113 protein-coding genes and 1 tRNA gene (1 of these 114 only partly in view) are annotated in these 111,831 nt (G+C 64.0%); 49 read left to right on the forward strand and 65 right to left on the reverse strand.

Annotated features, from left to right (window positions below; translation table 11 throughout):
• Positions 1–934 (forward strand): RHS repeat-associated core domain-containing protein (locus DFO50_RS11325; protein WP_146745054.1); only part of this gene is annotated, 934 nt, incomplete at its 5' end.
• A gap of 311 nt (positions 935–1,245) precedes the next feature.
• On the opposite strand, the gene DFO50_RS11330 is transcribed toward DFO50_RS11325, so the two are convergent.
• The 5 genes from DFO50_RS11330 to DFO50_RS11350 form a co-directional block, all read right to left on the reverse strand.
• A complete protein-coding gene (locus DFO50_RS11330; protein WP_036385866.1) occupies positions 1,246–2,553 on the reverse strand; it encodes an FAD-binding oxidoreductase in 1,308 nt (435 codons plus the stop codon).
• A gap of 55 nt (positions 2,554–2,608) precedes the next feature.
• Complete coding sequence (locus DFO50_RS11335; protein WP_169735645.1) at positions 2,609–3,505, reverse strand: ABC transporter permease subunit; 897 nt, start codon at positions 3,503–3,505, stop codon at positions 2,609–2,611.
• Positions 3,498–4,412 (reverse strand): ABC transporter permease subunit, encoded by a 915-nt coding sequence (locus DFO50_RS11340; RefSeq protein ID WP_107889873.1) that lies wholly within the window; start codon positions 4,410–4,412, stop codon positions 3,498–3,500. Before DFO50_RS11340 ends, DFO50_RS11335 begins: the two co-directional genes overlap by 8 nt.
• A 10-nt stretch (positions 4,413–4,422) precedes the next feature.
• Positions 4,423–5,535, reverse strand: coding sequence for an ABC transporter ATP-binding protein (locus DFO50_RS11345; protein WP_028499197.1), 1,113 nt, complete (start codon positions 5,533–5,535; stop codon positions 4,423–4,425).
• Positions 5,536–5,599: 64 nt separating this feature from the next.
• On the reverse strand, positions 5,600–6,694 hold the full coding sequence (locus DFO50_RS11350; protein WP_107889872.1) for a polyamine ABC transporter substrate-binding protein: 1,095 nt from the start codon (positions 6,692–6,694) through the stop codon (positions 5,600–5,602).
• A gap of 568 nt (positions 6,695–7,262) precedes the next feature.
• On the opposite strand from DFO50_RS11350, the gene DFO50_RS19180 reads away from it, so the two are divergent.
• From DFO50_RS19180 to DFO50_RS11360, 3 genes are all read left to right on the forward strand, one after another.
• Positions 7,263–7,439, forward strand: coding sequence for a hypothetical protein (locus DFO50_RS19180; RefSeq protein ID WP_156952520.1), 177 nt, complete (start codon positions 7,263–7,265; stop codon positions 7,437–7,439).
• Positions 7,440–7,479: 40 nt separating this feature from the next.
• Positions 7,480–8,352, forward strand: coding sequence for an N-carbamoylputrescine amidase (gene aguB, locus DFO50_RS11355; protein WP_107889871.1), 873 nt, complete (start codon positions 7,480–7,482; stop codon positions 8,350–8,352).
• 193 nt (positions 8,353–8,545) lie between these two features.
• Positions 8,546–8,830 (forward strand): RodZ family helix-turn-helix domain-containing protein, encoded by a 285-nt coding sequence (locus tag DFO50_RS11360; RefSeq protein WP_028499194.1) that lies wholly within the window; start codon positions 8,546–8,548, stop codon positions 8,828–8,830.
• A gap of 27 nt (positions 8,831–8,857) precedes the next feature.
• Here the strand turns inward: DFO50_RS11360 and DFO50_RS11365 are convergent, their stop codons facing one another.
• Together DFO50_RS11365 and DFO50_RS11370 are read right to left on the reverse strand one after the other, a co-directional pair.
• Positions 8,858–9,235 (reverse strand): hypothetical protein, encoded by a 378-nt coding sequence (locus tag DFO50_RS11365; RefSeq protein WP_036385863.1) that lies wholly within the window; start codon positions 9,233–9,235, stop codon positions 8,858–8,860.
• 307 nt (positions 9,236–9,542) lie between these two features.
• The gene (locus tag DFO50_RS11370) at positions 9,543–11,708 is read right to left on the reverse strand and encodes a hypothetical protein (protein WP_084300041.1); all 2,166 of its coding nucleotides are present in this window, start codon (positions 11,706–11,708) and stop codon (positions 9,543–9,545) included.
• Positions 11,709–11,867: 159 nt separating this feature from the next.
• On the opposite strand from DFO50_RS11370, the gene DFO50_RS18880 reads away from it, so the two are divergent.
• A complete protein-coding gene (locus DFO50_RS18880) occupies positions 11,868–12,107 on the forward strand; it encodes a hypothetical protein (protein WP_146745055.1) in 240 nt (79 codons plus the stop codon).
• 11 nt (positions 12,108–12,118) lie between these two features.
• Here the strand turns inward: DFO50_RS18880 and mmsB are convergent, their stop codons facing one another.
• The 3 genes from mmsB to DFO50_RS11385 form a co-directional block, all read right to left on the reverse strand.
• Positions 12,119–13,018: a 3-hydroxyisobutyrate dehydrogenase gene (gene mmsB, locus DFO50_RS11375; protein ID WP_028499192.1), complete on the reverse strand. Its 900-nt coding sequence runs from the start codon at positions 13,016–13,018 to the stop codon at positions 12,119–12,121.
• Between the two features lie 14 nt (positions 13,019–13,032).
• The gene (locus DFO50_RS11380) at positions 13,033–14,544 is read right to left on the reverse strand and encodes a CoA-acylating methylmalonate-semialdehyde dehydrogenase (RefSeq protein WP_107889869.1); all 1,512 of its coding nucleotides are present in this window, start codon (positions 14,542–14,544) and stop codon (positions 13,033–13,035) included.
• 61 nt (positions 14,545–14,605) lie between these two features.
• Positions 14,606–15,853, reverse strand: coding sequence for an ABC transporter substrate-binding protein (locus DFO50_RS11385; protein WP_112692521.1), 1,248 nt, complete (start codon positions 15,851–15,853; stop codon positions 14,606–14,608).
• Between the two features lie 221 nt (positions 15,854–16,074).
• Here DFO50_RS11385 and DFO50_RS11390 point away from each other — a divergent pair, with 221 nt between their 5' ends.
• Complete coding sequence (locus DFO50_RS11390; RefSeq protein ID WP_112692522.1) at positions 16,075–17,070, forward strand: LysR family transcriptional regulator; 996 nt, start codon at positions 16,075–16,077, stop codon at positions 17,068–17,070.
• On the opposite strand, the gene DFO50_RS11395 is transcribed toward DFO50_RS11390, so the two are convergent.
• The 8 genes from DFO50_RS11395 to DFO50_RS11430 form a co-directional block, all read right to left on the reverse strand.
• Positions 17,025–17,834, reverse strand: a complete 810-nt coding sequence (locus DFO50_RS11395; RefSeq protein ID WP_112692523.1) for a ScpA family protein — start codon at positions 17,832–17,834, stop codon at positions 17,025–17,027. The two genes, DFO50_RS11390 and DFO50_RS11395, sit on opposite strands and share 46 nt — an antisense overlap.
• Positions 17,835–17,874: 40 nt before the next feature.
• Positions 17,875–19,077, reverse strand: a complete 1,203-nt coding sequence (locus DFO50_RS11400) for a tryptophan--tRNA ligase (RefSeq protein WP_028499189.1) — start codon at positions 19,075–19,077, stop codon at positions 17,875–17,877.
• A 25-nt stretch (positions 19,078–19,102) separates the two neighbouring features.
• Positions 19,103–19,744 carry a site-2 protease family protein gene (locus DFO50_RS11405; RefSeq protein ID WP_028499188.1) on the reverse strand — a complete coding sequence of 214 codons (642 nt, stop codon included), beginning with the start codon at positions 19,742–19,744 and terminating at the stop codon, positions 19,103–19,105.
• Positions 19,745–19,811: 67 nt separating this feature from the next.
• Positions 19,812–20,444: an L-threonylcarbamoyladenylate synthase gene (locus DFO50_RS11410; RefSeq protein ID WP_028499187.1), complete on the reverse strand. Its 633-nt coding sequence runs from the start codon at positions 20,442–20,444 to the stop codon at positions 19,812–19,814.
• 53 nt (positions 20,445–20,497) lie between these two features.
• The gene (locus DFO50_RS11415; RefSeq protein WP_112692524.1) at positions 20,498–21,355 is read right to left on the reverse strand and encodes a 3',5'-nucleoside bisphosphate phosphatase; all 858 of its coding nucleotides are present in this window, start codon (positions 21,353–21,355) and stop codon (positions 20,498–20,500) included.
• Between the two features lie 66 nt (positions 21,356–21,421).
• Complete coding sequence (locus tag DFO50_RS11420; protein WP_028499185.1) at positions 21,422–21,607, reverse strand: oxidoreductase-like domain-containing protein; 186 nt, start codon at positions 21,605–21,607, stop codon at positions 21,422–21,424.
• Positions 21,604–21,825 carry an RNA-binding S4 domain-containing protein gene (locus tag DFO50_RS11425; RefSeq protein ID WP_028499184.1) on the reverse strand — a complete coding sequence of 74 codons (222 nt, stop codon included), beginning with the start codon at positions 21,823–21,825 and terminating at the stop codon, positions 21,604–21,606. Before DFO50_RS11425 ends, DFO50_RS11420 begins: the two co-directional genes overlap by 4 nt.
• 94 nt (positions 21,826–21,919) lie before the next feature.
• Positions 21,920–22,909 carry an asparaginase gene (locus tag DFO50_RS11430; protein ID WP_028499183.1) on the reverse strand — a complete coding sequence of 330 codons (990 nt, stop codon included), beginning with the start codon at positions 22,907–22,909 and terminating at the stop codon, positions 21,920–21,922.
• A 171-nt stretch (positions 22,910–23,080) separates the two neighbouring features.
• Between DFO50_RS11430 and DFO50_RS11435 the strand changes: the two genes are divergently transcribed.
• Together DFO50_RS11435 and DFO50_RS11440 are read left to right on the forward strand one after the other, a co-directional pair.
• Positions 23,081–24,043 (forward strand): DNA-binding protein, encoded by a 963-nt coding sequence (locus DFO50_RS11435; protein WP_158537441.1) that lies wholly within the window; start codon positions 23,081–23,083, stop codon positions 24,041–24,043.
• Positions 24,040–25,191: a tyrosine-type recombinase/integrase gene (locus tag DFO50_RS11440; protein ID WP_084300033.1), complete on the forward strand. Its 1,152-nt coding sequence runs from the start codon at positions 24,040–24,042 to the stop codon at positions 25,189–25,191. Before DFO50_RS11435 ends, DFO50_RS11440 begins: the two co-directional genes overlap by 4 nt.
• 48 nt (positions 25,192–25,239) lie before the next feature.
• Here the strand turns inward: DFO50_RS11440 and DFO50_RS11445 are convergent, their stop codons facing one another.
• Positions 25,240–25,968 carry a DsbC family protein gene (locus DFO50_RS11445; protein ID WP_112692526.1) on the reverse strand — a complete coding sequence of 243 codons (729 nt, stop codon included), beginning with the start codon at positions 25,966–25,968 and terminating at the stop codon, positions 25,240–25,242.
• A 109-nt stretch (positions 25,969–26,077) separates the two neighbouring features.
• On the opposite strand from DFO50_RS11445, the gene DFO50_RS11450 reads away from it, so the two are divergent.
• From DFO50_RS11450 to DFO50_RS11470, 5 genes are all read left to right on the forward strand, one after another.
• Positions 26,078–26,953 carry an AEC family transporter gene (locus tag DFO50_RS11450; protein WP_112692527.1) on the forward strand — a complete coding sequence of 292 codons (876 nt, stop codon included), beginning with the start codon at positions 26,078–26,080 and terminating at the stop codon, positions 26,951–26,953.
• 32 nt (positions 26,954–26,985) lie between these two features.
• Positions 26,986–27,363 (forward strand): cysteine-rich CWC family protein, encoded by a 378-nt coding sequence (locus DFO50_RS11455; RefSeq protein ID WP_036385857.1) that lies wholly within the window; start codon positions 26,986–26,988, stop codon positions 27,361–27,363.
• A gap of 29 nt (positions 27,364–27,392) precedes the next feature.
• The gene (locus DFO50_RS11460) at positions 27,393–28,265 is read left to right on the forward strand and encodes a DMT family transporter (RefSeq protein WP_112692578.1); all 873 of its coding nucleotides are present in this window, start codon (positions 27,393–27,395) and stop codon (positions 28,263–28,265) included.
• Positions 28,266–28,431: 166 nt separating this feature from the next.
• Entirely contained in the window at positions 28,432–28,872 is a 441-nt protein-coding gene (locus tag DFO50_RS11465; RefSeq protein ID WP_028499178.1) for a carboxypeptidase regulatory-like domain-containing protein, read from the forward strand.
• Between the two features lie 55 nt (positions 28,873–28,927).
• A tRNA-Ser gene (locus tag DFO50_RS11470) sits at positions 28,928–29,017 on the forward strand.
• Positions 29,018–29,196: 179 nt separating this feature from the next.
• Here the strand turns inward: DFO50_RS11470 and DFO50_RS11475 are convergent.
• Together DFO50_RS11475 and DFO50_RS18885 are read right to left on the reverse strand one after the other, a co-directional pair.
• Positions 29,197–30,381, reverse strand: a complete 1,185-nt coding sequence (locus tag DFO50_RS11475; RefSeq protein ID WP_146745056.1) for a hypothetical protein — start codon at positions 30,379–30,381, stop codon at positions 29,197–29,199.
• Between the two features lie 346 nt (positions 30,382–30,727).
• On the reverse strand, positions 30,728–31,165 hold the full coding sequence (locus tag DFO50_RS18885; RefSeq protein WP_146745058.1) for a hypothetical protein: 438 nt from the start codon (positions 31,163–31,165) through the stop codon (positions 30,728–30,730).
• A 164-nt stretch (positions 31,166–31,329) separates the two neighbouring features.
• On the opposite strand from DFO50_RS18885, the gene DFO50_RS11485 reads away from it, so the two are divergent.
• Positions 31,330–31,716, forward strand: a complete 387-nt coding sequence (locus DFO50_RS11485) for a VOC family protein (RefSeq protein WP_028499175.1) — start codon at positions 31,330–31,332, stop codon at positions 31,714–31,716.
• Positions 31,717–32,060: 344 nt separating this feature from the next.
• Positions 32,061–32,291 carry a hypothetical protein gene (locus DFO50_RS18890; RefSeq protein ID WP_146745059.1) on the forward strand — a complete coding sequence of 77 codons (231 nt, stop codon included), beginning with the start codon at positions 32,061–32,063 and terminating at the stop codon, positions 32,289–32,291.
• On the opposite strand, the gene DFO50_RS18895 is transcribed toward DFO50_RS18890, so the two are convergent.
• Positions 32,285–32,851 (reverse strand): hypothetical protein, encoded by a 567-nt coding sequence (locus DFO50_RS18895; RefSeq protein WP_146745060.1) that lies wholly within the window; start codon positions 32,849–32,851, stop codon positions 32,285–32,287. The genes DFO50_RS18890 and DFO50_RS18895 overlap by 7 nt on opposite strands.
• Before the next feature lie 173 nt (positions 32,852–33,024).
• Between DFO50_RS18895 and DFO50_RS11495 the strand changes: the two genes are divergently transcribed.
• Complete coding sequence (locus DFO50_RS11495) at positions 33,025–34,068, forward strand: HD-GYP domain-containing protein (RefSeq protein WP_107889849.1); 1,044 nt, start codon at positions 33,025–33,027, stop codon at positions 34,066–34,068.
• 37 nt (positions 34,069–34,105) lie between these two features.
• On the opposite strand, the gene DFO50_RS11500 is transcribed toward DFO50_RS11495, so the two are convergent.
• Together DFO50_RS11500 and DFO50_RS11505 are read right to left on the reverse strand one after the other, a co-directional pair.
• Complete coding sequence (locus DFO50_RS11500) at positions 34,106–34,630, reverse strand: DUF4376 domain-containing protein (protein ID WP_051528829.1); 525 nt, start codon at positions 34,628–34,630, stop codon at positions 34,106–34,108.
• Entirely contained in the window at positions 34,630–35,988 is a 1,359-nt protein-coding gene (locus DFO50_RS11505; protein ID WP_051528828.1) for a phage tail protein, read from the reverse strand. Before DFO50_RS11505 ends, DFO50_RS11500 begins: the two co-directional genes overlap by 1 nt.
• A 322-nt stretch (positions 35,989–36,310) precedes the next feature.
• Between DFO50_RS11505 and DFO50_RS11510 the strand changes: the two genes are divergently transcribed.
• The 3 genes from DFO50_RS11510 (at position 36,311) to DFO50_RS11520 (ending at position 40,063) form a co-directional block, all read left to right on the forward strand.
• Positions 36,311–37,936 (forward strand): methyl-accepting chemotaxis protein, encoded by a 1,626-nt coding sequence (locus tag DFO50_RS11510; RefSeq protein ID WP_158537442.1) that lies wholly within the window; start codon positions 36,311–36,313, stop codon positions 37,934–37,936.
• Positions 37,937–38,180: 244 nt separating this feature from the next.
• Positions 38,181–38,801, forward strand: coding sequence for a LexA family transcriptional regulator (locus DFO50_RS11515; protein WP_112692532.1), 621 nt, complete (start codon positions 38,181–38,183; stop codon positions 38,799–38,801).
• 2 nt (positions 38,802–38,803) lie between these two features.
• On the forward strand, positions 38,804–40,063 hold the full coding sequence (locus DFO50_RS11520; protein WP_112692533.1) for a Y-family DNA polymerase: 1,260 nt from the start codon (positions 38,804–38,806) through the stop codon (positions 40,061–40,063).
• 7 nt (positions 40,064–40,070) lie between these two features.
• Here the strand turns inward: DFO50_RS11520 and rlmF are convergent, their stop codons facing one another.
• Positions 40,071–41,042 (reverse strand): 23S rRNA (adenine(1618)-N(6))-methyltransferase RlmF, encoded by a 972-nt coding sequence (gene rlmF, locus DFO50_RS11525; RefSeq protein ID WP_112692534.1) that lies wholly within the window; start codon positions 41,040–41,042, stop codon positions 40,071–40,073.
• 8 nt (positions 41,043–41,050) lie between these two features.
• Positions 41,051–41,623 (reverse strand): GNAT family N-acetyltransferase, encoded by a 573-nt coding sequence (locus DFO50_RS11530; RefSeq protein WP_112692535.1) that lies wholly within the window; start codon positions 41,621–41,623, stop codon positions 41,051–41,053.
• A gap of 125 nt (positions 41,624–41,748) precedes the next feature.
• Here DFO50_RS11530 and DFO50_RS11535 point away from each other — a divergent pair, with 125 nt between their 5' ends.
• Positions 41,749–42,300, forward strand: a complete 552-nt coding sequence (locus DFO50_RS11535) for a DUF1003 domain-containing protein (protein ID WP_199489811.1) — start codon at positions 41,749–41,751, stop codon at positions 42,298–42,300.
• A gap of 96 nt (positions 42,301–42,396) precedes the next feature.
• Positions 42,397–43,125 (forward strand): Crp/Fnr family transcriptional regulator, encoded by a 729-nt coding sequence (locus tag DFO50_RS11540; RefSeq protein WP_028499168.1) that lies wholly within the window; start codon positions 42,397–42,399, stop codon positions 43,123–43,125.
• Positions 43,126–43,211: 86 nt separating this feature from the next.
• Here DFO50_RS11540 and DFO50_RS11545 read toward each other — a convergent pair whose 3' ends face one another.
• On the reverse strand, positions 43,212–43,424 hold the full coding sequence (locus tag DFO50_RS11545) for a CsbD family protein (protein WP_028499167.1): 213 nt from the start codon (positions 43,422–43,424) through the stop codon (positions 43,212–43,214).
• The gene (locus DFO50_RS11550) at positions 43,421–43,678 is read right to left on the reverse strand and encodes a hypothetical protein (RefSeq protein ID WP_028499166.1); all 258 of its coding nucleotides are present in this window, start codon (positions 43,676–43,678) and stop codon (positions 43,421–43,423) included. The genes DFO50_RS11545 and DFO50_RS11550 overlap by 4 nt, the downstream gene beginning before the upstream one ends.
• Before the next feature lie 182 nt (positions 43,679–43,860).
• On the opposite strand from DFO50_RS11550, the gene DFO50_RS11555 reads away from it, so the two are divergent.
• Both DFO50_RS11555 and DFO50_RS11560 read left to right on the forward strand, forming a co-directional pair.
• The gene (locus DFO50_RS11555) at positions 43,861–44,157 is read left to right on the forward strand and encodes a hypothetical protein (RefSeq protein ID WP_146745061.1); all 297 of its coding nucleotides are present in this window, start codon (positions 43,861–43,863) and stop codon (positions 44,155–44,157) included.
• 384 nt (positions 44,158–44,541) lie between these two features.
• Positions 44,542–44,901 (forward strand): hypothetical protein, encoded by a 360-nt coding sequence (locus tag DFO50_RS11560; RefSeq protein WP_107889844.1) that lies wholly within the window; start codon positions 44,542–44,544, stop codon positions 44,899–44,901.
• Positions 44,902–44,955: 54 nt separating this feature from the next.
• Here DFO50_RS11560 and phnF read toward each other — a convergent pair whose 3' ends face one another.
• The 7 genes from phnF to DFO50_RS11595 form a co-directional block, all read right to left on the reverse strand.
• Positions 44,956–45,681 (reverse strand): phosphonate metabolism transcriptional regulator PhnF, encoded by a 726-nt coding sequence (gene phnF / locus DFO50_RS11565; protein WP_158537443.1) that lies wholly within the window; start codon positions 45,679–45,681, stop codon positions 44,956–44,958.
• 74 nt (positions 45,682–45,755) lie between these two features.
• Positions 45,756–46,604, reverse strand: a complete 849-nt coding sequence (gene phnX / locus DFO50_RS11570; protein WP_112692579.1) for a phosphonoacetaldehyde hydrolase — start codon at positions 46,602–46,604, stop codon at positions 45,756–45,758.
• Positions 46,605–46,631: 27 nt separating this feature from the next.
• Entirely contained in the window at positions 46,632–47,732 is a 1,101-nt protein-coding gene (locus DFO50_RS11575; RefSeq protein WP_112692538.1) for a 2-aminoethylphosphonate--pyruvate transaminase, read from the reverse strand.
• 39 nt (positions 47,733–47,771) lie between these two features.
• On the reverse strand, positions 47,772–49,463 hold the full coding sequence (locus DFO50_RS11580) for a putative 2-aminoethylphosphonate ABC transporter permease subunit (protein WP_036385855.1): 1,692 nt from the start codon (positions 49,461–49,463) through the stop codon (positions 47,772–47,774).
• The gene (locus tag DFO50_RS11585) at positions 49,460–50,554 is read right to left on the reverse strand and encodes a putative 2-aminoethylphosphonate ABC transporter ATP-binding protein (protein WP_051528824.1); all 1,095 of its coding nucleotides are present in this window, start codon (positions 50,552–50,554) and stop codon (positions 49,460–49,462) included. The genes DFO50_RS11580 and DFO50_RS11585 overlap by 4 nt, the downstream gene beginning before the upstream one ends.
• Before the next feature lie 64 nt (positions 50,555–50,618).
• Entirely contained in the window at positions 50,619–51,641 is a 1,023-nt protein-coding gene (locus DFO50_RS11590; RefSeq protein ID WP_112692539.1) for a putative 2-aminoethylphosphonate ABC transporter substrate-binding protein, read from the reverse strand.
• A 119-nt stretch (positions 51,642–51,760) separates the two neighbouring features.
• Positions 51,761–52,222 (reverse strand): MaoC family dehydratase, encoded by a 462-nt coding sequence (locus tag DFO50_RS11595; RefSeq protein ID WP_028499159.1) that lies wholly within the window; start codon positions 52,220–52,222, stop codon positions 51,761–51,763.
• A gap of 120 nt (positions 52,223–52,342) precedes the next feature.
• Here DFO50_RS11595 and DFO50_RS11600 point away from each other — a divergent pair, with 120 nt between their 5' ends.
• Together DFO50_RS11600 and DFO50_RS11605 are read left to right on the forward strand one after the other, a co-directional pair.
• The gene (locus DFO50_RS11600) at positions 52,343–52,681 is read left to right on the forward strand and encodes a zinc ribbon domain-containing protein YjdM (RefSeq protein ID WP_028499158.1); all 339 of its coding nucleotides are present in this window, start codon (positions 52,343–52,345) and stop codon (positions 52,679–52,681) included.
• Positions 52,682–52,895: 214 nt separating this feature from the next.
• Entirely contained in the window at positions 52,896–54,530 is a 1,635-nt protein-coding gene (locus DFO50_RS11605) for a methyl-accepting chemotaxis protein (RefSeq protein ID WP_028499157.1), read from the forward strand.
• A gap of 20 nt (positions 54,531–54,550) precedes the next feature.
• On the opposite strand, the gene DFO50_RS11610 is transcribed toward DFO50_RS11605, so the two are convergent.
• Together DFO50_RS11610 and DFO50_RS11615 are read right to left on the reverse strand one after the other, a co-directional pair.
• Complete coding sequence (locus DFO50_RS11610; protein ID WP_028499156.1) at positions 54,551–54,916, reverse strand: VOC family protein; 366 nt, start codon at positions 54,914–54,916, stop codon at positions 54,551–54,553.
• 103 nt (positions 54,917–55,019) lie between these two features.
• Entirely contained in the window at positions 55,020–55,709 is a 690-nt protein-coding gene (locus tag DFO50_RS11615; RefSeq protein WP_028499155.1) for a YafY family protein, read from the reverse strand.
• 314 nt (positions 55,710–56,023) lie between these two features.
• On the opposite strand from DFO50_RS11615, the gene DFO50_RS11620 reads away from it, so the two are divergent.
• Positions 56,024–57,004: a hypothetical protein gene (locus DFO50_RS11620; protein ID WP_028499154.1), complete on the forward strand. Its 981-nt coding sequence runs from the start codon at positions 56,024–56,026 to the stop codon at positions 57,002–57,004.
• Positions 57,005–57,056: 52 nt separating this feature from the next.
• Positions 57,057–57,251, forward strand: a complete 195-nt coding sequence (locus tag DFO50_RS11625) for a hypothetical protein (protein WP_028499153.1) — start codon at positions 57,057–57,059, stop codon at positions 57,249–57,251.
• Positions 57,252–57,267: 16 nt separating this feature from the next.
• On the opposite strand, the gene DFO50_RS11630 is transcribed toward DFO50_RS11625, so the two are convergent.
• The gene (locus tag DFO50_RS11630) at positions 57,268–57,615 is read right to left on the reverse strand and encodes a nucleotide pyrophosphohydrolase (protein WP_028499152.1); all 348 of its coding nucleotides are present in this window, start codon (positions 57,613–57,615) and stop codon (positions 57,268–57,270) included.
• Between the two features lie 34 nt (positions 57,616–57,649).
• The gene (locus DFO50_RS11635) at positions 57,650–57,931 is read right to left on the reverse strand and encodes a DUF1883 domain-containing protein (protein WP_028499151.1); all 282 of its coding nucleotides are present in this window, start codon (positions 57,929–57,931) and stop codon (positions 57,650–57,652) included.
• A gap of 251 nt (positions 57,932–58,182) precedes the next feature.
• Here DFO50_RS11635 and DFO50_RS11640 point away from each other — a divergent pair, with 251 nt between their 5' ends.
• Complete coding sequence (locus DFO50_RS11640; protein ID WP_028499150.1) at positions 58,183–58,443, forward strand: hypothetical protein; 261 nt, start codon at positions 58,183–58,185, stop codon at positions 58,441–58,443.
• A gap of 9 nt (positions 58,444–58,452) precedes the next feature.
• Here DFO50_RS11640 and DFO50_RS11645 read toward each other — a convergent pair whose 3' ends face one another.
• Positions 58,453–58,914, reverse strand: a complete 462-nt coding sequence (locus DFO50_RS11645) for a YaiI/YqxD family protein (protein WP_028499149.1) — start codon at positions 58,912–58,914, stop codon at positions 58,453–58,455.
• Between the two features lie 348 nt (positions 58,915–59,262).
• Between DFO50_RS11645 and DFO50_RS11650 the strand changes: the two genes are divergently transcribed.
• The 3 genes from DFO50_RS11650 to DFO50_RS11660 all read left to right on the forward strand — a co-directional run bounded on the left by DFO50_RS11650 (position 59,263) and on the right by DFO50_RS11660 (position 62,722).
• Positions 59,263–60,462 (forward strand): branched-chain amino acid ABC transporter substrate-binding protein, encoded by a 1,200-nt coding sequence (locus tag DFO50_RS11650; protein ID WP_028499148.1) that lies wholly within the window; start codon positions 59,263–59,265, stop codon positions 60,460–60,462.
• A 229-nt stretch (positions 60,463–60,691) separates the two neighbouring features.
• Positions 60,692–61,888, forward strand: a complete 1,197-nt coding sequence (locus DFO50_RS11655) for a branched-chain amino acid ABC transporter substrate-binding protein (protein WP_112692540.1) — start codon at positions 60,692–60,694, stop codon at positions 61,886–61,888.
• A gap of 156 nt (positions 61,889–62,044) precedes the next feature.
• Positions 62,045–62,722: an alpha/beta hydrolase gene (locus DFO50_RS11660; protein ID WP_199489812.1), complete on the forward strand. Its 678-nt coding sequence runs from the start codon at positions 62,045–62,047 to the stop codon at positions 62,720–62,722.
• A 99-nt stretch (positions 62,723–62,821) separates the two neighbouring features.
• Here DFO50_RS11660 and typA read toward each other — a convergent pair whose 3' ends face one another.
• The 4 genes from typA to DFO50_RS11680 form a co-directional block, all read right to left on the reverse strand.
• Positions 62,822–64,639, reverse strand: a complete 1,818-nt coding sequence (gene typA, locus DFO50_RS11665; protein ID WP_028499145.1) for a translational GTPase TypA — start codon at positions 64,637–64,639, stop codon at positions 62,822–62,824.
• A gap of 146 nt (positions 64,640–64,785) precedes the next feature.
• Positions 64,786–66,483 carry a glutamine--tRNA ligase/YqeY domain fusion protein gene (locus DFO50_RS11670; RefSeq protein WP_028499144.1) on the reverse strand — a complete coding sequence of 566 codons (1,698 nt, stop codon included), beginning with the start codon at positions 66,481–66,483 and terminating at the stop codon, positions 64,786–64,788.
• Between the two features lie 116 nt (positions 66,484–66,599).
• Entirely contained in the window at positions 66,600–68,306 is a 1,707-nt protein-coding gene (locus DFO50_RS11675; protein WP_146745062.1) for a SulP family inorganic anion transporter, read from the reverse strand.
• A gap of 12 nt (positions 68,307–68,318) precedes the next feature.
• Complete coding sequence (locus DFO50_RS11680; protein WP_112692542.1) at positions 68,319–70,007, reverse strand: SulP family inorganic anion transporter; 1,689 nt, start codon at positions 70,005–70,007, stop codon at positions 68,319–68,321.
• Between the two features lie 237 nt (positions 70,008–70,244).
• Between DFO50_RS11680 and DFO50_RS11685 the strand changes: the two genes are divergently transcribed.
• From DFO50_RS11685 to DFO50_RS11695, 3 genes are read left to right on the forward strand one after another with little or no spacing between them, the layout of a single operon-like run.
• On the forward strand, positions 70,245–70,805 hold the full coding sequence (locus DFO50_RS11685) for an undecaprenyl-diphosphatase (protein ID WP_112692543.1): 561 nt from the start codon (positions 70,245–70,247) through the stop codon (positions 70,803–70,805).
• A gap of 20 nt (positions 70,806–70,825) precedes the next feature.
• Complete coding sequence (locus DFO50_RS11690) at positions 70,826–71,485, forward strand: response regulator (RefSeq protein ID WP_028499142.1); 660 nt, start codon at positions 70,826–70,828, stop codon at positions 71,483–71,485.
• Position 71,486: 1 nt separating this feature from the next.
• Positions 71,487–72,821 (forward strand): HAMP domain-containing sensor histidine kinase, encoded by a 1,335-nt coding sequence (locus DFO50_RS11695; protein ID WP_028499141.1) that lies wholly within the window; start codon positions 71,487–71,489, stop codon positions 72,819–72,821.
• Here the strand turns inward: DFO50_RS11695 and DFO50_RS11700 are convergent, their stop codons facing one another.
• Together DFO50_RS11700 and DFO50_RS11705 are read right to left on the reverse strand one after the other, a co-directional pair.
• A complete protein-coding gene (locus DFO50_RS11700) occupies positions 72,822–73,286 on the reverse strand; it encodes an HIT family protein (protein WP_028499140.1) in 465 nt (154 codons plus the stop codon).
• 95 nt (positions 73,287–73,381) lie between these two features.
• Complete coding sequence (locus DFO50_RS11705) at positions 73,382–74,035, reverse strand: ureidoglycolate lyase (RefSeq protein WP_199489813.1); 654 nt, start codon at positions 74,033–74,035, stop codon at positions 73,382–73,384.
• A 305-nt stretch (positions 74,036–74,340) separates the two neighbouring features.
• Here DFO50_RS11705 and DFO50_RS11710 point away from each other — a divergent pair, with 305 nt between their 5' ends.
• Together DFO50_RS11710 and DFO50_RS11715 are read left to right on the forward strand one after the other, a co-directional pair.
• Positions 74,341–74,739 carry a DUF488 domain-containing protein gene (locus DFO50_RS11710; RefSeq protein WP_028499139.1) on the forward strand — a complete coding sequence of 133 codons (399 nt, stop codon included), beginning with the start codon at positions 74,341–74,343 and terminating at the stop codon, positions 74,737–74,739.
• The gene (locus tag DFO50_RS11715) at positions 74,736–75,191 is read left to right on the forward strand and encodes a MarR family transcriptional regulator (RefSeq protein WP_028499138.1); all 456 of its coding nucleotides are present in this window, start codon (positions 74,736–74,738) and stop codon (positions 75,189–75,191) included. Before DFO50_RS11710 ends, DFO50_RS11715 begins: the two co-directional genes overlap by 4 nt.
• A gap of 13 nt (positions 75,192–75,204) precedes the next feature.
• Here DFO50_RS11715 and DFO50_RS11720 read toward each other — a convergent pair whose 3' ends face one another.
• From DFO50_RS11720 to DFO50_RS11745, 6 genes are all read right to left on the reverse strand, one after another.
• Positions 75,205–75,906, reverse strand: a complete 702-nt coding sequence (locus DFO50_RS11720) for a response regulator transcription factor (RefSeq protein ID WP_051528823.1) — start codon at positions 75,904–75,906, stop codon at positions 75,205–75,207.
• Positions 75,907–76,149: 243 nt separating this feature from the next.
• Positions 76,150–78,636, reverse strand: a complete 2,487-nt coding sequence (locus DFO50_RS11725) for a CS1-pili formation C-terminal domain-containing protein (protein WP_112692545.1) — start codon at positions 78,634–78,636, stop codon at positions 76,150–76,152.
• A 90-nt stretch (positions 78,637–78,726) separates the two neighbouring features.
• A complete protein-coding gene (locus DFO50_RS11730; protein ID WP_028499135.1) occupies positions 78,727–79,221 on the reverse strand; it encodes a CS1 type fimbrial major subunit in 495 nt (164 codons plus the stop codon).
• Between the two features lie 44 nt (positions 79,222–79,265).
• On the reverse strand, positions 79,266–79,976 hold the full coding sequence (locus DFO50_RS11735; protein ID WP_146745063.1) for a molecular chaperone: 711 nt from the start codon (positions 79,974–79,976) through the stop codon (positions 79,266–79,268).
• Between the two features lie 37 nt (positions 79,977–80,013).
• Positions 80,014–80,733, reverse strand: coding sequence for a response regulator transcription factor (locus DFO50_RS11740; RefSeq protein ID WP_199489814.1), 720 nt, complete (start codon positions 80,731–80,733; stop codon positions 80,014–80,016).
• 361 nt (positions 80,734–81,094) lie between these two features.
• Positions 81,095–82,759 (reverse strand): phosphoethanolamine transferase, encoded by a 1,665-nt coding sequence (locus DFO50_RS11745; RefSeq protein WP_112692546.1) that lies wholly within the window; start codon positions 82,757–82,759, stop codon positions 81,095–81,097.
• 163 nt (positions 82,760–82,922) lie between these two features.
• Between DFO50_RS11745 and DFO50_RS11750 the strand changes: the two genes are divergently transcribed.
• On the forward strand, positions 82,923–83,606 hold the full coding sequence (locus DFO50_RS11750; RefSeq protein WP_028499132.1) for a heavy metal response regulator transcription factor: 684 nt from the start codon (positions 82,923–82,925) through the stop codon (positions 83,604–83,606).
• On the forward strand, positions 83,587–85,014 hold the full coding sequence (locus DFO50_RS11755; RefSeq protein WP_112692547.1) for a heavy metal sensor histidine kinase: 1,428 nt from the start codon (positions 83,587–83,589) through the stop codon (positions 85,012–85,014). The genes DFO50_RS11750 and DFO50_RS11755 overlap by 20 nt, the downstream gene beginning before the upstream one ends.
• A gap of 48 nt (positions 85,015–85,062) precedes the next feature.
• On the opposite strand, the gene DFO50_RS11760 is transcribed toward DFO50_RS11755, so the two are convergent.
• The 8 genes from DFO50_RS11760 to DFO50_RS11795 all read right to left on the reverse strand — a co-directional run bounded on the left by DFO50_RS11760 (position 85,063) and on the right by DFO50_RS11795 (position 91,791).
• Complete coding sequence (locus tag DFO50_RS11760) at positions 85,063–85,404, reverse strand: diacylglycerol kinase (RefSeq protein WP_084300023.1); 342 nt, start codon at positions 85,402–85,404, stop codon at positions 85,063–85,065.
• A gap of 2 nt (positions 85,405–85,406) precedes the next feature.
• Positions 85,407–86,579 (reverse strand): O-succinylhomoserine sulfhydrylase, encoded by a 1,173-nt coding sequence (locus DFO50_RS11765; RefSeq protein ID WP_028499129.1) that lies wholly within the window; start codon positions 86,577–86,579, stop codon positions 85,407–85,409.
• Positions 86,580–86,678: 99 nt separating this feature from the next.
• Positions 86,679–88,211 (reverse strand): amidophosphoribosyltransferase, encoded by a 1,533-nt coding sequence (gene purF / locus DFO50_RS11770; protein ID WP_112692548.1) that lies wholly within the window; start codon positions 88,209–88,211, stop codon positions 86,679–86,681.
• 80 nt (positions 88,212–88,291) lie between these two features.
• The gene (locus tag DFO50_RS11775) at positions 88,292–88,843 is read right to left on the reverse strand and encodes a CvpA family protein (protein ID WP_051528822.1); all 552 of its coding nucleotides are present in this window, start codon (positions 88,841–88,843) and stop codon (positions 88,292–88,294) included.
• 9 nt (positions 88,844–88,852) lie between these two features.
• Positions 88,853–89,689: an SPOR domain-containing protein gene (locus DFO50_RS11780; protein ID WP_028499127.1), complete on the reverse strand. Its 837-nt coding sequence runs from the start codon at positions 89,687–89,689 to the stop codon at positions 88,853–88,855.
• 22 nt (positions 89,690–89,711) lie between these two features.
• On the reverse strand, positions 89,712–90,986 hold the full coding sequence (gene folC, locus DFO50_RS11785; protein WP_028499126.1) for a bifunctional tetrahydrofolate synthase/dihydrofolate synthase: 1,275 nt from the start codon (positions 90,984–90,986) through the stop codon (positions 89,712–89,714).
• Positions 90,983–91,435 carry a protein YgfX gene (locus tag DFO50_RS11790; RefSeq protein WP_112692549.1) on the reverse strand — a complete coding sequence of 151 codons (453 nt, stop codon included), beginning with the start codon at positions 91,433–91,435 and terminating at the stop codon, positions 90,983–90,985. Before DFO50_RS11790 ends, folC begins: the two co-directional genes overlap by 4 nt.
• Before the next feature lie 5 nt (positions 91,436–91,440).
• Positions 91,441–91,791 carry a hypothetical protein gene (locus DFO50_RS11795; RefSeq protein WP_028499124.1) on the reverse strand — a complete coding sequence of 117 codons (351 nt, stop codon included), beginning with the start codon at positions 91,789–91,791 and terminating at the stop codon, positions 91,441–91,443.
• A gap of 323 nt (positions 91,792–92,114) precedes the next feature.
• On the opposite strand from DFO50_RS11795, the gene DFO50_RS11800 reads away from it, so the two are divergent.
• From DFO50_RS11800 to DFO50_RS11810, 3 genes are read left to right on the forward strand one after another with little or no spacing between them, the layout of a single operon-like run.
• The gene (locus DFO50_RS11800; RefSeq protein ID WP_112692550.1) at positions 92,115–94,028 is read left to right on the forward strand and encodes an ATP-binding cassette domain-containing protein; all 1,914 of its coding nucleotides are present in this window, start codon (positions 92,115–92,117) and stop codon (positions 94,026–94,028) included.
• A complete protein-coding gene (locus tag DFO50_RS11805; RefSeq protein WP_112692551.1) occupies positions 94,025–94,528 on the forward strand; it encodes a C40 family peptidase in 504 nt (167 codons plus the stop codon). Before DFO50_RS11800 ends, DFO50_RS11805 begins: the two co-directional genes overlap by 4 nt.
• Before the next feature lie 6 nt (positions 94,529–94,534).
• Positions 94,535–95,200 (forward strand): hypothetical protein, encoded by a 666-nt coding sequence (locus DFO50_RS11810; protein ID WP_107889820.1) that lies wholly within the window; start codon positions 94,535–94,537, stop codon positions 95,198–95,200.
• Here DFO50_RS11810 and DFO50_RS11815 read toward each other — a convergent pair.
• Genes DFO50_RS11815 through DFO50_RS11825 form a run of 3 tightly spaced genes read right to left on the reverse strand, consistent with a single transcriptional unit; the run spans position 95,178 to position 98,772 of the window.
• Positions 95,178–96,788 (reverse strand): GMC family oxidoreductase, encoded by a 1,611-nt coding sequence (locus DFO50_RS11815; protein WP_112692552.1) that lies wholly within the window; start codon positions 96,786–96,788, stop codon positions 95,178–95,180. The two genes, DFO50_RS11810 and DFO50_RS11815, sit on opposite strands and share 23 nt — an antisense overlap.
• A complete protein-coding gene (locus tag DFO50_RS11820) occupies positions 96,785–97,336 on the reverse strand; it encodes a twin-arginine translocation signal domain-containing protein (protein ID WP_146745064.1) in 552 nt (183 codons plus the stop codon). Before DFO50_RS11820 ends, DFO50_RS11815 begins: the two co-directional genes overlap by 4 nt.
• 8 nt (positions 97,337–97,344) lie before the next feature.
• The gene (locus tag DFO50_RS11825; protein WP_112692554.1) at positions 97,345–98,772 is read right to left on the reverse strand and encodes a coniferyl aldehyde dehydrogenase; all 1,428 of its coding nucleotides are present in this window, start codon (positions 98,770–98,772) and stop codon (positions 97,345–97,347) included.
• Positions 98,773–98,985: 213 nt separating this feature from the next.
• Here DFO50_RS11825 and DFO50_RS11830 point away from each other — a divergent pair, with 213 nt between their 5' ends.
• Positions 98,986–99,747 (forward strand): M48 family metallopeptidase, encoded by a 762-nt coding sequence (locus tag DFO50_RS11830; protein WP_036385846.1) that lies wholly within the window; start codon positions 98,986–98,988, stop codon positions 99,745–99,747.
• A 76-nt stretch (positions 99,748–99,823) separates the two neighbouring features.
• Here DFO50_RS11830 and DFO50_RS11835 read toward each other — a convergent pair whose 3' ends face one another.
• Together DFO50_RS11835 and acnB are read right to left on the reverse strand one after the other, a co-directional pair.
• Positions 99,824–100,279, reverse strand: a complete 456-nt coding sequence (locus DFO50_RS11835; protein WP_112692555.1) for an SgcJ/EcaC family oxidoreductase — start codon at positions 100,277–100,279, stop codon at positions 99,824–99,826.
• Between the two features lie 146 nt (positions 100,280–100,425).
• Positions 100,426–103,011, reverse strand: a complete 2,586-nt coding sequence (gene acnB, locus DFO50_RS11840) for a bifunctional aconitate hydratase 2/2-methylisocitrate dehydratase (RefSeq protein ID WP_028499116.1) — start codon at positions 103,009–103,011, stop codon at positions 100,426–100,428.
• Positions 103,012–103,239: 228 nt separating this feature from the next.
• On the opposite strand from acnB, the gene gcvA reads away from it, so the two are divergent.
• The 7 genes from gcvA to DFO50_RS11875 all read left to right on the forward strand — a co-directional run.
• Positions 103,240–104,148 carry a transcriptional regulator GcvA gene (gene gcvA / locus DFO50_RS11845; RefSeq protein WP_028499115.1) on the forward strand — a complete coding sequence of 303 codons (909 nt, stop codon included), beginning with the start codon at positions 103,240–103,242 and terminating at the stop codon, positions 104,146–104,148.
• 114 nt (positions 104,149–104,262) lie between these two features.
• A complete protein-coding gene (gene acnA / locus DFO50_RS11850) occupies positions 104,263–106,962 on the forward strand; it encodes an aconitate hydratase AcnA (protein WP_028499114.1) in 2,700 nt (899 codons plus the stop codon).
• Between the two features lie 84 nt (positions 106,963–107,046).
• On the forward strand, positions 107,047–108,087 hold the full coding sequence (locus DFO50_RS11855) for an ABC transporter substrate-binding protein (protein ID WP_028499113.1): 1,041 nt from the start codon (positions 107,047–107,049) through the stop codon (positions 108,085–108,087).
• A gap of 65 nt (positions 108,088–108,152) precedes the next feature.
• A complete protein-coding gene (locus DFO50_RS11860; RefSeq protein ID WP_028499112.1) occupies positions 108,153–109,835 on the forward strand; it encodes an acyl-CoA dehydrogenase family protein in 1,683 nt (560 codons plus the stop codon).
• 527 nt (positions 109,836–110,362) lie between these two features.
• Entirely contained in the window at positions 110,363–110,545 is a 183-nt protein-coding gene (locus DFO50_RS11865; protein WP_028499111.1) for a hypothetical protein, read from the forward strand.
• Between the two features lie 352 nt (positions 110,546–110,897).
• On the forward strand, positions 110,898–111,104 hold the full coding sequence (locus DFO50_RS11870) for a hypothetical protein (protein WP_028499110.1): 207 nt from the start codon (positions 110,898–110,900) through the stop codon (positions 111,102–111,104).
• A gap of 412 nt (positions 111,105–111,516) precedes the next feature.
• A protein-coding gene (locus tag DFO50_RS11875; protein WP_158537444.1) for a nucleoside deaminase crosses the window boundary here: on the forward strand, positions 111,517–111,831 show its 5' portion. 108 nt of this gene lie beyond the right edge of the window; the window shows 315 of its 423 coding nt (coding positions 1–315); its start codon is at positions 111,517–111,519; the stop codon falls past the right edge of the window.

The following is a 111,831-nucleotide window of genomic DNA, read 5'->3' on the forward strand; positions in this document are numbered from 1 at the left end:
GCTCGGGCGCTGGATCAATCCCGATCCGGGGGGCACCATTGATGGCCTGAATCTGTTCCGCATGGTCAGCAATAATCCGCTGACGTTGCGTGACCCGGATGGGCTGAAGGGAGGAAAAGGCTATCTTTTTATGCCGATAGTGAGCCCGGATATTATGGATATGGCCATTGCAGAAAATACGCAGAGGTTATTGGTCAACAAAGCACCTTTTGATGTTTTACTCTACGATCGCGATAATCGCCGTAAGCTTCACAGTCTGTTAGGCGACTTCAGAAAAGGTGCATCTGATTCTGCTTTTGAGCAGCAGATAGTTCGCGAAATGGGATTCAACCAATACAACACAGATGTGGAATTAAATAGAAAAATGGGGAAAGGTGCCGCAATTAAAAGATTTACTTCCGCCCCAAAATATATAAGATTAGCAACAAGTCAGATGAGCACAAAAGATATAACCACCTCCCAAATTCTCAGTCAACTCAAGGAGAATGACAAGCTTCATATATTAGCTCATGGTGCTGCCGGCAAGCCATTTTTCCTTGATGAGCTTAATAACTTCATGTCAATGCAGGACCTGGCCTTCAGTCTTTACAAACATGACATGCCGGATCTTCCGCTACGGATTTTACTTAAAAGTTGTCATACGGCGGATCCCGTCAATATCAGTAACGCGCAGCCGGAAGTAAAAATCGGTGGCCCTGCCGCATTGGCTGCAGCGCAATCCTTGCGGGACGAGCTGAGGAAGCTGGATTATCGGCGGGTGCAGGTGGTTGGCTACCACGGAGCAGGGGAACGCTATGGCTTCCTGGACGATCCCGAGGCCCACCATACGCGAAAAATCGGAGGAATACATGGCATTTTGGCACGTAGCCAGAAAGTCGTTTTCAGTTGTGCCACGCCATCGACGGCTGGAGGCGCGACATTCATTCGTCGTTAACTAGCGCCCCCCATGCATGCCCACAGTCACAGACGCTCTTTCAGCCCTCCGCTGCGCCGGCACGCCGACCACCAGCAGTGTGCTGTCCGCATCGTTCGCCACAACCGCGCTGACAAGCGCATCGAATACTATGCCTTCTCATCCATCGGCCTCCCGCTCGACAGCAGTGATGCGCGACAGGCCGACAGCGGTCAGCCTGCCAACTTCCGTTACCAGTGTTCGCGTTCGGCAAGACGCTGGAAACCACCGTCTGCACCAGCCGCTACCATTACGACGCACTCGGTACGCAACGGCAGCTGGGTGATGCCGGCTCAGGGCATCAGGTCACGCAGGCGGAAATAGCTCATGGCCGCCACCAGTGCCGGTGCGCGCAGCAGGCTGCCGCCGGGAAAATCGCGATGGGGAAGGCGCTCGAACACTTTCAGTCGCTGGTCGTCACCATCGATGGCTTCGGCCACCACCCGCCCGGCCAGCCCGGTCAGCGCCACGCCATGGCCGGAGAAGCCCTGCATGAAAAAGGCCCGGCCACCATGCAGGCGGCCGAAGTGCGGGGCCCGGTTCAGCGTGATGTCGCAGAAACCACCCCATGCATAGTCGATACCGACATCGGCCAGGCCCGGAAACACCTTCAGCATGTCGGCGCGCATGCTGCCGGCCAGATCGCGCGGCGGGTGGCCGGAATAGCTGACTTTCCCGCCGAACAGCAGTCGCTGGTCGGCAGACAGCCGGTAGTAGTCAAGGACGAAGTTGCTGTCGCACACCGCGTCATTGCCCGGCAGCAGCGAGCGCGCCCTCGCCTCGCCCAGTGGCGCGGTGGCAATGACATAGGTGCCGACCGGCATGATCTTGCGCTTGAGTGACGGTTCCAGCCCACCGACCAGCGCATTGCAGGCAAACACCGCCCGCTCGGCCGACACCTGGCCAGCGGCAGTATGGATGACGATCCGCTCCCCGCTGCTGTCGACCCGGGTCGCGGCGCTGTTCTCGTACAGCCGGACGCCGGCTGCGACGGCGGCGCGGGCCAGGCCGAGCGTGTATTTCAGCGGGTGCAGATGGCCGGAGTGCGGATCGAACACGCCGCCGACGTAGCGTCCGGTATCGACCCGGCGCCGCAGGGCCGGGCGATCCAGCCATTCCAGTGCGCGATAGCCGTAGCGGGTGTCCATGTCGCGCACCCAGGTCGCCAGCGCGTCGAGATGGCGCGGCTTGTTGGCCGCATGCACATAACCGAAATGCAGGTCGCAGTCGATGGCGTGCTGCTCGCAGCGTTCGCGGACGATGTCCATCGCCTCCAGCGACCATTGCCACAGCCGCTCGCTGTCGGCCTGACCGACGGCGGACTCGAACAGGTCCAGTCCGCACGCATAGCCATTGATGATCTGTCCGCCGTTGCGGCCACTGGCGGCCCAGCCGGCGCGCGAGCCTTCCAGCAGAACCACCTCGTACCCGCGCCGGGCCAGTTCCAGCGCCGTGGACAAACCGGCCAGCCCACCGCCGATCACGCAGACATCGGCACGGGTTTCCGCCGTCAGCGCGGGCCAGACGGGAATGTCGCCGCAACTGGCAGCATAGAAGGACCCGACATGGTCCTGATGGGCACAAGCGAACAGGGATGACATGGGATTCTCTTTGAAAACGTCCGGCCACCCGGCTGTGCGCCGGGTGGCCGGAGACTCAGGCTTGCCCGGCGGCAGGCAGCCCGCCGACCAGCTTGCTCTTTTCCTCATCGCCGGCCTGGCGGAACGCGTCGGCAATGGCCTTTTCCTTCTTGCGCTGCGAACTGAGCATCAGGTAGTTGGACACGATGACCAGTGTACCGACCACCAGCACGGTAATGGCGCCCAATGCGTTGATTTCGGGGTTCAGACCGAGACGGACGCGCGAGAAAATCACCTGCGGCAGCGTGGTCGAGCCGGGGCCGGACAGGAAGGCGGTGGTTACCAGATCGTCCAGCGACAGTGTCAGCGACAGCAGGAAACCGGACGCGATCGCCTGCGAGATCAGCGGCAGCGTGATGACGAAGAAGATCTTCAGCGGCCGGGCGCCGAGGTCCATGGCGGCATCCTCGATATTGCGGTCCATCTCGACCAGCCGCGAACGGACCACCACCGACACATAGGCCATGCACAGCGTGGTATGGCCGACCCAGATGGTGAACATCCCGCGTTCGCCCGGAACGCCGATCACCTGCTGCATCGAGATGAACAGCAACAGCATCGACAGACCGGTGATCACTTCCGGCATCACCATCGGCGCCGTCAGCATGCCGGCAAACAGCGTGCTGCCGCGGAAACGCTTGAAGCGCGCCATGACGAAGCCGGCAATGGTGCCAAGGATGATCGCCGCAAAGGCCGAACTCAGTGCCACCTTGACCGACAGCCACAGCGCCGACAGCAGTTCGTCGTCCTCCAGCAGCTCCCCGTACCACTTGACCGAGAAGCCGCCCCATACCGTCACCAGCTTGGAGTCGTTGAACGAGTAGACGATCAGGCTGATGATCGGCACGTACAGGAACAGGTAGCCCAGTATCAGGCACAGCTTCAGGAAGCCGGGCAGTTTCTGATTATCCACGATCGCCCTCCAGTTGCCGGGTCTCATAGCGGTGGAAGAACACGATCGGCAGGATCAACAGGCAGACCATGACGATTGCCACGCTGGAGGCCATCGGCCAGTTGTTGTTGTCGAAGAACTCGTTCCACAGCACCTTGCCGATCATCAGCGTCTCGGTGCCGCCGACCAGTTCCGGGATGACGAACTCGCCAACCGCCGGAATGAACACCATCATCGAGCCGGCAATGATGCCGCCCTTGGACAGGGGCAGCGTGATGGCCAGGAAGGCTTTCCATGGCCGGGCACCGAGATCCCCGGCCGCTTCCAGCAGCCGCAGGTCCATTTTCACCAGGTGGGCATACAGCGGCAGGATCATGAACGGCAGGTAGGCATAGACCATCACCACATACAGCGAGAAGTCGGTATGCATCATCCGCAGCGGCTCGCTGATCACGCCCAGACCGAGCAGCAGGTTGTTGATCAGCCCGTTGTCCTTGAGGATGCCCATCCAGGCATACACGCGGATCAGGAACGAGGTCCAGAACGGCAGCATCACCAGCAGCAGCAAGGTATTGCGCGCCGCCGGGCTGGCACGGGCGATCGCATAGGCGATCGGGTAGCCGATCAGCAGGCAGGCGATGGTGGTGACTGCCGCCACTTTCAGCGAGCTCAGGTAGGTGTCGATGTACAGCTCGTCGCTGAACAGGAACGCGTAGTTCTCCAGGTTGAAGGCAAACGTGACCCGGCTGCCTTCGCTGGACATCAGCGCCGTGAACGGCGGGACGGCGATGTCGACCTCGGAAAAGCTGATTTTCAGCACGATGAAGAACGGGGCGAGGAAAAACAGCAGCAACCAGAAATACGGGATGCCGATCACGGTTCCCCTGCCCGGCCTGAGCCAGGCGTCGAGAGTGCGCTTGAGATTCATGGCTGCCTCCTTACTGGGTCAGCACCACGGGCATGTCGGCGCGCCAGCTGATGAACACCGGATCACCCCAGGTCGGCGCTTCCTCGCCCGCTTCATACCAGCGGGTGGACGGCACCATCGATTTGACCACTTTCCCGGTCGCCAGCCTGATGTGGTACACCGAGTAGCTGCCGAGGTAGGCGATCTCCTTGACCTCGCCTTTCACCGCGTTGGCGGCATGGGCCGGCGCATGCCGATCCACATGGACGTCCTCGGGCCGGACGCTCGCCCAGACTTCCATGCCCTTCGGGCCGGAAATGCCATGGTCGATGCAGATGCGTCCGCCGAAGACGTCCGAGTCGATCTCGATGTGATCCGGTTCGTCCACCACCACCTTGCCGTGGAACATATTGGTCTCGCCGATGAATTCGGCGGTAAAGCGGCAGTTGGGGAAGTCATAGACCTGGCTGGGCGAGCCGACCTGCAGCAGGCAGCCCTCGCTCATGATGCCGATGCGGCCGGCCATGGTCATCGCCTCCTCCTGGTCATGGGTGACCAGCATGCAGGTCACGCCGACTTTCTCCAGCGTATTGACCAGTTCGAGCTGGGTCTGCTGGCGCAGCTTCTTGTCCAGCGCGCCGAGCGGTTCGTCGAGCAGCAACAGCTTCGGTCGCTTGGCCAGGCTGCGCGCCAGGGCGACACGCTGCTGCTGGCCACCGGACAACTGGTACGGCTTGCGGTTCGCGTACTTGCTCATCTGCACCAGCGCGAGCATTTCCTTGACCCGGTCGTCGATGTCCTTTTTCGCCATCCGGTCCTGCTTCAGGCCGAAGGCGATGTTTTCGCCGACCGTCATGTGCGGGAACAGCGCATAGCTCTGGAACATCATGTTGATCGGCCGCTCGTACGGCGGCAGTGCAGTGATGTCCTGCCCGTCGAGGATGATGCGGCCGCTGGTCGGGCGGTCCATGCCGGCCAGCATGCGCAGCAGCGTCGACTTGCCGGAGCCGGACGAACCGAGCAGCGCGAAGATCTCCTGCCGCTCGACATCGAGGCTGACATGGTCGACCGCCAGCGTGTCGCCGAATTTCTTCACGACATTGACGATCTGCAGATACGGTTTCTTTTCGGTGTGGTCATTCATGGCGATTTCTCCCCGCCGTCCCGATACGGCAGTGCCGGGACGGTGGTCTGGGCGTTCAGGGGAATTAGCGGCCGGTCTTGACCGTGGTCCACAGCCGGGTCACGCCGCGCTGCACATCGGCGGGCTGCACGTTCCGCGTCCACAGCACCTGCTTGATCGCGTCGTTCGGGTAGACGTTGGGGTCGCCCGAAATCGCCTTGTTGACCAGGGGTGTCGCCGCCTTGTTTGCATTGGCATAGAACACCTGGTTGGAAATGTCAGCCACGACATCGGGCCGCATGATGAAATCGAGGAACTTGTGCGCCGCCTCGACGTTCTTTGCGTCCTTCGGAATCGCCATCATGTTCGCCCACAGCGTGGCGCCGGTTTTCGGGATGATGACCTTGATCCTGACACCGTTCTTCGCTTCCTTCGCCCGCTGGTTGGCGATCAGCAGGTCGCCGGAATAACCGAGCGCCAGACACAGCTCGCCATTGGCCATCTCGTTGATATAGGAAGACGAGTTGAAGCGGGTGATATACGGGCGCACTGCTTCCAGTGTCTTCGCCGCTTCCTTGTAGTCATTGAGACTGGTACTGACCGGGCTCTTGCCGATATAGCGCAGTACCGACGGGAACACATCATTGCCGGAGTTCAGCACCGACACGCCGCAGCGCTTGAGCTTGCTGACGTATTTCGGGTTGTACAGCAGCTCCCACTCATTGGCCGGGTAATCGGCGCCCAGTGCCGCCTTGACCTTGTCGACATTGATGCCGATCGTGGTCGTGCCCCACATGTACGGTACCGAATACGCATTGCCCGGATCGCTGGCGGCGAACTTGGCCAGCAGTGCCGGATCGAGGTTTTTCCAGTTCGGCAGTTTCGAGCGGTCGAGTTTCTGGTACACGCCGGACTGGATCTGCTTGCTGAGGAAGTCGTTGGACGGGTTGACCAGATCGTAGCCGGACTTGCCGGTCAGCAGCTTGGCCTGCAGGGTCTCGTCCGAGTCATAGACATCGTAGCGGACCTTGATGCCGGTTTCCTTCTCGAACCTGGCAACGGTGTCCTTGGCGATGTAGTCGGACCAGTTGTAGATATGGAGTTCGCCGCCGGCAGCCATGGCGTGAACGGCCCACCCGACAGCAACCGCCGCCGCCCCAATGCGGAAAATATGCTTCATGTCGTTTCTCTTCCTCTAGTTCCCAGACGACGGTCCGGGGGACCGTTCGTCGACATCCGCCTGGATGCCTGACCCGTGGATTGCAAAAGTCGGGCCAGCCCGGAAAAGCGTGGCGAACTGCATCGTTGCGCCGCATTCCCGGTTTCCGTGCGGGATTCTGTGTCCGGTCTGCGCCGGATAATGCCGGATTGTTTAACACCTTCGACACCCGGCCCAGAATAGAGACGTTTAATAAAATTGACAACAAACACACAGCGCTTATCGCAATGCCAAATGAATATCTTGTTTTGCAGTGCAATAAGCCATATTGCACTGCCGCAGAGCATTTCCGCGCGAAATCAGTGCATGAAACAGGTCATGCAGCAGCCATTTCAGGCACGAATAACCACTGGCCGCATCATCGGGCGTTTATTATTCTTGACGAAAGAGGCCAAACCAGACACCTTGGCCGTGCAATAAATTGAGCACCCGGCATTAACTGGCATGCCAATTGCAAAACAGGAAACGTCCACCCGGACACCACGGCACCATCAACCGGCACGATGGCCCACCACCAGGAGACGGAACCATGCATACCCCGAGCAGCAGGACCCGACGCGGTTTCTTTGAGCTGGATCGACTGACGACCCACAGACCGGAAGCGCCCGGTCCGACCGTGCGCGATAATCTGGTCAGCGATGCCCCGTCGGGCATCGATCACCCGCGGACGGAACGACCGGACTGGCTGCCGCGCAAGCCGCGCTAGCCGGCCGGAACACGCCCGGCCGCGCCGACCGAGGATCAAGATGAGACCTGTTACCGTCGCCGCAACGCAGATGGCCTGCGACTGGGACCGTGAACGCAATATCGACAACGCCATCGGACTGGTGCGCGAAGCCGCCAGCCGCGGCGCCGGGCTGATCCTGCTGCAGGAACTGTTCGAGACACCGTATTTCTGCATCGACCAGCATGCGCCGCTGTTCGAGCTGGCGCAGCCGCTGGAAACCCACGGCTGGCTGCCGCGCTTCCAGGCGCTGGCGCGCGAACTTGGCGTGGTGCTGCCGGTCAGCTTTTTCGAGCGTGCCGGCCAGAGCCATTTCAACAGCGTGGCCATGATCGACGCCGACGGCACACTGCTCGGCCGCTACCGGAAGATGCACATCCCCGACGGCCCCGGCTACCAGGAAAAATACTACTTCAGCCCCGGCGATCTCGGCTTCAAGGTCTGGGATACCCGGGTCGGCCGGATCGGCGTCGGCATCTGCTGGGACCAGTGGTTTCCGGAATGCGCCCGCGCCATGGCGCTGATGGGGGCGGAAATCCTGCTGTATCCGACCGCCATCGGCAGCGAGCCGCATGATGCAGGCATCCAGTCGGCCGACCACTGGATCCGGGTCCAGCAGGGCCATGCCGCGGCCAATGTGATGCCGCTGCTGGCCAGCAACCGCATCGGTACCGAAACCATGGACGGTGGCAGCGACACCTTCCATGGCCGTTCGTTCATTGCCGGGCCGGAAGGCGAACTGGTGGCGGAAGCCTCCGCTGACCGTCGCGAGGTGCTGGTCCACACTTTCGACCTCGACGCCATTGCCGCCAAGCGCCGCGCCTGGGGAGTATTCCGCGATCGGCGGCCGGAATACTATCGCGCGCTGACCACGCTGGACGGCACCATCCGCTGACCCGCCGCGTGCCGACAGTTGCTGCCGGCACGCGAAACGGGCCTGAAGCGTCCGGCTCGTTCATAATGTGGGTGACATTGAATCTGGCGCAAATTCCAGACCGTATGCATAGCTGATAATTCGTCCCGCCTGCGCACTGCCACTCCCCGGCAGTGCAGCCGGCTTCCCCCATTTGACCGCGGACCCCTCTCCCATGCAGACACAAAGCGAACTCGTGGCACGTATCGGCAACCAGCTCAGGGAGGCACGCGAGCAGCAGCGCTACACCCTTGCCCAGGTCGCCGCGGCGATGCACCGTTCGCAGTCGCAGATCGCCGCGCTGGAGGCCGGCGACGAGACGCGCCTGCCGGAGTGGGTCTATGTGGTCGGCATCATCCGCAGCTACAGCAAGCTGCTGGGCGTCGAGATCGAAGCCTGCCTGCGGGTGGGCGATGCCTACGACGGCATCGCGCCGCCGGTCGCCGTGCCGGAAGAATAGGAGTCCAGCCCCGACCGGGGCTGCGGGTCAGGATGCCGAGGTCGAGGAAAAACGATCCAGCGTGCGCCCCTTGTCACTGACTTCACAGACGACGCTCATCTTGCGCAGCTCGCTGTTCGGCAGCGCCATCGAGTAGCTGGCCTCGACCGCGTAGCGGTCCCGGCCCAGACTGCGAACGCGGAATGGCGAATGCAGCAGGTTCTCGCCCAGACCGCCGGCAGTCAGGGTATTGGCTTCTATCGCGTTGCGACAGGTGCGTTCGGCACTGACGGCAAACGCGTCGGCCGGCGGGCTGGCCTCCGGCGTCTTGCTGCATGCCGCGGTCGCACCAAGCCCGGCAGCAAGCAGCAGACAGCGGTATGACGGTGCGTGAATCAGGAGTCGGGAAATCGGCAATCGGATCATGCGCGGATGATATCACGGGCAAAATCGCCATTCCGCAGGAATGATGGAAGAAAACGGCGGTGCCAGGGCACTGCCGTCAGACTGTCCATAAACCTTGCCCGCAAAGAACGGACGAGCGAAGCGAGGTTTCCCCGCGGCGGCGGGGACGGAAGAGGCAGGATTCGATCAGGCAGACTGCCGTGCTCACGGCAGATTCTGTCAGTCGGGCATGTACCAACGCCACTGTGAACGTTGGCGCCCACCTTTATCAGCAGTCTGACGGCTGTGCCAGGGCACAGCCGTTGTCCGGGTGGCGGGAAGCGGAGACTCAGTGGCCGGAGGACGACGGGATCGGCAGGCCGTAGTCGTTCAGCGACACGACCCGCGTCTTGCCGATGCGGTGGCGGTAGATCTCGCGCAGGTACTTGATCGCCTTCTTCACGTTCTCGCGCGTCAGACGGATATCGTTGATCGACACGAACTTGCTCTGGTCGCGGATCAGTTCGCGATATTTCTTTTCGTACATCGGCTTGATCGCATACCAGTTGGTATCGAGGATCTTGGCCGGGTTCTCGTACTCGTGCAGCATCGAATCGACCGCCGACTCGTCGAATTCCTCGGCCTTGATGAAGTCGAGGATCGCATTGTCCAGGCTCTCGTCGTAGCGATACTGGTCGTGAGCGAAGCAGCGCTTGATAAAGGCCACGAACAGGGTCAGGAAGTCGTCGCTCAGGCAGGCGCTCTTGACCACCAGCGTGGTCAGCGACAGATTGGCCGACGCCCCGATCACCAGCGCATAGCGCTTCAGCGTGGTGTTCGGGAACAGGCTGTTCAGGTGCGATTTCAGCCGGTTCAGGTCCATGTACGACAGCTTGTAGCCCTTCGGCAGCGACACGATCGACACCACCGACGAGCAGTTCTTGAAGAAGAACAGGTCGCTGAGCTTGGTCGCGTCGTAGCCGGAGCGCTTGTACTCGTCCAGCGCGGCACGATAGCGGTCCGATTCGATCGGCAGCAGGCTGATGCCTTCGATCGCCTGGGTCGCGCGGTTGAAGTGCGGCAGGTCGATCGAGCGGAAGAACAGGTCGTCGATATCCAGTCGCAGCGGCTCGCCGTCCAGCGCGGTGGCCGGCAGTTCCGGCACCACCGATTCGGCATAGGCCACGGCGACCGGGCCGGCCAGGCTCATGAACAGGTCGTTGGCATCCAGGCGGATGGTTTCGCCGATGTCGATGCCGGCACGACGGAAATAGTTCTGGTCGTAGTCGGTCGTCACCGCCTGCGCAGTCAGGATGTTGAAGATCTGCTGCGAGATGTACTGGTTGGCGTGACGCTCCATGGCGTTCACGTCGATGTTCTGGATGTTGCCGTCGTCGCTTTCCTCGGCGTAACGCATGATGTCGTTGGAGATCAGCATCATGGCGTTCCACGGCCGCATGCGGCGCATCACGCTTTCGGCGTTCGACTCTTCCGTGTCGAAGTTGTACGAGAAGTCCCACTCTTCGGACAGATACTTGCACAGCAGACGACCGGCATTGATATGCAGCGCCTCGGACACTTCGACCCGGCTGTCGGAGATGTTCGGCAGGATGCAGATGCTGCTGGTGAAGATCGGCTCGAACACGAACGAGTAGCCGCGGTTGCCTTCGTCCTCGGACTCGGTCCGGGTGTCGAAAGTCTTGCTCATGTACGCATACTGCTGCGCCAGGCCGAATTCGGACGCCATGCCGGAACCGGTGCCGCCGCCTGCACTGAAAATGTAGAAATACAGTCGCGACTGGTTGGCCTTTATCCCGCACGAGTCGATCAGGTACGAGTGGATGAATTTCCAGTCGGCGTTCGAGAAGTGCTGGGTATCCTTGTTCAGGATGATCTTGGCCAGGTACTGGCCGAGAATCGGCGCGTTGCCGGCGCCGCCGGCATGGACCTCGGACAGGTCCATGATTTTCATCTTGTTGTAGTCTTCGAGGAAACCGCTCTGCTCGCCCTTGCGCGACAGGTGGATGCGGCCCTTGATGTCCTTGTCCAGGTCACCGAGCATCACCATCGGTTCGATCAGGAACACCGGCTTGGCAGCCCGGTTCGGCGACATCAGCAGATTGCGGCGGATCCAGCTGACCGGGCGGTATTCCTTCTCGACCGGCTGCTTTTCCTCGGCATTGAATTCGTTCAGGTAGAACTTGCGCGCGTTGTAGACCAGCGAGGCCACGTCGACCGCGATGTTCGAGCCGCAGCGCCCGAGCCCGATCAGGCACACCGACGGGAACTGCTGGCTGCTCGGCTGCTCGATCAGCTCGCCGGGCACTTCCGGCGGGAACACCTGGGCGCGCAGACCGTCCAGATTTTCCAGAATGCGTTCGAAATCACGCTCGGTGAAATAACGACAGTGGTCGGTGGAGAACACTTCCTTCGCTTTCCGGGCGGGGTGCCGGGGTTCGACCTTTTCCAGGGCAGGAAAGTCCAGCGAGGAAATCGACTCATCAATTGTTTTCATATTTCAGCATTCTGGCGGTTGCGAAGCGGCATACAGTCGGAGGCCGTCCGTCTGTTCAGCGACCGGACGCCCTGCCCTGGGCTCAAGCGGATCCGGTCCCGGCCCGAATTTGGATACTCGCGCGTAGGATTTGTCTTAGTCAAGCGAAGTTCACCATAGTTGCTGCCGGAAATTTTTGCTGCTCCGCAAGCAAAGTGGTTTTTTTGTTGCGATCCGTCATTTTTCAATGCAGATGCAAATTACATAGCCGATTTTATCATTTTGCCGCGCGGCGTAGACGACAGATTGCAATTTGGCAAGTTTGTGGCAAAAAAAGGTCAACAAGCTGATTGTAAAAGCAAAAAAACTGCCCTGCAGGAAAAGACCTGCAGGAACAGTTTTTTCTGCGACGAACGGTGAGACGACCGGGGTCAGGACGGATCCTGTCGGCCCAGCATACGAAAAATGCTGGAAAAATCGAGTCCGCCGGCCCCGTTCTTGCTGTGCAGATCGAACAGATTGCGCGCCAGCGCGCCCATCGGCGTCGAGGCCTGGCTGGCCAGCGCGCTCTGTTCGGCCAGACCCAAGTCCTTCAGCATCAGATCGACACCGAACCCGCCACCGTAGTCGCGCGACGCCGGCACGCCCTCCATCACGCCAGGACACGGGTTATAGACGTCCAGCACCCAGTTGTGGCCGCTGCTCTGGCGCATCACCTCCGACACCACCTTCGGGTCGAGCCCGTTGGCGATGCCAAGCCGGATGGCCTCGCAGGTGCCGATCATCTGGATGCCGAGCAGCATGTTGTTGCAGACTTTCACCGCCTGGCCGGCGCCATGGCCACCGGCATGGAACACCGCCCGCCCCATGATCTCCAGCAGTGGCCGCGCCCGCTCCAGTGCGGCAGCGTCACCGCCGACCATGAAGGTCAGCTTGCCGTCGCGGGCCCCGGCCGTCCCGCCAGACACCGGCGCATCGATCATGTCGAAGCCGCGTTCGGCCGCCTGTTCCGCCACCCGGCGCGCGCTGTCCGGGGCAATGGTCGAGCAGTCGACCAGCAGCGTGCCGGGTGCGGCGGTGTCGAGGATGCCGCCCGCCGGCAGATAACACTGTTCGACATGCTTGCTGGCCGGCAGCATGGTGATGACCACATCCGCGCCGGCCACGGCATCGGCGACCGATGCCGCGATCTGTCCGCCGGCCGCGGCCAGTTGCTCCAGCGCGGCAGCGACCAGGTCGAAGCCGCGCACGGCATGCCCGGCCGCCAGCAGGTTTCTGGCCATCGGCAGACCCATATTGCCCAGACCGATAAAAGCGATGGTGTGTGACATGACGAGACTCCGGCTCAGTGCATGGAAATGGTGGTGTTGATGCGGCCCGCCGCATCGGCGTCCGGCTCGAACCAGCGCGCGGTCACGGTCTTGGTCTGGGTCCAGAATTGCACCGCCTGCTTGCCGTTCGGCCCCAGGTCGCCCAGTTTCGATGCCCGCGAACCGGTAAAGCTGAAATAGGCGACCGGTACCGGGATCGGCACATTGATGCCGACCTGGCCGACATCAATATCCTGCTCGAACGTCCGCGCCGCCCAGCCGGACGAGGTGAAGATCGACGTACCATTGCCGTTCGGATTGGCGTTGATGAAGCGGATCGCTTCCTCCAGCGTGTCGACCTCGACCACGCACAGCACCGGGCCGAAAATTTCCTGGTGATAGATGTCCATATCGGCACTGACGCCGGCGAACAGCGTCGGCCCGACGAAGTTGCCGTCCGGGTAGCCGTCGACCTTGCAGTCACGGCCGTCGACCAGCAGCGTCGCGCCCTGCTCCACCCCGCTGCCGATCAGTTGCTCGACCCGGCGCTTTGCCGCCGGCGACACCAGCGGGCCGAGGTCGGCTTCGCGGTCGGTACCGGGGCCGACCCGCATGGCGCGGGTGCGGTCGGCGATTTCCGGCAGCCAGTCGCGCGCGGTCCCCACCAGCACCGCGACCGAGTTGGCCATGCAGCGCTGGCCGGCGGCGCCGAACGCCGAACCGAGCAGGTGGTTGATCGCCTGCGACGCGTTGGCGTCCGGCATCACCACGCAGTGGTTCTTGGCGCCCATCATCGCCTGCACCCGCTTGCCGGCATCGCTGGCACGGCGGTAGATCTGGGTGCCGACCGCGGTCGAGCCGATAAACGACAGCGCCTTGATATCGGGATGGTCGCACAGCATGCCGGCCACTTCCGGTCCGCCATGAACCACATTCAGCACTCCCGGCGGCAGCCCGGCTTCGTGCGCCAGCTCGACCAGCAGCATGGTCGAGGACGGGTCCTGTTCGGACGGCTTCAGCACAAAGGTGTTGCCGCAGGCAATGGCCATCGGGAACATGAAGCACGGCAGCATGACCGGGAAATTGAACGCGGTGATGCCGGCGCCCACGCCGAGCGGCTGCAGCCGGGTGTACACATCGACGCCCCCGGCGGCATTGCCGGCCAACTCGCCCTGCTGCAGGGTGGTGATCGCGCACGCATGCTCGACTGCCTCCAGTCCGCGCATGACTTCGCCCTCGGCATCCGGCAGGGTCTTGCCGTGCTCGCGGGTGATCAGGCTGGACAGCGGCCCGACATTGTCGCGAATCAGTTGCTGCAGCCGCAGCATGATGCGCATGCGCTGGCCGAGCGAGGTCTGCCGCCAGCTGGCGTACGCATCGCGGGCATTGCTGATGGCCAGCCGGACTTCGTCCCCGGTCGCGAACGGCACGCGGGCGACCACCTCCTGGGTGGCCGGGTCGACGACATCGCGCCACTCGGTGGTTTTCGACTGGACCGGCAGGCCGCCGATAAACAGCGGGATGTTCGGAATGCTGGACGAACTCATTGGGGCTCTCCTTGATGAAGGGTCGCACGTTCCCCGCCTTCTCCGCCGGGGAACGGCCGGATCAGACAGGTTTCAGCAGCTTGCAGGCGCCGGGATCGAGCGGCTTGAATGCCTGCCGGGCCGGAATGGGGGTCACCAGCTTCAGGTAGTCCCACGGCGCCTTCGACTCGGCCGGCGTCTTGACCTGGAACAGGTACATATCGTGGATCACCCGCCCGTCGGGCCGGATGGACGCATTGCGCATCACCGGGTCGCTGATTGGAATTTCGCGCATTTTCTTCGCCACAGTGGCCGCATCCACGCTCTGGCTGGCGGCGACCGCCTTCAGGTAATGATAGACACTGGAGTACACGCCGGCCTGGACCATGGTCGGCTTGTTGCCGCTGAAACGGGCCTCGAAGCGCTTCGAGAACGCACGCGTGCGCTCATCGAAATCCCAGTAGAAGCCGTCGGCAAAGGTCAGCCCCTGCGCGGTCTTCAGACCGAGCGCATGCACGTCGGACAGAAACAGCAGCAAGGCGGCCAGCCGCTGGTTCTGACTGTTGCCGACACCGAATTCGCGCGCCTGCTTGATCGCGTTGACCGTGTCCTGGCCGCCGCTGGCCAGACCGATCACCTGGGCTTTCGACGCCTGCGCCTGCATCAGGTACGACGAAAAATCATTGGTATTCAGCGGATGGCGGATGCGTCCGACCACCGTGCCGCCGAGTTTTTTCACCACGTCGCCGGCGTCCTGCTCCAGCGACTGGCCGAATGCGTAGTCGACGGTGACGAAATACCATGACTTCTGCCCTAGCCGGGTCAGCGCCGCCGCCGTGCCGACCGCCTGCGAATAGGTGTCGAACATCCAGTGGAAGCCGTATGGCGAGCAGTCCTCATTGGTCAGCCGGGTGGTGGCCGGGCCGCTGTACAGCGCGATAACCCCCTTGTCCAGCGCCAGCTTCTGGATGGCCAGCGCGGCCGCCGAGTTGGTCAGGTCGGCCAGCGCATTGACCTTGTTGCGGTCGATCCACTCGCGCGCCTTGGCTGCGGCGACATCGGCCTTGTTCTGGTGATCGGCCGACAGCAGCTCGATCTTCAGCCCCTTGCATTCGGCCTTCAGGCAGTCTTCGATCGCCATATTGGCGGCAATGACCGAGCCCTTGCCGCCCATGCCGGCATAGTTGCCGGACATGTCGGTCAGCACGCCGAGGCGGACGGTGTTGCCGGGAATCTGTGCCAGGGCCGGCGCGGCGACAAAGGCGCAGGTCAGCGCACTGGCGACGAGGGACCGGCGGCGCAGGGCCACCGCGTGCGGGATACCATTCATGTGATCTCCTCCTGTGGGCGCGCTGCATCAGCAGTGCGCTGTCTCCTGGCGACGCCGGCTTGCTCTCTGCCGGAGCGGAATGGCGTGGCGTCGCCGCCTTGGGCAGGCAGGTCGATACTAGGGGTCGCCGGATTGTTGGACAATAGGCACGCAACCAATGCAACTGTGCAAAAATGCACAGCGGGCTTCATATTGCAGTGCCGCATAAAGGGAGACAGAAGATGGACTGGGACAATCTGCGTGTCTTTCTGGAGATTGCCCGCAGCGAGACGCTGGTACAGGCGGCGCGGCGGCTGGGCATGGACCACTCGACGGTGTCGCGGCGGCTGCGCCGTTTCGAGCAGCAGCTGGGCAGCCAGTTGTTCGAGCGCAACAACCAGGGCGCGGCGCTGACGCCGCAGGGCTACCAGTTGCTGGAATACGCGCGGCAGATGGAAAGCACCCTGCAGCAGGCGACGGAACATGTCGCCGGCCATGACCGGCAGCTGTTCGGCCGGGTCCGGGTCGGGGCGACCGAGGGCTTCGGCAGCTATGTGCTGGCGCCGCTGCTGGCGCACTTCTGCCATCGCCATCCGCAGATCGCCGCCGATGTCCTGCCGGTGCCGCGCTTCGTCAATCTGTCCAAGCACGAGGCCGACGTGGCGATCTCGATCGAGCGGCCGCAGAGTGGCCCGTATATCGTCAGCAAGCTGACCGACTACCGGCTCGGCCTGTATGCCACTGCCGGCTATCTGGAACGCCATGCGCCGATCCGCCAGCGCGACGATCTGGCAGCGCACGCGCTCATCGGTTACGCCGACGACCTGCTGTTCAGTGAGGAATTGCGCTATCTCGGCGATATCGCGCCCGGCGCGCGGCTGAATGTGCGCAGCAGCAGCGTGATCGCCCAGTTCACCGCGGCCCAGCGCGGCTTCGGGCTGGCGGTCTTGCCGTGTTTTCTCGCCAGCCACAGCGACAGCCTGCTGCCGGTGCTGGCGCACGACGTCCAGGTAGTGCGCCAGTTCTGGATCGTGGCACCGCAGGAGCGCCGCCACCTTGCCCGTGTCGCTGCGCTGTGGGACTACCTGCGTGCGGCCATGGACGCGAACCGGCCGTTCATGATGGGCGACACGCGGGACATGGACTGGCCGGACGATGCCGGCCCGGACAGCCCGTCAGCGACCGGCCGGGCTCAGCCGACCGCGCGCGCCACCGGCTGCACCGACAGTCGCACGTAGATCGGGGCATAGGCCTGGTCCTGGCTGATGACCACCATGCCCTCCTTCGCCAGTTCCAGCATGGCGATGAAGTTGACCACCACATGGCTGACGCCGAGCTCCGGCACGAACAGCTCACCAAATTCGACGAACGGTTTCAGCGCCAGGATGCGCAGCATGGCGCTCATCTGCTCGCGTACCGACAGCTCGTCCTGCTGGATCTGGTGATGCTTGTGATGGCGGGCACGGGCGAGGATGGCCATCCACGCCTGCTTCAGGTCGGCGACGCCGATCTCCGGCAGGCGTTTTTCCGCGCTCTGCTCGACCAGGATCGCCAGCCAGGCAAAGTCGCGCTCGGCCTGCGGCAGCCGGTCGAGTTCCAGTGCCGCCAGCTTCATCTGCTCGTACTCAAGCAGCCGGCGTACCAGTTCGGCGCGCGGGTCCTCGACTTCGTTTTCCAGTTCGGACGGCGGCTTCGGCAGCAGCATGCGCGACTTGATCTCGATCAGCAGCGCCGCCATCAGCAGGTACTCGGCGGCCAGTTCCAGCCGCGCCGTCAGCATGGTCTCGATGTACTCCATGTACTGCGCGGTGATGCGCGCCATCGGAATGTCGACCACGTTCAGGTTCTGCTTGCGGATCAGGTACAGCAGCAGGTCGAGCGGTCCCTCGAAACTTTCGAGGATGACGCGCAGCGCATCCGGCGGGATGAACAGGTCCTGCGGCGCCTCGGTGACCGGCTCGCCGAACACCAGGGCCAGCGGCAGTTGCAGCGGTGCGCTCAAGACTTCTCCTCCCGGCCGGCGTGCACGCCGGCCCCCGTGATTACTGGTAGCCCAGACCCATGGCCTCGCGCACGTCGCGCATGGTGTCCTGTGCCAGCTTGCGTGCCCGTTCGCAGCCGTCGGCGACAATGCTGCGCACCAGCGACGGGTCGTCCAGATACGGCTGCGCGCGCTCGAACATCGGCTGCTGCTCGGCCAGCACGGCATCAATCACCGGCTGCTTGCAGTCCAGACAGCCGATCCCCGCGCTGGTACAGCCTTCGCGGACCCAGGTACGGGTCGTGTCGGTCGAGTAGACCTGGTGCAATTGCCAGACCGGGCATTTCTCCGGCGTACCCGGGTCGGTGCGGCGCACGCGGGCCGGATCGGTCGGCATCGAGCGGATCTTGCGGCCGACGCTGTCCGGTTCTTCGCGCAGGAAGATGCCGTTGCCGTAGCTCTTCGACATTTTCTGTCCGTCCAGGCCCGGCAGCCGGCTGGCCTCGGTCAGCAGCGTCTGCGGCTCGACCAGGATCACCTTGCCCTTGTTTTCCAGGAAGCCGAACAGCCGTTCGCGGTCGCCATGACTCAGGTTCTGCGTATCGGCCAGCAGCGCGCGCGCCGATTCCAGCGCTTCCTCGTCACCGTCCTGCAGGTAGCGGGTGCGCAGTTCCTCGTACAGCTTGCCGCGCTTCGGCCCCATCTTGCGGATGGCGGCCTCGGCCTTCTCTTCGAAGCCGGCTTCGCGCCCGTAGATATGGTTGTAGCGGCGGGCGACTTCGCGGGTAATCTCGATATGCGGGATCTGGTCCTCGCCGACCGGCACGAAGGTCGCGCGATAGATCAGGATGTCGGCCGACTGCATCAGCGGATAGCCAAGGAAGCCGTAGGTGCCGAGATCCTTGTGCGACAGTTTTTCGATCTGGTCCTTGTAGGTCGGCACCCGTTCCAGCCACGACAGCGGCGTGATCATCGACAGCAGCAAATGCAGCTCGGCGTGTTCCGGTACCCGCGACTGGATGAACAGCGTGGCCCGCGACGGGTCCACGCCGGCGGCAAGCCAGTCGATGACCATGTCCCAGGTGCTGCGGCCGATGATCGACGGATCTTCGTAGCTGGTGGTCAGCGCATGCCAGTCGGCAACGAAAAACAGGCACTCGTACTCGGACTGCAGCCGCACCCAGTTTTTCAGGGCGCCATGATAATGGCCAAGGTGCAGGCTGCCGGTCGGGCGCATGCCCGATAGAACGCGTTCGGGGTACATGAAGGGAGGAGACTCTCTTTGCGGGTCAGATGAACAGGTTGAGGAAACTATAGAGCAGTGCCTGGAACGGTCGCATGATCACCGACAGGGCGCCGGTAAACAGCAGCGCAATCAGGATCCACATGCCGTACGGCTCGATGCGCGACACGGTATAGGCCTGGCGCGGCGGCAGCAGGCTGACCAGGATGCGCCCGCCATCGAGCGGCGGGATCGGAATCAGGTTCAGCACCATCAGCGTGACGTTGATCGCCACGCCACCCGAGGCCATCAGCATCAGCGGGTCGGTGAAATAGCCGTCGGTATAAAGCGCCAGTTTGTACATCAGCGCCCAGACGATGGCCATCAGCAGATTGGCCAGCGGACCGGCCAGCGCCACATAGCGCATGTCCCGTTTCGGGTTGCGCAGCGCGGAGAAATTGACCGGTACCGGCTTGGCCCAGCCGAACAGGAAGCCACCGAGCGCCAGCGACAGCATCGGCAGCAGCACGGTGCCGATCGGGTCGATGTGTTTAAGCGGATTCAGCGTCATGCGCCCGAGCATGAAGGCCGTATTGTCGCCGTAGCGTTTGGCCGCATAGGCGTGCGCGGCCTCGTGCACGGTGATGGCAAACAGCACCGGCAGCGCATAGATGGCGATTTTCTGGATCAGGTCGGCGTAGTCGGTCATGGAGTTCCCGGCGAACGGTCAGTTCTGGCAAGGGTCGGCCGGAGCGGGCTCCGGCCGGGCAACAGGGTCAGGCGGCGCTGAGGCCGAAGGCAGCAAGCTTGCCGGCACCGGCGCGGATCAGTTCCGGCGCGCCGGAAGTCAGGTCGATGACCGAGGTCGGCTCCACGCCGCAGTAGCCGCCGTCGATGATGGCGTCGAGCTGCTTGTCCAGCACGTCGCGGATTTCGTACGGATCGGTCGGCGGCAGGTCGTCGCCCGGCAGCATCAGCGTGCAGGACAGGATCGGCTCGCCCATTTCCTCCAGCATCGCCAGCGCGACCGGATGGTCGGGCACGCGCAGGCCGATGGTCTGCCGCTTCGGGTGCAGCGTGCGGCGCGGTACTTCCTTTGTCGCCTGCAGAATGAAGGTATAGGGCCCCGGCGTGACCGCCTTCAGCAGCCGGTAGGTGGCGTTGTCGACCTTGGCATAGGTGCCGAGTTCGGACAGGTCGCGACAGACCAGGGTGAAATGGTGGCGCAGGTCGAGCTGGCGGATGGCGATGATGCGTTCCATCGCCTGCTTGTCGGACAGCCGGCAGCCCAGCGCATAACAGGAATCGGTCGGATAGGCGACCACCCCGCCTTCGCGCAGGATCTTCACCGCATCGCGGATCAGGCGTCCTTGCGGCGTTTCGGGATGAATGGAAAAGAACTGTGCCATTTTCTTCGGTATGTATTCAGTAGGGACGACGGTGCGAATGCGCCGCCGCAGGACTATTTTTCATAGTCGCCGGCAACGATGCCAAGCCGTTCCCAGACCGGCACGCAACCCGCCGGCAACGGCAGCGTATAGCCGACATCGCGCCCGCCTTCGCCCGGCGCATGGAAATCGCTGCCGCTGGACGCCAGCAGTTCCTGCGAACGGGCCAGATGGGCGAACTGGGGAATCTCGCTGGCCGAATGGCTGCCGCTGACCACCTCGATGCCCTCGCCGCCGGCAGCCTTGAATTCCTCGACCAGTTCGAGCATCAGCCGCTTGCCGATCTTGTAGCGACCCGGGTGGGCAATGATGGCAATGCCGCCTGCCGCGCGAATCCAGCCGACCACATCGCCAAGCGCCGCCCATTCGAACGGCACGAAGCCCGGCTTGCCTTCGACCAGATAGCGCTTGAACACCTGCTGGGTGTCCTTGGCCTTGCCGCTTTCCACCAGATAGCGGGCGAAATGGGTACGGCCGATCATTTCCGGATTGCTGCAGAAACGCATTGCACCGGCAAAGGCATCGTCGATGCCGACCCGGATCAGGTCAGCCGCCATTTCACGGGCGCGGTCGACGCGACCATGGCGGATCGAGTACAGGCCGTCGGCCAGAACCTGGCAATCAGGATCGATGCCAAGACCGACGATATGCAGCGTCCGCTTGCGCCAGGTTACCGAGACTTCCGCGCCATTGATAAAGCGGATGCCGTGCGCGGCGGCCGTCGCGCGCGCCTCGGCCAGGCCTGCGGTGCAGTCGTGATCGGTCAGCGCCAGCACGCGTCCGCCACGACCGGCGACGCGCGTCACCAGATCGGTCGGGCTCAGGGCGCCGTCCGAGGCGGTGGAGTGGCAATGCAGGTCGAGGGGAATCATGCGGCCAGGGTGAAGGGCGTAAAGATCAACATGTTAACAGCGCCGGGCATGACGACGAAAGCGCCGTCACTCGCCGGCCTGCAGTTCACGCTCCAGTTCGCGCAGCTTCCATTCCGCATGCGCGGCCCGCCATGCATCCATCGCCTCGGCATGGACGGTCCACACGCAGCGCTCACAGCCGGACTCGCAGCATTCATTGTCGCCAGGCGGTTCCGGCGGCAAGGGTTCCGGATCGTCGACCACGGGATTCACGCCGTGGCGCCCTCGACCCGGATCGAGAAGCCGTCACCGCTGACCCGCTGACCGGCGCGGATCTTGCAGGTCTTGCGCAGTTCGACCTGTCCGTCGACGCGAACGTCACCCTGCGCCACCAGCAGCTTGCCTGCGCCACCGGAATCGACCACGCCACATACTTTCAGCAGGTCGCACAAGGCGATGTATTCGCCGGAAAGGGTAAAAGTCTGATTCATTACGGTCCTGTCTGATCATCATGGGCCACCGCAACGGTAGATTGCGGCCCGGATGCGAATTTTAAAGGGAAACGGCCGACGGGGGTCGCCTGCTTCAGGCATCGGCCCGGCGTTCGCCGCAGGCCACGGCAGCCATTGCCGCCCGCACCGCGCCCGCATCGTCCAGGTCGGACAGCAGCACGGTCAGTTTGGCCAGGGCCGCTTCCGGCGTCATGTCGCCGCATGGCACCGCACCCGCAGCGGCCAGCGCGGCACTGGCCGCGTAGCAGCCGGGGGCAACCCCGCCCCGCCAGGCCTGGGTCACGCTGGCCAGCACCACACCGCGGGCGGCAGCCTGTGCCAGTGCTGGCGCCAGCCGGTCCGGCACGTTGCCGGCGCCATAGCCGACCAGCACCGCGCCGGCCAGCCCGGGCAGCGCCAGCGTTTGTGCGGCGGCGGTCACGGTGGCGCCGGGCGCCAGCCAGATCAGCGCCACATCCCGGTCGAGCCGGGTCGCGCGCGGCCGGAAACCGGCGGCGTCCACCGCGAGCAGGCGTTCGGGAAACCACCGTCCGTCGGCGTACAGCGGGGCATCATTCGGGGCGACAAAGGCGTCATCACTGGCGCTGTCGGCCTTGCGGACCCGGCAGCCGCGCCATACCCGCCCGGCAAACGGCACCACCACTTCGGCCAGCCGGTCGTGGCTGGCGGCAGCGATCGCCAGCGCCACATTGGCCGGCGCGTCCGAGCCGGGCTCGAACAGCGGCCGCATCGAGCCGGTCACCGCCACCGGCTTGCCGAAGCCCGGCAGCAGAAAGGCCAGCGCGGAGGCAGTGTGCGCCAGCGTGTCGGTGCCATGCAGCACGACAAAGCCGTCGTAGCGCTCACGGCGTGCAGCCAGGTCAGCCGCCAGCCGCCCCCAGTCGGCCGGCGCCGCGTTCGACGAATCGATCAGCGGCGCATATTCGACCAGTTCCCAGTCGATGCCGGCCGGAATCAGCGGTGCCAGCGCCGCATTCATCACGCCGGGACGGGGCTCGAGGCCCTGCTTGCCCGGCACCATGCCGATGGTGCCACCGGCGTACAGGATGCAGAGTGTTGTCATCCGCGCATTGTCGCCGCAAACAGCGACCTTGGCAGCAACGGGCTGCGCAATGCCTGCGCCAGGTCAGACGGGCACCGCCGGCCCGGGTAACGAAAATCATGTCGCTCATTAAATAACGTACAATTCGTTCATTCCGATTCCGTCTTCCGCCCCGCCATGACCCTGCCCGCCATGCCCTCCAGCGATATTGCCTCGCGCATTCGCGCCACTGCCCAGCAACTGGTGGCCGAAGGCACCTGGCCCACGGTGGTCAATGTGCGCGAGCGCCTCGGCACCGGCTCCAACACCACCATCAACAATGAGCTGCGGGCCTGGCGCCAGTGGTTCCTGGCCCGGGTGTCGTCCAGCACCCGCCGGCCGGACTGGCCCGGTGTGCTCGGCGATGCCATGGACACGCTGTGGCAGACTGCCTGCGAGCAGGCGGAACGCCAGCTCGACACACTGCGACAGGAAGTCAGCGCCGAGCTCGACGCCCTGCGCGGCGAGTTCGCCCGCCAGGAAGCGGCGCTGCTCGATGCCGACGCGGCCCGGCAGCAGGCACAGGCAGAACTGGCCCGCGTGCAGGACGCCCTGCTGGCACAGCAACAGGCCGGCGAACGACTGGCACAGCAGGCAGCGGAACTGGAAGCCGCGCTGGACCGTGCCCGCCGCGACCACGACACCCTGTCCGGACAGTTGCAGACGGCCGCCCAGCGACACGCCGAAGCCCTGGCCGAGCAGGAACGGCAGGCGGAACAGCGTCTGACGCTGGCGGTGACCGATGGCGAGAAGCGCGAGGCGCTGGCCTATGAACGGCTGGAAGGGCTGCGTGCCATGCTGTACGAGCAGGCCGATCGCGAGCGGCTCGAACACGAGCAGGAAAAAAAGCGCCAGGATGTCCTGATCGCCGATCTGCGCCAGGAACTGGCCAGCGCACAGACCCACTGGCACGAGCGGCTGCTCGGCAGCGAACGCGAACGCGCCCTGCTGGAAGCGCGCGCCGAAGCGCAGCTGGCCCGCCAGGCCGAGCTGGAAGCGCGGCTGCTTGATGCCACTGCGCGCGAGCAGCGACAGGCCGCACGCGAAGCGGCACTGGAGCAGCAACTGGTACGACTGCGGACCGAATACGCGTCCGATGACGGAACACCGGCATGAGCCGCCCGCCATCGCTGCTGCCCGGCGATGGCCGCCGGTCCGTCGTGACCGACGACCCGCGTGCAGGCGCCCAGCGGCCGCTGCTGATCGAAGCCCGCGACGACGTCGCCGCCATCATCACCTGGCTGCGCGAGTTCGAGGACTCGCCGCATACCCTGACCAACTATCGCAAGGAATCGCGCCGTCTGCTGCTGTGGGCGCAGGACCGCGGCCGCGAGCTGCGCACGCTGCGCCGCGAGGACCTGCTCGACTACCAGCGCTTTCTGGCCAATCCGCAGCCGGCAGCGCAATGGACCGGCCCGGCGCGGCCGCAGGACCATCCGGACTGGAAGCCGTTCACCGGTCCGCTGAAGCCGTCCAGCATCAAGCAGGCGCTGGTCATTCTCGGCGCGATGTTCAAATACCTGTACGACGCCGGTTATCTGGACGCCAATCCGCTGGCGCTGTCGCGGCGCAAGTCACGCGGCGTCATGGCCGATGCACCGCTGGAGCGCTATTTCGAGCACGAGGTATGGGAGGCGGTTCTCGACAGCCTGGAGAAACTGCCGATGGAAACCGAGCGCGAGCAGCGACACTACGAACGCGCGCGCTGGCTGTTCCACCTGCTGTACCTGTCCGGCGTCCGCCGCTCGGAAGTCGCGCGCGCCACCATGGGCGACATTTTCCAGCGCAACGGGCTGTGGTGGTGGCGGGTGCTCGGCAAGGGCAACAAGATCGGGGACATCCCGGTCAGCGAGGACCTGCTCGCTGCGCTCGCACGCTATCGCGGCCACCTCGGCCTGTCGCCGCTGCCGCTGCCGGGCGAGGCCACGCCGCTGGTGTGCCGGGTCATCGGGCGCGGCCAGTACACCACACTGACGCCGACGGCGATCTACCTGATCGTCAAGCAGGTGTTCCTGCGCGCTGCCGCACTGTTCCGCAGCCATGACCGCCATCTGGCCAGCCGGCTGGAAGCGGCCTCGACCCACTGGTTGCGGCACACCTCGGCCTCGCACCAGCTCGATGCCGGCGTGCCGCTGCTGGTCGTCAGCCAGAACCTGCGCCACGCCAGCATCCAGACCACGCGCAAATACCTGCACAGCGAAGACGACGCCCGCCACGCCGCCACCCAGGCGCTGAAGATGCGCCGGTCGACGGACAAGGAGTAAAAAAAACCGTCCGGGGCAACGCCGGACGGTTTCTTGAGGTGCAGATGCTTACTTGCTCGACAGCAGCTTGTCGATGTCTTCGCGCGGAATCGCACCGGCCACCAGCTGGCCATTGCCGAACACCAGCGCCGGCGTGCCGGTCACGCCCAGCTTCTTGCCCAGCGCCTGGATGCGGTCCAGTGCGGCGGTATCGCAGTTGCCGTCGCCGGTCAGCGCCTTGCCGTCGCGCATGACGCCGGTCCAGCTCGCCAGCCGGTCCTTGCTGCACCAGATCTTCTTCGACTTGTTCATCGCGTCCGGGTGCAGCTCGGTCAGCGGCAGCAGGAAGGTGTAGATGGTGACGTTGTTCAGACCCGGCAGGCTGTCGCGTTCCAGCCGCTTGCAGAACGGGCAGTCCGGATCGGAGAACACCGCCAGCTTGCGGCTGCCGTCGCCGCGCACGTCCTTGATCGCCAGTTCCAGCGGCAGATCGGCCCAGTTGACCTTGCTCAGCGCAGCCATGCGCTCTTCGGTCAGGCTTTTCTTGTTCTGCACGTCGATCAGGTTGCCGACGAACAGATGGGTGACCTTGGCGTCGGTGTAGACAATCTGGCGGCCGGCCAGCACCACTTCGTACACGCCCTTGACCGGCGACGCACTGACCGACTGCACTTCCCGCTGCGGGAATTTCTGCTCGAACGATTTCTTCACCGCCGCCGTATTGCCATCGCCTTCCACCGCGCAGGCGAACAGCGGGATGAACATCAGGGCAGTGGCCAGGGTACGAAGCTTGCGCATGGGGATCCTTGGGTCGTTCTCGAAACGCGCTATTGTGGACGCGTCCACCGACAACAACAACCGGATCGGCGCGGATAGAATGCCGGGGTCCGTCAACTGGCTTGCCCGAATGCTTGTCCGCATCGTCACCATCATCCTTCCCGTCCTGCTGATGATCCTGATCGGCTGGCTGTACGGCCGCCGTGCCCGCCCGGACATGAGCGCGACCAACCGCATCAATATGGACATCTGCGTGCCGATGCTGGTGTTCTCCGCGCTGGCCGCACGCGATTTCGATCTGGCGGCGAACTGGAAACTGATTCCGGCCGCCATCGGCATCGTCGCCCTGTCCGGTCTGCTGGCGTGGCCGGTCAGCCGGCTGGCCGGCATCAGCCCGCGCACACTGCTGCCGCCGACCATGTTCAACAACTGCGGCAATATGGGCCTGCCGCTGGCGCTGCTGGCCTTTGGCCGCGAGGGATTCAATGCCTCGGTGATGCTGTTCGTGGTGTCGAACCTGCTGCACTTCACCCTGGGCGCCTTTGTCTTCTGCCGCCAGACCCGCTTTACCGGCCTGCTGAAAAACCCGATCGTGATTGCCACCGCTGCCGGGCTGCTGTTCGGCATTCTCGATCTGCATCTGCCGGAACCGTTGATGATCGGCATCAAGATGATGGGCGACGTGACCATCCCGCTGATGCTGTTCGCGCTCGGAGTACGCATGGTCGATGCCAGGCTGTCCGGCTGGCGTATCGGCCTGCTCGGCGCCGTGCTGTGCCCGCTGACCGGTCTGCTGGCCGCCGCGGTGCTGGTGCCGTTGCTGCAACTGGACCCGGCAATGCGCGCACAGGTCTATCTGTTCGGCTCGCTGCCACCGGCGGTGCTGAATTTCCTGATGGCCGAGCACTACCGTCAGGAACCGGACCGGATGGCCGCCATCGTACTGATCGGCAACCTGGCCAGCATCGTGTTCGTCCCGTTCGGCCTGTGGCTGGCGCTGGCGTAGAATGGCAGCCTTGTCCTTCCACGCCGCCGGCCATGCCTGACACTTTTTCCGACCCCGTGCCGTCCCCGTGCGTACAGCGCTGCCAGCTGGATGCCGACGGGCGCTATTGCCTCGGTTGCCGGCGCACCCGTGACGAAATCGCCGCCTGGTCGACCAGCACGCCGGCACAGCAACGGGCGGTCTGGGCACGGCTGATTGCCGAACCGCTGCCGGCGGACAGCTTCTGCCCGCGCTGCGGTGCCGGCTTCTCCTGTGGCAGCGGCGGCCAGGCCGGCGGATGCTGGTGTGCCGACCTGCCGCAGGTCCTGCCACCGGATGCCGGCAGCAGTTGCCTGTGCCCGTCCTGCCTGCGCGAACATCTGGCCGATGCCCACCGGCAGCGCGGCCTGCCACCGCCGGCAGACGGTTGATCCGGCTGATTTTTCGGAGTAATGCCACTGTGCGCTATCTGGTTTTCGTCACCCTGCTCTGGGCCGTTTCATTCAATCTGATCGGCGTGTTTCTGGCCGGCCGGGTCGACAGCGACTTTGCCGTGCTGACCCGCGTGCTGCTGGCCGGGCTGGCCTTTCTGCCCTTTCTGCGCTGGCGCGGGGTACCGGGACCATTCATTCTCGGCACCGTGCTGGCCGGCGCAATGCAGTTCGGCATCACCTATCTGCTGCTGTATCGTGCTTACGGTTTTCTGAGCGTGGCGGAAGTGTTGCTGTTCACCATTTTCACCCCGGTCTACATCACGCTGATCAACGACGCCCTCGCCCGCCGCTTTTCACCATGGGCCACCGCCTCGGCCATCGCCGCCGTGCTCGGCTCGCTGATCATCCGCTACGACAATCTCAGCGGCCACTTCCTCACCGGTTTTCTGCTGCTGCAACTGGCCAATCTGACCTTTGCCGCCGGCCAGGTCGGCTACAAGCATCTGGTGGCGCGCTACCCGAGCGGCCAGCCGCAGCACCGCACCTTCGGCTTCTTCTTTGCCGGCGCGCTGCTGGTTGCCCTGCCGTCGTTCCTGGTGTTCGGCAACCCGGCCCGGCTGCCGACCGATGCCACGCAATGGGGCGTGCTGGTGTTCATGGGACTGGGCGCATCGGCGCTGGGCTTTTATCTGTGGAACAAGGGCGCCTGCCTGGTTGATGCCGGCACGCTCGGCATCATGAACAATATGCACATCCCGGCCGGGTTGCTGATCAACCTGCTGCTCTGGCACAGCGACGCCAATCTGCCACGCCTGCTGGCCGGTGCTGCCGTCATGCTTGCCGCCCTGATGCTGAACCTGCGCTTCGGCGATCGCGACCGGATGCCGGTCAGGGCTTGAGATCGGCCCCTGCCGTCTCCATGTAGTGTCTACATGCCCGGGTGTCACGGACCGCTTCCCCGCATTGCATGCATGGTCCGGCCCCCGGCCAGTTTGTGCCGGTCGCGAAGCCGATGGCTTCCCCCGCGCCGGCGAGTCCAATCACCCCGCATGAAAAGGACTACGCATGATGAAATCCACTAGCAAATCGCTTCTCGCCGCCCTTGTGGCCGGCTCCCTGCTGTCAGCCACTGCGCTGGCCGACGACGGCGCCCTGCCGCCGGTACAGCAGGCTGACAATATCGCCTATATCAGCGGCGGTATCGGCAGTGACGAAGTTGCCGCCATCAAGGCCGCGGCCCGCCACTATCCCCTGACCATCGAGCTGGCGCAGGCGTCCCGCACCGGCGGCGTGTTTGTTGCCGACGTAGACATTGCCATCCGCACTGCCAAGGGCAAGAAAGTGTTCGCGGCCAACAGCAGCGGCCCGTTCATGCTGGTGAAGCTGCCACCGGGCAGCTATCGCGTCGAGGCCACGCTGGATGGCGCAGCCCGCAGCCAGAACGTGACCATCCCGGCCAGAGGCAGCCGCCACCTGACCTTTGTCTGGCCAGCCAGCGCCCGTTAACCCCCGCGCCACTGGCGATCCGGCGCCGCCACGGGTATACTGCGGCGCCTTCCCCGGAGGTGTGGCCGAGTGGTTTAAGGCACTGGTCTTGAAAACCAGCGACGGTTCGCGCCGTCCGTGAGTTCGAATCTCACCGCCTCCGCCAGAGCACAGCGAAAAGCCCTGATTTTTCAGGGCTTTTTTGTTTTTTCACCTTCTGATATGCCACGCAGCCTGCCATTTGCGCCGGGCTTCCATTGGAGCCTGCTGGACGAGGCTCATGCATGACGTATGCCTGGCATGCCTGCAGGGGGAAGGTCAAAACTTGGCCAGTAATGAAATTCCCTATTTTTTAGATTGAGTTTGAATCCAGAACAGGCCAATAGCATGGTTCCGATTGTCAGGAACCATTGCATTCAATGCTCCCGCAACTAAAAATTCTCCCGCATTTTTTGTGGGGACTGCCGTGTCAATCCAGGTTACCTCAGGTTTGCCAAGCTTCAGTTCACGGTAATTTTCACCGTTTTTCAACTGGGAAATATGTGCCTGATAGCCAAATAGTGATCGCCGCATGTTGAACAGCCAGACAAAATGGTCATTGGCATATATAGCGGTGGCTCGATAGCCTTCATCAACGGCGTTAATAGGCTTGAAATCTTTTGGCTCAAGCTGCCGGCTGGCTGTCCTCAGCGCATTGACGGATATGCTGCCAGGCTCTTTTATCCAACGGGGCCCCATTGGCTTTCCCAGAGCATGAATCCATTTCCATAGACCAGGCCAGGTACGTTGTGCAACCAACTTGCCGGAAGGACCGATCCGTGTAACTTCCGTTTCACCTTTGTTCGGATCCGTTGCCGTGATGATCAGATCACCGTCATTGGCAACGGCGGCCTGCAAAAAAATATCCAGATTCCCCAAGTGATAGGGCTGCAGTTCTTCCCACTGCTTGTGGCCCTGCTTGTCCATAAACAGGATCCAGTAATACGATGGACCTGTCCTCGATGCCGGCTGGCCCATGTTGACTTCCCCGACTACGGCGATGCCACCATTCCAGTCCACACAGCGGGCAAAAAACGATCTGAATGGGGCAGACAAGCTCTCTGGTGTCAGACGAAGCTCCGCAAGCACCTTTCCGGATGCATCGATATGCGTCAAGCCGGCAGGTTGTCGGAATTCTGTCCTGGTCGAGGGATAAATAGGTGCTCCGCAAAGCCAGACACTGCCGTTTTCGCCCGCGACTGCGCCAGAAATACGGCCATGGGGGCGGTCGATGCCATAGTCAGGCTCGACATAGCGCCACAGCTCGCGACCATCGGCATCCACCTTGCTGGCCCAGCCTCGCTGACTGCGCTGTCCGGCCAGTACGAAGCCCTGGTCGGGCATGGCCACGATCTCGTTGACCGTATACCCGGCGAACCCTCCCATCTTCGCGGTCTTCACGATGCGCATGCCATCATCTGCTGCGCATCCTGCTGCCAACAGCACTGGCAGGGTAGCGGCAAGGGCGCTCACCACACGTTTCAGCTTCATGATCCAGGGGAGCACGGGGCATGCCCTTCTGCGCAATGGTGAAGACACCAGATTATGACAAACACGTACCAAATGTCAGCAAAAATTGATGCCTATGCGACCAATAACCCTTTGCTCCCTGGCCCAGCTGGCAGAGTGTTCTACCCCGGCTACTGGCAGTCTGCAGCCAACGGACCTGCACAATGCTGACGCATTGTCACGGCATGAATTTCAAAGACATGCGAATCAAGGGCACCACATGCCTGCTTTCGATCCGCCACCCGTGCCAGCCCCCGCTCTCATTCGATTTTCAGGCGATGTGGCCTGCGTCGCCTTGCGTGACTGACACAAGCCCCTGCTCCAGTCATCACGGATTGGCAGGGATGCTGAACGCGCCGTCACCGTCGGTATTGTTTTCCTCGTAGGTAAGACTGCGGAATGTGCCGTTCGCGTTTATTTCAAAACCATCCCAGGCATCGCAAGTAATGGCGACGGTTCCATTCACCCACGCTGCGATGCCATCGCGAATGGCTATTGAAGAGAAGTCCCCGAAATTGCCAATGACATGCACATTCTGTGCCCCACAGGGGCCAAGCAATTGCTGCAGTCGATTCCTGGTGCAAGTGGCAACCCGTGCCCACACAGGGTCTTTTCTGGTCTTGACGGTTGCCCTGCTTTCGATGTGCGCAATAAACCATTTGCCATGATAGATTGCGACGCCGATGCACGGCGCCAGTCCGTTGGTGCCACAGACGGGGTCGGCCGCCATGAGATAACGACCTGGTTTGACAAGCAGTTGGGGCATTTTTCTGGTCCAGGTTCTCAGACAGGAATTCAAATGTCATTTAACGATAGCTCATCTGCTCACCAAATCAATATGACATTGACCTGTCTCGCCGCTGTCAGGCATGCTCCGCCGCAGACATCCCGTCCCACCTGAACGCTTGTCGTTGACCCGATGGAGAAAACATGATCGACCACACCGGTATCGTTTCCAGCGATTTCAAGACCAGCAAGGCGTTTTACACCGCCGCGCTGGCCACCATTGGCTATCGACTGCTTGTCGAGCTGCCCGCCGCGGTCACGGGTCACACTGACGTGGCAGGTTTCGGTGAGCCGCCGAAGCCCGATTTCTGGATCAGCCAGGGGACGCCCAACACCCCGCCCGTTCACATTGCATTCCGTGCCCGTTCGCGAGCGGAAGTCGATGACTTTTACGCGGCAGCCGTTGCGGCGGGTGGGCGTGACAACGGGGCACCCGGCTTGCGCCCTCACTACCACCCGGACTATTACGGCGCATTCGTTCTTGATCCGGATGGCCACAATATCGAGGCCGTCTGTCACGACCCGATATAACACGGCCGGATTTTGTCGCAGCCGGAATGCAGCACGGGAGTTTTGAGGATGAACGGCCCATAAGCGGATTCCGGCAAAAAAATCCGGTAGCGCAATTTGAGAGGAGATCGGCGCTACCGGTGCTGAGATCCCACGATAGCGGGTGGAAAGCCCGGGCATCTGCCCCTCCGATGGGCGGTGGCACTTTTGCCCGGTCCATAACTCGCATTTGTCATATCAATTTATGACAAAAACATTGCACATGCGAACCAGCTCACACCATCCGTATAACTACGAATGGGCGCGACCTTGCCCTGCCGTTATGCTCCCGTTCTGGTAAAAGCCATCCATAAACGGGGAAGGTCATGAAAACCGAGACATCGACACCAAATTTCGCCTGCCCGACCTGCGGCACGAAAATGGAAATGACGATGAAACGCCTGCTCGAAGAAGGCATCACCTGCCCGGCCTGTTCGCAGCAGATTGCACTGCGGGAAGATATCAGCCCGCGCATCCTGGAGCGGCTGCGTGCTCATGTTGCCAGGATGGCGGCGAGGCAAGCAGGACAATCCCGACCGTGGCATCAAGATCAATAGCAGTTTGGCAGGCTGCCAATCCGGCACAGGCTGAAGCGCTCTTCCTGCAATTTGCTTGACAAGTCAGGATAGTATTGCGCGATGAATTTTCTGGCTGCGTCAAAGTCATAATCGTAATTCAGGAACAGCGACTCTCCCTTCATGTTGGCATTGATATTTCCACCATAGATTACTTCCCCTGCCTTCACTTCCAGCGAAGGCAGTCTCATGCCTGAACAGTACTTGAAATATTTGTTGCCCACATAACTGAAAACACTCGGTCCAAATCGCGTTCCTGCCGACGTGCTGCCAACCTTCATTACAATAAAGCCATTACTTGGCGGGCTGACATTGGTCGTGGAAAAGAACGCGCTCCCAACAATCGCATTCACTTTTCCATCAGAATAAGCCCATTTGCCCCAACGGCTGGGCAACGGGGAATTCATCCCCACCACCACAATCCCGGCATCTGAGAGATCTTCCAGTTTGACATGCTCACCCGGGCGCATGTTTGCCGACTGACAGCCAGAAACGAGCATTGAAATGCTGCCGAAAACGGCAGCAATATAATATTTTTCCATTTTCTACTTTTTAATATCCGCTTTGCATGGTATTGCATATGAATATGCATTTTAATCCTGCTCAATTGACCAATTGACTTGCCGTACAGCAGTCATGCCGGCCAGATTCTTCACCAAAGGCGCCACGCATTCCTCTACACTTGCTCATCCACCGATCACTGGGCCCACCGCAGATGCCCTCGACATTAGCCAGCGACCTGTTTACCCAGAATCGGATCGTCGAATCCGGCTCGAACCGCTATGCCCTGCCGCAGGCACAGTTGCAGGCACTGCGCACGGCAGCGATCGGCCCGATGCCGCGCCTGGCCGGGCTGGATGCGGGAAACCCCTTCATCTGGTTCGACAGCGCGGCACACCGCCTGGCCGGGTTGTACCGGTGCGCACCCTTTGCCGAAAATTTCACGGCCCAGATCCGCAATATCGCGCTGGCACTGGACAACTGGGTCACCCGGTCGACCGATGCCTGTCTGGCTGCGGCCATGCAGCTGCCGCTCAAGCCCTACACGGCAGCACGCGCCCTGCAGACCGCCACGGTACTGGCGGCGCTGCGCCCGCTGGTACCACGGGACGACCAGCAGCATCAGACACTGCTGTGTGCCGCCCTGAGCATGAATGTGGCGATATGGGCCTTTCAGGATGCACTCGGCAGTCAGTCAGTACCACTGAGCAGCGGACAGCAGCGGGAGCTGCACCTGCACCCGCTGCTGTCCAGCGCCTGGCTGTCGGAAATGGGGGTCGACGACGACGACTGGCATGCGCTGGTCCAGCAACAGCATGAACGGCCGGATGGCACCGGTTATCCGTTCCATCTGCGCGGCAACGAGGTCGAGCCGCTGGCGCACCAGTTGCAACTGGTGGACGAAGTGATGGCAAAGCTCAGTCCCCGCGGAGCACGGCGGGCCATGTCCACCGACCATGTGCTGCGCGAGCTGTTCTTCCAGTGCGACGATCCTGACGACGCGCGACTGAACGCGGCGCTGATCAAGACGCTGGGGTTCTATCCGCCGGGGATGTTTGTCCGGCTGGCCAACAGGCAACTGGCCATCGTGGTGCGACGAAGCGAGCATATCTCGCATCCGTACGTTGCCTGGCTCGACCGGGACGGGTCATTTACCGAACGCAGCTGCCTGGAACCCGGCTACGAGGTGGCCGAAGTGGCCGAACTGCGAGCCAGGGACGACCGGTTTACCGATCTGGCCCGGGCGTGGGGGTATTAGGAGGCAACGAACCAAGAGCTTCGCACCTCCCTCCGCCTTACTGGTCGTGATCCCGCACTGGCGAAAATGCCGCCAGCTGTTCAGCATCCATCTCTGCGACTTCCCTTTCCATGGCCAGCCGCTGCTGCCTGACCAACGCCACGCGTGCAGTGATTGCCTGCCACAGCATCTGCAGCTCCGCGAGCGTCATGGGGACGGCCTGCCGGGCAGCAGTCACCCATACCCCGCCAGGCACAGCCCCGGCCAGCAGCACATCGCGCAAGTCCTGCAGCGCATCGGCCGTGGTCAGCCAGTGCTGCCCGGCATGATCGATGCCCGCATCGCGCCCCCTCTGTTCCCACACCGACAGCAGGGCTGAAGCACGGGCCTGCAAGGCTTCGATCGGCGGCAGGACAGGCCGGAGCGGATCATCGATCAATTGCCCACCGGCCAGCCGCAGATCGAATCGTCGCCGCCACTGATCCGCATCCAGCTCGAATGCCCCATCCGGCAGCGTGCCAACCGTGTCGTCATTATGGGCTTCTGCCACCCGGCCATTCAGATCAAAAAATGCGTATTGCATTACAGCTCCTTGATGATTTCAACCGACACATAAATTTCCGAACCACCATTGCCCACGGCCGTCCCCAACCCGGTACCTGCAAGTGTCTGCTCGGTGTAATGCCGCAATTCAAAGCTCCGGGGGCCAGGCAGCGTGATCCGCCCGAGCAAATGACTGATGGTGCTGATGGCATCGCCCGTGTTGCTGCCCGTTGCATTGAGCCCCATCCCCTGAATGGCCAGCGCGCTGTCGGTCACGTTGTAGAACGAGGCCCGATGGCAGTTGACATTCCCTGCCTGCGCCCAGGCATTGATGCGATAGATCCCTGCCGGCAGCGTGATCTGGTTGTTGCTCAATCCCGCGCCAGGAATCGTGTTGGCAACCACGGTGTTCAGGGTGCGCGTCACCGTGGCGCCGCCGGTCGAGGCACCACCATCAGTGCCTTTCGCCTTTTCATCGCGAACCAGCAGGTAGCCGGCCCCCAGCACGTCCTGGCGCTCGGCCTTGCTCGCACGCAGCACCGCAACCTCGGTCGCCAGTTGTGCGGCATCGGCCGCACCGGGATTGACCGCCGCACCAAACAGTTTGATGACCCAGCAGCCGGTGACGTTGAGAGGGCGGGTTTCAGCTCCACCAGCCTCATATGTCCGAGATCCTCCCCCGAGCGCACCAGCACCACCAGCCTGATTCAACAGCCCGATCCGAGTGGTAACAGAGCCAGCCGCAGCATTGACCGGATGGTCATGAGCCCTAATCTCATCGGTCTGAATCACCCCGGCTATGCCGGCACTACTGGCTCCATCCCCCCGCAGAAACACCGCCCCGGGGCTCCCCGCCGACTTGCCGTTGTAATCCGGCAACCGGAACGTGCTCGCTCCATCCCCGGCCGTGTACTTGCCACGCTCGCTTGCGGCCGACAGCCATGCGGCTTCACTGGTGATGGGCACATTGCCGGCCGAGATGGCCGTCCACGCATCCGGGTACAGTCCGCGCGACAGCCACTGCCCGTCCGCCGGCGCATAACCGGCAGGGATGGTGGCGCGGTTCGGGCACCACAGCGGAAACAGAAGCGGCAGGCCACCGGACTGCTCGCCGGCTTTCGCAAAGTACGATGCCGGGTGACCATCCAGCGCAGCGCTGTCACGCGCCTTGCCATCCCGGCTCAGGAACAGGGCGGTCAGGGCTTGCAGCCACTGATCCTTCCGTGCCGGCTCCGGTTGCAGGCCGGCAGCAGCCAGCATGGCAACCGCTTCGGCCTGCAGGTCGAGGATGCTCGACTGCACAGCATTCAGGTGGGTGGCCGTCACGAGGGTGCCCGCTTCGCCGGTCGCGGGGTTACCGTCGTGAAACAGGCCGTCCGGGGTGTCGATCGTGGACATGGGGGGGTGCATGGTCATTCTCCTGTCAGTGAACAAGTGGTTCCGTGACAGAAGTCTGCTATTGCTCGTCCCTCGCAGCCATGGGCGGGATTTCAGTGGTTTTCCACTCCGGCGACGCAGGCGGCTGCAGTCATGGGCCAGTCATGGGCCGGGTGAACAGCCTGCCCGGCAGGCTTTCCGGCGACCGCCCGTCATGTCATCCAGATACGAAAAAGCATGAAAAAAACCCATGTACTATGCTGCAGAGGCGTGCCCGGCCCGTGGAGATCCCCGGGCGGCACATCGATTCCAGTCCCAACTTGTTCTGTGGAAGGTGTCAGGCATGAAAATTTCGACCAAGTTGTACGGCATGGCCCTGGTCAGCCTGATCGGGCTGCTGGCCATGCTGTTTACGCTGAACACCCAGCTCGACGTGATCAAGGACAAGGTCGCCGACGTCACCGGGAACACCATCCCGTCGATCATCATGGTCGGCAAGGTCAAGGCCCTGTTCATCGAAGCACGCCGGCAGACGCTGATGCACGCGGCAGCGACGACGGCGGAGGAGAAGCGTGTCACCCAGACGGCAATGGAGGACGCGCTGGAGCAAACCCGGCAGGGGCTGGCCAATTACAAGACCGCGCTGATATCGAACGATGAAGACCGCCGCCTTGCCGCGGACACCATTGCTGCGGTCGACAAGTGGAAGGCGCTGGTCCCCGGCTTCCTGGCACTGTCCAATCTCAATACGCCGGAAGGCAATGCCGAGGCGCAGAAATACGTCAGGGACGTCAATCTGCCGGCGTCGAACCTGGCCATCGAGCAAATGGACAAGATGGTCGCCTTCAATAACCGGCTCGGCGACGAAACCGGTTCCAGTGCCCTGAAAACCGCGGAGCGCACCAAGTGGATCCTGGTCGGGCTGGACCTGACCCTGCTGGTCATCGTCGGCGGCTCGAGCCTGTGGGTGCTGCTGAGTGTGCGCCGCTCGCTGACGCGGCTGGATCAGGGCATCGGCGGCATCACCAGCAACCGGAACCTGACGCAGCGGGTCGACGACGGAGGCCGGGACGAAATTGCCGTGATTGCCCGGCGCTTCAACCAGTTGCTGGAAATGCTGCAATCCAGCTTTGTCGAGCTGAAGCAGATCGGCGAAGCCGTCGGTGGTCATGCCACCGAAGTCTCGGAATCCTCGAAACAGATGTCGCTGGCGGTCGAGCAGGTCAGCGAATCGACCGCCAATATGTCGGCAGCCGTCGAACAGATGACGGTCAGCGTCAACCACGTGGCCGATCGTTCCGAGCAGGCCGACCAGAGTGGCCGGGCGGCCGGCGAGGAGGCCACGGCCGGCGCCGCCGTCATCAACGACACCATCGACATGATTCGCCGGACCTCGGACAGCGTAAAGCGCGCCGCAACCCAGGTCGAACAGCTGAAGGAAAAGACGTCGTCGATCGGGGCTGTGGTCGACGTGATCAAGGATATTGCCGACCAGACCAACCTGCTGGCGCTGAATGCCGCCATCGAGGCGGCGCGGGCCGGCGAAACCGGCCGTGGCTTCGCCGTGGTCGCCGACGAGGTGCGCAAGCTGGCCGAGCGCACCGCGCAATCGACGCAGGAAATCACCGGCACCGTCTCGTCGATGCAGCAGGACGCCAGTCAGACCATGGCCTCGATGCAGGGCGTGGTCGAGCAAGTCGAAAGCGGCATGCAGTCGGCCGGTCAGGCGACACAGGCCATGCAGCGAATTCTGGAGCGCACCGGCGGGGCCGTCGACCAGATTGCCGACATCTCGCATGCCATGCGCGAGCAGTCGCGCGCCAGCACCAGCATCGCCCAGCAGATCGAACGCGTGGCGCAGATGGCGGAGCAGAGCCATTCCAGCTCGCAGAGCAACTCCGCCACAGCGGAGAGTCTGGATCTGCAGGCGCAGAAGATGCTGGGCACCATCGCCCGGTTCCAGGTGTGACCTCCTGTCCCGCAACGAGGCCGGCCCCGGACACTGCAGTGTCCGGGGCCGGCGGGAATTGGTGCAGGGCATTTCGGACTCAGCCCCGCGTAAGTCATCCGTTCAGTGGATGGGGGCATCATAGCCAGCGCTTGTGACAGCGCGGTTAAACGGGTAACGGCTCGCGCACCGACGCCGGCAGTCATTTCCTGCTCCACGATTTGATTATTGATGCAATAATCAACGCAACGATCAGGAGTCCCACATGACACACCCCACGCACGGCGGCAAGCGCGACGGTGCCGGCCGCCCGGCCGGCAGCGGCCGCATCGATACGTCCGAACCGCTGACGCAGACCCGCATACCGGTGGCGGACAAGGAAGCGGTCATCGACTTCGTCATCCAGCGCCAGGCACGGCGTCTGGCCAGAACACCTTCGCCGGCCGAACTGGCCCGGCGCAATCCCGGCACGGTCATGCTGCCGGCCGCCGATGCCCCGCGCATCGGCGTACCGCTGTTCGGCTCCGGCGTGCGCGCCGGTTTTCCGTCTCCGGCCGACGATTACGTCGATGTCGTGCTCGACCTGAACAGTTACATGGTCGACGACGCCCCGTCGACCTTCATGGTCCGCGCCAATGGCGACTCGATGACCGGTGCCCATATCTTCAACAACGACGTACTGGTGGTCGACAAGGGCCGCTCGCCCTCCAGCGGCGACATTGTTGTCGCGTCGGTCGAGGGCGAATTCACCGTCAAGCGCCTGCAGATGGACCGGGGCCGTCCGGTCCTCCGTGCCGAAAATCCCGCCTACCCCGACATCGTGCCGACCTATGACCAGGAAATGGTGATCTGGGGCGTCGTGACCGGGTCGCTGCGCAAGTTCTGAGCATGGCCACTTTTGCGCTGGTCGACGGCAACACCTTCTACGCCAGCTGCGAGCGCGTGTTCCGGCCCGACCTGGCCGGACGACCGATCGTGGTGCTGTCGAACAACGATGGCTGCGTGGTCGCCCGCTCGGCCGAGGCCCGCGCGCTGGGCATCAAGGGCTTCGTGCCGTATTTCGAGGTGGCCGGACTGTGCCGCCGGCATGGCGTCGAAGTGTTCTCCAGCAACTATGCACTCTATGGCGACATGAGCCGGCGCATGATGGCCATCCTCGCCGAACACGTGCCGGCGCAGGACGTGTACTCGATCGACGAATGCTTTCTCGACCTGAGCGGCCTCCCGGACCGGGATGTGCTGACCCGCCGCCTGCGCAGCGATGTCTGGCGCCGCATCGGCATTCCGACCTGCGTCGGCGTCGGTGCCAGCAAGACCCTGGCCAAGCTGGCCAACCATATTGCCAAGAGCCGGCCCGAATGGGACGGCGTATTCGATTGGGACTGGGCCGGCACCGCCGAGCGCGAACGACTGCTGGCCGGTATCGAAGCACGCCGGATCTGGGGCGTCGGCCGCCATCTCGGCACGCGACTGGCCGACATGGGCATCCACTCCGCGCTCGATCTGGCCCGCGCCGACCCGCACCGGATCAAGCGCGCGTTCAATGTCGTGGTCGAACGCATTGTCGCCGAACTTGGCGGCGTGTCCTGTCTGGACATGGAAGACGTGGCACCGCCCCGGCAGCAGATCATCAGCAGCCGCTCGTTCGCCCGACCGCTCAACGACTACACCGCCGTTCACGCCAGCGTGTCCCACCACGTGGCCCGCGCCGCCGAGAAATTGCGCCGGCAGGGCTCGGTGGCCGGGTCGATCGGCGTGTCGATCCGGAGCAGCCCGTTTCGTGACGCGCCCTGTCATGGCTGGCGCGTCATGCCGCTGATCTATCCGAGTGACGATACCCTGACCCTGGCCGATGCGGCGGCGCGCGCGCTGCGCGCCATCTGGCGCGATGGACCGCTCTACCAGAAGGCCGGGGTGGTACTGATGGACCTCGGCCCGCGCACGGTACAGCAGCAGGATCTGCTGCTCGCCCCGCCGGACCCGCGCCGCGCCCGGCTGATGGCGGCACTGGATGCCGTCAACCGCCAGTTCGGCCGCGACACGCTGCGGCTGGCCGCCGAACAGGCCAGCGAGCAGTGGCACATGCGCCAGCAGTGGCGCTCGCCACGCTATACGACACGCTGGGATGAGTTGCTGGTGGTGCGCTGACGGATGCTTACCCGCGTCGCCACCACGCGGCCCGCTGCGCCGGGTCGAGATAGGTCCACGCCACCAGCCGGCTCTGCTTCTGCCCCTGTGCCATGGTGATGGTGCGGCTGTCGTACACGCCGGCCTGCCTGAGAGCGCGATACACCGCGGGCAGGCTGGCCGAGCGGGAAATCAGACTGCTGAACCACAGGCAGTGCCCGGGGATATGCGCACTCTCGGCGATCATGCGGCCGACAAAGGCTTCCTCGCCGCCGGGATACCACAGCTCGGCCTGCTGCCCGCCGAAATTCAGCGTCGGCGCCCGCCCGCCCCGCGCGCCCTTGCCGAGGTTCTGCCATTTCCGCCGCGAACCGGCGCTGGCGTCGGCTTCGGAGGCATGGAATGGCGGATTGCACAGCGTCAGTCCGAATCGCTCGCCGGCCTGCACGACATGCTCGAACATGGCATCGTCCGCCGGCTGGCGGCGCAGCGTGATCGCCTGCGCCAGCCCGGGATTGGCATCGATGATCGCCTGGGCACAGGCCAGCGCCCCCCGGTCGACATCCGTGCCGACAAAACGCCAGCCATACTCGGCATGGCCGATCAGCGGGTAGACGCAATTCGCTCCCACGCCGATATCCAGCGCACGCACCGCCGGTCCGCGCGGAATCTCCCCCCCGTTGTCGGTCGCCAGCAGATCAGCCAGACAGTGCAGGTAGTCGGCGCGGCCGGGGATGGGCGGACACAGGTAGCCGGGCGGGATATCCCAGTTGCCGATCCCGTAAACCTGCTTCAGCAAGGCGCGATTCAGTGCCTTGACCGCAACCGGATCGGCAAAGTCGATCGACTCGTCGCCATGGGCATTGCGCGAGACAAAAGCCGCCAGTTCGGGACTGGACGCCACCAGCGCCGGGAAGTCATAACGGCCCTGGTGCCGGTTGCGCGGGTGCAGGCGGGCGACCGGGCTGGCCGGCGCGGCAGGATGCGGCTTGGCGCGCATGAAAACTCCTAACGGGTAACGGGGGGGGCGGCGCGCCATGACTCGCGCGACAGCCGGTACAGGCAATGCTCGCGCAGCGGGCTGTCGGCAGGCACGGCCGGGTGGAGGAAGGTGTCGGCCGACGGTTCCATGCCAAGACGCGTCATGACCGCACGCGAGCGGGTGTTGCCAATGGCGGTAAACGCCACGATCCCGGTCAGGTCCAGATGTTCGAAGCCGACATGCAGCGCGGCGGTGGCGGCCTCGGTGGCCAGGCCCTGGCCCCAGAATGGCCGGGCCAGCCGCCAGCCAATTTCCACGCAGGGCGAAAACGGCAGGTCGGCAGACGGGATATTCAGGCCGACAAAGCCGATAAAGCGCCCGCCGGCCCGCTCCTCCACGGCCCAGAATCCCCATCCGCGTTCGGCGATCAGTGTCTGGCAGCGATCGGCCATCGCATCGCTGGCCGCACGCGTCAGCGGAGCGGGGAAACATTCCATCACCCGGGGGTCCGCATTCAGCGCGGCAAATGGCCCACGGTCGGTCGCTCGCCACTGACGCAGCTTCAGCCGCGCTGTTTCGGGTTCGATCAGGGCAACCATGTCCAGCCTCCTTTGTGTGACGACCGCCGGGCCAGTGCCGTCGGGGGCCGACATGCTACCCGTCGGCGGGCATCCTGTCGCTGCCATGGTCTAGGCTGACGCATGACAGCCCCTTCAGGAATGGCATGATGCCCCCCGCCAGCACCACCCCGCCACCGGCAACCGCCGATCACCCACCGGTCGACCACCTGCGTTTCCATCGCCCCCACGCGCATCTCGCTCCGACCTTCGGCAACGACCGTTTCGCCCTCCGGGCGGAAGCCTTCGCCCGCTTCTTCGGTACGCCAGTCTTTCTGTTCGGACAGACCCTGGTGGTTGCAATCTGGATCGGCATCAATGCCGCCGGTCTGACCCGTTTCGACGCCTACCCGTTCATTCTGCTGAACCTGGCATTCAGCCTGCAGGCCGCCTATGCCGCGCCGCTGATCCTGCTGGCGCAGACCCGGCAGGCGGCACGGGACAAGGCGCATGCCGAAGCCGATGCCCAGCACCGCGAGGCGCTGGCGGTAGCCAATGAACAGCGCCTGGCGATCGCCGCACAGAATGCAGCGCAGCTGATGGCCCTGCTGGAGCAGAACACCCGGTTGACCACTCTGACCAAGCAGCTGACAGAACGCATAGAGACACTGACGGTCGAGATGCATGCCGAGTTCATGCGCAAGGGCGACAAGCCGTAAGCGTGCCCTGCCCCCGCCGTGCCGGCACTGTGTCATAGTATGCGCGCGGTTTCCGCCCCGTTCCGGGGCTCAGCCATCAAAGGAAAGGCGTCTGGCATGCCCGATACGCCATCACCCCTGCAGAATCACCTGCTGGCTGCCCTGCCAGCCGAAGTCCGCGAGCGCCTGTTCCCCTATCTCGAGCCGATGCCGATGCCGCTGGGCAAGGTGCTGTACGAATCCGGAGATACCCTGCGCCATGTGTATTTTCCGACCAATGCCATCGTGTCGCTGCTGTATGTAATGGAAAGTGGCGCGTCGGCCGAAATCTCGGTAGTCGGCAACGAAGGGCTGATCGGCGTGGCCGTATTCATGGGCGGCGAGAGCACGCCGAGCCGCGCCATCGTGCAGAGCGCCGGCCATGCGTTCCGGCTGCCGGGGCAGCGACTCAAGGACGAGTTCAACCGTCATGGTGAAATGCTGCTGCTGATGCTGCGCTATACCCAGTCGCTGATCACGCAGATGGCGCAGACGGCCGTGTGCAACCGCCATCATTCGATCGACCAGCAATTGTGCCGCTGGCTGCTGCTGTCACTTGACCGGCTGCAGGGCAATGAGCTGGTCATGACCCAGGAGCTGATCGCCAACATGCTTGGCGTCCGCCGCGAAGGCGTGACCGAGGCGGCCGGCAAGCTGCAGAAGCTCGGCCTGATCGAATACAGCCGCGGGCGGATCACGGTACTGGACCGGCCCGGCATCGAACAGCTGTGCTGTGAATGCTATGCCGTGGTCAAGAAGGAAACCGATCGCCTGCTGCCGTACGTGCCGGTACGTCCCGCGAACTGACTTCGCAGGCAAAATTTGACCCGGGTTATGCCCGGGTCGCCCGCCATTTGTCAGAACTCAGAAATGTCGGGGGTTATCAAGCCTGATCAGGCCTTGCACTTTTCCAGAAAACCCTTGACCTGCTTGTCTGCCTCGTCACGCGAGATCGCGTAACGTTCCTGCACCAGGCCCACCAGCTTCTGCTCGTGGCCGTCGGACTTCCGCAACTCGTCTTCGGTCAGCTTGTCCCAGGTCGTCCGGGCAGTGCCGACATGTTGCTCCCACTTGCTCTTGATATCGCCGGCATAGGGTTGGCTCATGTGGATTTGCGCTCCGGCGTTGCGGCAACATTACCGTCCTTGGCTGCAGCGTGCGGCGGGGAGCCGGCTTCCTTGACCGGAGCCGGTGCCGGCGTCGGGCTGACCGGCGTCACCGGGGTCGGGGCATGACCGTTTCCGGTTTGCGGGCTGGCGCTCTGGCCCGGCTTGGTGAAGGGCTGGGTGCCCGGCTTGTGGGCCGGGGCTGCGGTTTTGTCGATACCGTTGTTCGTGCTTTGATTGCTGGACTTTTCCATGATGGCCTCTGCGTGAATTCCGTCACCCGCGAAATTGCGAACTGCCGGTATGGACGAATATGAACATCCCGGAAGCAGGTGTCGGTGCGCCGGCGCGCTTATGCAAACCGGGTGAGGGTGCGCCCTGCCCCGGCGCCGGCGATGGGCTAGGCTGAAAGCCCAACCCTGCCCGGGAGAGCCCCATGGCAAGACAAGAGATGAACGAAGCCCTTGACTGCTGGAACGACGAGGGTGGCGCACAGTTCCTGGCACAGACCGCGGGCTACGACGCCGAGGGGCTGGCACAAAACGAACGCCGTCTTCTTGAATGCCTTGGTGTCGCCGTGCTCGGCCTATGGCGCGAACTGCCGACCGCCGTGCAGCGCGCACTGTTCCAGTATGCGGTCCGCGACCAGGCCAGCGATGCCGCCGAGCTCAAGGCGCAGATTGCCCGCTTCCTGCACGACCATGCCGGCCAGCAGACCCGCTCGCCTGGCTGATTGTTGAGCCGCAGGCGAGCGCCCTCCACGCACCGGGGCCATCGGGCAGACCGCAGCCCAAACCTGTCAGTTCAGGGAAGTGTCCCCCAGCACACTGACCTGATATCTGGCAGGGAGTGAAAATGGGCATGCTGTACGCACGCAGCAAGCTGCATCTCGTCGATGAGGCAACAGGCCGGCAGGGCGTCAGGGAAAGCCGGCTCGCCACTGGTCAGCAAACCGGTCACGTTCTCTTGCAGAAACAAGGGATTGCCCCCTTGTTTCGCCCCGTCTCGCTATAACGAGACTGGGCCGTCGATTCAACCGGTGGGGGTGCCGGTTCTGCTGTCTGGTCCCGTCTGTCCATGACCGTGATCGTCAAGCAACAGCAGAAGGAGTCGATCGATGAGATTTGCACTGATCTGGCTGGCCGTAGCCGGCAGCCTGTCCGCAGGCGTGCAGGCCGAGCCGCCGAAAATCATGAATGACCGGGTGGTGGACGAGCACGGCATGACGCTGTACGTGTTCGACAAGGACTCGCCGGGAAAAAGCGCCTGCATGGACGCCTGTGCCAGCAAATGGCCGGCCGCCATGGTGGATTCGTACGACAAGGCCAGCGCCCCATGGAGCACCCTGACCCGTGATGCGGGCCAGAAGCAGTGGGCGTACAAGGGACGGCCGCTGTATCGCTGGTCGATGGACAAGAAGCCCGGCGACACGCTCGGCGACGGCATGTACGGCGTCTGGCACGCAGCCCGACCCTGAGCCCCGGCAAGACGGCACCGACGGCAGCCGTGGCGCCGGTGCCGGTGGTCCGTGCTACGGCTCGATCACGACCTGGACCGTCGTGCTGCCGAAGTGGGAAATGCCGTATTCGATCGGGCAGCCCGACGCGTCTTCATAAACGGTCTCGACGCACAGGATCGGCATCGAGACCGACTGGTTCAGTTGCCGTGCCACGTCCTTGTCCGGCAAACGGGCCGTCACCCGGCTGACACGGCGATGAAACTCGTCGACCCCGAAGCGGGCCAGCGCCAGATGCGTCTTGCCGGTCTCGCAATAGATTTCCGCAATGCCATGGAAGCGCGGCAGCGGAAAATACTGGACGCAGACACCGATGACCTTGTCGTCGACCACGTCCAGCGAGTCGACCCGGACCACACGGGTCCCGTCGGCCAGCGACAGCATCTCGACCACGGAGGCATCGGGTGCCATGTCGCAATAACCGGTGATCCGGCTGCGGCCGACCCGGCGCGCCTTGGCCACGCTGTGGGCAAAGCGGGTGCGACGGCCGACCTCGTAATCGATCATGTCTTCGCGCACGAAGGTGCCACGGCCATGCAGCACCTCGACCAGCCCGCGCTCGGCCAGTGCCCTGGTCGCCTGGCGAACGGTATGCCGGTTCACGCCGAAGCGCTCGGCCAGTCCGGTTTCATTGGCCAGTCGGCCGGTCAGCCGGCCGGCCAGAATCTCGGCCGCCAGCGTGGCTTCGATCTGGCGCCAGACTGGTGTGCCGGTGCGGCGGGTCACGGGAGCATCGGTCATCGGGTCACCGGTCAGAAGGGAAACAACGGCATCTTGGGCAGTGCTGGCCCGTTTGGCCAGCACCGGCGTGCCACTCATGGCCGTTCACCCCGGGCCAGCCGCACTTCGATCGCATCCAGAATCACCGGCAGGTCGGCAATGCTGTCGATCACATAGTGGGCGCCGGCGCGCGACAGCCGGTCGACGGCGAACAGGCGGCGGCGCTCCCGGTCATCGGTATCCAGTGCGGCCAGTTCGGCCCGGGTCAGGCCGACTTCGTTGCCTGACAGCGACAGCCCCACCGTCCACATGCCGGCAGACAGGCCTTCGGCAATCCCGGGTACGGTGTCGTCGACCTTGACGCAGGCAGCCAGCTCGGTCACGCCGAGTTCAATCACATTGGCCAGCGACATCCACGGGCCGGGACGCCCGCCCGGCCGCAGGTCGTCGGCTGCCACGGCATGATCGACGTGCACGCCCTGTGCGGCGGCATGCGGCAGCAGCCGGTCCATCACCACGCGCGGATAGCCGGAGCAGGAACCGATGCGGATGTGGCGTTCGCGCAGCCCGTCCAGTACCGCCCGGGCACCGGGGATCGGGTCCGAGTACTCACCGACCCGCTCGATCTGCAGCGGCATGAACGCCGCGTACAGCGCATCAACGTCTTCCCGGCTCATGCAACGACCGAAACGTGCCCGCCAGCGCGCCTCGACGGCAGTCAGCCGGCCCAGTGCATGGATATGGTCCCACTTGGCCAGCCCCATCGGCACCCGCGCCTCGGCCAGCGTGATGTCGATGCCGAAGCCGGCAAAAGCGTCGATCAGCACCTGGGTCGGCGCAAAGGAACCAAAGTCGACCAGGGTACCGGCCCAGTCAAAGATGACGGCCTGGAGCGGACCGTGATACTGGCGGGTATAGCGATAGGCGTCGGGGGTGTGCGGCATGATCGTGTCCATGGAGGAAAAGGAAAGTCAGACGGCAAGACCGGTTTCGGCCAGTGCCCGGCCAATGGCATCGATGGCCATGTCGATCTCGGTGCGGCCGATGGCGCCGATGCAGCCAATGCGGAAGGTCTCGATCTTTGTCAGTTTGCCCGGATACAGCACCACGCCATGAGCCTTGACCCGCTGGTAGAAGGTGTCGAAATGCCAGTCCGGGCTGGCCGGGGCCTTGACGGTAACGATGATCGGCGCCTGGATGTCGGCGGGCAGGAATGACTGCAGGCCCAGCGCGTGCAGGCCGTCGAGCAGCGCCGCGCAGTTGGCGCGGTAGCGGGCCAGCCTGGCCGGGCGTCCGCCCTCGGCATCGAACTGGTCCAGGGCGGCCAGCAGGGCGGCAACCACGTGGGTCGGCGGCGTAAAGCGCCACTGGCCGGTCCGCTGCAGGTAGCGCCACTGCGCATGCAGATCCAGCGACAGCGAGTGCGAATTGCCCTCCCCGGCCGCCAGTGCATCGCGGCGCGCCAGCACGAAGCCCATGCCGGGCACGCCTTCCAGGCATTTGTTGCCGCTGGCGATCACCGCATCGAACGCCAGGGTCGCCGCCGACAGTGGCAGCGCGCCCAGCGCGCTCATTGCATCGATGATCAGGCGGCGGCCGGCGCGGTCCACCACGTCAGCGATCGCATCCAGCGGATTGAGAATGCCGGTGCTGGTCTCGCAGTAGATCACGCCGACGTGGCTGATCGACGGATCGCGGGCCAGCACCTCGGCCAGCCGCTGCGGATCGACCGGTGCGGTTTCGCCAAAGTCCAGTGTCACCACGGCCCGGCCCATCACCTCGGCCAGCTGTGCCATGCGCTGGCCATAGGCGCCATTGGCCAGGACCAGCAGCTTGCCGTCACGCGGCAGCAGCGTGCCGATGGCGGCCTCGACCGCAAAAGAACCGGAGCCCTGCAGCGGAACGCAGACGATATCGTCGCCGCCGTCGACCAGCGCCTCCAGCCGGCGGCACAGATCGGCGGTCATGGCGTTGAAATCACTGTCCCACGAGCCACGGTCATGCAGCATCGCGGTGCGGGTTGCCAGGGAGGTGGTCAGCGGACCGGGGGTCAGCAGGATGGGATCACGCATGGATTCTGTCCGGTTGGAAGGGAGGAAGCGGCGGGCGCATCAGACGCCGCGCCAGGCCTGGGCACGGCGATCAAGCCAGCTGCCCAGGGCGTTGAGGATCAGGGTGCCGAGCAGCGAGCTGGCGACGATCAGTGTGGCCATGGCCGCCGCCGCTGCGGTATCACCGGCGTCGTCCATGTTCAGCACCGCGACCGAGGCCAGCACGGTGTCCGGCGTGTAGAGGAAAATCACGCAACTGACCGTGGTCATGCTCGACACGAACAGATAGCGGGCGACATCGAACAGGGCCGGCAGGCTGATCGGCAGCGTCACCCGCATGCAGCAGGTCCACCAGGGCCGTTTCAGGCTGCGGGCCACCGCCTCGATTTCCGGATCGATCTGCCGCAGCGCAGTGGCCATCGTCAGATGGGCGGTGGTGTAGCTGTGGACCACGGTCGCCGCGACCAGCAGCGTCATGCCGCCATACAGGGCATGCAGCGGATTGCCGGGATCGTTGAAGCAGAAAATGTAGCCAAGGCCCAGTACCAGCCCCGGCACGGCCATCGGCAGCAGCACCAGCCCGCGAATCAGTCCGGCCGCCAGCCGGGGCGCCGGCGTTTTGGCCATCAGGTAGGCAGTGCCGAACACCACCACCACACCGGACACCGTGGTCAGCGTCGCCAGTTTCAGGCTGTTGGCAAACGCCAGCCAGCCCCCGCCATCGACCTGGTCGAAATCGAAGTGCGCCAGGGTGAGATCCAGGTTGTATGGCCACAATGTCATCAGCGACGCTGCCATCGCCACGCCGAGCAGGGCCAGCAGGAACACCGACACCACCGCGCAGAATCCCCACAGCAGGCTGTCCCGCCACGGATTGCGGCCCGGCCGGTAGGCCACCGAACGGCCACTCATGCCGCCACCGTGGCGGCGTGCCAGCCAGCGTTCGACGGCAAAGCTGAGCAGCGCCGGCAGCAGCAGCACCAGCCCTATCGCAGCCCCCTTGCCGAAATCCTGCTGGCCGATGACCTGCTTGTACGCTTCCAGTGCCAGCACATTGGTCTGGCCACCGATCACCTTCGGCACGCCGAAATCGGTCACCGCCAGGGTGAACACCACCATGCCGGCCGAGATCAGGCCGTAACGGGCATTCGGCAGCGTGACCGTCAGCAGGCGGCGCAGGCGGCTGGCGCCGAGGCTCTCGGCCGCCTCGTACAGCCGGGCATCGGCGACCGCCAGTGCGGTGACCAGAATCAGCAGCGCATGCGGGAAGGTGTAGAACACTTCACCGAGCACAATGCCCAGCGGACCATAGATCGACATCCCGCCCAGCCAGTGCTTCAGCAGGCCCTGATTGCCGAACAGGTAGACCAGCGAGATCGCCGGCATCAGTGACGGCGCCAGCAGCGGCGCGCCGGCGATCAGCCGGAACAGTGCCCGCCCCCACAGCCGTGAACGGGTCAGCGCAAAGGCAAAGGTCAGTGCCAGCGGCAGCACGATGGCCACGGTGATCGCAGCCAGATTGATGCTGTTGGCCGTGGCGGTACGCAGTCTCGGTTCGGCAGCCAGCACCAGCAGATTGCCCAGGCCGGCAAAGCTGCCGTCGCGGGCCTGCAGGGCCTTGACCAGGATGCTGGCCAGCGGCCAGGCCAGAAACACCAGCAGCGCAGCAGCCAGCAGCCAGGTCAGCACGGCGGCAAGCCATTCGTCGCCACTGCGCCGCAGCCGGATCGGGGCCAGGAGGGTCGCACTCATGCCGATGGCTCCGCAAACACCCGCAGGCGATCGGCCGGCAGAAACACCGGCACCCGCTGGCCGGGCACCAGCGCGGCAAAGCCGGCGTCATTGGGGCTGACATCGGCCAGCAGGCGAAGATCGCCGGCACCGCACAGCGACAGGCTGGCGCGTCGCAGCCCGCCAAGGAAATCGACCCGCTCGACCAGCGCCAGCAGGGTGTTGTCGCCGGACTGCCAGCTCGGTGCCACCCGCACATCCTCCGGGCGGCAGAATACGCTGGCCGGTCCGGTCGGCACGCTGCCGGCGGGCAGGCTGATCGCCATCGCGCCGGCGATCCGGCACACGCCCTGCGCGTCCACCTGCAGCGGCAGCCAGTTGGCATGGCCGACAAAGTCGGCAACAAAGCGGCTGGCCGGCTCGCGGTAGATCTGCTCCGGCGTTCCGACCTGCTCGATGCGCCCGGCACGCATCACGGCAATGGTGTCGGCCAGCGCCAGCGCTTCTTCCTGGTCATGCGTGACCATCAGCGTAGTAACGCCGAGCTTCTGCTGCAGCAGGCGCAGCTCGCGCCGCAGGTGCTCGCGCACCTGGGCGTCGAGCGCCGACAGCGGCTCGTCGAGCAGCAGCAGGCTGGGCGAGGTGGCCAGCGCCCGGGCCAGCGCCACCCGCTGCTGCTGGCCGCCGGACAACTGCGCCGGATACTTGCGCTCGGCGCCCGGCAACCCGACCAGATCAAGCAGCTCCGATACCCGGCGGGCCTTTTCCATGCGGCCGGTGCGCAGCCCGTAAGCAATGTTGGCAGCGACATCCAGGTTCGGAAACAGTGCATAGGACTGGAACACGATGCCGTAGTCGCGCCGGCCGGCAGGCAGGTGGCCGATATCACGTCCGCCAAGACTCAGGCTGCCGGCATCGTGCTTTTCCAGACCGGCCAGAATGCGCAGCAGCGTGGTCTTGCCGCATCCTGACGGGCCGAGCAGGCAGACGAATTCGCCCTTGCGAATACCCAGATCGATGCCGTCAAGCGCGCGAAACGCACCAAACCGTTTGTGGATACCGGCAAAGCGCAGCCAGTCGTGTGCCGGCGGTGCGGGAGGCGGGAAAATCATGGAGGGATCCTTGTCACCGGCAAGCGGTCAGCGAAGCCGGGCGCCCGGCGCCCGGCGGGACGACTTATTTGCGCGGTTCCGACTTGCCGTCGTAGCGGCGGGTCCACTCGGTCAGGATCCGGTCCCGGTTGGCAGCCGACCACTTCAGATCCTGCCTGACCAGCAACTGCTCGTAGTTGGCCGGAATCAGCGGATTCGGTCTGGCCACGCCCGGATAGGCGACAATGGCGAAATTCTTCTCGTACAGCTCGTTGGCAGTACGCGACGCCGACCAGTCGGCCAGCTTGCGCGCGGCCTCGAGGTTGCGGGTGCCCTTCATGATGGCGGTGGCTTCCACATCCCAGCCCAGGCCTTCCTTCGGGAACACCAGGTCGATCGGCGCCCCGCTCTCCTTGAGCTTGGCGGCGCGGTACTCGAAGGCGATACCGATCGGGAACTCGCCGGCAGCGGCCTGCTTGCACGGCTTGGAACCGGAGTGGGTGTACTGGGCGATGTTGTCGTGCAGGCGGTCCATATAGGCCCAGCCGTCCTTCTCGCCGAACAGCTTCAGCCAGGCGGTCACGTCAAAGTAACCGGTCCCGCTGGAGGCCGGGTTCGGCATGACGATCCTGCCCTTGTACTCCGGCTTCAGCAGGTCTTTCCAGCTCGTCGGCTTGCGGATGCCCAGCCTGGCCGCCTCGACCGTGTTGAAGCACAGCGTCGCACCCCACACATCCATGCCGACCCAGTTCGGCGGACGGCTGGTGTCGACATAACGCGGTGTCAGCTTGTCGATCCCCTTTGGCGCATACGGCTGCAGCATGCCTTCCTTTTCCAGCACCAGCAGCGAGCTGGCGGCCACACCCATGACCACGTCGGCCTGCGGAGCCGCCTTCTCCGCCAGCAGCTTGGCGGTGATGATCCCGGTCGAGTCGCGCACCCACTTGATCTTCACATCGGGATAGTCGCTTTCAAAGCGGGCCTGGTAGGCCTTCAGCTGGTCGGCTTCGAGCGCGGTGTACACGGTCAGGGTCGTTGCGGCATGGGCGGTGCCGGCAAGCAGGGCGACCAGCGCGGCCAGCGGCATCAGGACGGGGCGGAATGGCATGGGAACTCCTCGTGGGTGGAATCGGCTGGCTGTCTTCCTGGCCAGCGCGATGCACTGTAGAGGGGTTGCGTTACATCGCCATGACGTCTAGATGACTTGTGTATCTCATTGAAAAGACACTAGTCGCCCCGGCGCATCACCACCATTTTCGACACCAGCCGCTGCACGACTTCGTCACGCTGGTTCCGCGTCACGCTTTCGACCGTGACGATGCCGCGGTCCGGTCGGGAACGCGACGGCACAATCCCGAGCACGGTGCTGTCGACATGCAGGACGTCGCCCGGCCGGGTCGGCTGCGGCCAGTGGATCTCGACGCCGGCGCCGATCAGGCCGCCGGACAGCGGCAGCCCGCTGGTCACCAGCAGGCGCATGGTGATGGCGGCGGTATGCCAGCCGCTGGCAGCCAGTCCGTCGAACAGGGTCAGTCGCGCAGCCTCTTCATCCAGATGGAACGGCTGCGGGTCGAACTGACCGGCAAAGGCCTTGATCTGCGCGACATCGATCGCGTGTTCGCCGCTGCGGAAGTGATCGCCGACAGCCAGATCTTCAAGGTGCAGTGCTACGGGGTCCGGAATCGTCATCGGGGGGCTCCATAAGGGAAAAAGGAAACGGAAACGTGCATCCGTTCCCGGTTGCCGGGTCGCAGGGCAGTCCGGGCGGCTATAATGCCGCCCTTTCAATGCCCTGCCGTGAAAGGAATCATGTCCGCTCTGCCCGCCTGCCCGCAATGTTCCCTGGAAAACACCTACCCTGACGCCGACAACTATGTGTGTGCCGACTGTGGCCATGAGTGGCCGATGGTGGCGCCCGCGTCCGCCGGGGAAGACTCGGCCGTCATCCGCGACGCCAATGGCAATGTGCTCGCCGACGGCGATGCCGTGGTGCTGATCAAGGATCTGAAGGTCAAGGGCTCGTCGATTACGCTGAAGATGGGCACCAAGGTCAAGAGCATCCGCCTGGTCGATGGCGACCACGAAGTCGACTGCCGGATGGATGCCGGCAATTTCATGCTGAAGGCCTGCTACCTGAAAAAAGTCTGACCGCCAGCGCGCCGGTCTCCCTGCGGAAGGCACCATTCTGGTGCCTTCCTGCCGTTTGGGCCTTTGCCGAGCCTTCTTCTGCCTTTGCTGGCGGGCACCGCCCGCCTGACCTGGCGCAAACCCGGTCCATCCAGTTTGAGAAATTTGTTAAAGGCTCTTAATATTTCACAATTCATTACAGAAGCATGACTTTTACGTCATGACAGAGAAATTCATGCCGCACCGCCTTTCCCTCAAGGCCCGCCTGATTCTGATGATCGTCAGCGTCGCGATTCTGGTCTGCATACTGGGCGGTCTGATGCTGCGCAGCATGCATGCACAGATGATGGAAGACCGAGAAACGGCCATTCGTGGCCAGGTCGAAAATGCCATCAGCCTGGTCGCCAGTTATGAAGCCCTGGCGGAAAAAAAGGAAATGAATGAAGCCGAGGCCCAGCGGCATGCGCTGCGGGCGCTGACCGGACTGCGCTTTGACGACAAGGAATATTTCTTCATCCTCGACAAGCGCCTGCAATGGATCGCCCACGGCGTGAATCCGAAGCTGATCGGCAAGAACATGCACGATGTCAGCGCCGCCGACGGCACCAATATGGGCACCCTGTTCGACAATACCCTGCGCGATGGCAATGGTCGCGGTCTGGTGTCCTTCGTCTGGGACAAGCCGGGCTCGTCCACGCCGCAGCCGAAACTGTCGTATATCCAGACCAGCCCGCGCTGGGGCTGGGTGGTCGGTACCGGTCTGTATATCGATGACATCAATACCGTGCTCAAGCGCCAGTTGCTCAGCATGGGCGGTCAGATGCTGCTGATCGTGCTGGTCACTGCCGCGCTCGGCCTGTACATCCTGAAGAGCGTGATGGGCCAGCTTGGCGCCGAACCGGCCGAAGCGGCCCGGGTGGTGCGTGAAATCGCGTCCGGCCGGCTGGATACCCGCGTGCCCTTGCGTGACGGCGACAGGACCAGTCTGATGGCCAGCATCAGTGACATGCGTGATCGCCTGCGCAGCATGGTTGGCGAGATCGTGTCCAGCGCCGACGAGCTGGCCACACTGACCGGCGAGATGGTCAGCGATACCGACACGGTGGCGCACAACTCGCTGCAGCAGAGCGAAAGCGCGACGTCGATGGCGGCCTTTATCGAGCAGATGACAGTCAGCATCAGCCAGATTTCCGATCATGCCCGCGAAGCGCGCCAGGTCTCCGAGGAGTCGGGCCAGCTGTCCGAACAGGGCGGCAGCGTGATCGCCCGCGCGGTCGGTGAAATGAAGGAAATCGGCGATGTCGTCGACCAGGCTGCCGGTCATATCGGTGAACTGGTCGACAAGACCCGCACCATCTCCAGCATCATGCAGGTGATTTCCGATATTGCCGACCAGACCAATCTGCTGGCGCTGAACGCGGCGATCGAAGCCGCCCGTGCCGGTGAACAGGGACGCGGCTTTGCCGTCGTCGCCGATGAAGTCCGCAAGCTGTCCGAGCGGACCGGCAAGGCCACGCAGGAGATCGCGGCCATGATCGATCAGGTCCAGCAGACATCCAGCCAGTCGCAGGAAACCATGGCCGAAGTCGTCAACCGGGTCCACACCGGTCGCGAGCTGGCCGAGGCCGGCGGTGACGCGATCGCCAGAATCCGTTCCAGTGCCGGCCAGGTGGTGACGGCCGTGCTGGACATTTCCCAGGCACTGAACGAGCAGGACTCGGCCAGCCAGGACATCGCCCGCAACGTGGAACGGATCGCCCAGGTCGCCAGCAGCAATGCCGACTCCGCCAACCTCGCCTCGACCACGGTCACGCGGGTCAGCGAACTGACCGATGGCCTGCGCAGCAGCGTCTCGCACTTCACCGTCTAGGCCGGCGCCCGGCCCCGGCATCAACTGGCGTTGAAGACCCGCAGCCGATGGCCGTCCGGGTCAACCGCCAGGAAGGTGTGGCCGAACGACATGTCGGTCAGCGGCTGCACGATGGTCAGTCCGCGCCGGATCCAGTCTTCATGCATCGCGCGGACGGCATCGACGCCCTCGACCGAGAAGGCCAGCTCCCCGGCGCCGGGCCCGGCCGCCGGTGCGGGCCGTACCGTGTGCCGGGACCACAGCCCGAGCATGGCACCGGAATCCAGCGCAAACAGCGCAAAGGTGGCCGACTGTTCGACCGGGGGCTTGCCAAGCAGATCGGCATAGAAGCCGGCGCTGGCCGCCGGATTGTCCACGTACAGCAGGGTAAGGTTCGGGTCGGTCATGAGGATTCTCCACGGGTTGAAAAAATCGGTGCAGGGCGATGTCCCTGCCCGATGTCCGCCATGGTAAACACCCCCTGCTGACAGTTTCCGTCAGCAGCAAACCTCATTGTGTGGAAATGCCTTCGGTCTCGCGCCACGTTTTCAACAGCGTCTGACGCCGGCGTGGATAGCGCTGCCCGCTGTCGGCCAGCGCGATCATTCTGTCAGCCCGGAAATGACGAAAGGTCTGCCGCAGCTCGCACCAGGCGACCACGACCCGGGCGCGATCGAAATAACCGAGCGCAAACGGCCAGATGGTGCGTACCGACTCGGCGCCGCCGACATCCCGGTAACGGATCTCCAGCTTGTGCTCGGAGCGGATGGCCTGCCGGATCAACGCCAGCCCGCCGTCCTCGGCCACGGTCGGCTGGCCAGGGCCGACCAGCAGGGCGGAGGCATCCAGCGTATCGCGCAGATCGGGCGGCAGGACGGCGGCGATCTTGGCCAGGGCATCACGGGCCGCAGCGCCCAGCCGCCTGTCACCGCGCTGTGCAACCCAGCGCGACCCCAGCACCAGCGCCTCGACCTCGTCCTCGGAAAACATCAGGGGCGGCAGCATGAAGCCGGGCTGCAGCACATAGCCGAGACCGGGTGCGCCGTCGATATGGGCGCCCTGCTCCTGCAGCGTGGCGATATCGCGGTACAGGGTGCGCAGGCTGATGCCGAGTTCCGCCGCCAGTCCGGCGCCGGTAACCGGATAGCGGTGCCGCCGCAATAACTGCATCAGATCCAGCAGGCGTTGGGAACGGGACACGGTCGATTTCTCCGGAGCGAAAGGCAGCCGACAGTATCGCAGGATAGCGCAGCAGGCTGTCGCCAGCCGCCAATCCAATATCCGGGTACATCATGCGCTGGCTGCACTCGCCCTCGCCTGCCAGCCGCCGCGTCTGTATGCAGGACGCAACAGCAGCGCCCGTTCCCGGTCGCGGGATTCGCGCCGGGCGACAGTCGTCCCGTAGCCTGTCTCCATCGATGGTCAGGCCCACCCGAGGCGAATGACCCGTCACGGAGAACTTGCGAATGGGCAGTGCCTGCCTGAGAAAAATCACTTTGGCGTGCGGCCTCGCCATGATCGGCCCCGCCTTGTCCGCGTGCGATTCCGCGGACAAACCGGTCGCCGTGATCCGCATCGGCACGACGCCGAATGACCCGCTGATGCTGGAAGTCGCGCGGGACAAGAAAATACTGCACCTGCTGTTCGATACCGGCTCGGCCGGCACGGTCATGGACCTGGACCTTGCCCACCGGCATCTGCAACCGCTGTCGGGCAGCGAGCGGCTGCAGCATGACGGCCTGCCGGACACGGTGGGCGGTCTGTATGGCGAGCTGCCGGTCACCTATTTCAGATCCCGGCCGCTCCGCTATCAGGAGTGGGACATCCCGCAGGCCGACATCACGCCGGCGATCAGCATGAGCGCAACGGCCGTCGCCCTGGGGCGCCCGGTGGACGGCGTGATCGGCATGCCGGCCATCTCGAAGCAGACCTGGGTATGGGAACGCCAGCTCGGCAGCCTGATGGGATACCGCCGCCTGCCGCCGGCATTCGCAGGCCAGCCGGGCGGCATGTCATGCACGGCGCTCGGCACCAGTTCCAGCGGTACAGCGGTCGTGCGGGTCGAGATCGCCGGCAAGCCGAGCTGGTTCGCGCTGGATACCGGCTACACCGGCGACCTCAGCGGCAGTCTGTCGCGCCAGGACCTCGATCAACTGCGTGCGCTGCAGCAGATCGGCAAGGAAGTGGTGTACCGCGGCACCCTGGGCCAGGACGGGGCGCCGGCGGGGCCGCGCGCGCTGGCCCGGGTCAAGGACATCGTTATTGCCGGCCATCATTTTGACGGCCTTGCGTTTCAGGAAACGGACGGTGCGTCCCGCTTCGGCCTGGCCTTCCTGCACAAGCTGGAGCGCGCACTGTTCGATTTCGCCGGCGAGCGCTTCTGCTTCACCCCGCCAGCGACACCGATGCCCGACCGGCTGCCGTCACAGCAGGAGCTCGACAACAGGGCCGCGGGGAAGAAACTCCCCGCAGCCGGCCTTCAGGCAGTAAAATGAATGCTCGAAATTTGATCCACGACAACTCGTTTCATTCATTTAAGGTGTAGCCATGAACGCACTGACTGTCCTGAAGCTTCTGATTGCCGCCGTTGTTTCCGTATCCTGCCTGCTGGTGATCCCGGTTGCCAATGCCTTTGTCCGGGTGAAATCCGACGAGCTGGTCTGCCTGCAAAGCGGCAAGCAGCCCAGCACCATCGCGGCGCTGGAAGCCTGCCAGGCCCGCACGCCGAAGGCGCGCGTCTGATCCGGTTGCCCGCCCGCTAGCGATTGTATTTGCGGGCCGAGCCATAGAAGGCGTCTACCGGGTACCTGGCGGCGTTGCCTGCCATCTTGTCATGGCAGGCCGCTTCCAGGTCAACCCCCAGCCGGTCGGCCAGCCGCAGCAGGTACAGGGTGATATCGGCCATTTCCTCACGCACCCGCCTGGCCTGCCCGGCCTCTGCCATCACGTTTTCAGCCTGCTCCGGCGTCAGCCACTGAAATTCCTCGACCAGTTCCGCGCATTCGACCGACAGGGCCATGACCAGATTTTTCGGATTGTGAAACTGGCTCCAGTTGCGTGCTTCTGCAAAGTCATCAAGCGCACGCTGCAGTTTTTCGACGTCCATGCTGCCATTCCCTGTCGCCTGACGGCGGATAAAGCTACAGTATATAGCTGGCGGCAGCCTGGAATACCTGCACCGAATGGGTGACCGGCACATTGGGGAAACTCAGGTCGATGACGATATTCCAGTTACCGCCGTTCGGGACTACCAAGCGGGTTTCCAGTCGTGCAGTTTCGTCACCAAGATACTGATAGCGCCGGCCGGATTCGAAGGCGCGAAAATTGGGATCGTCAATGAGTTTGACCTTGCTCTTGTGCGAGCAGCGAACAACGACCGCGTCCCCCTGATTCAGACTGCGGCGTTGATGAAAAAACTCCATTTGGCCTTCCTTTCCACAGGTTTTCTCGCGAATACAATACCGGCCACATTGTTTTGACCGGCAGTGGATCAGTGCTTTCCGGTACTGCGGGGCGGGACTCTACCGGCATTGGCTGCGCCACGTTCTGCGCCAGCGCAAGCCCGTGACAAAGTCATGCCGCGAGCGATTTTCCGGGTCTGCACCAGACCGGAGCACGCACAGGTGCTACCCTGTCCAGGTACCCGAACATTTACGCAAAAGAAAGACACCACATGACCCGCAACCCGATCAGCTTCCTGCTGCTGGAAGATGCCCTTGAAGTCATCAGCAAGCAGGAACTCAGCGAACTCTTCGGCGAGGATTTCCTGCTGCCGGAAGGCTTCCCCGTTCCGGCCCAGGGCGACCTGCTGTATTTCTACCCGGATGACCAGCCGGTGGAACTGATTGTCGTCGAACGCCGCTTCGCACTGACGTCCAATGGCAGCAAGCTGATTCTCGCCCTTGGCGTGCCGGAAGACGAAGCACCGCAGTAAGCACTCTCATCACGCGGGCGGCAGCTTGCTGACCCGCGCGAGCCAGCGGTCCAGCTGCCCGGCAAACGCCTTGCCGTCACGGGCGCTATACGGGTCCGGTCCCCCGGTCTCGATACCGCTTGCCCGCAACTGCTCCATCACCGCACGCAGGGTCAGCCGCTCGGCGATCGTGCCGGCATCGAACCACTCTCCACGCGGGTCGAGCACCTGTGCGCCCTTCTCCAGCGCACCGGCCGCCAGTGGAATATCGGCGGTAATGACCAGATCGCCGGCCTCGGCCAGCTCGACAATGCGCTGATCGGCCACATCGAAGCCTGCCGGCACCTGCATGGCCCGCACATGGCGTGAAGGCGGCGTGCGTAACAACCGGTTGGCCACCAGCGTGACCGTCACCTGCGACCGTTCCGCTGCCCGGAACAGCATGTCCTTGACCACGACCGGACAGGCATCCGCATCGACCCAGATCTGCATGCCATACTTTCGTCTATAAAGAGTGACATGATACCGCCGAACGCTTCGGCTTCCTGTTTGTTCCAATTTCACCGCCGCCGGCAACGCCAGGCGCAATCAAATGCCAGTATTGACGGAATTTCATGCAGAAAGCACGTCTTCACCCCAAATCACGTCCCGGATTGACAGTCCGTGCCGCCAGCAGGAACAACGCCAGCACATTCAATTATCAATGGCGGAAAGTACGCGGATTTATCCCGCGCCAGCACTTTGACATGGAAATCCGCCTTCCAGATACTCGCTGATACTGACCGGCCTTTCAGAGCCGGCCGCAGAACCCGAAGATTCGCATAATCAGGAGTTGTACCCATGCAAGCACGCCGCCTCTTGCTCGCGTCCGCCGTCGCGGTCGCCTTGACCGCCTGCGGTCAGAAAGCCGAACAACCGAAGGACCAGGCTGCCGCCGCGCCCGCCGAAACCGTGGTCAAGATCGGCCATGCCGCCCCGCTGTCCGGCCCGATCGGCCATATCGGCAAGGATACCGAGTACGGCGTCGCCATTGCGCTGGACGAAGCCAACGCCGAACACCTGACCATTGGCGGTCAGAAGGTGAAGTTCGAAATGGTCAGCGAAGACGACCAGGGCGACCCGAAGGCCGCCACCCAGGTTGCCCAGCGCTTTGTCGACCAGAAGATTGCCGGCATCGTCGGCCACCTGACTTCCGGCCCGACCATCACCGCATCCAAGATCTACGCTGACGCCGGCATCCCGCAGATCACGCCGTCGTCGACCAACCCGGCCTACACCGCCCAGGGCTTCAAGACCGCGTTCCGACTGATCGCCGACGACTCCCAGCAGGGCAAGGCCATCGCCAATTACGTGGTGAACAAGCTCGGCATGAAGAAGCTGGCCATCATCGATGACCGCACCGCCTACGGCCAGGGTCTGGCCGACGAGTTCGAGAAAGCCGCCAAGGCGCTCGGTGCCGACATCGTCAAACGCGAGTTCACCAACGACAAGGCGACCGACTTCACCGCCATCCTGACCTCGATCAAGGGCGTGAACCCGGATGCAATCTTCTACGGCGGCATGGATGCCCAGGGCGGCCCGATGGCGCGCCAGATGCAGAAGCTCGGCATCAAGTCGCGCCTGATCGGCGGCGACGGCCTGCAATCGCCGGTGTTCCTGCAACTGGCCGGCGATGCAGCCGAAGGCCAGTTCTCGACCCAGGCCGGTGCCCCGAAGGACCAGCAGCCGGGCTATACCGCCTTTGCCGACAAGCTGAAGGCCAAGTACAAGCAGGAAATCCAGATGTACGCGACTTATGCGTACGACTCGGCCAAGGTGCTGATCGAAGCGATGAAGAAAGCCGATTCGGTCGATCCGGCCAAATACCTGCCTGCCTTGGCACAAACCCAATATAGCGGTGCCACCGGCGACATTGCCTTCGACAACAAGGGCGACCGCAAGAACGCTGCCGTGACCGTCTATCAGGTCAAGGCCGGCAAATGGGAAGTGGTGGACGTGGTGGGCGGCAGTGCAGCAAATGCACCGGAAAAGAGCCAATAACTGTTCCATACTGATAATTAAAGAAAAAAAACGGCACTATAAAAGTGCCGTTTTTTCTTTTCCGAATCGCTGAAAAATAGTGCAAAAAGCGCGTTGACACTCGCAAATGCCGTAACCATAATCAAAAACGCTATGGTGTGAGAACGCGGTTACCCAAAAGTAAATAACACGCGATTCATCGCCTAGACAAAATCAGAAACTTTGCAAAACGATCAGGGGAAACACTTTCATGAACTATGCGCGTCTGAGTTTGATTGCCGCCGCCATTGCCACGCTGGCCGCCTGCGGTCAAAAGACCGAAGCACCGAAAGCTGCCGACCAGGGCAGCGCCGCACCGGCGGCAGCGGAAGAAACCGTCGTCAAGATCGGTACCGTGGCCCCGCTGACCGGCCCGATCGCCCACCTCGGCAAGGACATCGAGTCGGGCGTCAAGCTGGCGGTCGATGAAATCAATGCCGAAGGCACGACCATCGACGGCAAGAAGGTGAAGTTCGAAGTCGAATCGGAAGACGATCAGGCCGACCCGAAGATCGCTACCCAGGTCGCCCAGCGCCTGGTCGACAAGAAGGTCGTCGGCATCATCGGCCACCTGAACTCGGGCACGTCGATTCCGGCCTCGAAGATCTATGCCGACGCCGGCATTCCGCAGGTCTCCCCGGCCTCGACCAACCCCGGCTACACCACGCAGGGTTTCAAGACCACCTACCGTGACATCGCCAACGACGTCCAGCAGGGCAAGGCGCTGGGCGCATTTGCCGTCGACAAGCAGGCCGCCAAGACCGTGGCCGTCATTGACGACCGCACCGCCTATGGTCAGGGCATTGCCGACGAGTTCGTCAAGGCGGCGGAAGCCAAGGGCGCCAAGGTCGTCAAGCGCGAGTTCACCACCAACACCGCCACCGACTTCATGGCCATCCTGACCTCGATCAAGGGGGCGAAGCCGGACCTGGTGTTCTACGGCGGCATGGATGCCCAGGGCGGCCCGCTGGCCAAGCAGATGAACAAGCTCGGCATGAAGAGCAAGCTGCTCGGCGCCGACGGCCTGCAGTCGCCGGAGTTCCTGAAGCTGGCCGGCGATACCGCCGAGGGCGTGTACGCGTCGTCGGTCGGCATGCCGAAGGACAAGATGCCGGGCTTCGCGTCGTTCAACGAGAAGTTCGCGGCCAAGTATGGCGAAGTCCAGATCTACTCGCCGTATGCCTATGACGCAACCAAGCTGCTGGTGGCCGCCATGAAGCGCGCGAACTCGACCGACCCGGCCAAGTACATCGCCGAGCTGCCGAAGACCGACTACAAGGGCGTGACCGGCACCATCGCCTTCGACGACAAGGGCGACATCAAGAACGGCGCCGTGACCGTGTTCCAGGTCAAGGGCGGCAAGTGGGAAACGCTGGAAACCGTGGGCGGCGACGCCCCGGCCAAGTAAGGGTTGCCTGAAGCCGACATCATCGGCTGACTGAGGTAAGATAAGGTCGACATGGCATGAGCATGACGCATGCGGTGTCCGACCTTCGAACGGAAACCCGCCGTTCGACGGCGCCGGCAGCAACCGGCGCCGTTTTCATTACCGACTGGAGAACTGATGTCTGCCATCGAACTGCCGGATTGCGTCGAAGTCCTGACTGGCCCGTCGCCAGCGCACAGTGTCATCTGGTTGCATGGACTGGGGGCCGACGGACACGATTTCGAGCCGGTGGTGCCCGCGCTGATCCGCCCCGGCCTGCCGGTGATCCGTTTCGTGTTTCCCCATGCGCCGCTGATCCCGGTCACACTGAACAACGGCCATGTCATGCGCGCCTGGTACGACATCCTGTCCATTGATGGCGATCAGCGCCAGGTCGACCTGCAGGGCATCCTGCACACCCGCGAGCTGGTCAATGCCCTGATCGAACAGGAGAAGGCCCGTGGCGTGCCGAGCGGCAATATCGTGCTGGCCGGCTTCTCGCAGGGTGGCGTCATTGCCTACATGGCCGGTCTCAGCCATGACGAGCGTCTGGCCGGCGTCATCGGCCTGTCGACCTACCTGCCCGACCGCAGCTGGCTGGCGGCCAACCGCAGCCCGCTGAACCTGTCCACGCCGGTATTCGCCGGCCATGGCGACGACGACGATGTCGTCCCGTCCAGCCTCGGTCGCACGGCGGCAGACGCGCTGCAGGCGGCCGGCTACCCGCTGCAATGGCATTCGTACCCGATGCCACACACGGTCTGCCCGGAAGAGCTGGACGACATTGCCGACTTCCTGCTGGCCGTGCTGCGCTGATTCCCCCCGGCCAGCCTGAAAAAATCCCCGCCACGGTGATCCGTGACGGGGATTTTGCCTGTCGCCGGCGCCCGGAGGCGCCTGGCACTGGCCAGCAGCTTACAGCAGGCCGCGCAGCGACTTCTTGCGATCCTGCTCGTTCAGGAAACGCTTGCGGATACGGATCGACTGCGGGGTGATTTCCACCAGTTCGTCGTCGTCGATGAACTCGACGGCGTATTCCAGCGTCAGGCGGATCGGCGTGGTCAGACGCACGGCTTCGTCGGTACCCGACGCGCGCACGTTGGTCAGCTTCTTGCCCTTGATCGGGTTGACCACCAGGTCGTTTTCACGCGAGTGAATGCCGATGATCATGCCTTCGTACAGGCGCTCGCCCGGGACCACGAACATGCGGCCGCGATCTTCCAGGTTCCACAGCGCATAGGCCACGGCTTCGCCGTTTTCCTGGCTGATCAGCACGCCGTTGCGACGTCCCGGCATGTCGGCCTTCATCGGTGCGTATTCGTCGAACACGTGGGCCATCAGGCCGGTGCCGCGGGTCATGGTCAGGAACTCGCCCTGGAAACCGATCAGGCCACGGGCCGGGATGCGGTATTCGAGGCGGGTACGGCCATTGCCGTCACTGACCATGTCCTGCAGTTCGCCGCGACGGCGACCGAGTTCTTCCATCACGCCACCCTGGGTGTCGTCTTCGACATCCACGGTCAGCATTTCATACGGCTCGCACTTCACGCCGTCGATTTCCTTGACCACAACACGCGGCTTGGACACCGAAAGTTCGTAACCTTCACGACGCATGTTTTCCAGCAGAATGGTCAGGTGAAGTTCACCACGGCCGGAAACCAGGAACACGTCGGCATCGCCGGTGTCCTCGACGCGCAGCGCGACGTTGGTCAGCAGTTCCTTCTGCAGGCGGTCACGCAGCTGGCGCGAGGTCACGAACTTGCCTTCGGTGCCGGCCAGCGGGCTGGAGTTCACCTGGAAGTTCATGGTCAGCGTCGGTTCGTCCACGCTCAGCATCGGCAGCGCTTCCGGGTTTTCCCGGTCGCACAGGGTGACGCCGATACCGATATCCTCGATACCGTTGATCAGCACGATGTCGCCGGCTTCAGCCTGATCGACCAGCACGCGCTCGAGGCCCTGGAAGCCGAGCACCTGGTTGATCTTGGCGGTCTTCGGCGTACCGTCGACACCGGCCATGACCACGACCTGCTGGCCCGGCTTGACGCGGCCGCGGGCGATGCGGCCCACACCGATGCGACCGGTGTAGGTCGAGTAGTCGAGCGCGGAGATCTGCAGTTGCAGCGGTTCGTCCGGGTTGCCCTTCGGCGGTTCGACGTGGCGCAGAATGGTTTCGAACAGCGGACGCAGGTCGTCGGACTCGTCGGCGAGTTCCAGCTTGGCGAAGCCGTTCAGGCCCGAGGCATACACCACCGGGAAGTCGAGCTGTTCTTCGGTCGCGCCGAGCTTGTCGAACAGGTCGAAGGTCTGGTCGATCACCCAGTTCGGACGGGCGCCCGGACGGTCGATCTTGTTGATCACCACAATCGGCTTCAGCCCCAGTGCCAGCGCTTTCTTGGTCACGAAGCGCGTTTGCGGCATCGGGCCTTCCTGCGCGTCGACCAGCAGCACGACACCGTCCACCATGCCCAGCACGCGTTCCACTTCACCACCGAAGTCGGCGTGTCCCGGGGTGTCGACGATATTGATATGGGTGCCGTTGTAATCAACGGCGGTGTTCTTGGCCAGAATGGTAATGCCGCGTTCACGCTCGAGATCGTTCGAGTCCATGACGCGCTCGGCGATGTGCTGGTTGTCGCGGAAGGTGCCTGCCTGATGCAGCAGCTTGTCGACCAGCGTGGTTTTGCCGTGGTCGACGTGAGCAATGATGGCGATGTTGCGGAGATTGCGGGACATGGGTTTTAAGGAGCAATTCGGTCTCGGAAAGACAGGAATTGTATCAGCATTGCCCCGCAGGTTCATAACTGATTGTTTTATATTGGCTATGCATGTTACCCGGGCGGGCGGGCCCGCCGCCCGCCCGGGTATCCCGCTTTTCCGGCCTATTTCGACCAGGTATCGCGCAGGCTGACGGTGCGGTTGAACACCACGCGCTCACCCGGTACATGGTCGATACGGTCGGTAACAAAATAACCGACGCGTTCGAACTGGTAACGCGTCTCCGGCTCGGCCGTTTTCACGCAGGCTTCGATAAAGCCGGTCACCGTGCGCAGCGATGCCGGATTCAGGAACCGGGTGAAATCGACATACTGGCCGTCCTCGCCGCGCACCGCATCCGGACGCTCTTCGGTGAACAGGCGGTCGTACAGCCGCACCTCGGCCTCGACCGCGTGCCCGGCGCTGACCCAGTGGATCACACCCTTGACCTTGCGACCGACCGGGTTCTGACCCAGCGTATCCGGGTCGATCGAGCACTTGAGTTCAACCACGCGGCCGTCGGCGTCCTTGATCACCTCGTCGCACTTGATCACGTAGCTGTAGCGCAGGCGGACTTCGCCGCCCGGCGTCAGCCGCTGCCACTTCGGCGGCGGCACTTCGGCGAAATCGTCGCGGTCGATCCAGATCTCGCGCGAGATCGGCACGTCGCGCTCGCCGAACTCGGGATGATGCGGATGGAACGGCGCGCTGCGCGATGCGGTCACGCCGTCCTGGAAATTGCTCAGCGTGACCTTGATCGGGTCCAGCACCGCCATCACCCGCGGCGACGCATTTTCCAGGTCTTCCCGCACGGCGCCTTCCAGCACCGACAGGTCGACCACGTTCTCGCTCTTGGAAATGCCGATCCGCTGTGCGAACAGGCGAATCCCGCCCGGCGTGTAGCCACGGCGACGCATGCCGGAAATGGTCGGCATGCGCGGATCGTCCCAGCCGCCGACCAGGCCTTCGGTCACCAGCTGGTTCAGCTTGCGCTTGGAGGTCATGGTCGACAGTAGTTCCAGTCGCGAGAACTCGATCTGCTGCGGGTGATGTTCGATATCGAGATTGTCGAGCACCCAGTCGTACAGCGGACGGTGGTCTTCGAACTCCAGCGTGCACAGCGAGTGGGTAATGCCTTCGATCGCGTCGGAGATGCAGTGCGTGTAGTCATACATCGGGTAGATGCACCACGTGTCGCCGGTCCGGTGATGGTGGGCACGACGGATGCGGTAGATCACCGGGTCGCGCAGGTTCACGTTGCCCGACGCCATGTCGATCTTCAGCCGCAGCGTCTTGGCACCGTCGGCAAACTCGCCGGCCCGCATGCGGCGGAACAGGTCGAGGTTTTCCTCGACCGAACGCGTGCGGTACGGGCTTTCGCGCCCCGGGCTGGTCAGCGAGCCGCGGTATTCGCGCATCTGCTCGGCGTTCAGGTCATCGACAAAGGCCTTGCCGGCCATGATCAGCGCTTCGGCGTACTGGTACAGCTGCTCGAAATAGTCGGAAGCGAACCGGACCGCGCCGTCCCAGTGGAAACCGAGCCAGGTGATGTCACGCTGGATCGCCTGCACGTACTCGTCGTTTTCCTTCTCGGGATTGGTATCGTCCATGCGCAGCTTGCAGCTGCCGCCGAACTCGTCGGCAATGCCGAAGTTCAGGCAGATCGACTTGGCGTGCCCGACGTGCAGATAACCGTTCGGTTCGGGCGGGAAACGGGTGGCGACATGGTCACGCTTGCCGCTTTCCAGGTCCGCCTCGATGATGGATTTGATGAAATGCTTCACCTCCGGCGTGGCCGGGGCGGAATGGTCATTGTGGCTCATGGCTTCGATAATCAACGTCAATGGGCGCAGCGCCAGGGTGGCGCTGTGCGAAATACGGAATGGCTGTGATTGTAACGGATTCCCTTCCGGCGCGAGCGACCGTGCCGGAAGGGGGGTCAGTCGCCGGCGCCCACCTCCATGTGGAACGCCGCCAGCGCCGCGCTGCGGTTGGGGAAAAAGCGCAGGCCGGTCTGGTCCGGCGTCACGCCGTGCGTGCTCATGCGGCTCATGAATTCCCCCATGCGCCCGGCCATCGCCAGCACTACGCCCTTCTCGGCCAGCGCCTTGCACAGCTCGCCGACCGCCAGGGCCCCGGTATAGTCGACATCGCCGATCGACAGCGCGTCGATCACCACCCAGCGCACCGGCTCGTCGGCCCGCTCGACCAGTTCCAGCACCCGGCGGCGGAAGTAGTCGGCATTGAAAAAGATCAGCGGCGACTCGAAGCGGAACAGCATCAGCCCCGGCACACTGCGCGCGTTCGGATAGTCGGTCAGTTCGTAGAAGCCGTCACTGCCCGGCATGCGGCCCAGCAGATGATCGGCCGGCCGCGACACCTTGAGCAGAAAGCGCAGCAGCGCCAGCGTCACCGCCAGTACGATGCCCGGCATCACGCCGATCAGCAGCACGCCGACCAGCGTGATCAGTCCGATATGGAATTCGGCCCGGTCGATGCGTCGCAGCAGCAGCAGCCCCGGCAGGTTCATCAGGCCGATCGCCGACGCCACCAGAATGGCGCCCAGCGACGCGATCGGCAGCCAGGCCAGCACCGGCGTAAACAGCAGCAGCACTACCAGAATGGCGGCAGCGGCCACCAGCGATACCATGCGCGTCTGGCCACCGGCCGCATCGTTGACGGCGGTGCGCGAGTCCGCACCGCTGATGGCAAAGCCCTGCGACATCGCCGACACCACATTGGCCACGCCAAGGGCGCGGAATTCGCGGTCGGCGTCGATGTCGTAGCCATTCTTGGCCGCAAAGCTGCGGCCGGTCAGCATGGCGCTGGAAAAGCTGATCAGCGCCAGCGCCGCCGCGGCCGGGACCAGCGTGCCGAGCGCTTCGTGCGGCATGGCCGGCCAGCGCAGCGGCGGGAAGCCGGCCTGCACCACGCCGACCAGCGACACGCCGTAGCGCGACAGGTCCATGCCCCAGGACAGCGCGGTCGCCGCCACCATCGCCACCAGTGCCGCCGGCGAGCGCGGCCAGCGCCGCGCCACCCACGCATAGACCAGCAGCGTGAACACCGACACCCCGAGCGTCACCAGGCTGGCCGATGACCACTGCCGGTACAGCGACAGCAACTGCCCGATTGCATCCTTGCCGGTCAGCGACAGGCCGCTGACCTTGCCCAGCTGGCCGATGATGATGTTGATCGCCACCCCGTTCAGCAGCCCGGCCAGAATCGGCCGTGACAGGAAATCCGCCAGAAAGCCGAGCCGGAAACGGCTCGCCAGCAGGCAGAACAGCCCGGTAAACAGCGTCAGCGAAATGGCCAGCGACTGATACAGCGCGGCATTGCCGGCCGCCAGCGGAATCAGCGTGGCCGAAATCATCGCGCAGGTGGCGGCGTCCGGCCCGACGATCAGCTGCCGCGACGAACCGAACAGCGCATACACCACCATCGGCAGCATCGAACTGTACAGGCCGGCCACCGGACTGAAACCGGCCAGCTGCGCATAGGCAACGCCGACCGGCAGCGCCACGGCGGCGACCGACAGGCCAGCGGCCAGATCCTGGCGCCAGGCCGAACGCGGATAGGCCAGCAGCTCGGGCAGGCCCGGCATCCAGCGGGACAGTCTGACTCGCCAGCGGCGTCCGGTCATGACCAGCACCGGTCAGATCGCCATCAGCGGGGCTTTGGGCTGCTCGGCCTGCACGGCTTCCGCCCGCAGGATGGCGGCCACCAGGTCCGGTTGCACATTGTCGTCCCGCATGTGCATGTGCGGCTGCGCCCGGGTCAGCCGGCGCGCGGCCTCGCCGCCGGCACCACACAGGATCAGCGTGCGCCCTTCCTCGGCCAGCTTGTCGTTCAGCGCACCGATCGCCATCAGGCCGGTCGCATCGAGCAGCACCATGCGGTGCAGCTGCAGGATGATGATCTGCGCGTCGTCGGCTTCGGCCAGCAGCGCATCCAGCCGGTCAGCGGCACCGAAGAACAGCGCCCCCTCGACCCGGAATGCCGCCACCCCTGCCGGCAGGGTCTTGCCGCTGATCGAATGGCGCTCGAACAGCCGCGCGTGCTCGGGCCGCAGTCGGGCGATGACCGAGGCACCGGCCATGCGCTGGATAAAGAATACGGCGGCCAGCAGCAGGCCGATCTCGACGGCGATGGTCAGGTCGAACACCACGGTCAGCACGAAGGTGACGGCCATCACCACCAGGTCGCGCCACGGGTAGGTCGAGAATTCGCGCCAGTTCCAGTCGCCCATGCGCAGTGACACCGCGATCAGGATCGCCGCCAGCACCGCCAGCGGGATGTACTGCGCCAGTGGCGCCGCCACCAGCACCACACCGAGCAGCAGCAGCGCATGCACGATGCCGGCCACCGGCGAGCGGCCGCCGTTCTGGATATTGGTACCGGTCCGGGCAATGGCACCGGTCGCCGGAATGCCGCCGAAGAACGGCACCACCATATTGGCGATGCCCTGGGCGATCAGTTCCTGGTTGGAGTCATGCTTGTCGCCGATCATCTGGTCCGCCGCCACCGCGCACAGCAGCGACTCGATCGCCCCGAGCAGGGCGATGGTGAAGGCCGGCGCCAGCAGTTCGGAGAAGCTGGCCGGATCGAAATGCAGCGGCTGGAAGTCCGGCAGCCCCTGCGGAATGCCGCCGAACTTGCTGCCGATGGTTTCCACCGGCAGCGAGAACAGTGCAGCGACCACGGTCGCCGTCAGCAGCGCCACGAACGGCGATGGCAGGTATTTGTTCAGCTTTTTCGGCCAGGCCAGAATCAGTGCCAGCGAGGCGCCGGCCAGCGCCAGCGTGACCGGCTGGAAGTCCTGGATATGCGTGCGCAGCGTCGCCATGGTCGGGAAGAAGCCGGACGGCATCGCGACCTGCAGGCCGAAGAAATCCTTTAGCTGGGTAAAGAAGATCATCACCGCAATACCGTTGGTGAAGCCGATCACCAGTGGCATAGGGAAGTACTTGATCACCTGCCCCAGTCGCAGCATGCCCATCAGCACCAGCAGCACGCCGGCCATGAAGGTACACAGCATCAGATTGGTAAACCCGTATTTGCTGACGATGCCGAACAGGATGACGATGTAGGCGCCGGTCGGACCGCCGATGCAGACCCGGGTCCCGCCCAGCGCGGACACGATGAAGCCGGCAATGATGGCGGTAAAGATCCCCGACTGCGGGCTGACCCCGGACGCAATGGCAAACGCCATGGCCAGCGGCAGGGCGACAATGCCGACGGTCAGGCCGGCCAGTGTGTCGTCGCGCAGCGACGCGCGGTTGTAGCCGCGCAGGGTGGAAAGCAGGCGGGGACGAAAACGGAACAATAAAGCGATGTCGGACATGTCGGTTCTTAGCGTGACCTCATTCGGGCGCGGCGCGCACAAAAAAGAGGGGATTATCTCGCCGTGCGCATTCCCGCACCATGGGCAGGGTCAAATGAGTGGCCCTGTTTCACTGGCAAATCAGGCGCAGCGGGCAATGACAATCCGTTTAAGTCCGGATTAAGTACATATTCACGAGCATGTGTCCACAGGGTGGCCCGAATCCGGCCCCCCACTATCGACGACACGAGGCCGTGGATGAACGAACACCTGTTTCTGCTGATCAATGCCGCTCCCGGCCTGAACGGCATTCCGTTGCTGCTGTCCCTGTTCCTGGCCCGCTATGCCGGTTATCTGGTGCCACTGCTGATGGCGGTCATCTGGATGCGTGAAGGCACCGAAGGCCGGCGCGACCTGCTGCAGATGCTGTATGCGATGGCGATCTCGATGCTGATTGCCCATCTGGTCCGCCTGAGCTTTCCGCACCCGCGCCCCTTCGTGCTGCACCTGGGCCAGCAATACCTGGCGCACGGTCCCAGTTCCAGCCTGCCCAGCAGCCATACCACCTTCGTCTGGAGCATTGCGGGCGCCGCCTTCTTCACCCGCCGGCTGGCCATTTTCGGCTTTCCGCTGCTGACACTGGGCCTGCTGGTCGGCTGGAGCCGGGTCTATCTTGGCGTCCACTTTCCGTTCGACATCGCCGCTGCCTTGCCGGTGTCGATTGCCGGCGCCTTCCTGGCATGGAAATGCCGCACCTGGAGTGACCTGCGTATATCCAGCCGCGTGCTGAGGATTTACGATAGCGCCGTCAGGGTCTGAAGCGGCCCGGAAAGGGGCGTATGCGGATACTGCTGGTGGAAGACGATGCCATGATTGGCAAGGCGGTGAAGGCCGGGCTGGAGCATGCCGGCTTCGCCGTCGACTGGGTGCAGGACGGCCGTGCCGCCGCGCTGGCGCTGACGCAGCCGGTCTACGACCTGATGCTGCTCGATCTGGGCCTGCCACAGCAGGACGGCATGTCGGTACTGCTTGGCGCGCGCCGCCAGGGCAACAAGCTGCCGGTACTGGTGGTGACGGCACGGGATGCGGTCGCCGATCGCATCGCCGGACTGAATGCCGGCGCCGACGACTACGTACTGAAGCCGTTCGATCTCGACGAGCTGATCGCCCGCATTCATGCCGTGCACCGCCGTCATTCCGGCAATGCCGACTCCGCCATCCGCCATGGTGCGCTGACCCTCGATCTGGTCGAGAAGACCGTGCGCCTGCACGATCAGCCGGTTGCGCTGTCCGCCCGCGAGTACGCACTGCTGGCCGCGCTGATGCAGCGCCCGGGCGCGGTCCTGTCGCGGGAAAAGCTGGAAGAATCGATCTACGGCTGGGGCGACGAGATCGGCAGCAACGTGATCGAGGTCTATCTGCACCATTTGCGCAAGAAACTCGGGCCGGACATCATCGTCAACGTGCGCGGCGTCGGCTACCGGGTTGCGGAGGTCTGAGGTGCGCTCGCTGCACCGCCATCTGCAACTGTGGGTACTGGGCGCGCTGAGCCTCGGCGCGCTGCTGCTGCTGTTCAGCGTCTATCTGTTCCTGCTCGAGGAGCTGAACGAGGTCTTCGACGAAAACCTGAAGCAGGTCGCGCTGGCCGTCGCCACCTATCCGTACCAGCCGAACACCGAACACCTGCGCCAGCCGATCCGGCTGGCGCCCATTCTCGAAGCGCACCAGCAATTCGACTTCGTGACCCAGGCCTGGGCCGCCGACGGCACCCGCATCTTCAGTACCGAACCCGACGTCCATATCCCCCTGCGTCACAGCGACGGCATCTCGACCACCTTCCTCGGCTGGGAGCAATGGCGCATCTACACCATCGTCACCGAGCGTGGCGTGGCCCAGGCGGCGCAGCGGGTGTCGCTGCGCAGCGATGTGGCAGTGGAAGTGGCGATCAAGCTGATCGCCATCCTGATCCTGCTGGTCCTGCTGATTGCCGTACTGCTGTACGTGTCGCTGCGCCGCGGCCTGTACCCGCTGCAGCAGACCGCCGACGAGGTGGCCGCGCGCAGCGCCGCCTCGCTGACCCCGCTGCCGCTGGACGAGCTGCCGCACGAGGTCCATCCGCTGGTCAGCGCCATCAACAGTCTGATGGCACGGCTGGACCAGGTGCTGGACCGGCAGCGCTGTTTTATCGCCGATGCCGCGCATGAGCTGCGCACGCCGATTACCGCAATGAAATTGCAACTTCGCCTGTTGCAGCAGGCGCACAGTGCCGGCGACCGGCAGGCAGCGGCCGAGGATCTGGCCGCCGGCGTCGCCCGGGCCGGCCATCTGGTCAACCAGTTGCTGGATCTGTCACGGCTGGAACCCGACGGCGGCAGCCTGCGCCTGGAAACCGTCGACCTGGCCGAGCTGGCGCGTTCGGTCGTCGCCATGGCCAGCGCACAGGCAGTGCAGGCCGGGATCGACCTCGGCGCCGAGGTCCGGGAACCGGTCACGCTGCAGGCCGACCCGCAACAGCTGCGCATCCTGCTCAACAATCTGGTCGACAACGCGTTGCACCATACCCCGCCCGGCGGCCGGGTCGATGTCGCCGCCGAGCGGGTCGACGGCTGCCCGCAGCTGGTCGTGCGCGATACCGGCTGCGGTATTCCGGTCGACGAGCGCGAACGCGTGCTGGACCGCTTCTACCGGGTCGCGCACAGCCAGCAGACCATCGGCAGCGGGCTCGGTCTGGCCATCGTCAAGACCATCGCCACGCTGCACCAGGCCAGCCTGCGCCTGGACAGCGGTACAGACGGCATCGGCCTGTGTGTCAGCGTGCGTTTCCCGCCGGCGTGACTAGCATGAGACAGGCGGGTCGCCGGCGCCGCGCAACAGGGCGGCGGTCTGCGCCAGCGCGCCGTCATCGAGAATGTCCGGCGTCCTGAACGTCAGGTCGCGCTCGACGATATAGGCCGGCGAGGTCAGGTCATTGCGGGTAAACATCGGCACCACGTGGCCGTGGGTGTGTGGTACATGGATGCCGGTAAAGAAGAAGCCGACCCGTTCCACACCGTAGTGCGTCTTCATCCACCGCGCATAGTGCTGGCCGGTCTGCACGATATGCGCCGCCAGCGCCGGCGGCAGGTCCTCGAAATACGGATAGTGGCCCTTGGCCAGGATCAGCAGATGGCCGGGACCGATCGGCGCGCGATCGGGAAAGACCAGGATCTGTTCATCCTCGTACACGGTATGCACCGGGATGTCGCCACGGGCGACACGGCAGAACAGGCAATCGGGATCATGCGGTTCGGGCTGCGACATCGGGACGTCCTCTCTGTGGGTGAAGAAACGTCCCGACCATAGCAGGAAGCCGGGCGCCGGTGGACGGGAAAACCGCCCGACCAACCGGCCCGCGCTCAGTAGCGACCCAGCATGTAGGTTTTCGGCATGCCGATTTCCTGGCAGTTCGGCTCATCGCCGCTGCGGTCGACAATCAGGTAGTTCGTGGTCTTGCCAAGCGTCAGCACCGGATGGTGCCAGACCCCGGCGTGGTAGTTCACGCCCTGCTTGCCATCGGTGATGAAGGCCTTGATCGTCGACGGGTCGAGCTTGTCGCCCGGCGCCGCCACCACTACCAGGAAGGTCTGCCCGTCCAGCGGAACAAAGGCCTGGCTGCCATACGGGTGCCGTTCCAGCAGGTGGACATTGATGCTGCCGCGTACCGGCTTCGACTCGAAGATGCTGACGATCGGTCTGGCATTGCTGCCATTGGCCTGGATGGCGGCCATGTCGTGGTAGCGCATGGTCTCGCCATTGTTGATCGGATAGGTCTTGCTGGCCGATGCCGGTTCGATCACGTCGCCATACGGCGCAAATGCCGCCTTGGTCAGCGGCTCCACCTTCAGCGGCACGCGCGCAGCCGGTTCGACCGTCAGTCCGTAGACCCCGCAGGCCATCGGTGTTTTCGGGATCGGTTTGGTCAGCACGGGCTGGCCGTCGGCCCAGGCCAGGGAGGCCAGTCCGGTCGACAGCACACATACGGTCAGCAGATTGCGCAGCGGGGTGTTCATTTCCTCATCCTCATACGATTTAAAAGACGGAGCGACCGGACGCCTGGGCAAAAAGAACCCGCCCCGGTCAGGGCGGGCAAAGGTATTGCAGCAGGAGAAACGTCGACGGTCCTCGCGGGCCGCAGGACTGTTGTACCCCGCCCCGCCCCCGGCGGGATTGGGATTGCGTGCCAAGTCATTGTCATCGGGCGACGGCGACGGAATGGCTTGCAAATAGATCGCAATGCGATATATTTACCAGTACCCGCCCGTCGTGCACCCGATTCGCGACATCCAGCCGCCCCCTTTCCAAGGAGACCCTTGCCGTGACGTTCCCCATTACTGTCGTCCATGTCGCCAATCTCAGTCCCGACATGGAGAATCTGTACATCGTCGATGCCAAATGGCCAAAAGAGCTGTCACGCTATGCTTCAGGCGTGACCCAGTGGCTGAAAGCGGCCGCGCCGGCCGAAGGACTGGTCACCTGGCTGCGACAGGATCCGCTGCGCTGGCCGACCTTCTGTGAGGTGTACTGGAGCGATCTGGCCAACAACCCGCACCGCTGGGAAGCGCTGCGCGAGGCTGCCTCCCGGCAGCCCGTTATCCTGGTGCATGCCAATGACAGCGACAGGTACAATCCGGCCATGGCGCTGGCACGCTTTATCGAGCAACAGCTGGCAACGCCGGATGACTCCACCCCGCAAGCCAACAAGGCCCTGTCGTGATTCCTGCCTCTCCTGCCTCACCCCCGCTGAGCAAAAACGATTTTGAACGCCTGGCGGATTTCCGCTATCGGCTGCGCCGCTTCCTGCGCTTCAGCGAAGAGCAGGCCCAGGCCCATGACATCACCCCGCTGCAATATCTGTTGCTGCTGCAGATCCGCGGTTACCCGGGGCGGGAATGGGCAACGGTCGCCGAGCTGGCGGAACGCCTGCAGTCACACCACCACAGCGTGGTCGGTCTGGTGACGCGCTGCGTGACACAGGGACTGGTTCGGCGCAGCGCGGGACGTGACGACAAGCGCTGCGTGGAAATCACGCTGCTGCCCAAGGGAGAGGCGCTGGTCGAGCAGCTGGCGCAGGCGCATCGCGACGAGCTGCTGGCGCTGAAGACCGATAGCGGCCACCTGTCCCTGGACCTGCTGCTGCATACCCAGCAGGCCCTGTCGGGCAAGTAGCGGCAAGGCCGGACTACTCGACCAGATTGTTGCGGTGAGCCCAGTTGATCAAGTCCGCCAGCGTTTCCAGATGGAGCTTTTCCAGGATCCTGATCTTGTAAGTGCTTATGGTTTTCTGGCTCAGAAACAGGGTCTGACCGATTTCCTTGTTCGACTGCCCCTTGACCAGTCCGAGCAAAACCGACATTTCCCGGCGCGTCAGGCTGGGCTGGCCGGCATCGCCGGCCAGCCCCTCCGGACCGACCTGCATGGCGACCAGCGGGAAGCAGATGTAACCGCCGGACACCATGCGGACAGCATGGAGAAGCTCCTCCATGCCCTTCCCCTTGCTGATGAAACCGCTGGCGCCGAGGCCCATCGCCCGGGGAGCGTAAATTCTTTCGTCCAGCCCGGACAGGACCAGTACCCGCGGCGGCAGCGGCAGGGACACCAGGCTGTTCAGCAACTGCAGGCCATCGATATCCGGCAGATTCAGGTCCACCACGACCATGTCGGGCTGTACGCCCCTGACCAGGTCCAGGCCGCCGGCCCCGGTATCCGCTTCACCGACAACGCTGAACTCGCCGCCCTCTTCGACCATGTGCCGGACGGCAAAGCGGACGGCCGGATGGTCTTCGATCAGGACAATGCGTACGGCCTCGTGCGGCGCCTCGGCTGTTCCCTGCGAACCATGAGCACGGTCGACCGAAACCGGGAGACGCTTGACAATATTCATATTGAATAACCATTTAGCACAAGGGGTTTAAGCAGCGCATGAATGGTTCTGATCGGATAAAAAGATTCGCAGTCATGCACTACCGTATATTTGGCAAGTATCATGAACAATATACCTGCGCCATATCCACCCAGGCACATATGAAAAGTCTATTCTGCCAATTGAATAACGGGGGATCGTCAGACAGGACAGGCCCGGGCAGGCGCCATTCGGCAATCAGGGAAACATCCTGTTTCCCCGCGGCTAATGACAGCCGACATCGCCCAGCAAGACCAGATCACGGTCTTTGTACCCCTTGATCAACCGATCCTGCAAATCGACCTGGCAGACGCGCCCGTCCGCCTGCACGACCTCGAGAACCGGGTGCGCCTGGCTCAGCTCCAGCGTAAACAGGCCATCGGATTCGGCCACGGCCTGCATGGTCAGGTGCCGGACCCTGGCCCCGGCCAGCGGCCGGCTGTCCGGACCGACCAGACGCCCGATTGCGGTTTGCGTGCGGATGACCTCGACCCGTTGCCGGCTGATGCCGCCGGGCAGCAGATGCACGGACAGGCTCTGGGGCAGGAACTTCGCCCCTTTCCGGCTGCCCGCCGCCAGATCGAAACTCAGGTGCTGCGGCCGGAACGGCGCCAGTGGAATGAAATTTTCGCCACGCCGCAAGCGGAACTGGCGGCCGTCATCCAGCCTGGCAATCAGGCGTTCGCTATCCGGCAGGGTTTCCGACTTCAGGTCGACCACTACCCCGGCGCGCATCCTGCTGCCGAATGCCGGCCGCGACACGATCAGCGCGCCACCGCCGCCCATGACAACGGTACTCTCCAGGTTGACGCCCAGCATGGCGCCACCCCCGCCGTGCGATTGCAGATAGCCGTCTCCGGACAGATAGCGCTGCGACAGACGGGCCGACAGCGTGCCCGAACTGCCATGGCTGGCATGGCTGGCATTGACCGCCACCGCCTGCAGTGGCGATTCGTCGAAGGTGCGCTGGTAATGGAGCTGGGCCGATGACTCGCGCCCGGCACCACCGTCGGTGCGCGAGCCCAGCCCCATGCCGAGACTGGACGCCGCCCGTCCCAGCGAGAAACTCATGCCGACGGCCATGCCGCGCGAACGCCGGCCAGGATAGCCCTGCAAGCGCTCGGACAGGCTCACATACGCCTGGGCCCCCACATCGGTCCACTGGCGGATATCGCGGTAATAGGACAGGTCCGACGTTGACTGCCGGTCGTCGTGCGCGTGGCCAAAGCGGGCACTGATCCGGTCCTGGTCGCTGAGCTGCCAGTCGCTGCTGACGGTGGTATGGCGCTGGCGCAGATGGCGTGACCGGCCATAGCGGGCCGGCCGCGCCGACTGCCGGTGACTGACGGCCAGGCTGAGGCGGGAAAACGCGCCGATCCCCTGCAGCTCATACCCCTGCCCGCTCCGCTTCGAGTAATACGGATTCACATACAGCTGCAGGGCATTGAGCGGACTGAAACTGCTGAACAGGCCGACCTGCCGGTCGCCCCCACCCTGCTGCGCACTGATGCCGGCTCGCCATTGCGGATGCAGCAGGTAGCCGAGCTGGACCCCGCCCAGCATGCCGCCGTCGGCATGGGCGCCGGCACGATAGTCCCACACCGACTGGCGGCGCCCGCCATAAAGGCGGAAACGGAAGCGGTCGGTGCCATTCCAGTTGCCCGGCTTGTAAATCGACTCACGGGTCGTGAACACCATCCGGCCATCCTCGAAGACACGGACGGTGACCGGATAGATGCCATCCGGCAATCCCTCGGTCGGCAATACCTGCAGGCCGGGCTGAACGGCATAGGTGGCGAGCAGACGCCCGTCACGGGAGATCTCCGCATGGCCGGCCTTGCTGGCGCTGACGGTCAGCGGCACCATGCTCGGCTTGTTGCTGCGCTTGAGCAGGCTGTCCGATGATCCGAAAGCGAATCCCAGAATGGGGTTGTAGTGACTGAACGGAATCGGGGCCAGATTGCCCTGCCCGGTAGACAGGTCCGGCGACAGGTAGCCGATGCGGGCGTACAGCCCATGCCAGTCGCGCTGCATATAGGCATTGTTCAGGTACTTTCTGACCCGGCTGCCGCGCTGCCAGTGCCCGGCATCCGCATAGGAAATCTGCAGATCCGAGTACGCGCTCCACGGGGCGAGGCTGGTAATCAGCGACAACTGATACGAGCCGCTGGACGGCAGATCCCGACCACGCCGCACATAGGTCAGCTGGTTGCCGAGCAAGGCGCCGTTGCCACCGCGCCCCGGCAAGGCGAGATACCGGTCCGGCCGGTATTCCCGCTGCGCACGATCCGTGAACAGGGCCAGCCTGGAGTCAGCGACACCGTAGGCGACCCGGACCAGCCCCTCGCACAGCAGGCCGGTGCAATCCCCCAGTCCGACCCCTGTCTGCAACAGGGAAACATAGCGGTTCCGTTCCTGCGCCGGGACTTCGCTGGCAACCCCGTCGAGGACTTCCTGCAAGCCAACCTGACCATCACGCCCGAGTCGCACCAGCGCATCCACCATGTATTTCCCATCCAGTTCGATGCGAACGGCAACCGGCGTATCGAACAGCACGTCGGCAAAAGCGTCCGGAACGGATTGCCGCAGCTGCGCCGCATCAAGCGCCACTGCAGCGGTGTCATCGGCCCAGGCCGGAAGCATGGTGCAGGCAAGCAGGCCGGCCGCCATCATGCTCCGCATGACTGACGGCGCGGGAACAAGAGTCACCATGCGATTGGTGTGCCCGTATGAAGACCCGTAGCGGGAAGTGCCTTTGCCCGGACGAGGACGTCAAGGCTCCAGAACCGGATATCGGCCGTGCTACAGCACGGAATCGAACTCCAGCGCCACGGTCCCGATATAATTGCCCGGTGCATAGGGACCGGCATCTTTCACCTTGATATGCAGGTGCCCCATGATTTCGTCTCCGGCGGCATCCTCATAAATCAGTGTCGGTGTTGTACCCAGTATCACATCGGTATTTTCCGTCTTGATGCCGACATCCACGCTCATCTGCCCGCGCACACCGCGCATGACTGGCGGATAAGCCAGTCTTGCCATGATTTTCCCGCCGGTAGCACCGGACTGGATGCTGTTTTTCATCCGCAAACCAAGATGGTGATGATTGAATACATGCCGGTTGGAATCGTAGCCGATCTGGACAGGGCCGGAGGGCCACCCTTCAAGTGCATTCACATAAAAGCTGCCGGATGGCACAACGGCCCGGACCTGGATATTTTGCAGCAGCGTTTCCGCATTTGTGGCCGAAGCCAGGAAAAAAATAACACCTGCAATATGTTTTTTGCTGAATTTCATCGTGACATCACTTGAGCAGAAAAAAGAAAAGGAGATTTGCCATTTCAACCGGCAAACCTGAATTCTTTATAGCTCACCTTTTCTCCTTCAACGACGTCGAAACGTATTTCAGACAATCCCTCTCTTTTGAAAAACTGTGTCCGTCCCGGCAATACATGTTTCTTTACCGGGGCAAGGCAGTGCTCATCGGTCTTGCACGCATAGACATTATCCAGAATCAGGGTGGTATTGCCGCGGTTGACGACATCCAGCCCGTCGGTCCGCTGTATGAAATCGGTCCGGTATTGTTCCTGCTCCGGCCGGACGATGACGATGCCGCCATAGCCGACCAGCATTCTGACCCCGGCCGTGGTCGCGCCCGCGTCTTCCTCCTGGCCAAAACCGTCTCCGCGCCCCGGTTCCACCGGCGTAAACCGGACCCGGAACACGTGTTCGCGGCTGCGCTCCCCGACATAGAGGACGCGCACGCTGCGCATGCCGCCTGGCGGCACGATCAGGCGGCTGGGGCTCACGATCAGCCGGTTACGCCATCCTTCACCTTCCGTCAGTTCGGTTTCGGTGCTGTTTCCGGCGTCGTCCACCTGGATCCGCCTGACGTCAATCCTGACGAAACCGGTGCTGCTGCCGCTGTTCCGTATCGGCTTGACGATCGACGATGATGCCCCCGGCAGGTAGTCGTACAGACTGCCGATGCCGATATCGGGCTGGGCATGAGCGGCGGAAGTGCTGGCCACGGCCAGCAGGATGCCCAGCAAAGCGGGCAATGCGGTATTCATCTCAGGTCCTGTCCTGCTATCGCTGCCAGCGTTCGGACTCGATAAGCTTGTTCTTGATGGCAAAATTGATCATGTCGGCCAGCGTGTGCAGGTGCAGCTTTTCCAGTATCCGCACCTTGTATGAGCTAATGGTTTTCTGGCTGAGGAACAGGCTGTCGGCGATTTCCTTGTTGGACTGCCCTCGAACCAGCCCGATCAGCACGGTCATTTCACGCTTGGTCAGACAAGACAGCAGATCCCGGTCGGCCTTCTGCTCCGGGCCGACATACAGGGAAGCGATCGGGAAGCATGAATAACCGCCGGCAACCATCACCAGCGCATTCTTGATTTCCTGGATGCCCTTGCTCTTGCTGACATAACCGTGTGCACCGGCGCTCATCACCCGGTTCGAATACAGGCGTTCGTCCTGCCCGGACAGCACCAGTATTCTCGGAGGTCGTGGCAGGACGGATATTTTGTAGATAAGGTCAAGGCCGTTGATGTCCGGCAGGAACAGGTCCAGCAGCACCACATCGGGAAAATGCGTCCGGATCAGTTCAAATCCGCGGGAAGCATCCTCGGCCTCGCCAAGGACATTGAACCGCCCCTGCTCTTCGATCATGTGCCTCAGCGCATAACGCATCACCGGATGGTCGTCGATCAGAATGACGCTGATCAGCAGGTTGGGGCTTTCCGCCGTCATCGTTTCCTTCGATTCATTGATATCCCCTCCCCTGATGGCGTCCCCGGGTTTCATTCTTTCTCCTTAAATGAGCCGTTCCAATCAAGAAATCCAATATAGTTCGGGTTGCGCCATGTGACTTTCAAGAATCACCTCTCAACGCAGGATAAATAAAAAAACCCCTGATACAGGGCTGGGCCGGGTTCATATGTGCGCTAATATATTAACGCACCGACCATCCACGCTGTGAATACGCCACCCTCTCAAATTCGCCCAAGAATATGCTTCTATTACATACAGAATAGTCTTGGCAAAATAGAAAAATCTGATTTACATGCCAGACCGGCTGTAAACGACGCCACCGGACAAGCCAGGCTTGTCCGGTGGGAAGGGAGCGGATCATGCCCCCGCGGCGGCGGGGAGCGCATTGGACCGGCTATCGTTTTCTGCACGCCAGGTAGAAGTCCTGCGACGACCGGTACACCGATGTATCGACGTCGAGCAGTCCGAGCACGGAGTCGAACAGGTTGTCCTGGCTGATGGCCTCGCCACGGCGTGCCTGCAGGCAGTCCTGGCTGACACCGGTTTCGTGCTGCAGGCCCGGCGACAGCCAGGTAATGAACGGGATGTGCTTCTGGTTGTCCGGAGCCAGCCAATAGGGCATCCCGTGCAGGTACACCCCGTTTTCGCCCAGCGACTCGCCGTGGTCGGACAGATACAGCATGCCGCCGTTGAATCTGTCCTGCTGCGATTTCAGCAGGTCGATGACCCTGGCCAGGAAATGATCGGTGTAGCGGATCGAGTTGTCGTAGGCATTGACGATGTCTTCGGGGCGGCAGGTCTGCAGCTCGCTGCTCCTGCACACCGGCCTGAACTGCTCGAAGCTTGCCGGATAGCGCTTGTAATACGCCGGGCCATGGCTGCCCAGCTGGTGCAGCACGATGATGGTCGTGCCGCCGGTCTTCTCCAGATAGCGCTCGAGCCCGCCCAGCATGGCCTCATCGTGGCACTCGCCATCCTTGCACAGACCGGGGTCGCTGAACTGGGCCGGCAGTTCGTTCGGCACCCGGTTGCACACCCCCTTGCAGCCCGAGTTGTTGTCGCGCCACAGGATGTTCACGCCGGCGTGCTTCAGCACGTCCATCAGGTTTTCCTGCGAGGACGCCTTGTCGGCATCGTACTGCTCGCGGTTCATGCGCGAGAACATGCACGGGACCGACAGCGCGGTGGCCGTGCCGCACGAATAGGCGTTGGTGAAGCTGACAACGCCACGCGCCGCCAGCTCGGGGTTGGTGTCGCGCCCGTAGCCGTTCAGCGAGAAGTTGCCGGCGCGCGCGGTCTCACCGACCACCAGCACCAGCAGGGTCGGCTTGCCGCGCTTGCCGGCGGCGGCATTGAGCCGGGCATCGGTGCCCAGCGGCGCCACGTTCTTCGCCACCATCGTATTGCCACGCAGGTACTTGTAGGTACCCGAGATGTAATTGGACGGCGTGATCAGGTAGCGCACCTCGCGGTGGTTGCGGAACAGCGAGGCAAAGTCCTGATAGTAGCCCATCAATGCGCCGCCACCGGCGGCCAGACTCAGCACGATGACCAGCAGGCGCAGGCGGAGCTCGCGCCCGAAGGGTCCGCGCTCCAGCCGGGTACGCAGCAGCAGGACCGCCGGCAGCACGCCGAACAGCAGCATGAACAGGATGAAGTTCAGGTTCAGGTATTCGCCGGCTTCGCGCGGGTCGGTTTCGAACAGGTTCTGCATCATGCCGGCGTCGAGCAGCACGTTGTAGCCCTGGATGAAATAGGCGGCCGAGGCCGCGCCAAGCAGCAGCAGGGCCAGCACCGGCTTCTGGATCCAGCGTACGGTCACCAGCGACAGGATCAGATTGAACGCCGCGATCAGGAACACCGAAAACGCGGCGACAAACAGTCCGTTCTGCAGCCCGCGCTCCTGTGGCAGCAGGCCCAATAGGTAGCGCCACAGCGGGATGTTGTAGACCGTGCCGAGCAGGATGGCGACGATCAGCGTCATCCACACCGGACGGGTGCGCAGTGTGGTGAGCGGGAACAAGGGCCAGGACAGGAACAGGGCACGACTCTCGGACATGGATTCCCCGGCGTGGCCGCATGCAACGGCCACAAATAAATCAGATGCCGCCATTCTGGTGTCCGGCGCCCTGCCCCAAGCTGACGCTACCCTTTCAGTCCTGACAGGTTGTCCGCGTACAATGGCAGTCCTGATTGCCGTTGACGAAGCACCACGCCGCACCATGAAAATCCTGATTGCCGAAGACGACGAAAAAACTGCCGGTTATATCCGCAAGGGTCTGATCGAACATGGCTATGTCGTCGATACCGCGCAGAACGGCACCGACGCCCTGCACCTGGCGCTGACCGGGCAGTACGACCTGCTGCTGCTCGATGTGATGATGCCGGGCCTGGACGGTTTTGCCGTCACGGCTGCGCTGCGGGCCACCAGCCAGCCGGTCGCGGTGCTGCTGCTGACGGCGCGCGATACGGTCGAGGACCGGGTGCGCGGACTCGAAACCGGTGCCGATGACTACCTGATCAAGCCGTTCGCGTTCTCGGAGCTGCTGGCCCGGGTCAAGAGCATTCTGCGCCGCACGTCGGCCCGGCCCGGCGACAGCGGCGACGGCCACCTCCGCATCGCTGACCTCGATATCGAGCCACTGCGGCAAAGGGCCTGCCGTGCCGGCAGGCCGCTGGATCTGACCGCACGCGAGTTCACCCTGCTCTCGCTGCTGGCACGCCGCTGCGGCGAGGTCGTCACCCGCATGGACATCGCCGAGCAGGTCTGGGACATGCACTTCGATTTCGACTCCAACCTGATCGATGTCGCCGTGGCACGGCTGCGGCGCAAGGTCGACGATCCGTTCCCGTCCGCCCTGATCCATACCGTGCGCGGGAGCGGCTATGTCCTCGAAGCCCGCTAGACCGCATGCGTCGCTGGCGGTCCGGCTGACGATCATTTTTACCCTGGCCACCGTGCTGGTCATCCTGCTGGGCGGCGGCGCACTGTATCTGTTCCTGCGCGCCGGACTGGCCAACCAGGCCATCAGCGGACTGGACGACGGCCTGCACCTGCTGCGCGCGCGGATTCATGATCAGCCGGTCGCGCAGGAAAGCCGCGCCCACTGGCAGCGGGCGCTGACCGAGTTCACCCGCCCGGACTCGCTGTATGCGTGCCGGCTGTATGACGAGGACGGCCATCTGGTCTTCGAGAGTCCGCGCATCGCCGCCCTGTCCGCCAGTGATTTTCCGGCCCCGGCCAGGGACCCGGCCCTGCGCGCGCTGCATCCGGTCAAGGCGCCCGGCCACGTCGAGCAGCACTGGCTGCTGAGCTCGGTCTATATCGACCGGCTGGATGGCGCGCGCTGGCGGGTGGATTTCGCCTACGACAACGAATACAAGCATGAGCTGCTGGAAGGCTATCTGCATGCGATGCTGCTCGGCGTGGTGCTGGCGGTGATCCTGTTCGCCCTGATCGGCCAGATGACCATGCGCTATGTGCTGATGCCGATCCATTCCCTGAGCCGGCAGGTCGGCGACATCGACGCCGGGCAGCTTGACCGGCGCATTTCGCCGGCCTGGCCGCGTGAACTGCTGCCGATTGTCAGTGCCATGAACAGCCTGCTCGATCGCCTGCAGATTTCGTTCGCCCGCCAGGCGCAGTTTTCGGCCGATCTGGCGCATGAGCTGCGCTCACCGCTGCATGCGCTGGTCAGCGTGACCGAGGTCACGCTGAACCGCCCGCGCAACGAGCAGGAATACCGTACCACGCTCGAGGCCAATCTCGATGAGTTCCGCCATCTGCAGCGCCTGAGTGACGACATGCTGTTTATCGCCCGCACCGAGCAGGCCGAGCACCAGCCGCTGGACCGGGTCGCGTTCGACATCCATCCGCTGCTGGACGGGCTGTATGATCTGTTCGACGCGCTGGCCGAGTCCAGGCAGATCGGCCTGCAGTTCAGCGGGACGGGAACGGTATACGCCAATCGCGACCTGTTGCGTCGTGCGCTGATCAATCTGGTCTCGAACGCGCTGCAGTATGCGCACAGCCGGGTCAGTCTGTCCGTGGTGCAAGACGGGACGGACAGCGTGTTTACGGTCGAGGACGATGGCGACGGCGTGGCGGCAGCACAGCTGCCGTTCATGTTCGCGCGCTTTTACCGGGGCGACGAAAGCCGCAGCCGCCCTGGCGGCACCGGCCTCGGCCTGTCCATCGTCAAGGCCATTGCCGAACGACATGGCGGAACGGCCGGGGTCGAAAACGGCGAACGGGGTGGCGCCCGCTTCCACATCCGCTTGCCGGGCAAGCCGGTAGCGGACCTGCAGACGTGACATTGCCGGGCACCAGGCCCGGCAATGCACAGGGAGGAACCTGCAGGCTCAGATCCGGCCGGCCAGTGCCATCCCCCACAGCGCGACCAGCCAGACCAGCATGACCAGTTGGGCAGCACTGCCGCAGTCCTTGGCTTTCTTTGACTCGGAGTGAATTTCCGGGCCAATACGGTCGATGGCCGCTTCGATGCCGGTATTCAGCAGTTCGACCACCAGCGTCAGCACGTGCGTGAACACGATCAGCACGGTCGCCAGCGGCGACAGCGACAGCCACAGCGCCAGCGGTACGCCCACCAGCGCCATCAGCACCACTTCGCGGAACGCCGCCTCGTCACCGAATGCGGCGCGCAAACCGTCCAGGGAAAAACCGAATGCCTTGATGACACGCACGATCAGCCCTCAAGCCCGCGGGCCAGATCGGCGATCAGGTCATCCGGATGCTCAAGGCCGACCGACAGCCGCAGCAGTCCCTCGCCGACGCCGGCCGCATCCCGGGTTTCCTGCGACAGGCGACCGTGGGTGGTGGTCGCCGGGTGGGTGATGGTGGTCTTGACGTCACCGAGGTTGCCGGTGCGCGAAATCAGCTGCGTACTGTCGATGATCTTCCAGGCGGCTTCACGGCCGCCTTCGACGTCGAAGGACACGATCGCGCCGGGCGCGCTCTGCTGGCGGCGGGCCAGTTCGTACTGCGGGTGACTGCTCAGGCCCGGGTAGTGGACACGGCGCACCGACGGCTGGTTCTGCAGCCACTCGGCCAGTTTCTGCGCACTGGCGCACTGGCGTTCCATGCGCACGAACAGGGTTTCCATGCCGCCGAGCAGCAGCCAGGCGTTGAACGCCGACAGGGTCGGCCCGGTCGAGCGCACATAGACGTAAATCGGTTCGACCAGCGCATTGCTGCCGACCACCGCACCGCCGAGCACGCGCCCCTGGCCATCGAGGAACTTGGTCGCCGAGTGGATGACCAGGTCAGCGCCGTGTTCCAGCGGACGCTGCAGCGCCGGCGAGCAGAAGCAGTTGTCGACCGCGAGAATGGCACCGGCATCATGGGCGATGTCGGCCACGGCGCGGATGTCGGTCAGTTCGGTCAGCGGGTTCGACGGCGTTTCCAGGAAGAACAGCTTCGTGTTCGGGCGGATGGCCTGCTTCCAGGCGCCGAGATCGGTCGCGGAAACAAAGGTGACCCCGATGCCGAAACGCGGCAGCAGTGTCGCCAGCATGTTGTACGAGGCGCCGAACAGGCTTTGCGACGCCACAATGTGATCACCGGACGACAGCAGGGTGAAAATGGCCGCGTGGATGGCGGCCATGCCGCTGGCGGTCGCCTGGCAGCGCTCGCCGCCTTCCAGCGCCGCCAGCCGGCGCTGGAACGCATCGACGGTCGGGTTGGTAAAGCGGGAATAGGTAAAGCCGTCATGCTCGCCGGCAAACAGCTGCCGGGCCTCTTCCGCGCTGTCGGTCATGAAGCTGGAAGTCAGGAACAGCGGCAGGCTGTGCTCGTTGAATTCGGTCACGTCGCGGCCGGCACGGATGGCCAGCGTTTCGGGGTGCAGCGGGGTCGTCATGGTGAGAACTACCGTGTGTTTTGCAGTGCGGTACATGGTAATGAAAAACGCGCCTTTCGGCGCGCATCATTGGCAATACGCTTATAGCGTTGTTGCCACTTACATCAGGTTCTGTTCGGCCACGTTCAGGTTCAGGTCGGCGCCGCCGCCCAGTGCCTCTTCGCGCTGCGGCTTGCTTTCGCTGCGCGCTCCTTCGATTTCGGCCAGGTATTCGTCGGTAATGTCGCCAGTCACGTAGCGGCCGTCGAAGCAGCTCATCTCGAAGTCGTTCAGCGCGTTGTTGGCTTCATGCACCGCATCGCGCAGCGCACCAAGATCCTGGTAGATCACGCCGTCGGCGCCGATTTCGCGGGCGATTTCCTCGACCGTGCGACCGGTTGCGAGCAGTTCGGCCCGGGTCGGCATGTCGATGCCGTAGACGTTCGGATAACGGACTTCCGGCGCGGCGCTGGCGAAATAGACTTTCTTGGCCCCGGCATCGCGCGCCATCTGCACGATCTCGCGGCTGGTGGTGCCGCGCACGATCGAGTCGTCGACCAGCAGCACGTTCTTGCCGGCAAACTCGCTGCCGATGGCATTCAGCTTCTGGCGCACGGATTTCTTCCGCGTCGCCTGGCCCGGCATGATGAAGGTGCGGCCGACATAGCGGTTCTTGATAAAGCCCATGCGGAACGGCAGGTCGAGGTGCTTGGCCAGCTGCAGCGCGATCGGCATCGATGTGTCCGGAATCGGGATCACCGTGTCGATGTCGAGGTCCGGCATCTGGCGGCGGATCTTGTCGCCCAGCTTCTCGCCCATCAGCAGGCGGGTCTGGTAGACGCTGGCGCCGTCGATGATCGAATCCGGGCGCGCGAAGTACACGTACTCGAAGATGCACGGCGTATGCGGCTGGTACTCGGCGCACATGCGCGTCGAGCGCGCGCCGTCCATGCGGACCACGACCGCTTCACCCGGCAGCACGTCGCGTTCCAGCCGGAAGCCCAGACAGTCGAGGGCGACCGACTCGCTGGCCAGCAGGTATTCGGTGCCGTTCGGACCGTCGTGGCGACCCATGACCAGCGGGCGGATGCCGTACGGGTCGCGGAAGGCGACCAGGCCGAAGCCGGCGATCAGCGCCACCACGGCGTAGGCGCCACGCACCCGCTTGTTGACCTCGATGATCGCGTTGAAGATCGCGTCCTCGCACAGCTCGCGACCGTAGATCTGCTTCTGCAGCTCATGGGCGAACACGTTCAGCAGGACTTCCGAGTCGGAGTTGGTGTTGATGTGGCGCAGGTCCTGGCGGAACATCGCCTCCTTCAGCTCGGCGGTGTTGGTCAGGTTGCCGTTGTGCGCCAGCACGATGCCGTACGGCGAGTTGACGTAGAACGGTTGCGCCTCGGCCAGATTGCTGGCGGAGCCGGCAGTCGGGTAGCGCACGTGGCCGATGCCGGCCTGCCCCAGCAGCGACCGCATGTTGCGGGTGCGGAACACGTCGCGCACCATGCCGCTGCCCTTGTGCATGTGAAAGCTGTTTCCGTTCGCGGTCACGATGCCGGCGGCATCCTGTCCCCGGTGTTGCAGGACTTGCAGCCCGTCATACAGCAACTGGTTGACGGGAGAACCGCTGACTACGCCAATAATTCCACACATGGTTTGCTCATTCCGCTCTTTTAGAACATCTCTGCAAACCGCCACCCGGCCGGCTTGCAGAGAGACTCTTTGACTTGTGATCAGGTTTTGATGCTGTTGCGGATCGGCAGCGGCAGCGTCTCGCCGCCACTGTTGCCATCACGCTGGAAATTGATGCGGTCGGCCATATCGGCCGGCAGCCAGGGTTTCAGGTCGACGGCCAGCCGCTCGAACGGCGTCACCAGCAGCGCATTCTGCCAGAACGGCTCCGACGGCATGTGGGTCAATCCACCCAGCATGACCACCACGGTCGACAGCAACACCCCGCGCGCCAGACCGAAGGCGCCGCCAAGTGTGCGGTCCAGCCCGCCCAGACCGACGCCGGATACCAGCCGGCTGGCCAGCCGGCGGCCGATGGCCAGCACGATCCACACACCGACCATCACGGCGGCAAACGCCAGCAGCCAGCGCAGGTCGGCCGTCGGTACCGACTGCGGCAGCATCGGTTCGAAGTCGGCCGCATACTGCCTGGCCACCCAGAAAGCGCCGATCCAGCTGGCCAGCGACAGGACTTCATGCACCACGCCGCGCCACAGCGCCAGCAGGGTCGACGCCGCAATCAGGCCGACAAGTATCCAGTCAAATGTGGTCATTGCACCCTGCTATTGCGGTACCAGAATGCCGGACAGGCCGGCCTTCTGGATCTTGGTCAGCGCCGTGCGGGCTTCAGCCTCGCTGGCGAACGGCCCGACGCGGATCCGGCTGACCGTTCCCTTGCTGGTACTGACCTGGCTGACGCTGGCGCTGACGCCGGCACCGGCCAGCTTGTCCTTCAGCTCGGCGGCCTTGGCCGGGTCGGACAGCGCGGCCACCTGGATCAGGTAGCGGCCGGATTTCGCTGATTTGTCGTCTGCCTTGTCCTGTGCGGGTTTGTCCTGGGCCGGCTTGTCGGCTTTGGCCCTGGGTTTCGGCGCCGGCACATCGGCATCCGCCATGTCATTCAGGATCGCGGCCGGGTCCGGCTTTTTCTTTTCCTTTGCCGGTTCGGCCGGCTTGTCCGCCGGTTTGGCCGCAGGCTTGCTGTCCGGCTTGCGTTCGACCTCTTTCGGCTCGACAGGTTTCGGTTCGGCGACCTTCGGCGCTGTCGCCTCCGGTGCAGCGGGGACCGGACGCGCCGGTTCGGCGGTCGGCGTGGCCGGCGCCGGCGAAACCGGCTCGGCCGCCGGTACCGTCGGCGGCAGTGCATCGGCCGGACTCGTGGCCGGTCCGGGGACAGCCGCGACCGGTGCGGGCTCCGGCGCCGGCGCACGCACGCCACCCACGGCACCGCTGGCGACGATGTCGACCTTTTCCGGGTGCATTTCCGTCTGAGGCTGACCGTCGATCACATTCCACAACACCAGCGTGGCTGCCGACACGATGACGACGGCGCCGACCAGGCGGCGGCGGGCTCGCTTGCGAAGCTGGATCAGCTCCTGTTGGCTCTTGGGTTCGTTCATGTGCTGCCCTGTCACCAGGCCGTCAGGCGGCCTGCTCCCTCGCCGCCATCACGGCGGCGACGGTATGAAAAGATCCGAAGACGGCGATTCTATCATTTTCCCCCGCCCGCTCGCTGACGGCGCTCCAGGCGGCAGCCAGGTCGGGGAACGCCTTCACCTGGCTGATGCCGTGGGCGGCCAGCCGCGCCTGCAGTTCGGCCAGCGGCAGACCGCGCGGCGTGTCCAGAATCGGCGCAACATACCACACGTCGAATTCGGATTTCGCCAGTTCGATCACGCTGTCGATGTCCTTGTCGGCCAGCATCGAAAACACGGCATAGCGGTTTTCCGCGTAAGACAGCGTCTGCAGGCTGGCCACCATCGCCCGCATTGCATGCGGGTTGTGGCCGACGTCCATGACTGTGACCGGGCGTCCCGGCAGGACCTGGAACCGCCCCGGCCATTCAACTTCCAGCAGGCCGCGGCGGATCGCGCCGGCGCCGACCGGCAGTGCGGTTTTCATGGCTTCGAGTACCGCCAGTGCCGCGGTCGCGTTCATCATCTGGTAGCCGCCGCGCAGCGCCGGCGTCGGCAGGCAATGGCGGCGCGCGTCGCCATGCCAGAACTCCCACTGCAGCGAGTCGGTGCGGGTGAAGCCGAAATCGCGACCGATGCAGCGCAGGTCGGCGCCGATGGCGGCAGCATGGTCAAGCAGGCTTTGCGGCGGATTCGGGTCGGCGCAGATGGCCGGCCGGCCGGCGCGATAGATGCCGGCCTTCTCGAAGCCGATCAGCTCACGGGTATCACCGAGCCAGTCCTGGTGGTCGAGGTCGACCGACACCACCAGCGAACAGTCGGGCTCGAACAGGTTGACCGCATCCAGCCGGCCGCCGAGGCCGACTTCCATCACCGCGACATCGACGCCGGCGTCGATGAAGTTCCACATTGCCGCCAGCGTGCCGAATTCGAAATAGGTCAGCGGCGTATCGCCACGCGCGGCCTCGATGGCGGCAAAGGCACGGCAGATCGCCGCGTCGTCCAGCGGGACGGTATCGATGGCGATGCGTTCGTTGTAGCGCAGCAGGTGCGGCGACGCATAGGTGCCGACCCGGAATCCGGCACAGGCAAAGGTTTTCGACAGCATCGCGCACACCGAGCCCTTGCCGTTGGTACCGCCGACGGTGATGACGGGGAAGTCGGGGTCCAGCCCCATCGCCTCCTTGACCACGCGGACCCGGTCAAGGCCGAGGTCGATGGTGGAGACATGCAGGGTTTCGAGATAGTGCAGCCAGTCGGCAAGCGTACGGTCTTGACTCATGATGACGTCTTGAGGCTTTCCAGGTCGGGGGGACGGGGGGCAAGTCGGGGCGAAACATGCCAATGCAAGAGCACGCGCAGGGTCCGCAGTGCGGCGGCCGGCGCGGAATCGGCGCACAGTACCATGCTGAAGCGCCGGCCGGCGGCCCGACCGCGCAGCACGATCAGCCACGGCAGCACCACGGTGGACGCGGCCAGCCGGACTGGCTGACCATTCAGCAGCAGGCGGCCGGCGGCATCGATATCCAGCACCGGCGGCGTCGCGCCGAAGCCGCCGAACTGCCGGCCCTGCCACAGCACCGGCAGCGGCAACAGCAGCAGACCGGCATGCAGACCATCGGTCGCGCACAGCGCCACTGCCGCCGCCAGTGCGGCGAGCAGGGTCAGGGCCAGTCCGCAGCGGCTGGGGACAGGCACGATGCGCAGCGGGGCGAAACGGCGTGTGCGCACCGGATTCAGTCGTCGAGCGGCGTGTTTTCCAGCTCGTCGTCGACAGTGTCGATCACCATCGAGTGGATCTCGACATCGAACCATTCCCAGAACGTCTTCAGCGAGCGGTCGGTCGGCCACAGACTCTTGTCTTCGTACCAGGTAGCGAGTTCCATTTCGAACAGGCGCTGGGCAATGTCGTCAATATGGCTGACGCCTTCTTCCGGCTCGTCAAACTCGGGAATCAGGATAACGGTGCAGTCGGCGCGCAGGCTGTCAAGCGACAGCTCCATATCATTGTCCGGTACCCCGTTCAGCCAGTCGGCAAACGGTTGTTTTGGCTTGATGACGGCGACGGAACGATCGACGAAGTACATGGCTGGCTCCTGGATAATGCGGATCGTCAAAATAAAAACCCCGCAACGCGAGGCGTCAGACTGTCCATACTCGCCCGCGGCGACGGGAACGGAAGGGGAAGGATTCAATCAGGCAGGCTGCCGTGCTTACCGGCAGATGCTGTCTGTCTGGTGCGCACCGACGCCGCGATGACCACCGGCGCCCACCTTCATGAACAGTCTGAGGCCCCGCAATGCGAGGCTTGGTTATTGGCTTATTGAAACGATTGTATCAGCCCGTTCGGGGCACTGCGCGGTCGCATGCTAGAATCTACCGGTTTTGTTGCCGTTTTCAGTCTGCCTACATGCCGCTCCTGACTTTAGAAAAAGCCTCTCTCGCCTTCGGGCACGTCGCCCTGCTCGACGCCGTCGATTTTGCCCTTGACGGGGGCGAGCGCGTCGGCCTGATCGGCCGCAATGGCGCCGGCAAGTCATCCTTGCTGAAGGCCATCGCCGGTACCGTCCGTCTCGACGACGGCCGCATCCTGCAGCAGAGCGGCATCACCGTCGCTTACGTGCCGCAGGAGCCGGAGTTCGATCCGGACCAGACCGTATTCGACGCCGTGGCCGAAGGCCTCGGCGAACTGAAGGATCTGCTCGGCGACTACCACCGCATCAGCCAGGCGCTGGCCAGTCCCGATGCTGATCACGAGGAGCTGCTGACCCGCATGCAGGCGATCCAGTCGGCGCTGGAGGCCAGCAACGGCTGGAGTTTCGAGAACCGCATCTCCACCACCCTGTCGCATCTCGGTCTGTCGCCGGACACGCGCATCGCCGAGCTGTCCGGTGGCTGGAAGAAGCGCGTCGCGCTGGCGCGCGCCCTGACCAGCGCCCCGGACGTGCTGCTGCTGGACGAACCGACCAACCACCTCGACGTATCGGCCATCGAATGGCTGGAAGGCCTGCTGAACGGTTTTGGCGGCGCCGTGCTGCTGATTACCCATGACCGGCGCTTCCTCGACAATGTCGCCACCCGCATCATCGAACTCGATCGCGGCACACTGCGCAGCTATCCGGGCAGCTTCTCCGCCTACCAGACGCGCAAGGCCGACGAGCTGGCATCCGAAGCCGAACAGAACCGCAAGTTCGACAAGTTCCATGCCCAGGAAGAAGTCTGGATCCGCAAGGGCATCGAGGCGCGACGGACCCGCAACGAAGGCCGGGTCCGCCGGCTCGAGCAGATCCGCCGCGAGCGCGCATCGCGCCGCGAACGCGTCGGCCAGGTCAATTTCAAACTCGATGCCGGCGACCGCTCCGGCAAGCTGGTGGCCGAGCTCGAACATGTCGACAAGGGTTTCGACGGCCGCACGCTGATTCGCGATTTCACCACCCGCCTGATCCGTGGCGACAAGATCGGCCTGATCGGCCCGAATGGCGCCGGCAAGACCACGCTGCTGAAACTGATTCTCGGCGAGCTGGAGCCGGATCGCGGCAGCGTACGGCGCGGCACCAATCTGCAGATCGCCTATTTCGACCAGTTCCGTACCCAGTTGCCGGAAGACATGGCCATCGTCGACGTGATCGGCGACGGCAAGGACTATGTCGATGTCGGCGGACAGCGCCGCCATGTGATGAGCTATCTGGAAGATTTCCTGTTTGCGCCGGCCCGCGCACGCAGCCCGGTCCGTTCTCTGTCAGGGGGCGAGCGCAACCGCTTGCTGCTGGCCCGACTGTTTACCCAGCCGGCGAATGTACTGGTACTGGACGAACCGACCAACGACCTCGATATCGATACGCTGGAACTGCTGGAGCAGTTGCTGTCCGAATACAACGGCACGGTCTTCCTGGTCAGCCATGACCGTGCCTTCCTTGACAACGTCGTCACCCAGGTGATTGCATTCGAGGGCGACGGCAAGCTGGAGGAATACCCGGGCGGCTATGCCGACTGGGTCGCCGCACGGGCACGGATGGCAGAACTGGCACCCGCACCGGCAGTTTCGCAGCCGGCGCCCCAGGCAGCGGCGCCCGCGAAGCCGGCGCGGGACAAGGCCCGCACCCGATTGTCGTTCAACGAAACCCGCGAACTGGCGCATCTGCCCGACCAGATCGCCGCACTGGAAACCGAACAGGCCGAGCTGAACGAACGCCTGCTCGACCCGTCGGTGTGGAAGGACCGCGCCGCCGAGGCCGGCGCCTGGCAGGCGCGGATCGAAGCCATCGACGGGCTGCTGCTGGACAAGCTCGCGCGCTGGGAAGAACTGGAGAGCAAACAGGGATGACACACGTTCGCCGCTGGATCGTACTCGGACTGGTCACGGCCATTGCCGCGTGCTCGACGGCGCCGACCCGGAAACCCGCCCGCCCGCGACCGGACGTGTCGCTGTCGCGCATCCAGGCCAGCGGCGACGGACGCGAGATCGTCATGTATTCGCTCGGTCTGCTCGGCGTCGGCTACCAGTTCGGCGGCAGCAATCCGGATGCCGGGCTGGACTGCTCCGGCATGGCAGCCTTCATCTACAAGAATGCCGTCGGCGTGACACTGCCGCACAATGCCGCCGAAATCGCGTCGCGAACCCGCGAGATCGACCGCGGTGCGCTGAAGGCCGGCGATCTGGTGTTCTTCAACACCATGAATCGCCGTTATTCGCACATGGGCATCTATATCGGTGACAACAAGTTCGTGCACGCACCACGCACCAACAGCGTCATCCGCGTCGACAGCCTCGACAACAGCTATTTCGCCGCCCGCTACGATGGCGCGCGTGCCGTTCTGAACTGAGTTCTCATGCGACTGATCCCGACCACCCTGCTGCTCGCCACGCTGGCGGCGGCCGCCCTGCCCGCCTTCGCCGACAGTGCGGCGAAACTGCCGCCGGAACTGTCCAGCGACAAGGCCATCCTGCTCTATCTGCAACTGAAGGACAGCGTCGGCAAGATGCCGGGCGTGCGCAAGGACGGCATCGCCATCAAGCGCGACTGGCTGCTGGACACGCTGCGCAAGGACATCAACCGCAAGGATGTCAGCGTCGAGGACCTGAAGCTGACACCGGAAAAGGGCACGCTGCTGCTCAAGACCACGTCCGGCGTCAGCGCGCTGCACACGGTCGATTTCCGCTTCCTGCCGGTCGACTGGCCGAACCGGACGATAAAGATCCGCTTCGAGCGCCATACCACGGCGGCCGACAATGGCCTGATCGCGCAAACGCTCGGCAATATCGCCATCGGCATCATGGGGCTGGCGGTCGGCAACCCGGTGGAGAAACTCGCCGACAAGCAGCCGTGGGCGAAGGTCGACGGCGACGTGCTGTCGGTGCGGCTCGACCAGGTACCGTCGCTGGCCGACAAGATGAAAAGCAATGTCGCCGGCTATCCGGTATTCGACTACGTCGGCATCCGCGAACTGCGGACGGCCGACGACGAAATCCGCGTCAAGCTGGGCTGGATGAAGTAGGTCGCCCCCCCGACGACAAGCGTTTCGACACCCCGTCGGCAATTCGCCATGCGTGTGCATACAGCGTCAGCTGTGGATTGACGCCGAGGCTGGTCGGCAACAGCGATCCGTCGCACACGGTCACGTTGTCGGCCGCGTACAGCCGGCCGTCACTGTCGGTCACGCCGCTGCCGGCATCGCGTCCCATCCGGCAGCCGCCCATCACATGTGCGCTGACGACCCGGGTCGCCACCGGTGACAGCACCCGGGTCGCCTCGCGGACCTGGGCCAGATTGCGGCAGAAACCGGCGCGCTCATCGAGCGGCATGACCCGGCCGGCACCGGCTGCGAACTGGATTTCCGCCATCGCCTCGAAGGCGTGGCGGGCGCCGCGCCAGAAGGTCTCGCTCAGCGGGTAATCGAGCAATGGCGAGCCATCGCTGCGCAGCGACACCCGGCCGCCGGGCAGTTCGCGATGAAAACCGTCGCGAACCAGCGCGATCAGTACGTTCAGTCTCGGCAGTGCCCGCAGCGTGGACGCATAGGACGGACCGAAGCCGGTCAGGGTCACGGCAGCCAGCAGCGGATGCACCGGCGGCGCTTCAATCTTGAATCCCGGTTCGCCATCGACCGGCCCCGCATGCAGGTAATGGTCGGTATAAATCGACTGGGGGGCACCGTCATACGGATGAATCTCGCGGGCGAACAGCGCGCCGGACAACACGGTCGGGTGCAGGCAGGTATTGGCGCCGATCAGCCGGTGCGGGTCCGGTGTCTCGCTGCGCAGCAGCAGGGCCGGGGTATTGATCGCCCCGCCGGCCAGCAGCACATGGCGGGCGCGCACCCGCACCCGGTGCCCGGTCGGCGTCAGCCCGTCGGCGGCCAGCGCCACCCCCTCCAGCCACTCCGCCTGCCGGTCGCGCCACCGCAGCCGCTCGACCCGCACCCGGTGCACCAGACGCAGGCCGCGATCCAGCGCGGCCGGAATGGCCGTCACCAGCATCGACTGCTTGGCATTGGTCGGACAGCCCATGCCGCAGTAACCGAGATTCCAGCAGCCGCGCACATTGCGGCGGATGTGACCGTATGACAGACCGAGCGCGTGACAGCCACGGGCAATCACCTCGTTGTTGCCGTTCGGCGCCGGCAGCCAGTCGCCCACGCCGACCAGCGCTTCAGCACGCTCGAACCATGGCGCCATCGACTCGGCGGTAAACGGCAGGTCCAGCTCACTGCGCCACCAGGCCAGGGTATCGGTCGGGGTGCGGAACGAGCTGGTCCAGTTGACCACGGTCGAGCCGCCGACGGCACGTCCCTGCAGAATGGTCACGCCCTTGTCGCGCGTCTGGCGCGCGGCCGATTCCTGGTACAGGCGCGGGTAGGCGGTCGCTTCGCGCAGGTCGAAATCACGCGATGACCACAGCCCGCCCTCCTCCAGCAGCAGGACATCGTGACCGGCCTCGCTCAGCACCCGGGCGGCAATGCCGCCACCGGCGCCGCTGCCGACGATGACCACGTCCGCCGTCAGGTCGAGATCGCCGCTCAGGGTCGCGGCATCGGTGACTTTCCAGCCGCGGGCCAGGCCGTCGACGATCGGATCGGCAATCATGCAGTCCTCCCCAGTGCGGCCAGTACCGTGGCCGGCGGGCCACCGTAACCGATCGCCGGCCATGCGGCCGGGTTGCCGTACCAGGCCGCGCCAATCAGCTGGTGCAGACCCTGGTAGACCGCACGCAGTACCTGCAGGCGGCTATGGCGCAGGCGGTCAAGCGTGGCGGCAATATCGGCGTCCGCGGCGGCATGCCAGGGCGCACGCAGTCCCAGCAGCCAGCGCCGGGCCGGACGCAGGCGCAGCAGCGAGAACAGCTGCGTCACCTCGTTGCGCTGTGCCGGCGTCAGACCCGCCAGCGCCGTGTCGATGCCGGCCAGCACGATGCGGGAAAAATCGGCCGCCGTCAGTCCGGCCGGCACGCCGCCCAGCATGACCGGTGCCATGGCGGCCAGCGCAATGGCCGCATCGGCCGGCACGTTCGCCAGCGCCGGACCGGACGGCAGCGGACCGTCATCGGTGGCAAGCAGATCCGCGCCAAGGCCGGCCAGCGCCAGCAGCACGCCGCCGGCCGCTCCCACCTTGAGTACCGTGCGTCGGGATGGCATGCCCGCTCCTAGCGCAGCATGAAGCGCAGCAGCGCGCTGACCGCCCGGCCATACGGTGGCCGGATCAGCCCGGTGCCGTTCAGACGTGCCTGCGTGCACACTGCCTTCAGATGGCTGAAGGTGTCGAAGCCGTCACGGCCATGGTAGCTGCCCATGCCGGACGGACCGATGCCGCCGAATGGCAAATCGTCCTGGGCAATGTGCAGCATGGTGTCGTTCAGCGTGACCCCGCCGGCATGGGTACAGGCCAGAATCTGCGACAGGCGGCGATTGTCCTCGTCGAAGACATACATGGCCAGTGGCCGCGGCCGGGCGTTCAGGTAGTCAACGGCATCGTTCAGGCTGTCATAGCTGACGACCGGCAGCAGCGGGCCGAAGATCTCTTCCTGCAGGACCCGTGCCGTGCCGGCCACCTCCAGCAGCAGTGCCGGCGCCAGCTTGCCACTGCCGGCCAGGTCTTCTCCCGCCGGGTTGATCTCGCGTACCACGGCGCCATGCGCGCGGGCATCATCGAGCAGTTCGCCCAGCCGCTGCCGGTGACGGTCATTGATCACGGCGCTGTAATCCGGATTGGCGACCAGTGTCGGGTAAGCCCGTGCGACGGCTGACGCATAGGCTGCAGCGAACGCGTCGCGCTGTGACGTGTGGACCAGTACGTAGTCGGGCGCAATGCAGGTCTGGCCGGCGTTGATCAGTTTGCCAAAGGCGATGCGTTCGGCCGCCTTCTCTAGCGGGTAGCCGGGCAGGACCAGCGCCGGCGACTTGCCGCCGAGCTCCAGTGTGACCGGGGTCAGATTGTCGCTGGCCGCACGCATGACCAGTCGGCCGACGGCAGTCGAACCGGTAAACAGCAGATGATCGAACGGCAGCCGGGAAAACTGGCTGGCCTGCTGCGCATCACCGTCGAGCACGCTGATCACGTCGCGGCCCAGATATTTGCCGGCCAGCTCGCGCATCAGTTCGCCAGTGGCCGGCGTGAACTCGCTCATTTTCACCATCGCCCGGTTGCCGGCAGCCAGCGCGGCGGTCAGCGGCCCCAGGGTCAGATAGATCGGGTAATTCCACGGCACCATGATGCCGACCACGCCCTTCGGCTGCGGTATCACCCGGTTGCGCGCCGGCATGAACAGCAGGTCAACCCCGCGCCGGCGCGGCCGCATCCAGCGCATCAGATGCCGCTGGGTATGGCGCAGCCCGGCCACGGCCGGAAACAGCTCCAGCATGCGGGTCTCGACCGGGGAGCGATGTCCGAAATCGCTGGCGACGGCATCGACCCAGCGCGCCTCGCCATCCAGTGCCATCGCCCGCAGTGCCGACAGCCACTGCAGCCGTTCGGCCAGCGCCGGGTACGGCGTGTGCATCGCCTGCGCGCGCAGATGCGCAAAGGGTTCCAGCATCACCGCCGGCAGTGCCGGATCGGTCGTTTCCCTGTCCATGACAGCTTCCTTGTGTTGCCATTCGCCCCGGTACGGTGCGGCCCATGCGGCATGCGATTAGAGTAGCAACTCTAATCGCAATCGGCAACGAATTTCAAACGTATGATCGATAGCCAGTGTCATTGAGGTGCCGGGCAACATGGACAACGACATGAAATTAACCTTATACAATTATGGCCCACTAAGTATTACAAAAACCCCATGGAGCCCAACATGAAGCGGACACTCACGATCCTCACCCCGATTACCCTCGCCCTTGCCCTGGGCGCCTGCGCCGGCGGCAAGCTCAACCCGGACGCACTGGTCCAGACCGGCAGCCTGGCGATGAAGGCGGCAACGCTCAGCGACGCTGACGTCAAGTCGCTGTCGGCCCAGGCCTGCGCCCAGAGCGACAAGCAGTCGAAGATTGCACCGGCCGGCAACAAATATGCAAAGCGTCTGGTCAAGGTCGTCAAGCCGTTCGGCAACAATCTGGACGGCCAGCCGCTGAACTTCAAGGTCTATCTGACCAGTGATGTGAACGCCTGGGCCATGGCCAATGGCTGCGTGCGCGTGTACAGCGGCCTGATGGACAAGATGAATGACGACGAGCTGCGCGGCGTCATCGGCCATGAAATCGGTCACGTGGCGCTCGGCCACAGCAAGAAGGCGATGCAGACCGCCTACGCCGTCTCCGCCGCCCGCAGCGCCGCTGCCGCATCCGGCAACGCCACCGTGACCGCGCTGAGCACGTCGCAACTCGGCGATCTGACCGAGAAGCTGATCAATGCCCAGTTCTCGCAGTCGCAGGAAAGCGCCGCCGACGATTACTCGTTCGATCTGCTGACCCGCAAGGGCATGAAGCGCGAAGGCCTGGTCACCGCCTTCCAGAAGCTGGCCGACATGGACGGCGGTCAGAGCAGCATGATGAGCTCGCACCCGGGTTCGGCCGCACGCGCCAAGCATATCCAGGACCGCCTCGCCAGCGGCAAGTAAGCCTGGCACCAGCAAAAACGCCCCGGCATGGTCCGGGGCGTTTTTATTGTCATGCCGGAAACCGGCGGTCCTGCGATCAGTTTTTCTCCGGCATCAGCGATGAGTGGTGGCTGGTGATCAGCCATTTTTTTCCATTCCACTTGTAGCTGTAACTGTAGCGCGCGTGAGCCACGCTGCCATCGCCGAAGGTAAAGGTGTACAGACCGGCATCCACCGCCGTATTGCAGTCAACCTCGATCCAGCGGCTGTCGATTTTCCCGTCCGGCTTCTTCGCCAGAAAATGCTCGAAATAGTCGGCCTTGGCTTCCGGTGTCAGCCGCGGCTGGTTGGACAGGGTCGGCAGCAGTATGGAATTCGTGGCGTAATTGGCCACCACCCTGGCCGGGTCACCGGTCTTCAGCGAGTCGTTCCAGCGGTCGAACAGCGCGGCCACTTCCCGCTCGCCGGCCTTGTGGCAGACCACGGAGCGGGCAAGAACCGGACCGGAGATCAGGCCGAGACTCAGGGCAACATAGAACAGGCGGAATTTCATGGAAGGGATCCTTGACCGGGGAGAAAGGCAACACCCTCAATATGACACAAGGAAATTTTTCCGCCAAACAATGACTTTAAAATAAAAACTGCCCCGCAGAAGCGGGGCAGTTCCGGGGTGACGCTACCGTCAGCTGACGGCAGGCATCACACGTTCACGCTGTCAGCCTGTTCCTGGTACGACTCGATCTCGTTGAAGTTCAGGTAGCGATAGACTTCCGCCGCCTTGGCATCGATCACGCCGACATCAGCCATGTACTCGGCCACGGTCGGGATGCGACCCAGGCGCGAAGTGATCGCCGCGAGTTCGGCCGAGCTCAGGTACACATTGGTGTTCTTGCCCAGACGGTTCGGGAAGTTGCGGGTCGACGTCGACACCACGGTCGCGCCTTCGCGCACCTGGGCCTGGTTGCCCATGCACAGCGAGCAGCCCGGCATTTCGGTACGGGCGCCGCTGCGGCCGAAGATGCCGTAGTAGCCTTCTTCCGTCAGTTGCTTCTCGTCCATCTTGGTCGGCGGGGCGATCCACAGCTTGGTCGGGATGTCGGTCCTGCCGTCGAGCAGCTTGCCGGCGGCGCGGAAGTGACCGATGTTGGTCATGCACGAACCGATGAACACTTCGTCGATCTTGGTGCCGGCCACTTCGGACAGGATCTTCACGTCGTCCGGGTCGTTCGGGCAGGCCAGGATCGGCTCGGTCACGTCGGCCAGGTCGATCTCGATCACGGCAGCGTAGCTGGCGTCGGCATCGGCCTTCAGCAGCTTCGGCGCGGCCAGCCAGGCTTCCATGCTCTTGATGCGGCGACCCAGCGTCTTGGCATCGCCATAGCCGTTGGCGATCATCGACTTCAGCAGGGTGATGTTCGACGTCAGGTACTCGGCGATCGGCGCTTCGTTCAGTTGCACCGTGCAGCCGGCGGCGGAACGCTCGGCCGAGGCGTCGGTCAGTTCGAATGCCTGCTCGACCTTCAGGTCCGGCAGCCCTTCGATTTCCAGGATGCGGCCCGAGAAGATGTTCTTCTTGCCGGCCTTGGCCACGGTCAGCAGGCCCTGCCTGATCGCGTACAGCGGGATGGCATTGACCAGGTCACGCAGGGTGATACCCGGTTGCATCTTGCCCTTGAAGCGGACCAGCACCGATTCCGGCATGTCCAGCGGCATCACGCCGGTGGCAGCGGCAAACGCCACCAGACCGGAGCCGGCCGGGAACGAGATGCCGATCGGGAAGCGGGTGTGGCTGTCGCCGCCGGTACCGACGGTATCCGGCAGCAGCATGCGGTTGAGCCAGCTGTGGATCACGCCGTCGCCCGGCTGCAGGCTGACGCCGCCGCGGTTGCGGATGAATTCCGGCAGCTCATGGTGCATCTTCACGTCGACCGGCTTCGGGTAGGCAGCGGTGTGGCAGAACGACTGCATGACCAGATCGGCCGAGAAGCCGAGGCAGGCCAGATCCTTCAGTTCGTCACGGGTCATCGGGCCGGTGGTGTCCTGCGAGCCGACCGAGGTCATGCGCGGTTCGCAGTAGGTGCCCGGGCGGACGCCCTGCTCTTCCGGCAGGCCGCAGGCGCGGCCGACCATCTTCTGCGCCAGGGTGAAGCCGTTGCTGGCTGCAGCCGGGTCCTTCGGCAGACGGAAGGTGGTCGAGGCCGGCAGGCCCAGCGACTCGCGGGCCTTGGCGGTCAGGCCACGGCCGATGATCAGGTTGATGCGGCCGCCGGCGCGCACTTCGTCGAGGATCACGTCGCTCTTCAGCGCGAAGCTGGCAACGGTTTCGCCATTCTTGACGATCTTGCCGTCGTACGGGTAGATCTCGACCACGTCGCCCATGTTCAGCGCCGACACGTCGACTTCGATCGGCAGCGCGCCCGAGTCTTCCTGGGTGTTGAAGAAGATCGGGGCGATCTTGCCGCCGAGGCAGACGCCGCCGAAGCGCTTGTTCGGCACGAACGGAATGTCTTCGCCGGTGTGCCAGATCACGCTGTTGGTCGCCGATTTGCGGCTGGAACCGGTACCGACCACGTCACCGACGTAGGCGACCAGGTTGCCCTTGCCCTTCAGCTGTTCCAGCAGGCTGATCGGGCCGACCGTACCCGGCTGGTCCGGGGTGATGCCGTCACGCGCATTCTTCAGCATGGCCAGCGCGTGCAGCGGGATGTCCGGGCGGCTCCAGGCATCCGGCGCCGGCGACAGGTCGTCGGTGTTGGTTTCGCCGGTCACCTTGAACACGGTCACGGTGATCTTTTCCGGCACGGACGGACGGCTGGTGAACCATTCGGCGTTCGCCCACGATTCGATCACGCCACGCGCATTGGCATTGCCCTTGTCGGCCAGTTCCTTGACGTCGTGGAAGTAGTCGAACATCAGCAGGGTCTTTTTCAGCCCGTCGGCAGCGACGACGCCCACTTCGGCATCGCCGAGCAGATCGATCAGCGGCTTGATGTTGAAGCCACCCAGCATCGTGCCCAGCAGTTCGGTCGCCTTGGCACGGCTGATGAGGCTACAGCTGTCGCTGCCCTGTGCCAGCGCGGCCAGGAACGCGGCCTTGACCTTGGCGGCATTGTCCACGCCCGGCGGCACGCGATGAGTGATCAGATCGACCAGGAAGGCTTCCTCGCCAGCCGGCGGGTTCTTCAGCAGATCAACCAGTTCGGACACTTGCTGTGCGGTGAGGGGGAGCGGCGGAATGCCGAGGGCGGCACGTTCGGCGACGTGTTTGCGGTAGGCTTCAAGCATGGCGTTGACCTTTGCAGTTGCGGTTGCGTTTTGCCCGCATGCCGGCGCGGCGTCTTTGGTCCGGTTCCTGCAGGAACCGGGCGTCGGCGGCATGCTGCGTATCCTGGTCCGGGTCGTCCGGCATCCGGTTGGCGCGGGACCCTTTTATCTTGTGCGACAGAGTACGCTGAATCGTCGCCGGCGCACAAACGAGTAATCGCCACAACGCTTGTGAGATAAACTCACACCATGAGCACACATCTCCCACCGCTGAACGCCCTGCGTGCCTTCGAGGCAGCAGCAAGGCTGGCAAGCTTTTCCGCCGCTGCCAACGAGCTGTACGTCACGCATGGTGCTGTGAGCAAGCAGATCAAGCAACTGGAGGAATGGCTCGGTGTCAGGCTGTTCGAACGCGCCGGCGGCCGGGTCAAGCTGACCGATGTCGGCTGGCGCTATCTGGTGCAGGTCCAGGACGGACTCGACATCATCGCCAATGCGACCGCGCAGCTGATGCAGCCGGACCGCCCGCGCCGGCTGACGATCAATTCCACGCCGACACTGGCCATGCACTGGCTGCTGCCGCAGCTGTCGCAGTTCCAGCGCCAGTACCCGGAAGTGGAATTGCGGATGATGACCTCGGACCGCGACATCAGCCGCCTGACCGTGCCGTTCGATGTCGCCATCCGCCGCGGCCCCGGCGACTGGCCCGGCTACATGACCAAGCCGTTCCTCGACGAATGGGAACAGCCGCTGCTGAGCCCCGAACTGCTGGAACGGCTGCCGATCCGGCAGCCGGGCGATCTGGCCCGTCACACCCTGCTGTATGCGGACACGCGACCGACCGCATGGCAGCGCTGGCTGACACTGGCCGGCGTGCCGGATCTCAAGCCGGCCTCGACCCAGCATTTCGACCACTTCTATCTGGCCCTGCAGGCAGCCATGGACGGGCTGGGCGTGACTCTCGGCCCGCTGCCGATGATGCAGACCGAAATCGATGCCGGCACCCTGGTCGCACCGCTGCCGCGGCCGGTGGTGCCGGTACGCGGCTATTGCTGGATCGTGCCGCGCGCCATGGTCAACGATCCGGCCATCGCCGCGTTCTGCCAGTGGCTGGAAAGCTGCGCCAATGCGCTGCAGCAGGCGCCGGGCCAGCACTGAAGCCGAATGCACTCTTTGGCCGGCATCCGCAGCAAAGACATGTCAGGATGCTTGAGTTCGCCGCCGGACGGTTCCATGCTGTAACACTGTGATGCCAGAAACAGGAGTGTTGCCATGAGTGAGTCTCTCTTCCCTGCCCTCGCCACCCTGCAGGCCGCCGGCCAGTCGCTGCGCTATGCGAGCCTGCCTGCGCTGGAGGCGGCCGGGGTCGGCCCGGTATCCCGTCTGCCGGTGTCGATCCGCTTGGTGCTGGAATCGGTCTACCGTCATTGTGACGGCATCAAGGTCAGCCCGGAGCACGTGCGCCAGCTGGCCAACTGGCAGCCCAACGCGGCACGAACCGACGAGATCCCGTTCACGGTCGCGCGCGTGGTGCTGCAGGATTTCACCGGCGTACCGCTGCTCTGCGACCTGGCCGCCATGCGCAATGTGGCGGACGGACTGGGCAAGGACCCGAAGACCATCGAACCGCTGGTGCCGGTCGACCTGGTGGTTGACCACTCGGTGATGATCGACCACTACGGCACGCCCGAATCGCTGCGGCAGAACATGGAGCTGGAATTCCAGCGCAACCGCGAGCGCTACCAGTTCATGAAATGGGGAATGCAGGCGTTCGACACCTTCAAGGTGGTCCCGCCCGGCATCGGCATCGTCCACCAGGTGAACCTCGAGTATCTGTTCCGCGGCGTCCGGGTCAAGGACGGCGTGGTCTACCCGGACACCCTGGTCGGCACCGACAGCCACACGACGATGATCAATGGCGTCGGCGTGGTCGGCTGGGGGGTCGGCGGCATCGAGGCCGAGGCCGCCATGCTCGGACAACCGGTCTATTTCCTGACGCCGGACGTGGTTGGTGTCGAGATGACCGGCAAGCTGCGCGAGGGCGTGACCGCGACCGACCTGGTACTGACGGTGACCGAACTGCTGCGACGCGAGAAGGTGGTCGGCAAGTTCGTCGAATTCTTCGGCGAGGGCACGGCCAGCCTGACCGTGACCGACCGCGCGACCATCGCCAACATGGCGCCGGAATACGGCGCGACCATGGGCTTCTTCCCGGTCGACGACAAGACCCTCGACTACCTGCGCGGCACCGGCCGCCTGGATGCGGAAATCGAACTGTTCGAGGCGTATTTCAAGGCCCAGGGCCTGTTCGGCATCCCGCAGGCCGGCGACATCGACTACAGCAAGACGCTGACCCTCGACCTGAACACCATCACGCCGTCGCTGGCGGGCCCGAAACGGCCGCAGGACCGCATCGCCCTGCCGAAAATGCGCGAAACCTTCGAGCATCTGCTGTCTGCGCCAACCGCCGCCAGCGGTTTCAACCGGCCGACGGCGGAACTCGGCGAGCGCCATGTCGTCGCCGGTGATGCCGAGGATGTCGGCCATGGCGATGTGCTGATCGCCGCCATCACCAGCTGCACCAATACCTCGAACCCCGGCGTGCTGCTCGCCGCCGGCCTGCTGGCGAAAAAGGCGGTCGAGAAAGGACTCAGCGTTCATCCGCGGGTCAAGACCAGTTTCGGCCCCGGTTCGCGCGTGGTGCCGGAGTACCTGACGGCCGCCGGGCTGATGCCATCGCTGGAAGCGCTCGGCTTCGATGTCGCCGCTTTCGGCTGCACCACCTGTATCGGCAACGCCGGTGACATCACGCCGGAGCTGAACCAGGCAATTGTCGAGCACGATCTGGTCTGCGCCGCCGTTCTGTCCGGCAACCGCAACTTCGAGGCGCGCATTCACCCGAACCTGCGCGCCAACTTTCTTGCCAGCCCGCCGCTGGTGGTTGCCTTCGCCATTGTCGGCCGGGTCAATATCGACATGGAAACCGAGCCGCTCGGCATCGGCAACGACGGCCATCCGGTCTATCTGCGCGATATCTGGCCGAACTCGGATGAAATCGCCAGGCTGATGCCGATCGCGATGGACCCGGCGGTCTTCCGCGAGAAGTACAGCGACTTCACCCGCGACCACGATCTGTGGAATGCCATTCCGGCCCCGACCGGCCAGGTCTACAACTGGCCGCAGTCGACCTATATCGCCAGGCCGCCGTTCTTCGACCGCTTCGGCATGCAGCATGATGCGGTCGGTGCCATTCGCGGCGCCAAACCGCTGCTGCTGCTCGGCGACTCGGTGACCACCGACCATATCAGCCCGGCCGGTTCGTTCAAGGACAGCACCCCGGCCGGCCGCTATCTGGTCGAGCACGGCGTGCAGAAGCGCGATTTCAACAGCTACGGCAGCCGGCGCGGCAACCACGACATCATGATCCGCGGCACCTTCGCCAATGTGCGGGTCAAGAACCTGATGCTGCCACCGAATCCGGACGGCAGCCCGGTCGAGGGCGGTTTCACGCTGTATGACGGCCGTCAGACCACGGTCTACGACGCGGCCCAGTCGTACCTGCAGCAGGGCATTCCGACCGTGGTGCTGGCCGGCGAGGAATACGGCACCGGTTCGTCGCGCGACTGGGCGGCCAAGGGCACCATGCTGCTCGGAGTCAGGGCGGTCATCGCCCGCAGCTTCGAGCGCATCCACCGCTCGAACCTGGTCGGCATGGGCGTACTGCCGCTGCAATTCAAGGATGGCGACAGCATCGGCACGCTGGGGCTGAACGGCAGCGAAACCTTCGACATCGATGGTGTCGATGGCGAGCTGGTGCCGCAACAGGACATGACGCTGGTCATCCACCGTGCCGACGGCACAGTCGAACGCCACGCGGTCACATCGCGCATCGACACCCCGATCGAGGTCGAGTACTACCGTCACGGCGGCATCCTGCCGTACGTGCTGCGCGAACTGCTGGCTGCGGCCTGAGCCTCACCGGCCCGGACCAGGCGGGCCGCCGCCATGCAGGCAGCGGCGGCCCGTGCGGGCTTTCTCACGGAGAAAAAAACAGCCATGATGAAAACCACAATCCTTGCCTCCACCCTGTTGCTGGCCGTGTCCACTGCGGCGCAGGCGGCCAGCCCGCCGTCGACCTGGTGCGCCGCCGGCAAGCCGGTCAGATTCGCCGGTCTGAACTGGGAAAGCGCGTCGTTTCTGACCGAGCTGCTGCGCGAGGTGTTCGAGTCCGGCTACGGCTGCACGACCGATGCCCTGCCCGGCAATACCGTCACCATGGAAAACGCACTGGCCAACAACGACATCCAGGTCATCGCCGAGGAGTGGATCGGTCGCAGCGACGCCTGGAACCAGGCCGCTGCCGCCGGCAAGGTGGTCGGCCTCGGCAAGACCCTCACCGGCGCCAGCGAAGGCTGGTACGTGCCGGACTATCTGGTCAACGGCGATCGCAAGCGCGGCATTGCCGCCGCAGCCCCGGCGCTGAAATCGGTAGCCGACCTGCCGCGCTACGCCGCCCTGTTCCGGGACCCGGAATCCCCGGACAAGGGACGCTTCCTGAACTGCCCGACCGGCTGGACCTGCGAAGGCGTCAACTCGCAGAAACTGAAAGCCTACCGGCTGACCACCAGCTATACCAATTTCCGGCCCGGCACCGGTCCGGCACTTGATGCCGAGGTGGCCTCGGCCTACCGCCGAGGCAAGCCGGTGCTGTTCTACTACTGGACACCGACCGCGCTGATGGGCAAATACCGCTTCATCAAGCTGCAGGAACCGGCATACAACGAAGCCTGCTTCAAGACCCTGGCCGACAAGGACAATCCGGCGCCATGCGCATCCGCCTCGCCGGACGCGGTGATCCAGGCCGGCGCATCGCGCGCCTTCCACGCCGCCGACCCGGTCCTGGTCTCGGTCCTGCAGCGTTTCTCGGTGCCGATCGACCGCCTGAACGAAACGCTGGCACGGCAATCGACGCAAAAGCAGGACTGGCGCACGCTGGCACGCGCCTACATTGTCCGCTACCCGGAACAGGTCAAGTTATGGGTGCCGGCCGATATTGCCGGCAAGGTGATCGCCGCCGCCGAGAAACACCAGCGCTGACAGCAACCGGCAACGGGACCGCGCATGCACTACGCTGTGAAGCGTCTCCTGCGCGGATTTCCCCCATGAGCCCGTCACGCCCCCACGACAATCAGGTCCCCGATCTCTGCGGCTACAACCTGTATGCCAGCGATCCGGTGCTGCGCGACGCAGTCCGCCGCGCCGGCGCCAGCGACTTTGATCAAACCCTGCGCCGCATCGGCGCCACGCTCGGCGCCGCCGACATCCTGGCACTCGGCGACCGGGCCAATCGCCATCCGCCGACCCTGCAGGTGTTCGACCGGCTTGGCGAGCGCATCGACACCGTCACCTTCGATCCGTCATGGCACACCCTGCTGACGCTGCTGCGCGGCGAAGGCCTGCATGCGCTGCCGTGGACAGACCCGCGTCCGGGCGTCTGGGCCGCCCGTGCGGCGGGCTACTTTCTGCAGGGCCAGGTCGAGTCCGGCACGCTGTGCCCGGCCACGATGACCTTCGCCGCCATCCCGGTCCTGCAGCAGGACCCCGGGCTGTTCTCCCGCCTCGGCCCGCTGCTGCTGAGCCGCGAGCACGACCCGCGCGATCTGCCCTGGGAACAGAAGTACGCCGCCCTGATCGGCATGGGCCTGACCGAGAAGCAGGGCGGCTCCGATGTGCGCAGCAACCGCTCGTGGGCGGTGCCGTCCACCGCCGGCGGGCGCCGCGGCGCCTGGCGGCTGAACGGCCACAAGTGGTTCTTTTCCGCTCCGATGTGCGACGCGCACCTGGTGGTCGCCCGCGAGGACAATCCGCGCGACGGCCCGCTGTCCTGCTTTTTTGTCCCGCGCTGGCGACCTGACGGCAGTCGCAATGCCGTCCATATCCAGCGGCTGAAGGACAAGCTCGGCAACCGCTCCAACGCCAGCAGTGAAGTCGAGTTTCACGATGCGTGGGCCATGCCGGTCGGCGAAGCCGGGCGCGGTATCCCGATCCTGCTGGAGATGGCCACCCATACCCGCCTCGACTGCGTAATCGGCAGCGCCGCACTGATCCGCCGGGCTCTGGTCGAAGTGCTGCACCACACCCGCCATCGTTCGGCCTTTGGCCGCCCGCTGCGGGAACAGCCGCTGATGCGCAATGTACTGATCGACATGGCGCTGGAAAGCGAGGCGGCCACGCGGCTGATGATCCGGCTCGCCGCTGCGTTCGAGCAGGCCGCCGCCCCGGAGCCCGATCCGCTGGCACGGGCCTACCGCCGCATCGTGACACCGGCCGCGAAATTCTGGATCTGCAAGCGGGCCATCGAACTGACCGGTGAGGCCATGGAGATCTGGGGCGGCAACGGCTATGTCGAGGACGCGCCACTGGCGCGCCTGTTCCGCGAGGCACCGGTGAACTCGATCTGGGAGGGGTCGGGCAATGTCATGTGCCTGGACGTGCTGCGCGCCCTCCAGCGCGACCCGGACGGTGCCGCCCTGCTGCTGGCCGACTGGTCTGCCGCCTTCCGCGACGACTCGCTGCTGAGCGGCTGCCTGCACACCCTGCAGGCGCTGCTGGCCCAGCCAGCCGACGTGCAGGAGGCGCACGCAAGGCGGCTGGCACAGGGCATCATCCTGCTCGAACAGGCCCGGCTGCTGCGCGAACATGCGCCCGCCGACGTGTCCGGGCTGTTTATCGCCAGCCGCCTTGGCGACGGTGGTCTGCTGGCCCATGGCAGGGTCAGCGGCACTCTCGCCCTCGACGGACTGGCGGCGGGCGACACCCGCATGCTTGACCGCCACTGGGCCTGAACGCAGCACAAAATGTTGCACGCCAGCAAAAATCATGTTAGGGTACAAGGACGCTGTAGCTTCTCATGAAGATTCAGCGACTTGCAAGTCATCGCCTACGCGGGCCGATTGCTTTCGGCCACAGGCAACCACTGCACCCAAGCAGCAAGGTTGCACTTGTGTCTTATTGAGCACACAAGTCCGGCGATGCCTGCCAGTCCTTCCCGTCGGCCTTGCATCCACCCTGTCACCGTCTATGCTGCTTGTAGCAGCGCATGGACCCGACAGGGCGATACCTGATTCGGGTCCATTCCAGACCGACGGTTACACAACGCTGCAGTCCAGGCGATTTCCCGTAACAATCGCAAGCCTACTATTCGTCAGCAGCGCAGATTTTCTGCCGCCGCAGACCGCCCGACGCGTTTCGACGCCAACGGCAAGGAGCTTGCCATGACACCTATATCGCTTTTCGACTATCCGGCCCAGGCCGACTGCATGACCCCTGCCAAATGACGGCAGGTACAACAACTATAAGGAAAACCACCATCATGAACTCGATCCATAACGACTTTCTGATCATCCATGCCCGCCCGCTTGCCGGCGGCCAGTTCGTACCGGCACTGCGCGTGCCGTCCAACGCCAAGCACAGCAATGTCCGACGCGCGTTGCTGCGTCAGGGCTTTGACACCACCAAGTGGCAAATTGCCCGCGAAGGCGAAGTGCTCGCCTGACCCGGCGCACTCCGATCAGAAAACGCTCCGCCCTGGCGGGGCGTTTTCTTTTGCCGGCGGCAACCTAGTCCATTTTGACTAACGCGACCCTAATATTTCTTTTTGCATATCCTTGTTTCATTTAATCTTAACGTCATTGCCTGATATTTCATGCTCCCACATTGAGTATTCAATAGAATCTATGCCGACATAACAGCCTGAAAATAACATTTCAATATGGAAAACTTGAAATATTTTATGCTGGCCGATATGCGCATTGTCAAACAACAAAATCATCGACATTTACGTACAGTCTGTAATATCTTCTGCACGTGCAGATACCTGTCTGATCCTGTCCCATGCGGAGAGCGCCATGTCGGCCTATACCATCATGCAAATTCAAAGCGGCCTAGAACAGCGTTGCTGGGTCGTCATTTCGCCCCGGGGAATCACCCTGCCCGGCACCTATGTCATGGAAAAGGAAGCGAATCGCATGGCGATGCTTTACAACCGCATCACTGCCCGCCAGGAGCCGCCCAGCATGCCATTCCCCCGTTCAATACCCGAATCCAAGAGCTGACACGGCGGCAATCCTGACGAAAAAAACCGTTCCAGCAGTCAGCCAGCGTGGTGCCTGCCAGTGCAGGTTAATGAATCAACGTCTCCCGAAACACATTCTCACCAATCCTCTCCCTGAGCCGAGCCGGGCTTTCCCTCTCCCCGGCACTGCCGACCTTAATATGGCCGGAACGGCAATACCTGAATGACGCAGCCAGGTTTTAATAGCGATTCGCAGTCCGGTGTGAATGTCAGTCAATTGGACTGACCTGCATGGGCGGCCCCGGCAGCCGCCGCCTGCCCCGCCTGCTTCCGACTTGACCAAGGTCAGATGCCGGCGCGCCGAGGAAGGGACAATAGCGTCAAATACGGGTGGCATTCCTGTCTGGAGACGACTACCCGAAACGCTTTCCCTGACTACCCTGAAGACTACCGTGTCGACTACACAACCGACTCCTTCCGACCTCGATCTGCTGCGACGGACCGTCGATCTCTCCCATATCGCCGTCTCGCGCGGCAACAAGCCTTACGCCGCCCTGCTGGCGGACCCGCGCGGACGCGTCGTCGCCGAAGCGCACAATACCGAATCCACTTCCGGAGACCCCACGGCCCATGCGGAGATCAATCTGATCCGTCTGCTGAAGCAACTGGACAGCCTGCCCCGCAAGGCCTTGACCCTGTACACCAACTGCCAGCCCAACGCGCTGTGCGTCGCCGCCATTCTCTGCAGCGGCATCTCCCGCGTCCTC

The sequence above is a fragment of the Microvirgula sp. AG722 genome, assembly GCF_003269145.1.
Lineage (GTDB): Bacteria > Pseudomonadota > Gammaproteobacteria > Burkholderiales > Aquaspirillaceae > Microvirgula > Microvirgula aerodenitrificans.

Bases quoted from the DNA above. Each gene is read 5' to 3' on its own strand.
- DFO50_RS11330 (WP_036385866.1), bottom strand. From the start codon at position 2,553: ATGTCATCCCTGTTCGCTTGTGCCCATCAGGACCATGTCGGGTCCTTC.
- DFO50_RS11340 (WP_107889873.1), bottom strand. From the start codon at position 4,412: ATGAATCTCAAGCGCACTCTCGACGCCTGGCTCAGGCCGGGCAGGGGA.
- DFO50_RS11345 (WP_028499197.1), bottom strand. From the start codon at position 5,535: ATGAATGACCACACCGAAAAGAAACCGTATCTGCAGATCGTCAATGTC.
- DFO50_RS11350 (WP_107889872.1), bottom strand. From the start codon at position 6,694: ATGAAGCATATTTTCCGCATTGGGGCGGCGGCGGTTGCTGTCGGGTGG.
- DFO50_RS19180 (WP_156952520.1), top strand. From the start codon at position 7,263: ATGCATACCCCGAGCAGCAGGACCCGACGCGGTTTCTTTGAGCTGGAT.
- aguB (WP_107889871.1), top strand. From the start codon at position 7,480: ATGAGACCTGTTACCGTCGCCGCAACGCAGATGGCCTGCGACTGGGAC.
- DFO50_RS11360 (WP_028499194.1), top strand. From the start codon at position 8,546: ATGCAGACACAAAGCGAACTCGTGGCACGTATCGGCAACCAGCTCAGG.
- DFO50_RS11365 (WP_036385863.1), bottom strand. From the start codon at position 9,235: ATGATCCGATTGCCGATTTCCCGACTCCTGATTCACGCACCGTCATAC.
- DFO50_RS11370 (WP_084300041.1), bottom strand. From the start codon at position 11,708: ATGAAAACAATTGATGAGTCGATTTCCTCGCTGGACTTTCCTGCCCTG.
- mmsB (WP_028499192.1), bottom strand. From the start codon at position 13,018: ATGTCACACACCATCGCTTTTATCGGTCTGGGCAATATGGGTCTGCCG.
- DFO50_RS11380 (WP_107889869.1), bottom strand. From the start codon at position 14,544: ATGAGTTCGTCCAGCATTCCGAACATCCCGCTGTTTATCGGCGGCCTG.
- DFO50_RS11385 (WP_112692521.1), bottom strand. From the start codon at position 15,853: ATGAATGGTATCCCGCACGCGGTGGCCCTGCGCCGCCGGTCCCTCGTC.
- DFO50_RS11390 (WP_112692522.1), top strand. From the start codon at position 16,075: ATGGACTGGGACAATCTGCGTGTCTTTCTGGAGATTGCCCGCAGCGAG.
- DFO50_RS11400 (WP_028499189.1), bottom strand. From the start codon at position 19,077: ATGTACCCCGAACGCGTTCTATCGGGCATGCGCCCGACCGGCAGCCTG.
- DFO50_RS11405 (WP_028499188.1), bottom strand. From the start codon at position 19,744: ATGACCGACTACGCCGACCTGATCCAGAAAATCGCCATCTATGCGCTG.
- DFO50_RS11410 (WP_028499187.1), bottom strand. From the start codon at position 20,444: ATGGCACAGTTCTTTTCCATTCATCCCGAAACGCCGCAAGGACGCCTG.
- DFO50_RS11415 (WP_112692524.1), bottom strand. From the start codon at position 21,355: ATGATTCCCCTCGACCTGCATTGCCACTCCACCGCCTCGGACGGCGCC.
- DFO50_RS11425 (WP_028499184.1), bottom strand. From the start codon at position 21,825: ATGAATCAGACTTTTACCCTTTCCGGCGAATACATCGCCTTGTGCGAC.
- DFO50_RS11430 (WP_028499183.1), bottom strand. From the start codon at position 22,909: ATGACAACACTCTGCATCCTGTACGCCGGTGGCACCATCGGCATGGTG.
- DFO50_RS11435 (WP_158537441.1), top strand. From the start codon at position 23,081: ATGCCCTCCAGCGATATTGCCTCGCGCATTCGCGCCACTGCCCAGCAA.
- DFO50_RS11440 (WP_084300033.1), top strand. From the start codon at position 24,040: ATGAGCCGCCCGCCATCGCTGCTGCCCGGCGATGGCCGCCGGTCCGTC.
- DFO50_RS11445 (WP_112692526.1), bottom strand. From the start codon at position 25,968: ATGCGCAAGCTTCGTACCCTGGCCACTGCCCTGATGTTCATCCCGCTG.
- DFO50_RS11450 (WP_112692527.1), top strand. From the start codon at position 26,078: ATGCTTGTCCGCATCGTCACCATCATCCTTCCCGTCCTGCTGATGATC.
- DFO50_RS11455 (WP_036385857.1), top strand. From the start codon at position 26,986: ATGCCTGACACTTTTTCCGACCCCGTGCCGTCCCCGTGCGTACAGCGC.
- DFO50_RS11465 (WP_028499178.1), top strand. From the start codon at position 28,432: ATGATGAAATCCACTAGCAAATCGCTTCTCGCCGCCCTTGTGGCCGGC.
- DFO50_RS11475 (WP_146745056.1), bottom strand. From the start codon at position 30,381: ATGAAGCTGAAACGTGTGGTGAGCGCCCTTGCCGCTACCCTGCCAGTG.
- DFO50_RS18885 (WP_146745058.1), bottom strand. From the start codon at position 31,165: ATGCCCCAACTGCTTGTCAAACCAGGTCGTTATCTCATGGCGGCCGAC.
- DFO50_RS11485 (WP_028499175.1), top strand. From the start codon at position 31,330: ATGATCGACCACACCGGTATCGTTTCCAGCGATTTCAAGACCAGCAAG.
- DFO50_RS18890 (WP_146745059.1), top strand. From the start codon at position 32,061: ATGAAAACCGAGACATCGACACCAAATTTCGCCTGCCCGACCTGCGGC.
- DFO50_RS18895 (WP_146745060.1), bottom strand. From the start codon at position 32,851: ATGGAAAAATATTATATTGCTGCCGTTTTCGGCAGCATTTCAATGCTC.
- DFO50_RS11495 (WP_107889849.1), top strand. From the start codon at position 33,025: ATGCCCTCGACATTAGCCAGCGACCTGTTTACCCAGAATCGGATCGTC.
- DFO50_RS11500 (WP_051528829.1), bottom strand. From the start codon at position 34,630: ATGCAATACGCATTTTTTGATCTGAATGGCCGGGTGGCAGAAGCCCAT.
- DFO50_RS11505 (WP_051528828.1), bottom strand. From the start codon at position 35,988: ATGTCCACGATCGACACCCCGGACGGCCTGTTTCACGACGGTAACCCC.
- DFO50_RS11510 (WP_158537442.1), top strand. From the start codon at position 36,311: ATGAAAATTTCGACCAAGTTGTACGGCATGGCCCTGGTCAGCCTGATC.
- DFO50_RS11515 (WP_112692532.1), top strand. From the start codon at position 38,181: ATGACACACCCCACGCACGGCGGCAAGCGCGACGGTGCCGGCCGCCCG.
- DFO50_RS11520 (WP_112692533.1), top strand. From the start codon at position 38,804: ATGGCCACTTTTGCGCTGGTCGACGGCAACACCTTCTACGCCAGCTGC.
- rlmF (WP_112692534.1), bottom strand. From the start codon at position 41,042: ATGCGCGCCAAGCCGCATCCTGCCGCGCCGGCCAGCCCGGTCGCCCGC.
- DFO50_RS11530 (WP_112692535.1), bottom strand. From the start codon at position 41,623: ATGGTTGCCCTGATCGAACCCGAAACAGCGCGGCTGAAGCTGCGTCAG.
- DFO50_RS11535 (WP_199489811.1), top strand. From the start codon at position 41,749: ATGATGCCCCCCGCCAGCACCACCCCGCCACCGGCAACCGCCGATCAC.
- DFO50_RS11540 (WP_028499168.1), top strand. From the start codon at position 42,397: ATGCCCGATACGCCATCACCCCTGCAGAATCACCTGCTGGCTGCCCTG.
- DFO50_RS11545 (WP_028499167.1), bottom strand. From the start codon at position 43,424: ATGAGCCAACCCTATGCCGGCGATATCAAGAGCAAGTGGGAGCAACAT.
- DFO50_RS11550 (WP_028499166.1), bottom strand. From the start codon at position 43,678: ATGGAAAAGTCCAGCAATCAAAGCACGAACAACGGTATCGACAAAACC.
- DFO50_RS11555 (WP_146745061.1), top strand. From the start codon at position 43,861: ATGGCAAGACAAGAGATGAACGAAGCCCTTGACTGCTGGAACGACGAG.
- DFO50_RS11560 (WP_107889844.1), top strand. From the start codon at position 44,542: ATGAGATTTGCACTGATCTGGCTGGCCGTAGCCGGCAGCCTGTCCGCA.
- phnF (WP_158537443.1), bottom strand. From the start codon at position 45,681: ATGACCGATGCTCCCGTGACCCGCCGCACCGGCACACCAGTCTGGCGC.
- phnX (WP_112692579.1), bottom strand. From the start codon at position 46,604: ATGCCGCACACCCCCGACGCCTATCGCTATACCCGCCAGTATCACGGT.
- DFO50_RS11575 (WP_112692538.1), bottom strand. From the start codon at position 47,732: ATGCGTGATCCCATCCTGCTGACCCCCGGTCCGCTGACCACCTCCCTG.
- DFO50_RS11580 (WP_036385855.1), bottom strand. From the start codon at position 49,463: ATGAGTGCGACCCTCCTGGCCCCGATCCGGCTGCGGCGCAGTGGCGAC.
- DFO50_RS11585 (WP_051528824.1), bottom strand. From the start codon at position 50,554: ATGATTTTCCCGCCTCCCGCACCGCCGGCACACGACTGGCTGCGCTTT.
- DFO50_RS11590 (WP_112692539.1), bottom strand. From the start codon at position 51,641: ATGCCATTCCGCCCCGTCCTGATGCCGCTGGCCGCGCTGGTCGCCCTG.
- DFO50_RS11595 (WP_028499159.1), bottom strand. From the start codon at position 52,222: ATGACGATTCCGGACCCCGTAGCACTGCACCTTGAAGATCTGGCTGTC.
- DFO50_RS11600 (WP_028499158.1), top strand. From the start codon at position 52,343: ATGTCCGCTCTGCCCGCCTGCCCGCAATGTTCCCTGGAAAACACCTAC.
- DFO50_RS11605 (WP_028499157.1), top strand. From the start codon at position 52,896: ATGCCGCACCGCCTTTCCCTCAAGGCCCGCCTGATTCTGATGATCGTC.
- DFO50_RS11610 (WP_028499156.1), bottom strand. From the start codon at position 54,916: ATGACCGACCCGAACCTTACCCTGCTGTACGTGGACAATCCGGCGGCC.
- DFO50_RS11620 (WP_028499154.1), top strand. From the start codon at position 56,024: ATGATCGGCCCCGCCTTGTCCGCGTGCGATTCCGCGGACAAACCGGTC.
- DFO50_RS11625 (WP_028499153.1), top strand. From the start codon at position 57,057: ATGAACGCACTGACTGTCCTGAAGCTTCTGATTGCCGCCGTTGTTTCC.
- DFO50_RS11630 (WP_028499152.1), bottom strand. From the start codon at position 57,615: ATGGACGTCGAAAAACTGCAGCGTGCGCTTGATGACTTTGCAGAAGCA.
- DFO50_RS11635 (WP_028499151.1), bottom strand. From the start codon at position 57,931: ATGGAGTTTTTTCATCAACGCCGCAGTCTGAATCAGGGGGACGCGGTC.
- DFO50_RS11640 (WP_028499150.1), top strand. From the start codon at position 58,183: ATGACCCGCAACCCGATCAGCTTCCTGCTGCTGGAAGATGCCCTTGAA.
- DFO50_RS11645 (WP_028499149.1), bottom strand. From the start codon at position 58,914: ATGCAGATCTGGGTCGATGCGGATGCCTGTCCGGTCGTGGTCAAGGAC.
- DFO50_RS11650 (WP_028499148.1), top strand. From the start codon at position 59,263: ATGCAAGCACGCCGCCTCTTGCTCGCGTCCGCCGTCGCGGTCGCCTTG.
- DFO50_RS11655 (WP_112692540.1), top strand. From the start codon at position 60,692: ATGAACTATGCGCGTCTGAGTTTGATTGCCGCCGCCATTGCCACGCTG.
- DFO50_RS11660 (WP_199489812.1), top strand. From the start codon at position 62,045: ATGTCTGCCATCGAACTGCCGGATTGCGTCGAAGTCCTGACTGGCCCG.
- typA (WP_028499145.1), bottom strand. From the start codon at position 64,639: ATGTCCCGCAATCTCCGCAACATCGCCATCATTGCTCACGTCGACCAC.
- DFO50_RS11670 (WP_028499144.1), bottom strand. From the start codon at position 66,483: ATGAGCCACAATGACCATTCCGCCCCGGCCACGCCGGAGGTGAAGCAT.
- DFO50_RS11675 (WP_146745062.1), bottom strand. From the start codon at position 68,306: ATGACCGGACGCCGCTGGCGAGTCAGACTGTCCCGCTGGATGCCGGGC.
- DFO50_RS11680 (WP_112692542.1), bottom strand. From the start codon at position 70,007: ATGTCCGACATCGCTTTATTGTTCCGTTTTCGTCCCCGCCTGCTTTCC.
- DFO50_RS11685 (WP_112692543.1), top strand. From the start codon at position 70,245: ATGAACGAACACCTGTTTCTGCTGATCAATGCCGCTCCCGGCCTGAAC.
- DFO50_RS11690 (WP_028499142.1), top strand. From the start codon at position 70,826: ATGCGGATACTGCTGGTGGAAGACGATGCCATGATTGGCAAGGCGGTG.
- DFO50_RS11700 (WP_028499140.1), bottom strand. From the start codon at position 73,286: ATGTCGCAGCCCGAACCGCATGATCCCGATTGCCTGTTCTGCCGTGTC.
- DFO50_RS11705 (WP_199489813.1), bottom strand. From the start codon at position 74,035: ATGAACACCCCGCTGCGCAATCTGCTGACCGTATGTGTGCTGTCGACC.
- DFO50_RS11720 (WP_051528823.1), bottom strand. From the start codon at position 75,906: ATGAATATTGTCAAGCGTCTCCCGGTTTCGGTCGACCGTGCTCATGGT.
- DFO50_RS11725 (WP_112692545.1), bottom strand. From the start codon at position 78,636: ATGGTGACTCTTGTTCCCGCGCCGTCAGTCATGCGGAGCATGATGGCG.
- DFO50_RS11730 (WP_028499135.1), bottom strand. From the start codon at position 79,221: ATGAAATTCAGCAAAAAACATATTGCAGGTGTTATTTTTTTCCTGGCT.
- DFO50_RS11740 (WP_199489814.1), bottom strand. From the start codon at position 80,733: ATGAAACCCGGGGACGCCATCAGGGGAGGGGATATCAATGAATCGAAG.
- DFO50_RS11745 (WP_112692546.1), bottom strand. From the start codon at position 82,759: ATGTCCGAGAGTCGTGCCCTGTTCCTGTCCTGGCCCTTGTTCCCGCTC.
- DFO50_RS11750 (WP_028499132.1), top strand. From the start codon at position 82,923: ATGAAAATCCTGATTGCCGAAGACGACGAAAAAACTGCCGGTTATATC.
- DFO50_RS11755 (WP_112692547.1), top strand. From the start codon at position 83,587: ATGTCCTCGAAGCCCGCTAGACCGCATGCGTCGCTGGCGGTCCGGCTG.
- DFO50_RS11765 (WP_028499129.1), bottom strand. From the start codon at position 86,579: ATGACGACCCCGCTGCACCCCGAAACGCTGGCCATCCGTGCCGGCCGC.
- purF (WP_112692548.1), bottom strand. From the start codon at position 88,211: ATGTGTGGAATTATTGGCGTAGTCAGCGGTTCTCCCGTCAACCAGTTG.
- DFO50_RS11775 (WP_051528822.1), bottom strand. From the start codon at position 88,843: ATGACCACATTTGACTGGATACTTGTCGGCCTGATTGCGGCGTCGACC.
- DFO50_RS11780 (WP_028499127.1), bottom strand. From the start codon at position 89,689: ATGAACGAACCCAAGAGCCAACAGGAGCTGATCCAGCTTCGCAAGCGA.
- folC (WP_028499126.1), bottom strand. From the start codon at position 90,986: ATGAGTCAAGACCGTACGCTTGCCGACTGGCTGCACTATCTCGAAACC.
- DFO50_RS11795 (WP_028499124.1), bottom strand. From the start codon at position 91,791: ATGTACTTCGTCGATCGTTCCGTCGCCGTCATCAAGCCAAAACAACCG.
- DFO50_RS11800 (WP_112692550.1), top strand. From the start codon at position 92,115: ATGCCGCTCCTGACTTTAGAAAAAGCCTCTCTCGCCTTCGGGCACGTC.
- DFO50_RS11805 (WP_112692551.1), top strand. From the start codon at position 94,025: ATGACACACGTTCGCCGCTGGATCGTACTCGGACTGGTCACGGCCATT.
- DFO50_RS11810 (WP_107889820.1), top strand. From the start codon at position 94,535: ATGCGACTGATCCCGACCACCCTGCTGCTCGCCACGCTGGCGGCGGCC.
- DFO50_RS11815 (WP_112692552.1), bottom strand. From the start codon at position 96,788: ATGATTGCCGATCCGATCGTCGACGGCCTGGCCCGCGGCTGGAAAGTC.
- DFO50_RS11820 (WP_146745064.1), bottom strand. From the start codon at position 97,336: ATGCCATCCCGACGCACGGTACTCAAGGTGGGAGCGGCCGGCGGCGTG.
- DFO50_RS11825 (WP_112692554.1), bottom strand. From the start codon at position 98,772: ATGGACAGGGAAACGACCGATCCGGCACTGCCGGCGGTGATGCTGGAA.
- DFO50_RS11830 (WP_036385846.1), top strand. From the start codon at position 98,986: ATGAAGCGGACACTCACGATCCTCACCCCGATTACCCTCGCCCTTGCC.
- DFO50_RS11835 (WP_112692555.1), bottom strand. From the start codon at position 100,279: ATGAAATTCCGCCTGTTCTATGTTGCCCTGAGTCTCGGCCTGATCTCC.
- acnB (WP_028499116.1), bottom strand. From the start codon at position 103,011: ATGCTTGAAGCCTACCGCAAACACGTCGCCGAACGTGCCGCCCTCGGC.
- gcvA (WP_028499115.1), top strand. From the start codon at position 103,240: ATGAGCACACATCTCCCACCGCTGAACGCCCTGCGTGCCTTCGAGGCA.
- acnA (WP_028499114.1), top strand. From the start codon at position 104,263: ATGAGTGAGTCTCTCTTCCCTGCCCTCGCCACCCTGCAGGCCGCCGGC.
- DFO50_RS11855 (WP_028499113.1), top strand. From the start codon at position 107,047: ATGATGAAAACCACAATCCTTGCCTCCACCCTGTTGCTGGCCGTGTCC.
- DFO50_RS11860 (WP_028499112.1), top strand. From the start codon at position 108,153: ATGAGCCCGTCACGCCCCCACGACAATCAGGTCCCCGATCTCTGCGGC.
- DFO50_RS11865 (WP_028499111.1), top strand. From the start codon at position 110,363: ATGAACTCGATCCATAACGACTTTCTGATCATCCATGCCCGCCCGCTT.
- DFO50_RS11870 (WP_028499110.1), top strand. From the start codon at position 110,898: ATGTCGGCCTATACCATCATGCAAATTCAAAGCGGCCTAGAACAGCGT.